We start from the raw sequence: 115,343 nt of genomic DNA, 5'->3' as shown, positions 1-115,343 counted from the left end.
TTCACTTCAAACTGATTTTATTGACACATACCATTCATAAATTAGCTAAATACAACTATAAACCATTGAGATAATATAAGGTGCATTTAGATAAATTCTATTAAAATTCATAATTATTAGACTAAAGCCTAAAATTATAGATTTAAATACATGCAACTTGGATCATAAAACCGATATCTTAACATTTTAAAAAGATATTTGCAGATGCAAAACGTTTTCATTTATCCCTAAAGTGCATATTTTTTTATGATTGGGGCAAATCTAACCACTTCAACCAAAATATCTCGAAAACTAAATTTAACATCAAGTTTTGATTAAAAAAAAAGCACACCTAAGTGTGCTTTTTTTGGAACAGCATTATCCAGCTTGATCTAACAACATGCTACGAATGTGACCAATCGCTTTTGTTGGATTTAGACCTTTAGGGCATACTGATACACAGTTCATGATACCTTTACAACGGAATAAACTGAAAGGATCGTCTAAACGAGCCAAACGGTCTTGAGTAGCAGTATCACGCGAATCAATAATGAAACGATATGCATTCAACAATGCTGAAGGACCCAAGAATTTATCAGGGTTCCACCAGAATGATGGGCAAGACGTTGAACAACATGCACAAAGAATACATTCATACAAACCATCAAGATGCTCACGCTCTTCTGGAGATTGTAAACGCTCTTTAGGTGGTGCAGGTTGATTATTAATCAAGAACGGTTGAATTTTGTCGTACTGATCATAGAACTGATTCATGTCTACAACCAAGTCTTTGATTACTGGAAGACCTGGTAATGGACGAATAGTAATTACTTCTGGCAAATCGTTTAGGTTCCAAAGACACGCTAAACCATTTTTACCATTGATGTTTACACCATCTGAACCACAAATACCTTCACGGCATGAACGACGGAACGTTAAAGTTTCGTCTTGAACTTTCAATGCAAGTAGCGCATCAAGCAACATACGGTGCTTATCAGTCAACTCAAGCTTGAATGTTTGCATGTACGGTGCTTTATCCTTATCAGGATCGTAGCGGTAGATATTAAATGTACGAGTACCTCTACTCATCTTACTTCTCCCAATTAGAATGTACGTGGTTTAGGTGGAATAGCATCAACTGATAAAGGCTTGTAACGTACTGGCTTGTACTCAAGACGGTTATCAGCAGAGAACCATAAAGTATGCTTCATCCACTCATCATCACGACGGCCGTAAGGATATGCTGGATGATCTGGAGATTCTTCAAAATCTACAACAGTATGCGCACCACGACATTCTTTACGTGCAGCAGCAGAGATTAAGGTCGCTTTTGCAACTTCGTATAAGTTTTCCACTTCAAGTGCTTCAATACGCGCAGTATTAAATACTTTTGATTTGTCTTTTAAGTGGATATTACGGATACGAGGCTCAAGTGCCAGAATCTCTTTCACACCTTTTTCAAGAAGTTCAGTTGTACGGAATACACCTGCATGATCTTGAACGATATCGCGAATTGCATCAGCAACTTCTTGCGCATTCTCACCAGAAGTTGACTCATCTAAGCGACGGATACGCTCGACAGTTTGCTGAAGCACAGTTGTTGGAAGCGGCGCATATTCATCACCGTGATGCTTAGTCACATAGTCAATGATATGTTCGCCAGCAGCTTTACCAAATACAACTAAGTCAAGCAATGAGTTTGTACCTAAACGGTTAGCACCATGTACAGACACACATGAACATTCGCCAATCGCATAGAAACCTTTCACTGGTTTAGTGAAATTGCGATCCGCAGCATTGGTAGAATAAGTATCGCTGTCTTTGTCGTAATGTGCTTCTAGCGGAGTAGTTTCACGCGATTCAGGAACAACAACTTGACCATGAATGTTAGTTGGAATACCACCCATTTGGTAATGGATTGTTGGTACAACAGGAATTGGCTCTTTTGTGATGTCAACGTTCGCGAACTTCTTACCAATCTCAAATACAGATGGAAGACGTTTCATGATCGTATCAGCACCCAAATGCGTCATATCAAGAAGGATATAATCACCTTTAGGACCACAACCACGGCCTTCTTTGATCTCTTGGTCCATAGAGCGTGATACGAAGTCACGTGGTGCTAAGTCTTTCAAAGTTGGAGCATAACGCTCCATGAACGGTTCGCCGTCTTTGTTACGAAGGATTGCACCTTCACCACGACAACCTTCAGTTAACAATACGCCTGCGCCTGCAACACCCGTTGGGTGGAATTGCCAGAATTCCATATCTTGTAATGGAATACCTGCACGAGCAGCCATACCAAGACCGTCACCAGTGTTGATATATGCGTTTGTAGATGCGCGGTAAACACGACCAGCACCACCCGTTGCGAACAATGTTGCTTTCGCTTGGAATACTGCAATTTTACCTGTTTCTTGGTCAATTGCTGTAACACCAAGTACATCACCTGCTTCATTACGGATCAAATCAAGCGCGATCCATTCTACGAAGAATTGTGTACCCATTTTCACGTTGCTTTGATAAAGCGTGTGAAGAAGTGCGTGACCTGTACGGTCGGCAGCAGCACAAGCACGAGGAACAGCTTTTTCACCATAGTTCGCAGAGTGACCACCGAATGGACGTTGGTAAATTGTGCCGTCAGCGTTACGATCAAATGGCATACCTAGATGTTCAAGTTCATATACAACTTGTGGCGCTTCACGAGTCATAAACTCAATTGCGTCTTGGTCACCTAACCAGTCAGAACCTTTTACTGTGTCATAGAAATGGTAGTGCCAGTTATCTTCTTGCATGTTACCAAGAGAAGCACCAATACCACCCTGTGCAGCTACAGTGTGAGAACGCGTTGGGAATACTTTAGTCAATACCGCAACTTTCAAACCAGCTTGAGCAAGTTGGTAAGAAGCACGCATACCAGAACCACCACCACCAACGATGACAGCATCGAAAGTTTCGTGTGGAATATTTGTATAATCTTCTTTAGGGTTTATAGCGCCCATGATTGTTTCCTATCAATTCGCCCAAAAAATCTGGATTGCCCAGATCGCATATGCAAATACAGCAATAATGACTGCTGAAGTCAGTACTAGGCGTAAACCTGATGCTGATGGACCCATTTGACGAGTCGTCACATAGTCAGTGAATACTTGCCACATACCAATCCATGCGTGTGCAACAAGAGATAAGACTGCCAATAAAGATAAAATCTTCATCGGTAATGTCATCATAAAGCCGTACCACTGTTCGAAGTTGAAACCACCATTACAAAGGATCCAACCAAACACCACAACAGTATAAACAGCTAAAACTACAGCACTTACACGCTGGATAAACCAATCGCGAGAACCTGAACCCGTTAAACCAGTAGCACTTTTCATTAGAGTACGATCCATACAAATGATGCAACGATACCAATTGCAGATAAAATTAATGCGATTGTTGCTGCTACACGACCACTTTGTAACTCTTCAGCGATACCCATATCAGCAAGCAAATGCTTGATACCTGCGATGAAGTGGTAGATTAAGCCAGCGACAAATACCCATACGATGAAGCGCACGATAAAGCTATCAAAAATAGCTTGAACTTGTGCAAAGCCCTCAGGAGAAGACAATGATTTGTCTAAGATCCATAAAAGAACTGGTACGAGTAAAAATACGATGACACCTGAAAGACGGTGTAAAATAGATGCAATAGCCACAGGGGATTTTAAGTTTACGTCTAAAACTTGACCCATGGACAAATTGACAGGTCTGTTGCTTTTCACAGCGGGCATCCTGTAGTTAAAAACTCCATCCGGAGTTTGTTGGAATTAATTCGAAGGAAAGCTGGCATTTGTTAGACAAATAAATTGTCTAAACCTTTATACGACACGGAATTATAAAACGTGCAATTTCAAATTACAAACCTACGAAGCAGGCGTCAACCATAAAATATTTTTAAATAAGAATCATTTACATCTACTTTCTTACAGTTAAGTCATCTCTCTATTTAAATACAAACACTAAGCCATTAATATTTATATCAATTTATTTTAATTTAGTGTTACTGAACTCAAATGTTCGATTTGTCTTAATTAGACTAAAGCACAACTCACTACAAAAATATATTTTTTTAAGAAATATAATATTTATTTTATTTTTCAAAAACTTAAAGAAAATTAAATCTCAAATAATTTGTACTTTTAAAACTAATTAGAAAAATGAATATTGCTCACATGGTCATTGTTTTTTTATCTAATTGAATTGAGTAATTTCAAATGTAAAAAAGGATAAAAATCATATGCACTTATAAATTAATTACAAAATAAACTTCATTTTCTAATGTTGAGCTCACCACTTAAAATGTAATGAAACATTATAAATTAGACACTTTTTAATCAATTAGTAAATAAAGTGAAAAAAAATATTTCATTGTCATTTTTGGTGTATTTATTCAGTCTATCATCTTAAAAAAACTGACAAATTCTATAAACAATCGCTTTTCACAACCTTTAACATATTGATAAAAGGTATTAATAATCAAGCATTACTTGGTTTAAATCATCAAAATATGCACGTTTTTGTCTTTTTTTTTATGCCACTACCGTTGAAATTGTCTTATTATACGGCGGCGCTAGTGAAAAGCAGATAAATTCCTACTGATTAACTGAGTTTAGAATCAGTCACTTTAGGTCGTCATTTTTATCCATAAGTATAATTGACAATTTTTGACTACTCACTAAGCTTAGAGCAAATTTTGAAACCGTCTAACTCACGGATTACAACAGATTATTTCGGGTTAGATAAAACATTCACCAGGACAGGAGATCTATTGAATGTCTGAAGCAACTGGCAAAAAAGCCGTATTACAGCTTGATGGCAAAGAAATTGAATTACCAATTTACAGCGGCACATTGGGCCCAGATGTAATCGACGTTAAAGATGTATTGGCCGCAGGTCACTTCACTTTTGATCCTGGTTTTATGGCTACAGCGTCTTGCGAGTCTAAAATCACATTTATCGATGGTAATAAAGGTGTTCTATTACACCGTGGTTATCCAATCGACCAACTAGCTACTAAAGCTGATTATTTAGAAACTTGCTACTTATTATTAAATGGTGAGCTTCCTACAGCTGAGCAAAAAGAAGAGTTTGACGCTAAAGTTCGTAACCACACTATGGTTCACGATCAAGTTAGCCGCTTCTATAACGGTTTCCGCCGTGATGCACACCCTATGGCGATTATGGTTGGTGTTGTTGGTGCGTTATCAGCGTTCTATCACAACAACCTTGATATCGAAAATGTTGATCACCGTGAAATTACTGCGATCCGTTTGATTGCTAAAATTCCTACCCTTGCTGCATGGAGCTACAAGTATACTGTTGGTCAACCATTCGTTTACCCACGTAATGACTTAAGCTATGCAGAAAACTTCTTGTACATGATGTTTGCTACTCCAGCAGATCGTGATTACAAAGTTAACCCTATTCTTGCAAAAGCAATGGATCGTATCTTCACGCTTCATGCTGACCATGAACAAAATGCTTCTACGTCTACAGTACGTTTAGCTGGTTCTACTGGTGCTAATCCGTATGCATGTATCGCTGCTGGTATCTCTGCACTTTGGGGCCCTGCTCACGGTGGTGCAAACGAAGCTGTCCTTAAGATGCTTGATGAAATCGGCTCTGTAGAAAACGTTGCTGGCTTCATGGAAAAAGTGAAGACTAAAGAAGTTAAACTTATGGGCTTCGGTCACCGTGTTTATAAAAACTTCGATCCACGTGCTAAAGTAATGAAAGAAACTTGTGATGAAGTTCTTGGTGCTTTAGGTATCAATGATCCACAGTTAGCTTTAGCAATGGAATTGGAGCGTATCGCACTTTCTGATGAATACTTCATCAAGCGTAACCTTTATCCAAACGTTGACTTCTATTCAGGTATCATCCTTAAAGCGATTGGTATCCCAACAGAAATGTTCACTGTAATCTTCGCACTTGCACGTACTGTTGGTTGGATCAGCCACTGGTTAGAAATGCACAGCGGCCCATACAAGATCGGACGTCCTCGTCAGCTTTACACTGGCGAAGTTCAACGCGATATCGTTCGTTAATTCGAACTACGTCGACAGTCAAAAAACCACCCTTTGGGTGGTTTTTTATTATCTGATTAACAACAAAATATTGTTTTCAGCCCTAATGAAATAGAAACCTCGTATATCTAGAATATCTACAAACAAAAAAAAGCCTGATTAAATCAGGCTTTTTTGATCAGTATTGTGAATAATGATCCAAATTTAATGAGCTTAACTGCTGTTTTAATTTTGCAAGAGACCATGGCCATGCTGCAAAGTTACGACCATTTTCATCCAAATAGTAACTCTTACAGCCCCCTGCATTAAATACAGTGGTTTTAAGATGCTTTTGAACCAATTGATTATGTCGCTTAACAACGTCGTCTTTAATCACAAGCTTGTTAATATTTTGCTTTTTGATCTTTAGTAGGCCATCAAGAATATAATCTAATTGAGCTTCAGCAATACCAATAAATGAGTCATAAACCAGAATATTTGGTCCTAGCACCAAAAATGCATTTGGTACATTGGTAATACTTGCACCTAAATAAGCTTCTGGTGAACTATTTTTCCAGCGATCTGCTAAGAGCTTCCCATCCATATCGTAAATGCGTTTACCAATTGGCGGATGCGATACCTCAAAACCCGTACCCCAAATGATGACATCTACTTCATGACGCTCACCATTGGCCGCAACGACCGTATTCCCATCAATCTCAACCAACCCCTCATTGATTAGTTTCACATTATCTTGTTGCAATGCTGGATAGTAATTGTTGGCAAATAAAAGACGTTTACAGCCAATATCAAAATTTGGTGTGACTTTTTTTCTTAATTCATCATCTTGAATTTGCAACTTCAATAATTGTTTGCTTAAGAAATTCACAGGCTTCAGCACTTTCGGATTACGCAAACCAAAGTTAATGCCATTTAAAATTTGGGCAATACTGCTCCGCCAAGTGGATTGAATAACGGGAAATTTCTGGATCAGTGATTTCGCTTGATCATTCAAATTCATATCAGCTTTTGGCAACACCCAAGGTGCTGTACGCTGAAACACAAAGAGTTCTTTCGCTAATGGCTGAACCTGAGGAATAAATTGAATCGCTGAAGCACCTGTACCAATAACAGCAATACGTTTACCTTTCAGATCGTACTCATGATTCCATCTTGCAGAGTGAAACATTTCCCCCTTGAAACTTTCTATGCCCTTAATTTTTGGAAATGATGGCTCAGTAATCGGTCCCGTTGTAAAGATTACCGTTTTTGCTAGATACTTTCCTTGAGAAGTTTCTAACGACCACTGCGCCTTCTCGTTATCCCAACGTGCTGTTTTTAATTCATGATTAAATTGGATTTTTTCAGTCAGTTGATGCTTCTCAACCACTTCCTCAAGATAACTTAAGATTTCTGGCTGTTTGGCAAACAAATGACTCCATTTGTGACTTGGCGAAAAGGAAAAAGAATATAAGGCTGAAGGAACATCACATCCACATCCTGGATAATTATTATCGCGCCATGTACCACCAACTCGGTTCGCTTTTTCCAGCACAATGTATTCGCGATATCCCGCCTGATTCATTTTATATGCCGCAGCGATACCGGAAATACCTGCACCAACAACAATCGTGTCATACACCTTTTGTGATTGTTCGACTTCAAGTTCTTTATCTGCATTATTTTTTTTCTTTACTTTTACTTCTGCTTTTTCAGATTGATCAGCAGTTTGAATTTTTAAATCTGCATTGCTCTCTAATTCGTTATCGAGTGTCATTCTTTTATCTCTCTATTATTTTACAAAACGCTTAAACCATGGATAACCTACACCTAACATTTTGGTATATAAGGTCGGTGAAGCACGCTTCATCAACCAAAATAATTTCGCGTCTGGTTGTGGAATCGTATAAAGAATGCCTTTATCTAAATTGTTTAAGGTTTTTTGTGCAACTTGATCGCTTGTGACAAATGCATGATTCTGCAATAAATCATCCGCTAAACCCGAGTAATTGGAAGGTAATCGCCCATTCTTCATAATATTGGTAGGTACTAAAGTTGGGCAAAGCACATTCACATGGATATTATCTTGATGTAATTCTGCAGATAACGTTTCAGATAATGCAAGTACACTAGATTTCGTCACGTTATAAGCTGTCATTTCAGGTGCAGCTGTAAATCCTGCTGCTGAAGCAACATTAATAATTGCCCCATAACCTTGTTGTTTAAACTTCGGTACAAAAAAGTGGCAACCATGAATCACGCCCCATAAGTTGACATGCATACACCATTGCCAATCTTCTAGTGTTATCTCATCAAACTTACCACCTAACCCCACGCCAGCATTATTAATAACAAGTGTCACAGGATGATTAAAAAGGTTTTCTGCTTGATTCGCCAATCGCTCAACATCTTCCTTTTTTCCCACATCGCAGGATTCAGCAAATGCTTTTTGCCCTGTGGTCTGAGAAATCAGCTGAACAGTTTCTTCAGCTGCAGCTAAATTAATATCAGCACACACCACTTGACCACCACGTTTTGCAATTTCCAATGCAAAACTGCGTCCAATACCACTTCCAGCACCCGTTACCACAGCATAAGCCTGATGGCTCGGTTTAATTTTCTTCTTAAAAAAAAGCATGAACTATCCTTATTCTTATACCTTTAAAGCAGGCATGAATTCCTTCGTAAAGTATGGTGTTAAAATACCATCCACTGGATTTAATAAACGTTCTTTGTAGTACTCTAAAAACGCTGATGTATCATGATCATTCGGATGGAAGTCTGGTTTGAGATATTCGAAAATATGTTTGATCGAACTGCCATAAACCCCATCTTTTAGACCAAAAATCAAACCTACACTTCGGTACATATCTTTGTAGTAACTTAAACTGATTAGATTTGATGGCTTACGATAAAATGGCACAATTAAGGATGCAGCAGAAATCAGCACTAAAATCGTAATAAGCGCTGGGAAAAAGCCTGCTATTCTTAAAGCATAGTTACTCGAAAGAAGTTGGAACACATCATATGCAATATCTTTATGCTCTGATTCCTCAAGCATATGCCACATCCAAATTGCGCGTTGTTTCTCATCTTGAGATTCGAAGAAAATATGCTCATGATTCATCATGTATTCAGCAAGCACTGCGGTAAAATGCTCAATCCCAGCCATAAGCGATAATTTCATTGGCTGAGGCAACCGATTAAAACCATATTCAAAAACGTGATGCGCCAGAAATCTAAACAATTTGACAGGCAAATCTGCCTTCAAAAAAGCGTCATTTAATTCTTCATGAAGTTTAGAATGTAAAGCTTCTTGCCCAATCAGTGCTGTCACTCTTTGCTTGAGTAATGGATCTTGAATAAAGTCACGATGATAACGTGCTGTATCAATAACGAGATCCTCACCATAGGTTAAAAAAATTGAAAGTGAGGCAAAGTAAGCACTTGCTAATTCCGCATTCAAATAAAATTTTGGATCAATCTTTTGATGATCAAAATCAAATTTCATATGACGAATTGGAATAGCTTTTGATTGATTCTCAGGATCAAATTTAGAACCGTTTAGAAATTTTGAAATTTTTTTTAGTGGCTGAGTTAATAACATGGCGAACCTTCTCTTTTATCTCAGTGAATAAATTCAAATAATGTGAATTCTTCGACGTTTCTAAAAAATTAAGATAAAAAGACGAAATAGCCATTTGCATAATAAATCTTTAGAGATGGCATAATTGCTCATTCATCAAGATTGTCTAACAAAATTATTAAGTTTTAATCAGTAAATACCATTTCATTATCATTAAAGGTCAACACCATTTTTAACAAGTAATGATTCAAATTAGTGATATTTTGAGTGTCACATAAACTTTAAGTAGATTAAGAAATAAGTATGATGTTGTGGATGCCACTTATTTTAAAATGGATAAAATTTGACGCTTTTAGATGTAGATCACTCACCCAAGGTGAAATCACGTTAAGCCAAAGTGTCTTTGGTGATCTTATAGATTATAACAGGGTGAAAATCATGAATCATCCGTTTCTACCGTGGCAACCCTCAGCGGTATTTATGGCGCCAAAGGGCTATTTGCATATTCGCAACAAACATTTCAAAACTGACTATTCGAAAGAAAATAAAATCTATCAAGGAATTTTCATTCACGAGATGACTCATATTTTACAACACCAACAAGGACAAAATGTTTTGCTCAAAGGCGCTTTTCTGCAAAGTGCGTATTTTATTTCCTTCAAAAAGTATAATCCTTATGCCTATAAATTTGACCCTAAAAAAAATTTCAATGAATACAACATTGAACAACAAGGCGAAATAGCTAGAGATATATTTTTGAAAAAGATTCCGAATATTATTTTGAATCAATAAAAAACTGTAAAATTAAAAGAATATTTTTTATTCAAGCTATTGATTTGTGAATCAGAAACACCATATCAGCTTTGACATCTGATTTACTGTGTCGCAAATCCATTACGATTTAATTTTTTATGTACAAACAATGGCAAAAGCTAGTATCTACTTTTATTTTAGATAGAATACATATGAATCGTAGTTTTTGCTGTGCAAGAAATAAGATCTTTTATCATGTTTTAATGATGTAAATTTGAGCCATTTGGCAGTTATGTAATATCACATACACACAGCTGAATAATTACTCCAATAAAATCAGCACGTGCTGTATATAAACCTATAGGATAGGACTTGGTTTAAATGAATAGTTTTAAAGTTTCTCTTGCTCAATTCTCTCCATTTGTCGGCAATTTAGAAGCCAATGTTCATCGAATGATTGGACTCGCTAACGAAGCCAAACAGCAAAATGCCAATATCATTGTGTTTCCTGAACTTTCGACCATTGGTTATCCTGCAGAGGATCTCCTACTTCGTCCAAGCCTAAGCAAACGTACAGCATCAGCTTTCGAAAAACTGGCTGAAGTGAAAGACATTGTGATGGTATTTGGTTTTGTTAATCAAGCTGATTCGGGTGCACGCTATAACTCTGCAGCCGTTATGAAAGATGGGCAAGTATTAGGTATTTATAACAAGCAAAATTTACCAAATTATAGTGTTTTTGATGAAAAGAGATATTTCGCTGAGGGTCATCAACACCTTGTATTTGAGTATTTAGGACATAAATTCGGTGTATTAATTTGCGAAGATGTCTGGACACTTGAGAGTGTTCAACAACTTGCCAAACTGAATGTTGAAACTGTTCTTGTGCTAAATGCCTCACCATACGAAGTTGGAAAGCCTCAACACCGTGTTGTTACGCTTAAAGAGTTAGCTAAACAATTGAATCTCAATCTTGTTTATGTCAACCAAGTAGGCGGGCAAGATGATCTCATTTTCGACGGAACAAGTTTCGTTGTGAATGCAAATGGTGAAGTTGTACTTGAAGCACCAAGCTTTAAAGAAGACCTTTTTCATGTTGAATATGAAGCAGAGCTTAAATCTTTTAAAGCCGCTACCAAAGCACCTGCATTAGATACGATTGCAGAAATTTACCAAGCTTTGGTTTTGGCAACACGAGATTATGTACAACGCTCAGGTTTCCCTGGTGTCATTCTTGGTCTCTCTGGTGGTATCGACTCAGCACTCACCCTTGCAATCGCTGTCGATGCTATTGGAGCAGATAAAGTTCAAGCTGTTATGATGCCTTACACATATACCTCTCAAATCAGTGTTGAAGACGCGACTGAGCAGGCAAAACGTATGGGAGTCACTTTTGGTATTGCGGAAATTCACCCAATCGTCAACAGCTTTATGCAGACATTACACCCATTCTTCGGCAATTCTCCTGCTGATGCAACTGAGGAAAATTTACAAGCTCGCGCACGCGGCACCTTATTAATGGGTCTGTCGAATAAATTTGGTAATCTTGTTTTATCTACAGGTAACAAATCTGAATTATCTGTTGGTTACTGCACACTGTACGGTGATATGGTCGGTGGTTTTGCTGTACTTAAAGATGTTTATAAAACGATTGTATTTGAGTTAGCGAAATACCGTAATAGTTTGGAAGATACGCCTGTAATCCCTGAACGTGTGATTACTCGCCCACCTTCTGCTGAATTACGACCTGATCAAAAAGATCAAGACTCATTACCACCTTACGATGTTCTTGATGCAATTTTATATGCATATATTGAAGAAGATCAGAGTCTTGAAGATATTATCTCTAAAGGTTTTGATCGAGATATCGTGACTAAAGTCATTGGATTGGTTGATCGTAACGAATATAAGCGCCGTCAGGGTGCAATTGGTCCACGTATATCCTCTCGTGCATTTAGCCGCGAACGCCGCTATCCAATCGTAAATGGATGGAAAGCAGGTGTCTAACTCGACACAACTCAATCAATTTGCTCAAGCACTTATGCTTGAGCAAATTCGGTTTACCCAACAACATTTATTAAATGCTGAATCAAATGCGGTATTAGACACGTTTGTTTCACAAGCTTATGCTCAGTTTAATCGAATCAAATTAAAAGATATTGTAAATATTGAACAACTTCATGCTGTTGTTTCGAAATATACTTTTGAGTTAAATCTTGGACCTGATTTACTAGAGTTTATTGGCGCTGTTGCACAACGTATTTACCTTCATTTAAAGAATTCAAATGCTTTAATCGGAGATTTAATTTCAGACCATGATTTTGGGCTATGGCTAAATAAAATTCTTGAATTAGATCAAGTACGTTATGGTTTAAAACAACAAATTTTAAGTAATGAGAAGGCATATGCAGTAAGTCTTCAATTAGCAAATCAAATTTTAGAAAAATATACACCTTGGCTGGATAGGCTTCGAAAAAATAAAGTTCAAAATCATACGGTCAAATCAAAGATTTTTAATTTTCTCCAAGATCAGCAACACACATTAGAGTTAAAACTAGAATCCCAACTTGCAAATGCAATATTGGTTCAATTAGGCGAAATTATCACACTGCCTCAAAATGAACTTTATGAAATCATTCAACATATTTGGTCAGATCTCCAATTTCAAAAAATTTCAGCTCAGCTTGAGCAGATTGAAGCCATTGATGTCGAAGATTTTTTTATTTTGGTCTATGAAACCTGGAGAAATTTACGCCAATCCTCTGAGATTCAGTCCATCATTTTAGAAGTGGTTGATGAGTTCTATGAATATTTTGGTGATTACAGTTTACAAGCTTTACTCACGGCTGTTGGACTAACTCAAGAAGATTTAGTGATCGAAGCCCATCGTTTTGCACCTCAACTTATCACCATGTTAAATGATTTTGGCATTCTAGAACAATTAATTCAAAGTTTGATTCAGCCTTTTTATCAAGCACAATCTACACTTGATCTTATCTCAGGACATTTTGAGAAATAAAAAAAAGACCATGCGGTGAGCATGGTCTATAAAAATGGTGGCTATGACGGGACTTGAACCTGTGACCCCCGCATTATGAGTGCGGTGCTCTAACCAACTGAGCTACATAGCCGTAAACTGTGTGCGCATTATCTTAAGTTATCGTTGTATCGTCAAGCATACGAAAGCACTAATGATCACCCTTTATACAAATAAACCTTATTTGAACAAAATTAATCCATAATTATATGATTTTATTGTAATAGTAAGGTTTCAATAACATCAAAATCATGCTCAATCCTCAATATTTTATTCTCATATGCTGTTTAAGCCTTGTGAGCGGATGCCAAACGACTCACCCCATATTTGTGAATTATCACGGTGTACGCATGGATGTCGCTCAATGGATCAATGCTCAAAACTTTATAACCATGCAACAAAAACGAACTCTAATTCAATTAAGCCGTGCTCAACAAAAGCTCGTGCATATTGATGTCATTCCTGAAGATCATAAACTTGCCGTGAGTAAAGAGAATGCGGTTGCTCTTCATTGTGCACAGCTTTATTTGTCTGAGCAAAAAATTGAAAGCTTGCAAAATATTGTGTTTTCAAATGTAAATCAGGCAGCCGTTTTAGCACAATTTGAACAAGAGTTTCCAAAAATTAAGCTAGATTCTCAGCTTATTCAGTGCCAATGAAAACTCAAGATTTCACACATAAAAAAAGACCACACTAGTGAGTGTGGTCTATAAAAATGGTGGCTATGACGGGACTTGAACCTGTGACCCCCGCATTATGAGTGCGGTGCTCTAACCAACTGAGCTACATAGCCGTAAACTGTGGGCGCATTATCTACTTGATTGATGTATCCGTCAAGTAATATCGGCACTGTTTGATCAAAATTTGTTGAAGTGAGCCGATAAGCCGGGTTCTGTCTAGAACGATCATTCCTCTAGGCATACAATCACTCATATGCTCAAGCGACCTACCCGAATCCAGTATGGGCCATACCTTAAGGATTCCTATTTGGTCTTGCTTCAGGTGGGGTTTACCATGCCATGAACTGTTACCAGTCATGCGGTGCGCTCTTACCGCACCCTTTCACCCTTACCATATTCTAGGCTAAACCGAAGTTCAGTTGCAAAATGGCGGTCTACTCTCTGCTGCACTTTCCGTAGGCTTACGCCTCCCAGGCGTTACCTGGCACCTTGCCCGATGAAGCCCGGACTTTCCTCCCCTGCTTTAGTCACGAAGACCTTCACAGCAGCGATCGTCTGGCTCACTTCAAGTGGCGCATCTTAACAAACTTTGAGATCAATTGCTCGTACTTTTTTGAGCAATTAGTTTTTTATACTTTTCCAGCAATTCATCCTCAGATTCCACATGATTAGGATCTTTAGGAATACAGTCTACCGGGCAGAATAATGAACACTGGGGTTGGTCATAATGACCAATACATTCAGTACATAGATTCGGATCAATTTCATAGATCAGTTCACCCATATAAATCGCTTCATTTGGGCATACAGGCTCACAAACGTCACAATTGATGCACTCATCCGTAATAATTAAAGACACTCTACCAACCTTGCTGATGCTTACGTTCAAATGCCTCAACAACTGCTTTTGGCACAAATTTCGTCACATCACCTTTCAAACGTGCAATTTCACGAACTAATGTGGATGAAATAAACGAGTATTGCTCTGACGGCGTTAAAAATACAGCTTCAAAATTTGAATCTAATTGACGATTCATATTTGCAAGTTGAAACTCATATTCAAAGTCAGACACTGCTCTTAAACCTCTGAGTACAGCTGTTGCCTTTTGCTCTTGAAAAAAATTCACCAATAAACCGTCAAAACCAACAAACTCTACATTGTCTAAATGGCTTAACGATGATTTTGCAAGCGCAACTCGCTCATCTAAACTAAACACTGGATTTTTGTGATGACCAATTGCAATCGCAACTACAACTTCATCAAACATTTTTGCAGCACGAGATACAAGATCAATATGACCATTAGTAATAGGATCGAATGTTCCCGGATAGATGACACGAGTTTTAGACATCCATTTATACTCTAAGATTATTATGTAGGCGCATAGTTTAACAAAAACTCAATTCACACGCACACTTGTTGACAGTGAAATGACTTCACCTCAAGCCAAGTTTGAGGCAAAATAGGTCTAATCTTGGAATATTTGTATTATGTCGAAATCGATTGTAGTAAAAAAAAATAATAGTGGCACTATTGCGCTTAACAAACGTGCACGTCACGATTATTTTATTGAAGAAAAATTTGAAGCTGGTTTAGCGTTACAAGGTTGGGAAGTAAAATCTCTTCGTGCTGGACGCATGAGTATCACGGAAAGCTATATTATTTTCAAAAATAATGAAGCTTATTTATTTGGTGCTCAAATTCAACCTCTTCTTTCTGCTTCAACTCATATCGTTCCCGAAGCAACACGTACTCGTAAACTACTTCTTTCACGTCGCGAACTCGAGAAACTCCAAGGAGCGATCAATCAAAAAGGTTACACATGTGTACCTTTGGCGTGCTATTGGAAAGGTCGTTTAGTCAAACTCGAAATTGCACTTGTTAAAGGTAAACAATTACACGATAAACGTGCCACTGAAAAAGACCGCGATTGGCAGCGTGATAAAGCAAGAATTTTTCATAAATAAAAAAACCGCTCATTTGAGCGGTTTTTTTATTAACAAAACCTTAAATTTCCATAACAGTTTGGAGCAAAGGTTTGATTTTTAAGTTGTAAATCTTTTAATGGAAAATTTACATTGGTATTCGGCAAATGAACATTCCCAACACCAAGTTTGTCACCAAACAGACAATCAAGTGCATTACAAGATGGAGGATTTCGACTGATATAATCACTGATTGGTCCAACCACTTGTTTTAACACATCATTCGTAATATCGATACGCTTCTCAGGTGTTACATCCCCAATATTAATCGAATCATTAAACGCCATCCACCAGCCCTGTTGTGCAGCAACGTCAGCATTTGGCCACCAGATTTCACTGTTTTGCACAGAGAGCGAGAATGGATTGTTTACAGGGATTTTATGAATTAAACCTAAGTTTTGATCTACCGTAATGTTGGCTTTTAAACCTGTAATGTTACCACTGACCTCTTTTTGCAAATTCAGTAATCCTACCCCTAGCACTTGGATATTAGCCGTGAGATTACCACCAAAATTCAATTGATTAATATTGGCAACACCTGTCAATTGTGCAGAACTCATTCGAGTACCAGAGACCGTAGTTCCATTAATTTGAATTGGTGCAGTCGTTTCTTGTAATGCTAAATTGTAATTATTCGATTTAAAATCGAGTGTCAAAGTAGGTGCAATAATACAAATCACACAAATTCTTGCATTCACTTTTCCATCGATAGTTTGACCAGTATCGGCATAGGTCATACTTCGAGCATTAGTATAACCCATACCCTGAGTGGGATTAATTTTTAAATAACCACTGAGTGAGTTAATACCATTCGGTTTATCAGAGTTTTCATCACCAAGCGTCAGTAAACCTAATACTTTTTCAGCACTGAGACGCAAACCCACAACTTCTCGAGTTGATGCCGATGTTGGATTTTTTACCGCAAACTCTAAAAATGGATTGGTTAGCTTGGCTGAAGAACCCGCACGACCCTCTCTAGTGTCTGACATACCACTCAAACTCAGATTTTCGATATCAATATCACATCCACCTGCTCCATTAATACCACCACAGCCAAGTTGTAAATGCTTAATATTTGCATTGAGTTCTATATCTGCTTCCATTCCAAGCTTATAAAAGCCAACACCTTTACCTCGCATATTGTTTGCCCCATCATTGGGATCAATATAACTCATACTTAACAAAGCTTGGCCATTTGTCGCTGATAACTCTTCATCACTCATCATTTTTAAATCATTATGAATGTTATTAGCCGTTGCATACAAAGGAATCAACACTAAGCATGATGTTGATAAAATCAATTTGATAGAACCAAGTAAACTCTTCAACATTAGAGTCTCCATATTATTTTTATTCAGGCTTAATCCATAAGCAACATCATTACTATCTATAAATTAATGAAAAAAATAAAGAGGCTTAAAACTTGCTAAATGAATTAAAATATAGAAATTAAAATAAAATTTAATATTTTCTAGAGACTTACATCACATTATTAATTTTTAAAATGTGATGTATATTCCAATTTATCCGATGAAATGCAAACTTAAAACTCAAGTATATCTATTATTTAGCAGAATTTTAAACTTCCATAACAGTTTGGGGCAAAGGATTGATTTTTTAACTGTAAGTTTACCAAATCCATATTCACTCTTGAATTTGTTAATGGAACCTCACCTAATCTAAAATTACCTGCTAAACAACTTGTTGCTAAAAAACCACATTCGATTGGATTAGCCTGTAAATAATTACTAATTAGCGGTACAACTTGTTTAATCACTGCATCTGTCACAACCACTTTTTGACTCGGAGTAACATTACCTATATCAATTGGGTCCTCGATTGAAAGCCACCAACCTGTCTGAGCAGCAACACTCGCTCCAGTCCAATGTATATCTTGTTTTTGCATCGATAGAGAAAATGGATTACTCAAAGGTAAGCGGTGAATATATCCAAGGTTCTCTGAAACTTTAACATCTACATTTAGGTTTGAAACATTACCCGTAATGTCACCAGATAGTGGTATAGGCACAAGCCCCCAGAGTTTAGCATTTGCAGAAATTTTACCTGACAATGCAATGTTATCTATTCGAGCAACACCTGTTAAATAGACATTTGACATTCTGTTACCACTAATAGTTTGGCCATTAATTTTTAAAGAGCCGCTTCCCTCAGCTAAATTTAAAGCATAATCATTAGACGTAAAGTCTGCACTTACGAAACCTGTTGTACTCTTTGCTTTTCCGTAAACTAATTCTCCAAGATTGTTAAAATTTACACCAGAACGAGCTGCTGTTGTCGCAGTTCCAACAGCGTCCCTAATCTTCAGATAGCCACTTAAACTATTGATACCATTTGGTTTTTCAGAGTTCTCACTACCAAGCGTTAATAATCCTAGTACTTTTTCTGCACTTAAACGAACACCAACCATTTCACGTGTTGAAGCTGAATCTGGGTTTTTTATAGCAAACTCTAAAAATGGATTGGTTAGTTGGGCACTTGATTGGACGCGTCCTTCACGAGTTTCTGCAACCCCTGACAAACTTAAGTTATCGATATCAATATCACAACCGTTTGCACCATTTACTCCACCGCATCCAAGTTGCAATCTTTTGATGTTAGCATTTAAATCTAATTGGGCTTCCATTCCCATTTTATAAAATCCAATATTTTGACCAGGATTCTTATTGACGGAATCTGCAGGTGAAATATAGCTTAAGCTCATGAGTGCTTTACCTTCAACATGTGAAAGTTCAGCGTCAGTCAGTTCTTGCATTGGAGCAGCATACGCTAATGTTATTGAAGTCAATCCATAGATGACAGGAATACAAAAATTTCTTGATTTCGCTAATCCTATTAAGATCATCATTGTCTCCACAATTTTTTATTTTTATGTCTTGTCTAATAAAAAGACAATGTAATATTCACTATTATATAAATTTTTACTATAAAATTGTGATTGATCTAACATTTTTTGTATTTAAATAATTCATATTTCAAAAAAATGGTCTAGTAATGAATCACTTATATCAACTTAGCAACTTGTAAATTAATGTATTTTTATTTAAATCTTTCATTTAAATAAACAACAGATCGAAGTGATTAAATAAAATCTCAAACATAAGTAAAGATGATGAGCTTTAAGAAAGTCATCACTTAAATACCCAAACGATCTGATTGAAACTAAATAAATTCTGTTCACTCCATGAAGACAAATGTCGCCATACGTCCAGTTTTGGAATTACGGCGATGAGAATAATATGTTTGATCCTCCGTGTAGCTACATCGCTCACCTCCAAGAACCTGTTCCACCCCTAAACTTTTCAATATATGGCGAGCAATCGCATACAGATCTGCGTAATACTTACCCTCTAGATCTCCCTTTTGAAATGCTGAGCTCAATTCTGGAAGCCTATCGCAGAATGTGTGCATTACTTCTTCACCCACTTCAAAGCATGGCTGACTAATTGCCGCACCTAACCACGCCCAAGAGGGTTGAGTGCTCATGGCCTTGACTGTATTTTCAATAATACCATTTGCCAATCCTCGCCAACCTGCATGCAAATTAGCGACTTCAGTACCATCTTTGTTACCGAGAACCACCGGTAAACAATCTGCCGTCATCATCATTAATGCATGATGTTTTTGTTGTGTCACTAAACCATCGCCATTTAGGGCGCGTAAGCTCATGTCATCATTTACAACATGACAAATTGTACTGTGCGTTTGGTTCATCCAAGTCAATCGATTCACCCCATAGACCGAGAAGTCATTTAACAAGCTCATTCTATGCCGATGAACACGTTCTGGTTGATCATTTACATGCAACGCCAAGTTAAAACCTTCTAAATCAGTCTGTGGTGTTTTCAGTGCGTGAGGGTGACTCAATTCTGTTTGTCCTACCACGACACCTTTGGGCAAACCTTGCACAATTTGCATGTAAACTTTCCTTTAATTTAGTAAGCCTTATTTTCCGTACGAAGTGTCTCAAGTAATGCTGTGAAATCTTCAGGCCATGGTGCTTCAAACATCATTTCTTCACCTGTCCGTGGATGTATTAACCCCAATTTTGATGCATGAAGCGCTTGACGTCTAAACTCTCGTAAATGAGTAGTAAGTTTTTCCGAAGCACCCGCAGGTACTTTGACACGACTGACATAAACTGGATCACCAACCAAAGGGAAACCAATATAAGTGAAATGCACACGAATCTGATGAGTACGTCCAGTTTCTAATTGTGCTTGAACACGTGTGAAATTTTGGAATCTTTCTTTCACATTATAGTGAGTCACGGCATCACGACCACCTGGTAAGATCGCCATTTTTACACGATCTACAGGATGACGTTTAATCGGCTCATCAATTTTACCGCCTGCAATAATATTGCCATAACAAATTAAATCATAAATTCGATAAACTGATTTTTTCGCTAACTGTTTACTTAAGGAAAATTGAGCTTCTAAATTTTTAGCTACAACCAAGAGACCACTAGTATCTTTATCGATACGGTGTACTAGACCAGCTCGAGATAATTCTGCTGATTTAGGAAAATGATATAAAAGTGCATTAACCAAAGTACCATTCGGGTTTCCTGCGCCAGGATGCACAACCATCCCCACTGGCTTGTTAATGACTAAGATGTCATCATCTTCATAAATAATATCTAAAGGGATATTTTCAGGTTGACTGGTGACTTGGGCTTCAAGCTCTACATCAAGCGTGAGTAGCTCATTCCCTTCACTTTTATATTTTGGTTTCACAACTTGACCATTTACCAACAAATGACCATCCTTCAACCATTGTTTCAATTTTTCACGCGAAAATTCGTTCCAAGCGAGTGCTGCAACTTGATCTATTCGCTGACCAAGAGAACTCTCATCCACTTGAAATTGCAACGATAAACGTGTTGCAGTTGGGGCTGAAGTATGGTTATCTGCATCCTCAGAATCTTCAAGTAAATTGATGTCGATTTCTGGGAAATTAGAATTAGAAGTTTGTGCTGAAGTCATTTGCTCATTCGGACAAAAGTGGTTTAATAGTGCAATTGTAGCCTATTGCCCGTATAAACAGAGGAATTTTTATGTCGCTACCACGTTATAAAGTTACAATGCTTGCTTTATCGCTAGGCTTAGCAGCAACATTTGTGGGCTGTAGCAGTAATCCCAAGAAGGATGTTGTGGATACTGGACCTAAATCAACCGAACAATCTTATTTCGATAAAGCACAAAAAGCATTAGATCGTGGTCAATATAGCGATGCAGCACAATCATTAGAAGCAATTGAAACTTATTACCCTACAGGTCAATATACTCAACAAGCTCAACTCGATCTTTTATATGCTCGTTTTCAACAAAAAGACTATGAAGCTGTTATTGCGCTAGCAGACCGTTTTATTCGTTTAAATCCTCAACATCCTAATGTTGATTATGCTTACTATGTTCGTGGTGTGGCGAATATGGAGCAAAACTATGATGGTCTCATCCGCTATACATCACTTCAACAGGCTCATCGTGATGTCAGCTATTTAAAAGTTGCATATCAAAATTTTGTTGATTTCATTCGTCGTTTCCCAAGTAGTCAGTATGCTGTAGATGCTGCTCAGCGCATGAAATTTATTGGTCAAGAACTTGCTGAAAGTGAAATGAATGCGGCTCGCTTTAACTTAAAGCGTAAAGCTTGGCTTGCAGCAGTTGAGCGTGGACAATGGGTTATGGAACATTTCCCTCAAACACCTCAAGTACCAGAAGCGCTTGCAACGATTGCTTACGGATACGATAAACTCGGTGACAAGGCAACATCTCAACAATACGTTGAAGTGCTAAAGCTAAACTACCCTCATCTTGTGAAGTCTAATGGTGAGGTCGATTTACGCGCAGCACGTAAAGATGGAAGTTGGTTAAATCGTGCAACCTTGGGTATTTTAGGCCGTGAAGCACGCAGTCAAACAACAGCAGAAGTATCAGCAGAGCAATCTGACAACATCAATACACAACCCGGTTTATTGAATCGCTTAAGCTTTGGCTTGCTTGGTAATAAAGATCACAATGTGGAAAGTGCGCCAGCAAATGAAAGTATGTACGACCCACAGCGTCAATAATCCATTCTTATGAATCAAAAAAGGTGGGATTACCCACCTTTTTTATTGCATGGCTTTATTTATCGTCTTAAGTGTTTAGGATAGACTTAATTCAATCACTTTATTCCTCATTCTTCTGGCTTTTTAATTATGGCAATTCCACAACATACGATTGATCAAATTTTAGATCGAACTGACATCGTCGATCTTATTGGCCAACGTGTGAAATTAAAAAAGTCAGGTCGTACCTATTCAGGCTGTTGTCCTTTTCATCAAGAGAAAACACCTTCTTTTCACGTCTACCGTGATAAGCAATATTTCCACTGTTTCGGTTGCCAAGCCAATGGAAATGCAATTCGCTTTATGATGGATATTGATAATCGCAATTTCATCGAGGTGATTAAAGACCTGGCAAGCCAAACCGGTATCGAATTACCTAAAGACAATCAAGACAATAAAAAACTCTCATACAAGAGAGAACCTATTAAACCTAACCCAGAAAAGCAACCGCAGGCACCCATTGAAGCAGATGCAGGAGAAATCATTTCTCTGCCTGCTTCAGCTTTTGATGTAGATCCTTTTGAAGCATTTCAAAACTATGAATTCGATGAGTATCAATTTAATACAGATGACTTGAATTCAGTTGAGGTCGCACCTGAAGGTAATTTATACGATCTTCTTGAAAATGTTGCTTTATTTTATGAAAAACAACTTCCAAATAGCCAAATTGCGCAACAGTATTTTCAGCGACGCGGACTAAGTGATACCACGATTAAGTATTGGCGATTAGGTTATGCCCCAGAAGATTGGCAACATCTTGAAAAAGCATTTCCGCAAGATATTGAAGGATTAAAACTACTCGGTTTGATCAGAACCAGTGATTCTGGTCGTGATTTTGATCTACTACGAGAACGTGTCATTTTTCCTATACGTGATGCAAAAGGTCGCGTTGTCGGATTTGGTGGACGAGCATTGAATGACGAGATCAAACCCAAATATATCAACTCGCCAGACTCTGAAGTTTTCCATAAAAACCAACTACTCTATGGCTTATATGAAGGTCGTAAGCTCAAAGCCAATCATTGGTTAATGGTTGAAGGTTACATGGATGTCATCGCATTACAGCAAGCTGGCATTCCTGGCGCAGTTGCCACCTTGGGGACGGCGAGCAATGCTGATCATTTGAATCTATTATTTAAACAAAACAATCAGTTAACTATTGCTTTTGATGGTGATTCGGCTGGTCAAAAAGCAGCTCGACGCACTTTAGAAATTGCACTTCCCCTCTTAAATGATGGTCGTGAACTGAAATTTTTTATTCTACCTGCGGAGCATGATCCTGACTCATTAGTTCGTAAGGAAGGTGTTGAAACTTTCAATCGACTTTGGCAACAATCACCACTCTTATCTGAGTTTGCTTTTTCACTGCTCAGTCAACAATATCAAATCAATACACCTGAAGGTAAAAGTCAGGTCATGGCTGAGCTAAATCAACTCACTAATCTGATGCCTAAACAAGGTTCGTATCGCTATTTGATTCGTCAATATTTCAAAGAAAAATTAGGATTCAATAAAAAGTGGCAACCTCAAGTGAGTCTTGACGCTTCATTATCATTTAATATTCGCACACGAGATGAAGATTTCGCAGTCGCAATGTTAATGTACCATCCATTTCTTTATATTCATTTTGAAGTATTACGTGCAGTGATTCCTGAAGATGAATTGCTTGCAAAAGTATTAAAAATTTTTAATGTCATTTTTGATGACCTGCCAGACGACCAAGAGCTAGCGAGTTATTATATTTTGGGTGCTTGTAGCCCATTTCATCATGAACTCTCTGAGATTTTAAAACGTACCAATATTCAAACACTCACTGAAGCCCCTGAAATGGCTGATAAACTTGCCTCAGAATACTCGCTTTCACTTCAAGAAAAATATCTGAGAATCAAATTTAAAGCAGCAAAATCATTAAACGAGTCTAAAAACTTAAGACAACAACTGAATGAGCTAACCAAAAAAATTGGACTACGCTTACTACATGAATAAATAAAAGCGGTCAGTGACCGCTTTTATTTTTTTAGTTTTCGCTGAGCACTAAAAATATCTTCTAAATGTTCTTTAATCGTTTCATAGACATCAGGATTTTCATCTTTAGCGACTTCTCTGAGTAAGATGGATGTAGGATGTAATAGCTTTTGCGTCAAACGATGCGCCATTTCCTGCATGACAATGGCTGCATCATCGCCAGAGGCTAAACGATCTAATGCATGGTTTAATTCAAATGCTTTAACTTCATCTCCATGAGCCCGATACTCACTAATAGTCGCTCCAGCTTGTGAAACTTTCTGCTGAGTCACCAATTGTGTTGCTAATTGGTTGACCATCACTTCAGCTTCAACAGCGGCTTGGCGTCGCTGCGCTAAGTTTTCGTCAATGACACCTTGAAGATCGTCCACCCCATAAAGGTAAACACCATCCAAACTTTCAACCTTAGACTCAATATCGCGAGGAACAGCCAAATCGACCATCAACATTTGACGGTAACGACGTTTTTTGAGTGCTGACTTAACATCTTGATAGGAAATGACCTGATGTAAACTTCCTGTACAACTTGAAATCACATCAGCGCGATGTAAATTTTGAGCTAAATCAACAAAAGGAATAATTTCTACCGCAACACGATGTGATATTTCTTGCGCCAAAATTTCCGCCCGTTCTTGACCACGGTTACAAATTAAAATTTTAGCAACGCCCATTTCAGCCAAGTGCTTTGCAACCAAGCTATTCATTTCACCTGCTGCAACCACCATGACGGTTAATTGTTCAGGCTTACTAAAAACTTGTAGTGCTAACTGTGCTACCGCATAACCCATGGATACAGCATGACTACCGACCGCTGTTTCTGAACGCACTTTCTTAGCAGCATAAAATGCATATTCGAAAATACGATTTAAATTTTGTGAAACAACTTCAGACTCTTTTGCTAAATTAAGTGCAGACTTAACTTGCCCCATAATCTGAGGCTCTCCAAGCATAAGTGAATCTAATCCTGATGCAACACGCATCAAATGTGTCACAGCATCTGTATTTTCATAACGGTAAATATGATTTTGTAATTGTTTTACATCAATGCCATTTTTTTGAGCGAGCCAATCTAATACCATCTCCGCATTATCAGCGATGGCGTAGACTTCAGTACGATTACAGGTTGACACCACAACCATATCGTTCAGCTGGTCATGGTGACTTTGTTCAGCCAACAATAGTTTTAACTTTTCAGGGTTAAAAGCAACTTGCTCTCGTAATTCAACTGAGGCTGTTTGATGGTTGACACCCAATGCAAAGAAAGACATATCAGATCATCAATTGGCTAAATTTATGCTATTGTGCAATAACGGTGTCATAAAAAGCAGTACTTGGATAAAAAAATTGCGTCAAACAATGAGCCGCACAACCGGCATGACAATTCGACAGTATTCTACCACACTCTTGTTAGTGAGTAGCATGACTTACAGTGCTCATATTAGAGCATCTGGAGAATTTTACCATGCCAATTTAAATCATAAAGTTTTACAACAGGCGATGGTTGCAGAATTTGCTTTAGCTGCACATGACACACCGACTGCTTTACACAACTATACCGTACTTGCAATCCAAACCAGTTCAACAGCTTTAAAACAACGTGCACTTAACGTCGCACTCGAACAAAACGACTTACAAGCCGCTTTAGATATTGCAACCCATTGGGTCGTGCAAGAACCCAAAGATGTACCTGCAAAATTCTATCTTGCGCATATCGCATTAAAGTCACACGAATATGAACTTGCTGCTGATGTGCTCGATGATATTTTAAATTTAGATCCTGAATCAGATTTAGAACAAATTCTTGAAGGAATTTCTCCGGAATCCCCTGAGGATCGAGCATATTTATTAAACACTTTGCGTAATAGTAAAACGCGTAACAATCCTTCAATTCTCGTTTTGATTGCGAGTTTACAAGCACAAAATAATGAAATCGAAAATGCCTTAATTACTTTAAATAAAGCATTAAAAAAACGCCCCAAATCAACAGGGTTTATCTTACTGAAAGCCAACTTACTCATGGCTTTAGGCAACGAAGAAGAGACGCTAAAATGGTTTGAAAAAAGTGCTCGTAAAAATCGTAATAATTTAGAGCTAAGTCTGGCTGAAATCCGCTACTTAATTAAACTGAATAAAAATGAACAGGCGTTAAGCAAATTAAAACGCATCATAAAAAAATGGCCTGATTCGGAAGAAGCTCTTTTTATCGCTGGTCTAACCTCAATTGATCTCAAAGAATATGAGCTTGCTGAACAGTATTTAGTCGAACTACGTGCATCTGGACAGTATCAAAATGATGCTTATTTTTATTTGGCATTAAATGCTGAACGAAAACAACATTTTGAAACAGCTAAAGCTTATTATCGACTTGTAGATGGTAATTTATATATGGTTTCTAGACGAAATCTAATTTCAATCTATGACAAACAAAATCGCTTAAGTGATGCGCTGCGCTTTCTGACTCAGGAACGGGTGAATTACCCCCAATATGCGAGTTTCTTATATCAAGCACAAGCTGAAATACTCAAAAAAATGGGCAATAACAAAGCTGCCTTGGGCTTACTCAAAGAAGCGGCTAAAAACTTAACTGATGACCCTGAAATTTTATATTCTCAAGTCTTATTACTTGATCCATTTACGGATCGCGATCAATTAGATGAATTGCTTAAAAAATTACTCACGATCGAACCCAATAGTCCAACATATCTGAATGCGTATGCATATACTCTGGCGTTGCAAAATCGTCGTTTAGATGAGGCGAGACAATATGCCGAACAAGCTTTAGACAATGCCCCAGAACAAGCATCTATCTTAGATACCTTAGGCTATATCTGCTTTCTTCAAAACGATTTTGACACTTCCACCCGTGTACTTGCGAAAGCATATCAACTCAGCCAAAGTCCAAATATCGGCATTCGATATGCTAAATCGCTTTATATGCTGGGTTCACTGGAAGAATTTAGCCAAGTGTTACATCAACTCCATAAAAATCATCCAAATCATCCTCAATTGGATCAACTCGATAGTTTATTGTTGCCACAAAATATCAAAAAGAGTTAATACTGTATGATCTTAAATTTAAAATCATTATTCCTGATTGCCACAAGTAGTGCGCTTCTTGGGTTAACTGGCTGTCAAGCAATTCAAACTCAACCATCACCGCCAACAACGCAAAACCTTGAACAATCAAATCAATTTAATCTTCAGGGTAAAATTGGCGTTAAGACCCCCAAGCAATCAGGCAGTGCTTTTTTTACTTGGCAACAGCAAGATGAACAGTTTGATATCGAGTTAAGCGGAATTCTTGGAGTCGGTAAAACTCAAATCTCAGGTCAACCTGGTCAAGTGACACTGAACAGTGCCAAAACTGGTGAAATTACAGCCAACTCACCTGAAGAGTTATTGTTTCGTGCAACAGGTTGGGAAGCACCAATTACTTATTTAGTCGATTGGGTACAAGCTAAGCAAGCGACTGAAGAAGCTGAAATTCAAAAAGACGAATCGATGCGAATCAGTGAAATTAAAGAACAAGGTTGGCATATTCAATTATCTTACAACGGTCAATCTACACAACCAAACCGTTTGATTTTAAAGCAACAACTTGAAGATGGAACTGAAAATCGTATTACAATGGTAATTCAAAATCGTTAAGTTTGATTATTTATGATTCGTGTACCCTCCCCTGCAAAACTGAATTTGTTTTTACACATTACGGGGCGCCGTGAAAATGGTTACCATGAGTTGCAAACTATTTTTCAGTTGATAGATCTTTGTGATTGGATGGAATTTACTCCAATCTCTAACCAATCTATCTCCATTTCAGGCCTATCAGAAGTAAGTCTTGAACAAAATTTGATTTATCGTTCAATGATGATGCTGAAACCCTATGCCAAAAGTGAAAAATTAGGCATTCATGTCAACATCGAAAAAAATATACCGATGGGTGCAGGACTCGGTGGTGGCTCTTCAAATGCGGCTACCGCGTTATTAATCATGAATCAACTTTGGCAATGTGGCTTAAATCGTAATCAATTAGCAGAAATTGGTGTACAACTGGGTGCTGATGTTCCCATCTTCATCCATGGTCGTAATGCATGGGCAGAAGGTATTGGTGAACACTTAACATTCATAGACTTAGATCAAAAACAATACATTGTGTTAAAACCTGACTGTTTTATCAGCACTCAATTGCTTTTTTCACAAAAATCGTTGACAAGAGACACGAAGACCTCTAAATTTTGCGCCTATCAGATAAAGCCATCTGATTTCAGAAATAACTTTGAACCTCTGGCAAGAAGTCTATATGCTGAAGTCGATGAAGCAATGCAATATTTAGATCAGTTCGGTGTTGCAAAACTTACAGGTACAGGTGCTTGTGTTTTTACTGAAGTAACGACTGAAATGAACATTGATGACATTCTTGCTCATTCACCTTGTAAAGCTTACTTAGTGAATAGTTTAGAACAATCACCATTGAATCAAATCATCGTTTAAATGATAGGGGCGTCGCCAAGTGGTAAGGCAGCGGGTTTTGATCTCGCCATCCGTTGGTTCGAATCCAGCCGCCCCTGCCATCATTTTCACCTGTAAGATGTATCGTGTTTTAGGGGCGTCGCCAAGTGGTAAGGCAGCGGGTTTTGATCTCGCCATCCGTTGGTTCGAATCCAGCCGCCCCTGCCATTAAACACAACATCGATTTAGGGGCGTCGCCAAGTGGTAAGGCAGCGGGTTTTGATCTCGCCATCCGTTGGTTCGAATCCAGCCGCCCCTGCCAATTTAGTTCAAAAAGACAGAACATTGGTATCATGAGTTGAGTCAAACAATCTTGACAAACCCATATAAAACCATTAAAGTTCTGCCGCATTAGGGGCGTCGCCAAGTGGTAAGGCAGCGGGTTTTGATCTCGCCATCCGTTGGTTCGAATCCAGCCGCCCCTGCCATCTCATTCTATACATTTCAACCGCCAAGGGTGCTTCATGCCCAATCTTGTCGTTTTTAGTGGAACTGCGCATCCACAATTCGCCCAAAAAGTCGTTAGCCACTTGCATATCCCTCTAGGTGCTGCATCTGTAGGTCAATTCTCTGATGGTGAAATCGCTGTCGAAATCACTGAGAATGTCCGTGGTAAAGACGTATTCATCGTTCAGCCTACTTGTGCTCCAACTAATGATAACCTTATGGAAATCTTAGTAATGGCAGATGCATTGCGTCGTGCAAGTGCTGGTCGTATCACTGCTGTGATTCCTTATTTCGGTTATGCTCGCCAAGACCGTCGTCCTCGTTCTTCACGTGTTCCAATTACTGCAAAAGTAGTAGCAGATATGCTAACAACTGTAGGTATTGACCGTGTTGTGATGATCGATCTTCATGCTGACCAAATTCAAGGTTTCTTCGACATCCCTGTAGACAACATTTACGGTACGCCAGCGCTTTTAGCTGACTTACGTCAACAGTCTCATGACAACCTTATGGTTGTTTCGCCAGACGTTGGTGGTGTTGTTCGTGCTCGTGCTGTTGCGAAACAAATGGGCGATATCGATTTAGCTATCATCGACAAACGTCGTCAAAAAGCAAATGAATCACAAGTGATGCATTTGATTGGTGATGTTAAAGATCGCGACTGTGTGATCGTTGATGACATGGTTGATACAGCTGGTACTTTATGTAAAGCCGCTGATGCATTGAAGACTTTTGGTGCGCGTCGTGTCGTAGCATATGCTACTCACCCTGTTTTATCTGGTAAAGCGATCGAGAATTTGAAAAACTCTGTTATCGACGAACTTGTTGTGACAGATACAATTCCGCTTTCAGAAGAGGCTTTAGCTCTTGGTAAGATTCGCCAAGTTTCAGTTGCGAGTATGGTTGCTGAAACAATTCGTCGTATTAACAACGAAGAATCTATTAGCGCAATGTTTGATTCTTATCTATAATAGAGCGCTAAAATTTTAAAGCCCTGCCTTTTGGTAGGGCTTTCTATCACTAGATCGGTCGCAGATCTAGTTCACTTAACTTAAATAGGATGTCTCTCATGGCAAACTTCGTATTAAATGCAGTAGCACGTGAAGAAGCAGTACAAGGGAAAGGTGCGAGCCGCCGCCTTCGTCTTCAATCTAAAGTTCCTGCTATCATCTATGGTGGTGATGCTGCACCTGTAGCAATTACACTTGAGCTTCGTCAGCTTGTTAAATACTTAGAAGACAACGCTTTCTTTGAAGAAGTAATTGAAATTGATGTTGATGGTAAAGTTGAAAGCGTTAAAATCCAAGCTTTACAACGTCACCCAGCTAAAAACACTCCAATGCACGCTGACTTCAAACGCGCATAAGTGTTGATGGTGTAAATTAGTGTCTCATATTTCACTGATTGTTGGTTTGGGCAACCCTGGTAAAGAGTATGCTCAAACCCGCCATAATGCAGGCTTCTGGTATGTAGAACGTCTTGCAGAACAATATGGCATAACACTTAAAAATGACCCTAAGTTTAATGGATTAAGTGGTCGCGGTAATGTAGAAGGACAAGATGTTCGACTTTTATTACCTTCAACCTTTATGAACCGTTCTGGTCAAAGTGTTGTACCCTTCGCAAAATTCTACCAAATCTCCCCAGAAGCAATGCTTATTGCTCACGATGAACTTGATATGGATCCAGGTATCATTCGCCTCAAAACGGGTGGTGGTCATGGTGGTCATAACGGTTTACGTGACATTGTTCCTCATACTGGCCCTAACTTCCATCGTTTACGTATTGGAATTGGACACCCTGGATCAAAAGACCGTGTATCAGGTCATGTTCTAGGTAAAGCACCCTCAAGTGAACAAACGCTCATTGACGATGCAATTCATCACGCACTAAGTCGTACAAAATTATTAGTGAATGGTGAAATTCAGCAGGCAATGAATCAAATAAATGCCTACAAGCCGTAGTTGATAAATTTAATTTTTGTTCAACAATTTTTCTTGCCACGATGAAAATTTGAGGGCAAAATGCGCTTTCAAATGCTTCACCCAAATTAAAAAACTGTTGTTTCTAGATAATAAAACAATCTTAGAACAACTCAGGAGACGCTTCCCATGCTATCTCGTTTATTAAAAGCTAAAATCCACCGTGCAGTTGTAACACAAGCTGAACTTCATTATGAAGGTTCATGTGCAATTGATGGTGTATTACTAGATTTAGCTGGTATTCGTGAATATGAAGAAATTCATATTTGGAATGTAACTAATGGCAAGCGTTTTACAACTTACGCAATCCGTGGTGAAGAAAACTCAGGCATTATTTCTGTAAATGGTGGTGCTGCTCACCAAGCAGATTTAGGTGACATTATTATTATCGCGACTTTCGGTGATTTTACTGTTGCAGAAGCTGATGCACATAAACCACGTTTGGTTTATGCAAATCCAGATAACACTGTGAATCACACAGCAAACTGTATTCCTGTCCAAGTTGCTTAATGATTGACTAAAAACTCGCTTACTTGAGCGAGTTTTTTTATAACAAATTATCATAGAATTACTCTTCATCCACCAACTGCAAGCTCTGGCTAATCCCATCTGCTCTTAACCAAGCTAATTCATAACTGGCATTCGCCAAAGCAAGAACCCGACGTTCAAACTCAGTCCAGATCGGTTTAACATGTGGAGCTGAAATACCTAAACCACTCTGCTCTGCTAAATGCTTGTTTTTTTCGCAAATTTTAAGCGCATGATATAATTTTCGGCCTTTTGAAGCATTCTCCAATACTCGGATTCTTTTTGATTCAATGAATTTTTCCACCTCAGAAAGTTGAGCATGAGGAAGCATTGGAACCAAAATTTGATCCAGTTGTTGATCTAAACGCTTCCAAATACTCAGTCGTTGTTCTTCATTATAAGTATTCCATTGAATCACTTCATGATTAAAACGTCGACAACCACGACATACCGCATCACCAAACACTGTTGAACAACGTCCCGCACATGGTGTTAATGAAGGGATTCGACGCGCTGTATTCAAAATATTTTCCTCATATAAAACCATAAATTTTCTATGGCTTTCTCGCATATTTTCAAAAATCGCGTTAGAATACGCGCCTGATTTTATCCCTATATTAATACATTTGGAGTACTCCATGAACGCTACTGTAGAACAGCTTGCACCTGTAGAACAGCAAGCGACCACTGGTTGGGTTGTTGCGGCACTTTATCAATTTAAAGAAGTTGAAGATTCTCTAGCACTTCAACAAAAATTACTTGAGTTGGTAAAAACCATCAACCTATGCGGTACTCTTATTGTTGCCCATGAAGGGATTAACGGAACAGTTGCAGGTGACCGCCATGCAATTGATGTCATTCATCAATTCCTTTTAAATGAAGGATTTAATGACATGGAATATAAAGAGTCACACAGTGACGAAAAACCATTCCGTAAAATGAAAATCAAACATAAAAAAGAAATCGTGACTTTAGGTGTTCCAGTGAAACCACGCGACTTGGTTGGTCACTATCTAGACCCTAAAGAATGGAACGAACTCATTGCACGTGATGACGTGATCTTAGTCGATACAAGAAATGATTACGAGTACAAAGCAGGCACATTCAAAGGGGCAATTGATCCAAAAACTGAAACGTTCCGCGAATTCCCTGAATATGTAAAAAACAATCTTGAACAACATAAAGATAAAAAGATTGCCATGTTTTGTACAGGCGGGATTCGTTGTGAAAAATCAACTTCACTACTTCTTCAAGAAGGCTTTAAAGAGGTATATCACCTCAAAGGTGGTATTCTTAAATATTTAGAAGAAACCCCTCCTGAAGAAAGTTTATGGGAAGGTGAATGCTTTGTTTTTGATGGTCGTACTGCGGTTACACACGGAGTGGAAGAAGGTCAAAATGTGAAGTGCCATGCTTGTGGTTGGCCATTAACCCCTGAAGAAGTAGCATTACCAAGTTACGAACATGGCGTATCATGTGTTTATTGTATCGATAAAACAACAGAAAAGCAGAAAGAGGGATTCCGTATGCGCCAGTCTCAGATTATTGCTGCAAAACGTAAACGCCTATAAATAAAAAATATTTTATTTAACTTACAAAAGCGTTGTCTACATTACAGTGTAGATGACGCTTTTTACATTGAACAAACAAAATTTCAATTCTGATATATCACCATTACAAAGTTATTTTATAACAACACAAAACACATGAAGTCATTCAGATAAATTTAATACGAAGGAAATAAATTTAGCTCAAGGATGAAAGTCATGAATCGAGTGCCATTCAAATATCTTCCTGTTCAACGAAATTTTGCTCACCATAATCATTTAGATCGTGTATCGGCTGTACCGACACATTTAAAATTTATATATATCGACTCACATAATTCTGATGTTAAATTGCATATACGTAACCAATCCCATTATTTTATCGTAACATTAGGTGCTTGTATCGGCGCAATTATTGCTTTAGCAATCGGTTTTCAGATGAGAGATTCAATGAGTCTTATCTTCATCATCAGCATAGCTCCCCTTCTCGTTAGCTATATCCTACGAGAAGTCTATGTTCATACACTTATACAAATTCAACATCCTGAATTAATGCATTAACTTAATTTCACTGTATTTTTTCCTAAAAACATCTAGCATAGGTTTAACTTTAAAATACAAATCACTTATGAAAGATTGGATCATTTCAGTGATGGAGCAATTGGGCTATTTCGGCATTGCTCTATTGATGTTTCTCGATAATGTGTTTCCACCTATACCCTCAGAGATTATTATGCCTTCAGCTGGCTATACCGCTTCTCAGGGTCAATTACTTTTGATCGGTGTCATTATTTCAGGAAGTATAGGTTCGCTCTTAGCTGCCGCTACGCTGTATTGGTTAGGACGTAAGATCTCTGATCAAAAGCTCTATGCATTCGTTGATAAATATGGAAAGTATTTATTTATTAAAGTAGCTGATGTTGATAAATCATTAGAATGGTTTGAAAGATATGGACATCGAATCGTTTTTTTTGGACGTATGGTTCCAGCAGTACGATCTCTGATTAGCATACCTGCAGGCATGAGCAAAATGCCTTTTGCAAAGTTTATGTTTTATAGTGGTTTAGGCACGATTATATGGACCACCTTTTTAGCATATGTGGGTTATTATTTTGGAAATAATACTGAAATGATGCACAAAATATTTAGCCAAGTCAGCTATCTAATTATTGCTATTGTGATCAGCATAATCATTTGGATTGTGTACCGCAGACAAAAAAGAAAGCACTCAAAATAAAAAAAGCACCTTACGGTGCTTTTTAATTAGTTCGGCGTGTGATACATCAAATACAATTCATTCAAGTTATCTGGAATTTCTTCTGCAAGCTCATCCATTAATTGACCGTTACGGCGGAAAGACTCCATTTGAGGATCTTCTTCGTCAACTCCACTAAACACCATGATTGGCAGAGTGAGATCAACCAATTGCTCTTCAAACTCAGGTGTGAACCATGCATCTTCATTTAAGAACATTGCATCGACAAAGCCTACACTCCAATCCCCAAGGCTTGACTCTACATCTGCTTCTTCAATTTCAAAAGGAAATTCAATACCTTCTTCATTGGCAAGTTTTTGACGTAAATCTTCTAACCAAAGTTTAATTTGAGCTACGATCTCTGCAGGCACTTTCTTTTGATTATTGTCAAATAACTCATCCAACCAACGATCAAATTGAGGACCTACAGCTGTCGCACACAAAAAACCATGAGTTGCAGCAAAATCTAGACCATGCTCATTTTGGTCGCCATCTAAGTAGTCACTTAACAAGTCTAAATCTAATGCACTCATTGTATTTCCAAAGGTTGTATCTTAATTCCGTAGAATAACATTTTAGATCAGGATACCCAATCTAATTTAGTCTTCATCATCGTCGAAATCATCATCGTCAAAATCATATTCAAGATCTTTCAATTCACGATCTAAACGACGCTGTGCAAGTAAGTCATCAATCAAGCGACGCTTTTCTAATGATTCTTTGGCGCTAATTTTGCTCGTAGTTTCATCAAAACTAACATCATCATCACCGTAGTTATCATCTAGTTCAAAATCTGTAGAAGACACTAAAACTACCTCATGTGTGAAAAAATGAATGGGGCTAGGCGCTATTTATCTTTGTTCAGAATACTTGTCAAGTTTTATTTTATTTTTCGCTGATATTTATACAAATTTTAGTTTTTTTTGGACAAAAAAATATGTCATTATTTAATCAAGGATCAAATCCTTATTGCTGGTTTAAAATAAAAAGCATGATGTGCTTGAAATGAACAATTTTGACCCAATATTGACTTAAACAACTTAATTCATTGGTTTTCAAAACCAATTATACTGAGTTAATACGATACTAAAGATAAGTTAATTGTGCTAGAATGCACGGTTTTTCCCCGCCACAGATTCAACGAGAAGAGAGCAAAGATGAGCGATATGCATTCCCCTACTTCACAAGTAGCGGCTCTGATTAGCCGAGGCAAAGAACAAGGTTACTTAACCTACGCTGAGGTTAACGATCATCTCCCAGACTCGATCACTGAAAGCGAACAGATTGAAGATATCATTCAGATGCTTCAAGACGTTGGTATTCCTGTACACGAACGTGCGCCAGAATCTGACGATGCAATGTTTGATGGTAGTAGCGCAGAAACGACTGACGAAGTTGCTGAAGAAGAAGCAGCTGCAGTTTTAGCATCTGTAGAAAATGAGCCTGGTCGTACAACTGACCCTGTTCGTATGTATATGCGAGAAATGGGAACAGTTGAACTGTTGACTCGTGAAGGCGAAATTCAGATTGCAAAACGTATCGAAGAAGGTATTCGTGACGTTTTAAACTCAATTGCTTATTGGCCAAATGCGGTTGAAGTTGTATTACAAGAATATAAAGATTACGAAACTGGCGAGCGTCGTTTAGCCGATATCCTTTCAGGCTATTTAGATCCAGAGTCTGATGAAGAAATTCCAGAAGTTTTAGAAGAAGTTGATGCTGATCTTGAAGAAGAAACAGAGACTAAACCAACTAAAGATGTAAAACTTGATGACGATGATGATGAAGAGTCTGAAAGTGATGATGATTCTGAGGGTGATTCAGGTCCAGACCCTGAAATCGCAAAAGTGCGTTTTGCAGAGTTAGAAGCTGCGTGGAATGCGACTAAAGATGCGATCGCAAAACATGGTCGTAACAGTAAAGAAGGTAAAGCAGCTCTTGAGTCGCTCGCAACCGTCTTTATGATGTTTAAGTTCACACCACGTTTGTTTGACATCATTTCTGAAATGATTCGTGGCACGCATGAACAAATTCGTACAGCAGAACGTGAAGTAATGCGCTACGCAGTTCGTCGTGGTCGTATGGATCGTACTCAATTCCGTACAACGTTCCCTGGTCAAGAATCAAACCCAGCTTGGTTAGATGAGCAAATTGCTAAAGCCACTGCTGACCAAAAACCATACTTAGAGAAAGTACGCCCTGACGTTCTTGCTTTCCAACAAAAAATCGCTGATATCGAAAAAGATCTCGACCTTACTGTACGTGAAATTAAAGATATTTCTAAACGTATGGCGATTGGTGAAGCAAAAGCACGTCGTGCTAAAAAAGAAATGGTTGAGGCGAACTTACGTTTGGTCATCTCCATCGCGAAAAAATATACCAACCGTGGTTTACAGTTCCTCGATCTGATTCAGGAAGGTAACATTGGCTTGATGAAAGCCGTAGATAAGTTTGAATACCGTCGTGGTTATAAGTTCTCGACTTATGCAACTTGGTGGATTCGTCAGGCGATTACACGTTCAATTGCTGACCAAGCACGTACGATTCGTATCCCTGTACATATGATTGAAACCATTAACAAGATCAACCGCGTATCTCGTCAATTGCTTCAAGAAATGGGACGTGAACCTACGCCTGAAGAGTTAGGTGAACGCCTTGAAATGGATGAAGTCAAAGTTCGTAAAGTGCTTAAGATCGCTAAAGAACCAATTTCGATGGAGACACCGATCGGTGATGATGAAGACTCACATCTTGGTGACTTCATTGAAGATGGTAACATCACTTCACCAGTTGATGCTGCAACTTCAGAAGGCTTGAAAGAAGCAACACGTGAGGTACTTGAAAACCTCACTGAACGTGAAGCTAAAGTCTTGAAGATGCGTTTTGGTATTGATATGCCGACGGACCACACGTTGGAAGAAGTTGGTAAACAGTTTGATGTAACACGCGAACGTATTCGACAGATCGAAGCAAAAGCGTTACGTAAATTACGTCATCCATCGCGTTCTGAACATTTACGCTCGTTCCTTGAGAATGACTAATCTATCCATAGGATAATACAGGCTTGAATATGGGGGACACTCCCCCATAATATAAAGCATGTAGCAAATAATTCTAAATACCTGCGCCTAGCAGGTATTTTTACTAATGAGGTGTCCTATGACTGACATGATCGATCGCACTCCATCACGCGAACTACAAGAACATCTTTGGGTGTTTCCGATGGATTATCCAATTAAATTGATTGGTCTTGCAGGTGAGGATTTACGCAAAGCCGTGAATGACATTTTTGTTAAACATTTCCCTGATTTTGATGGGAATGCAATGACAGTGACACCATCGCGTACAGGCAAGTATCATTCAATTACTGCGCAACTTCGTTTTGAAGAGCTTGAGCAAGTACATCAAGTATATGCAGACTTGGCTGCTTGCCCTTTAATTAAAACTGCACTTTAATAAAAAAACACGCTTCATGCGTGTTTTTTTATGTTTGTTAATTATTCATCAAGTATGTGCCTACGTCACACTTAATTCAACAATATTGTCTATAATAAAACTCATTTTTGAATGTGAGCCTTAACCTCCGTGGATGTCAAAACCAAACCTCAATTGATTATTCGTCACTATACCCAAACCACTTCTTATGAAGATCGCTTCCAAGAAATGAAGCTGATGACAGAACAGCGTGACGAACAAACAGCAGATGAATTTTGGATTTTGCAGCACAATTCTGTGCTTACCCAAGGACAAGCTGGCAAACCAGAACATATATTAGTGCCTAGCCATATCCCAGTTGTTCAAACTGATCGTGGTGGACAAGTCACTTGGCATGGTCCAGGACAATTAGTTGCATATTTTATGTTTGATTTAAATCGATTAGGCTGGAATGTCCGTACTTTAGTCAGCTATGCAGAAAATGTCATGATCGATTTATTAAAAAAATACGGTATCGAAGCTTATGCTAAACCAGATGCACCTGGTGTTTATGTTGATGGTAGAAAAATTGGATCTCTGGGCTTTAAAATCCGAAAAGGTCGCAGTTATCATGGACTCTCACTTAATATAGATTGTGACCTGGAAGGCTTCCAAACTATTAATCCATGTGGTTATGCAGGTCTTGAAATGGTCAGAATCTCTGATTTGATAAATCCCTACCCAAGTTTTGATATGTTAGTTCAAGACCTCATTGCCTATCTAAAAAAAAGTGACCTGTTCAGTCAAATTATCGTGAATGATCATTAAAACTCCTTTACTTTGTCATTAGATAATTTTAGAGTATTTACTCTAATTATAAAACTATGTGATAAGGGACAAGTGAGTGATTTCTATTAACTCTGTAAAGCCCGCGCTAGAACAAGCTTATGTCAAACTCATGCTTGACGTGATTGGCAGAGGCTTAGCGATGGCAAGTCAAGTCGATGAAGAAATAAAACAGGAAATTGTTAAATTTCCTGTCGGCTTCACGATTTCAATGGACGTTTTCAACAGTGATGCAGCATTTATTGCACAAGTGAATCCACAACATCAACTTGTCTTAATCGACCATGCATCAAAAAAACCAGATTTAACGATTACCTTTAAACATATGCATCATGCTTTTTTGGTATTTTCTTTCCAAGAAAGTACTGCACAAGCATTTGCAAATGACCGTATGATTGCTGATGGCGATTTAGGTCATGCAATACGTTTAGTGCGTTGTCTGAATAAAATGGAAGCCCTTATTCTTCCAAAATTAGTCGCTGAACTTGCAGTCAAAGAATATCCGGTCAATCTGTCATTAAAAGAAAAATTGACAGGTGCAGCAAATATTTATCTCAAAGTAGCTCAGTCATATATTAAAGGGAGTGCTTAAGCATGGCTAAACCATATTATGAATTTTTCTGTCCAGTTAAAGTGATTGCTGGTAATGCTGCGCTTGAACACATTCCATTTGAGCTAGATTCAATGGGTTCAAAAAAACCACTCATCATCACAGACAAAGGCGTACGTGCCAATGGTCTACTTGAACCAGTGGAAGCTGCTTTTGCAGCGACAGAAGTAAAAATTGGCTCAATTTTTGATGAAGTTCCACCGGACTCAAGTTTAGAAACAGTAAAAGCCGTGACTGAGATGTATCGTAACAATCAATGCGATGCCATCATTGCAATTGGGGGTGGTTCAGTCATCGACACAGCAAAAGCTGCCAATATTCTCGTCTCCGAAGGAGGCGATGATCTGCTGAAATATTCAGGAGCTCACAACCTACCTCGCCCATTAAAGCCTTTTTTTGTTATCCCAACAACATCAGGTACAGGCTCTGAAGTCACGATGGTTGCTGTGGTTTCAGATACAGCGAATAATCAAAAAATGGCATTTGCTTCAAAATATTTAATGCCTAGTGCTGCAATTTTAGATCCACGTATGACTTTAACATTACCTCCACACCTGACAGCAATGACAGGAATGGATGCAATGACACATGCAGTTGAGGCCTATACGTGTTTAGCAGCGAATCCTATCAGTGATGCTTACGCAACTGCTGCAATTAAAAAAATTAGTGAAAACTTGTTTAGAGTTTTGGAAAATCCAAAAGATGCTGATGCCCGTTTAGAACTTGCTCAAGCATCAACCATGGCTGGAATTGCATTCTCAAATGCAATGGTCGGTATTGTTCACTCCCTTGGACACGCTCTAGGTGCAGTTGCTCACTTACCACATGGTTTGTGCATGAACTTATTCCTCCCTTATGTGCTCGATTACAATAAGGATGTGAATGGCGATAAGATTGCTGACCTGTTACTACCGCTTGCAGGTACTGATATCTATGCACAGACACCAGCAAATCAACGTGCAGATAAAGCTATTGCGATTATCAACACAATGCGTGATCGCATTTATGATTTAACTAAACTGCCACGTACATTACGTGAGACAGGCAAAGTTACGCAATCTCAATTAGATGAAGTTGCCGAAAAAGCGTTAAATGACGGATCTATCATTTTCAACCCTAAAGAAGCGACATTAAAAGATTTGAAATCTATCTTAGAAAAAGCTTGGTAATTTTCTCAAAATAAGTAAAGATACGCTTAAAACTAGCCTGATGTTTTTTTAGACATCAGGCTTTTCATTTGTTAGTTGTTTTAACTCATGAGTTCAATACCTTTGGCATAAATCCTGCTAAAAAAACTCGCACAAACTACTGACAAACTGCATCAATTTGGTTTAGATTGGCGCACTTTTGAAAAAACATTAGGGGGGATCGTTCGTCTCAAACGATCCTTAATTGATTTGACTGATCCTTGATCAACGATTAAGAGGATAAAGCCGTTGACTAATATAACTGGGACTCAATCGGCAGCTAAACTGCAAAAAACGCTAGGACTCTGGCACATCATTATTATCGGTTTAGCTTATATTCAGCCAATGACGTTGTTTGATACTTTCGGTTTGGTATCAGAAGAAAGTAATTTCCACGTTCCTACATCATATATTTTTGCACTTGTTGCAATCCTACTGACTTCATTGAGTTATGGTCATATGATCCGTAGATATCCATCTTCAGGTTCAGCGTATACCTATGCTCAAAAATCTATCCACCCTAACGTTGGTTTTATGGTTGGCTGGTCATCATGGTTAGATTACCTGCTCTCCCCCATGGTCAACATCATCCTTGCGGTGATTTATCTTGAGGCTTTATTCCCTGATGTCAATCATTGGGTCTGGGTCATTGTGTTAACAGCATTTATGACAGGTATTAACCTTCGTGGTGCGCGATTTGTTGCAAATTTCAACAGCTTAATTGTATTCGTACAATTAATTGTGATCGCTGTATTTACATGGATGGTCTATACCAAGCTCCAAATGGGATATAACGCGGATGGTCCAATCTCTGCTGAACAACGCTACCAACTTTGGAGTTTAGAACCATTTTGGAATGAGTTAACTTCAGTGGGTGCCTTGATCACAGGTGCAACATTACTCTGCTTCTCATTTACAGGATTTGACTCACTCAGTTCTCTCGCTGAAGAAACTAAAGATACTGAGAAAACGCTACCAAAAGCAATTTTCTTAACTGCTTTAATTGCAGGGATTATCTTTATCGTCAGCACTTACTTCATGCAGATCTATTTCCCTAATAATCCGGGATCATACTTCCAGAATATTGCAGAAACTCAACCTGAAATTTTGTTGTTGGTTGGTGGATCTTTGTTCCAGTCTTATGTGCTTGCATTTGCCATCATTACTGTTATGGCATCAGGTATTTCTGCACATGCAGGTGTATCACGCCTTATGTATGTTATGGGACGCGATGGTGTCATCAATAAGAAAATTTTTGGTCACATCAGCCCTAAAAACTTCACTCCATCATATAACATCATGATTGTAGGTGCAGTCGCATTAACCGCTGGTTTTATGGATTTAGACTTTGTCATTTCATTAATTAGCTTCGGTGCGTTAACAGCATTTAGCTTTGTGAACTTATCTGTTATCTCACGCTATGCGTTACGCGATGGTCGTACTAAAACAGCGAAAGAAATTATTAATTTCGTTATCGTACCATTACTCGGCTTTATTGCAGTATTTGCATTGTGGTTAGAGGTCGATCAAGCATCGCTTAAATATGGTTTGATTTGGGCGATTGGTGGTATTTTGTATTTAGGTTATAAAACCAAAGGCTTTAAATACCCTGCTCCACAACATGATGAGTTTAATGATCGTTAAAAATTGATTTTTTAGAAAGGCGCTTAGGCGCCTTTTTTTATCATGGAAATTGACCAAAATGATCAAACATCAATCAAAATTTCTTATTTAAAAATAAACTCTACATCATAATATGCAGCTTTATTTCAAAATAATGAGACAAATAACACATTTAAACGCAAATACATGAAATTAAATAAAAAATGATTGGCAAAAAATTACATATTTGTCAGGATACTCATTGACCAAAAATTACACGATGTGTATAAAGAGCAAAATATTTGAGTAAAAGCTCTAATAATATTCATTACACAGGGAATGTAATAATGCGTTTGAATACACTTACTGGGGCGATTTTGGTCGCAATGTTTCCAACCGCGGGCGCTTATGCTGCAGCTATGGATCGTTCAGGCCAATCGATGAATGGCTTTTTGCAGCCAGGAAACTATGTAGATTTTAGTTACTCAATTTTGGATGCTGATCTTTCAGGAACAATGAGAACTGAACCTTCGGGCCCTGCATCTGCAGGATTAAGAGACCCGAATGGTTGGAATATGCCTACAGCAGATGATATTAACGCAGGTGGGGAAATTGCGGGCTCAAATTTAAGTGATATTGCAGACACGTTCGGATTTGCAAATATTAATTTAAAATTTCAAGTGACTGACAATATTTCATTAGGTTTAATTTATGACCAACCTTTCGGAGCAAAAGCCTCTTATTCAAATTCTGATAAAAAACATTCCAGAGTCAACAGCTCAGGACGATTGCCATTAGGTGACCTTGAATCTGCGACAAAATATGGTGCATTTCACAGTGAGTATGGCAGTACAGAGGCTGAAGTTTCGACAAATAGTTTATCTCTAGTCGTAGGCTTCCAACCTAATGAACACCTTAATTTTTATGCAGGCCCAGTTTATCAAACAGTAAAAGGTGATCTTAGTTTACAAGGAACTGCTTACAGTCTGTTGGGAGGTTATTTATGTAATTCACAGACTAGTGGTGTAGCACTGTGTAGTACTTTTAAGGAAAAAGGTACAGGTTCAAGAGATCTTCTTGGTCGTGATACAAGAAAAGATTATCAAGGCTATAAAGCAAGTATGCCTGAAGAAGGTGCTTTTGGTTGGCTAGCGGGTGCTGCATTTCAAATTCCTGAAATTGCATTAAGAGCTTCATTAACCTACAGATCAAAAATTTCTTATTCAGTTCAAGCTGAAGAAAGTATGCCTGAAGTGATTACAGATACATTACCTATTGTACATCCTGGGTGGCATATTGTAGATAAAATTGGGGCACTTGGTACCGACTACCAATATACAGAAGGTAAAACCTCAGCATCAACTCCACAATCAGTTAACCTAGATTTCCAATCAGGTATCATGGCTGATACATTAGCTTATATCAATTTACGTTGGGTAGATTGGTCTGAGTTCAAAATCCGTCCATACAAATTTGGAGTTTTAACTTCTTCTATTACGGAGGGACAAGGTAAAGGACCTCGTGGTTTCGACTTAATCGCTTATGAAAAAGATCAAATATCTGCAACATTCGGTATCGCAAGAAAATTAAATGAAAAACTCGCATTGACCATTATCGGAGGATGGGACTCTGGTGCAGGTGAATATGTTTCTACCTTAGGTCCATCTGAAGGTTTTTGGAGTGCAGGATTAGGTGGTCAGTACAGCTTTAATAAAAATACATTCATTCAAGCGGGTGCACGATATTTTTGGTTAGGTGATGCAAAAGCTCAATCTGCTAGTTGGTTCGGAACCGATCGCTATGATGCAGATTTTAAAGACAATACAGCTATTGGCTATAGCTTTAAAATTGGTTACCGTTTCTAGAGTTTAAAAAGCACGGATTTTTCATCCGTGCTTTTTTTAAATTAATCGACAACTAAAACCTAATTTAGTATCAATTTGATTATCTTTGAATCCTAAATACTCAATAAACCTATTTCGATCATCCACAATTTTCTGTTCATCTATAGACATACGATGGCGATTTTTTTGCGCTAAAGAATATGTTTCATCTACAGAAGCTTGATATATATGACATAATTCAAGCTGTTTCTTACTTTTTAACACCAAATTTTTTCCTGTCCGCTCGAAATCATTTCGTTTTAACGCTGCACTCCAATTTTCCAAATTTTTGAACATTTTTGCTTTCATCTGAGCTAATGCTTGATCGATTTCCTGTTGAGTCAATGGATTAATATTATTTAAATCCGCTTGTTCTTTATTTTCATTTTGTGCCATCACTTTAGAGGTCGTCATTCCTGTACAGATGATTACTATAATTCCATAGCTGTATTTTTTAATGTTTTTAATCATACATCCCCGTATCTAATTTATTTCGATAAATTTATGTTCGTATTAAACAACTGATATTTTAAAAAAGCCATTTTAATAATGTAATAGATTGAAATATTAAGGGATTAAGGCATTTTTTTTGCATTATCAATTCACTGATTTAATTATATATTTTTGGTATTGAATTTATGAAAAAAATGTTTCCATTAGGCTGTGCTGGACTAGGCATACAAGCCTCATCATTTGAACATCCAGTATCTCTTGAAGAACCATCAATAATGGAAAAATTCGATCTACTTGCAGAATCGAGCGTGTGGGATTTTATCGATCACATTCCGACTCATCGTGAAATGATTGATGATTACATTAAAGGGAGTCAAAAATACAATATTCCAGTTTATTCAGGTTACGGATGCTATATTTGGGGAGAACATGAAAAAATATTCAAAGAAAATATCGAGCTTACATGTGCCGTAGGCGCCAAGTACCACAACATTATGCTTGCAGCAAAAGACAGTAAATTCAACTATCTTAATGATCAACAAGTTGCTGATGCCTATTTATATTTTTATGAGTATGCTCAAAGTAAGGGTATAACCATTACCTTTGAAAATCACGTAGATAATTGGTCTGAAGATTATCGCCGGGTAGAGAAAGTTGCAGCTTTAGTCAATCATCAAGGTATTCCATTTAAAATGGCGATGGACTATAGCCACTGTATTTTCAAAATCGAAAATCCAATCGAATCTTATATCTCTTTTCAACATGACCAAGAAGCGATTAGAAAGCTTGATCCTTTCAACTGCGATAGTTTTGCAGATGATTGGTTAAATCAAAATTTGGTACATTGGGGGCAAATACGTCCTGCGGTTCCAAACGGGCCATTAAATACATGGTCCCAAGAATACAGCCCATGGGAAGGTCACGGACTTAATCGCCCTGGAAGAGGCATTCAATACCCATTTAGGCAGCCACCAAAAAATGCGTGTCCCCATGATGAATGGCATGCATATAAATTAAGCTGCACCCAAGAGGTCATTCGCAAGATGATTGACCATTATTTGGATCATGAGGATACAAATATTGAAATCATGACCGTGGATAATATTAATTTATGGTCCTATGGTTTGGGTTGGAAATATAATATGTTTGCAGATAGCTGCGACATAGCGCGCTATATTAGACAAATATATGCGGAAAGAGCATCAATTCATTATGCTAAAAAAGGGCTAAGTTCTGAGGACTTTATCAATCAATATCGCTCATAAATCATTAGAATAATTTAAAAAAAAGCATTATATAGATAATGCTTTTTTTGTATCGCGAGATTTAAGCTACTGCATTCTCTTCCGCTTTTTTATATGAACGATTATACATTTCTTCTAAATGCTCCCCTACTGTACATGGTGCATATAAAGGTAATTCACCTTCTTTCAATGTTCCTGGAACTGGCTCAATCACAGCGTGATAGTCTGGTTCATAAAAAAATGGAATTGAGTAACGATAAGCACCATTTGAAAAACTATTTTTTACTCGATGTGGATTGGAGTGATATAGACCATTGGTCCATTTTGGAATCATATCACCTAGATTAACTACAAATGTTCCTTTAATTGGTGGTGCTGCAACCCACTCTCCGTCAGGCATGCACACTTCTAATCCGCCTATTTGATCTTGTGCCAAAATGGTGACTGACCCCCAATCTGTATGCGCGCCAACGCCATATGTTTCATCATCATCTCTAGGTGTAGGTGGATAACGCAACATACGTAATGTTCCCATAGGATCTTTACTAGAAGCATCAAAATAGTTCGATGGCAGATTTAACGTTAATGCCAAAAGTTGCATCAGAAAATTTGCCAGTTTATACATTTCATCGATGTACTCCTGACAAATCAATTCACATTGAGGTAATTCTTCAGGCCACTGATTTGGACCATAGTTTTGATATTTAGCGATTGCAAAAGGATGATCTTGAGGATAATTACGACCACAATAAAACCCTTCTTTATAATCTGGCTTGCCGTAAGGGTCTAATTGCTGACCATTTAGTTTATCAAATCCACGGAATCCAAAAAAATTACGTACATCATATTTTTGCTTAACGTCTTCTGGAAGCGCCAATAATTCTTTTGCTAATGCAAACTGTCGCGTCATCATTTCTAAAGGAACTGTATGATTCTTCACATAGAAAAAACCTGAATGCATCGCAGCTTTTCTCAGTTCAGCAACTGCACGTTTAGTCGCCTCACTTTCTGGTTTGTTTATATCTACGCCTGCTAAATCAATTACTGGTATTCCCATTTTTATCCCCTTGTATCAGGTATACATCTTTTACGTTTTCATTATCTTGCTGAAACTTTCGACAATTTAGGATTGACTAAAATTTGTCTTAAAAGCTAAGTCTCAAACTTAAGTTTTTTCTGGTACAACGTCTGCTACTATTTGATTCTGCTTTTGCTTAGCTCGATTAAAAATCAGATTTAGAATAATTCCCGCAAATGTCGCCGTTGTAATGCCGCCGAGATCAAGTCCACCAACCATAATCGAATAGTTCCCTGCACCCATAATCACAGTCACTGATGCCACAATAATGTTGCCGTTTTGAGTAAAATCGACTTTATTTTCGATCCAGATTTTCGCACCAGCGATTACAATTAAGCCGAAAACAATCATTGAAGTCCCTGTCAAAATTGCGACAGGTAATGTGCTAATGAGTGCTCCAAATTTTGGTGATAATCCCAGAATAATGGCGACAATACCCGCAATTACAAAAACCACTGTAGAGTAAATACGCGTTGCCGCCATGACCCCAATATTCTCTGCATATGTAGTTAATCCTGTTCCTCCAACTGCACCAGACATAGAGGTACATACCCCATCTGCCAAAAATGCTCTACCCATATAGGGTGTAATATTTTTGCCTGTCATTTCACTTACAACTTTGAAATGCGCAAGATTTTCAGCAATAAGAATAAATGCGATAGGTAGAATCAGCAGAATTGCATTCATTTGAAATTCAGGTTGATATAAAGTTGGTAAACCAAACCATGCCGCATTTGAAACCGAGCTAAAATCGATTGGTTTGCCCATTCCCATCATGTTAGCTAAAACAAAATATACAAGATACGAAACTATCAAACCCACCAATAGCAATAATCGTCTCAACATTCCTCTTGTAAATACTGCGACACCACCAATACACATTGCGGTCAATAAAGCCATCCATGTATCAAACTCATTACCTGATACAGCTTTAATCGCCCCAGGTGCTAAATTTAATCCAACAATCATAATGATTGCACCAGCAACAACTGGTGGTAAAAGATTCTCCATCCATTGAGAACCCGTTTTCATTACAAGTAAACCCATCAAGGCATAGAAAATACCACATACCACTATTGCACCTAAGGCAATCCCAATATTTGGATTTAACCCTGAACCGGTATAGCCTGTTACAGCAATCACAGCACCAATAAAAGCAAAACTACCCCCAAGATAGCTTGGCACTCTCCCACCTGTGATAAGGAAAAATAATATCGTGCCTATACCAGATAACAGGATCGTTAGACTAGGATCAAACCCCATGAGCAGCGGTGCCAACACTGTTGCACCAAACATGGCAAATGTATGTTGAAGTCCAAGTACAATACTTTGTCCTGTAGGCAAGTACTCGTTCATGGCAACGGGAGTTTTTTCAATATCTCCTTGAAAAGGAGTAAATTTGGAAAACCAATTCTCTTTCATCACATACCACCCCATTGGTAATGTGAGCCAATGTCGAACATCTTTAGACATTGGCTGTACAATGATAAATTCATTTCGTTTAAGTACAAATCACAGTTCGTCTATCAAATTTATCGGAACCATATATTCACTTTAACTAAGCAACAAATATACCAATTGGTCGAATTTCTAATATTTCGTTTGGTTGGCAGCTAGTTTAAGATCAACAAAAATAAAACCTAATACTCTGTTTTATATAAATATTAATTTCATTAACAAATGAAAAAATTTGACCGTTTTGTATATTTTTTAGACTTTTACTCAAAAAAATTGGATTCCCGAAATATAAAATAAAATCGTATTTAAAATCATTATTTTAATTTTATTCTTAATGAATATTTCATCATATTAGCCAAGTTTTACTAAACTTTTATGCATTAAAAAAGGTCACCTTTCGATGACCTTACTGACTTAAGTTAAATCTTTAAATCCTTGTTGTCGCCATGCTTCATAAACAATCACTGCCGTAGCATTAGATAAATTTAAGCTTCTAGAATTTGGCGCCATGGGCAAACGAATCCAATGTTGCTTTGGGAACATCATACGAACATGTTCAGGTAGTCCGCGCGTTTCAGGCCCCATGAGTAAAGCAACTGGCCTATTCAGATTCGAGGTATGTGGTGTTTCGGTACCTTTGGTCGTTAAAGGATAAATCGAATCTTGATCCACACCTTGACTCGCTAGATTTTCCAGACATGCTTCAATATTATCCCATATCTGCATGCGAGCCCATTCATGGTAATCTAATCCAGCACGCTTTAACTTCTTATCATCCAGCTCAAAACCTAGCGGTTTGACCAAATGTAATTGTGCTCCTGTATTTGCACATAAACGGATAATGTTTCCTGTATTTGCAGGAATTTCTGGTTCGTATAAAACAACATGAATCACAATAATTTCTCAACTTTATAGCAGACTTTTACAGTTCGTCTTGCCATTTCAACTGTTCTCTTAATTTCACCACCTCACCAATAATGGTCAAAGTTGGCGCCTGAATTTGATTTTCTAACACTTTCGAAGCGATATCTGCCAAAGTCCCCACAACAACTTTTTGTTCTGGTGTCGTACCTTTAGAAATTAAAGCAACAGGCATGTCTGCTCGTTGACCATGTTGAATAAGCTTTTCACAGATTTTTTCTAATCCAACAAGCCCCATGTACAGTACCAATGTTTGGTGTTCATACACGAGTTCATTCCATGGAAGTTCAGGAGAACCTTCCTTCAAATGTCCAGTCAAGAAGCGAACACTTTGTGCGTAATCACGATGAGTTAAAGGGATACCCGCATATGATGAACACCCTGATGCTGCGGTAATTCCGGGAACGACCTGAAATGAAATTCCTGCCTCATAGAGTTCTTGAATTTCCTCACCACCTCGCCCAAAAATAAAAGGATCTCCTCCTTTTAAACGGCAGACACGTTTGCCTTCATTCGCATATTTCACGAGTAAAGCATTAATACCTTCTTGTGGAACAGCATGATTTGACCTTGCTTTACCCACATAGATTTTTTCAGCATCCCGGCGGCATAACTCCATAATAGCACCAGAAACTAAACGGTCATAAATCACAACATCTGCTTGTTGCATCAACCTTAAAGCTTTGAGTGTGAGAAGCTCGGGATCACCTGGACCTGCCCCAACTAAATAAACTTCACCTTTGGGTTTGTTCCATTCTATTAAAGACTGATGAATAATTTTTTCTGCTTCAGCCAGATTATTATTAAATACACGCTCTTTGAAAGGTCCAGCATACAGCTCTTCCCAAAAGATACGGCGTTCATCAGGATTTTCAATTTTTTGTTTTACACGTTTTCGCCATTCACCAGAGATTTTAGCTAATGTTCCGATTCCATGCGGGATTACAGTCTCAAGTTGAGTTCTAATCTGTCTGGACAATACTGGGGATGTCCCATTACTCGCAATTGAAATAACAAGTGGAGAGCGATCAACAATTGCAGGGACCATAAATCTGCAATGTGGTGGATCATCAACACTATTCACCAATACATTTAAGTTTTCACATTCTTCAAAAACTTGTTGATTCACTAAAGGCTGATCTGTGGCAGCAATCACTAAACGGTAATCGTTTAATTTTAAATCGTGATCTTCAAAATGAGCTTGAATGTATTGACCAGAGCTTTTCTCGACAATCTCTATAAGTTGCGCCTCAATCTCAGGTGAAATAACCGAAATTTTTGCTCCTGATTTTTGCAGTAACAGTGCTTTGCGATATGCAATATGCCCTCCACCGACAATCAAACAAGATTGCTGCTGCAATTTTAATGAAATTGGAAAAATATCCACTGAATCGATCCTCATATGCCCACTATATTTTAGCACCTTCTCCACGACTCAAGCTGCTTAAAAGTAAGCAAGTGGTAGCTTTTTTAACAGATGCATATCGATGAAGGGACCTAAAACGGATAAAACTTGAACTCTATTTGGATAGTCAAAAATCCTGATGATGCCGATGATAAGTTCAACAGTAAAGGAGATTATCGAGATGGCTGGTTCATATATTGATGTACATTCATCAGCAGGTTCGTTTAAAGCATATCTTTCAGTACCTGAAGCAGGTAAAGGTCCTGGTCTTGTGTTATGTCAGGAAATTTTCGGTGTTAATGAAGTTATGCGTCAAAAGGCAGACTTTTTGGCTGAAGAAGGTTATACCGTTATTGTTCCTGATTTATTTTGGCGTATTCAACCTAATGTAGAACTCGGTTATACCGAAGAAGACTTTCAAAAAGCATATGACTTATATACTCAATTTAATCAAGATCTGGGTATTGAAGATATCAAATCTACAATTGAAACACTCAAATCCCTTGAAACAGTTGATCAAGATGCAGGTACTGGATTGGTCGGATACTGCCTAGGCGGTAAATTGGCATATCTCGCAGCTTGCCGCATTCCAGATTTAAATTGTTCTGTTTCTTACTATGGTGTAGGAATCGAGCAAAACCTAGAAGAAGCAGTCAACATTCAATCCAAACTGGTACTTCATTTTGCTGAACAAGATCAGTTCTGTGATTCTAACACTCGTGATCAAATCCTACTTGCTCTGCAAAACAACTCAAAAGTCGAAACATATATTTATCCAGATGTCGATCATGCCTTTGCTCGCCCACAGAGTATGCATTATCACAAGCCTAGTGCACTCATGGCACATGAAAGAACCATTACAGCTTTACGCAAAGCAATAGGACCAAATTACGACCTTGCTGCGCTATGGGAAGAGCATGTTCGATTTGAATTTGACACTCGAAATGTTCCAGACACGATGGCAACAATGGTGGCAGAGCCTTATGTCAATCACATTCCAACATTGACAGGTGGCGTCGGCTACAAACAATTAGCTCGCTTCTATCAATACCATTTTGTTCATAACAATCCAAAAGATATGAAACTGACGCCTATTTCACGAACTGTAGGCGCAACTCAAGTCGTTGATGAATTCATTATGAGTTTTACTCATGATGAGGAAATTGATTGGTTAATTCCTGGAATTAAACCGACGGGAAAATATGTAGAGATTCCAATGCTTGGCATTATCAAGTTCCGTGGACCGAAACTATGTCATGAGCATATCTATTGGGATCAGGCAAGTTTACTGGTGCAAATTGGCGTATTAGATCCAACTGGACTACCTGTTGCAGGTGTTGAAACTGCCAAGAAACTTTTAGATGAAACTTTACCCTCAAATGAACTGATGCCAACTTGGCCATCCAGTGAAAATAAACCGATTGGCGAATAAAGGAACTCATTCTGACAATCAGAATTAAGATGAAGGATTATGATCATGTTAAATGAAATGACACCTGTAATACAGTTGGAGCAACGCTCGTTACGCCAACTCTTAGGTCAGTATGCAACTGGGATTACAGTAGTAACTGCATTAGATTCAAATCATAAAAAAATTGGAATGACAGCGAACTCATTTACTTCTGTATCGCTTGATCCACCTTTAATTTTATGGAACATCGCAAAATCTGCGACACATTTCGAAGATTTCAAACAGGCAGAATATTTTGCCATCAATATCTTGAGTGAAGATCAGTATCAAGAGTCTAAGCATTTCTCAAAATCTTCTGATGACAAATTCGAAGGCTTAGATGACGTTGATGAGTATATGGGCATCCCCATTCTAAATAAATCCTTAACCACTTTTGTTTGTCGTCAGTATGAGCTTCATGAAGCTGGGGATCACTACATTATTGTGGGGCAAATTGAAGCCTGCCGTAATCAGCTTGGAAATCCATTGGTGTTCCATAACGGGCAATATAAACAAGCAAATCTTCATCAAGCATTTGCTGGTGTATAGCGAATTCACGAAATTTAAGGATTTTTTAAAATGAATCAACATCACTTTTTCAATGATAATCGCTTTCTACTCGGCTCATTTGCTTCTAACTGCTCAGGTGGAATGACCATTTCAACTCTTGAAGATCGATGGAGTGCGAGCTGGGAAAAGAATCTCGAACTTGGAAAAATGCTAGATGAAGCTGGTATCGACTTCATGTTACCGATTGCTCGCTTTACAGGCTATGGCGGTGAAACAGACTTTCAGGGAACAATTTTAGAGACCATGACTTGGGCGGCCGCATTATTGGCTTTAACCAAAGACATTACAGTTTTTGCGACAATTCAGACCGTCCCCAATCATCCAGTTGTAGTTGCCAAGCAGATTGCAACGCTCTCTGAGATTAGTCAAGGTCGTATTGGACTCAACATCGTTGCAGGCTGGAATAAACCTGAATATGAAGCACTGGGTCTACATTTACCTGATGATCACGAAACTCGTTATGGTTATGCACAAGACTGGTATGACCTGATTAAAAAAGTATGGACCTGTGAAGAAAAATTTGATTTTGAAAGTAAGTTTTTCAAAACCAAAGGAACTTATGGAAAACCAAAACCACTTGTACATCCGCCTATCTTCAATGCTGCTGGTTCAAAAAATGGACGTGAATTTGCCGTTAATAATGCGGACTTTCTTTTTACACCAGCTTCAGACTTGGGCAGAAGCAAAATTGAAATTGATGAGCTTAAACAAGCAGGTCGCGACGTAAACCGAGAAGTCAATGTGATGACCTTCTCCCATGTCATTTGCAGACCTACACAAGAGGAAGCCAAAGCAGAATGGGATCGTCAATTAAACAATGCTGATACTGTTGCCGTTGACAATCTGATGAACTTAATGTTTGCACATGCTCAAAGTTTCCCAAAAGAGGTTCAACAATCCATTCGTGATGCAATGAGTGTAGGCCATGGTGGCTTTCCATTAGTCGGTACACCTGAACAAGTCGCGCAAGGTATTTTAGATTTACATGAAGCTGGTTTTAGAGGAACGACTCTTTCATTCCTCGATTATAGCCGCGAATTTCCGTATTTCCGTGATCATGTTTTACCAATTTTGGAAAAGCATAATATTCGTTAATCCACCACTTAAGCCGACAGTTTCACTGTCGGCTTATTTATTTTAAGAGGGAATTTAGCTGTGAATTATATTTTAAAGGGGTTATTCACTGGATCAATCTGCTTTGCATTAGGCACTGCAGTTCAAGCGGCAAATTGGAGTGATACTTCACTGGCTGTCAGTTATGGTCAAGATTTCTCAGAACCATTTAAAGACGGTGATTTTGACAAATATATTTTTAGTCTCGTACACCTAAGCGGCTATAAATATGGCACCAATTTTTTTCAACTCAATATGCATCAATCCTCAGCTGAACCAAATGCAAACAAAGCTTCTGGTCAAGGAGCTCAAGAGGCATATGCAATTTATCGTCATACCTTAGATATCCCAAGTATCACGCAACACAAACTGAATGATTCTAGTTGGTTCAAGACATATGGTTTTACAGTAGGTTTTGACTGGAATACAAAGAATGATGATTATGGTTCAAATCGACAAATGTATGTTGCTGGTCCAAGTGTCACATTAAATACACCAGGCTATCTTAATCTCAGTTTACTAGGTTATTACGAGAGCAATGATGCTAATGTACTGAGTAAAAAATATACCTATGATCCTTACTTAGCACTTCAAGTGCTTTGGGATTTTCCTATTATGCAATCGAATTGGAATTATCAAGGCATAGGTGTTTGGATGAGTACCAAAGGGAAAGATCCTTTTGGTGAGCCTACCGCCAGTGAAATCTTTGTAGACATGTCTTTAATGTATTCTTTACTTAAAGATAAATCTGCCAATCAACCAAAATTGAAAGCTGGGATTGCTTATCAATACTGGAAAAATAAATATGGTAATGATGCATCTGGTGTTGCTGGTTCAGGAGCGACCGCGAGTAGCCCTATGTTACGTGTCGCTTACCACTTTTAAATAACATATCAAATTAATCTAATTTAGTACCAAAAGAGTATTTTTATATTCTACTATTTTAGATTAATTTATTTATTTGAGATAAAACAAAAAAAGCAAAATCATGGATTGATTTTTGCATAAGTAATGATAAGCAAGCTAAGGATAGAGGTATTTATGTATAGCCAGCAACACAGGTCTATTTCTACGATTCAATCACATACGCAGAATATTCATGATGCCAACCATTGTCTTGATTTAATCATTGGCCCACATGATTTAGTCGATTTTAATCAATATGAACCATTGGATTTTAGTTTTAATGGATCGCAAATCGGTCGTATGATTATTGGGGATTTAACATATGGTAAAGATGTAATTTTCAAAACGCATACGCATGAAAATATGAACCACTTTTGTATAACGCGCCCTAAAAATGGGCGACCACTATTTAAAAAAGATGGTCAAACTTTTTACGCCTGTTATGATCAAGCATCCATTGTTTCACCTGAAGATAAATTTGAACTAATTATTGACAAAGACTGTGTGCAAACATTCATTTCTTTTTCAAAGACTTTTGTTGAAAAAATACTTTCAGATTTAATCTCTCAGCCAGTTACCGAACCTTTGGTATTTCAAAATGTGATGGATCAAAACAACCCGAAAATTAAAGCATGGTGGGATTTAATTGACAGTATTAAAAATTTCACAAACAATTTTACCAATACTTCATTTTTTCAAGAAATGCGCTCAGATTTTGAATATATTATCGTGAAGTCATTATTATTATCTCAACCCAATAACTATAGTGATTTAATTTATAAAAATACTTTAGATTATCCTGACTTCTTTACTCGCTTATTAGAATTCATACAAAAAAATATACATCAAAAAATTGAAATTTCAGATTTAGAATATGCATCTGGATTAAGCAAAAAAAAGCTGAATACAATTTTCAAAAAATATTTAAAATGCAGTCCAAATGCTTATATACGCCATTACCGACTTAAATGTATTTATAATGAAATTTCACAGTCTACGCATAAAATTAATATTACTGAAATTGCTTATAAATGGGGTGTTACACATTTAGGTCGTTTTTCACTTGAGTATAAAGATGCATTTGGGGAAAAACCGAGTGAGACCTTAAAAAAAATTATTGAAAGGCAAACAGGCAGTGCTCAACTCATTCATTAAAACACTAAAAAAAAAGCTAACTCAATTGAGTTAGCTTTTTTGTGTTTTATCGATTAATCGATAAAATTTTGTCCACCCATATAAGGACGTAAGACTTCAGGAATCTCAATCGAACCATCTTCACGTTGATAGTTTTCCATCACCGCGAGCAAAGTACGACCAACTGCTAAACCTGAACCATTCAAAGTATGAACAAACTCTGTTTTCTTTTGATCAGCACGGTAACGAGCTTTCATACGACGAGCCTGGAAATCCCCCATGTTTGAACACGATGAAATTTCACGATAGGTATTTTGGCTTGGTACCCAAACTTCTAAGTCATAAGTCTTCGTTGCACCAAAGCCCATATCACCACCGCATAGGATGATTTTACGATATGGCAATCCAAGCGCCTGTAAAATACCCTCAGCATGCCCTGTCAACTCTTCCAATGCTTGCATAGAGTCTTCAGGTTTAACAATTTGAACCATTTCTACTTTGTCAAATTGGTGCTGACGAATCAAACCACGTGTATCACGGCCATAAGAACCAGCTTCACTACGGAAACAAGGTGTATGAGCAGCATATTTCAATGGTAGACGCTCAGGATCAATAATCTCATCACGCACAAAGTTGGTCACAGGCACTTCAGCAGTTGGGATCAAGTAATATTCTTTGTCACCTTGAAGCTTGAACAAATCTTCTTCAAATTTAGGCAACTGACCAGTTCCACGTAATGAATCAGCATTTACTAAATATGGTACATAAGCTTCTGTATAGCCATTTTTCAATGTATGTGTATCTAACATGAACTGAGTTAGTGCACGTTGTAAACGTGCAAGCGGACCCTTGAGCACACTGAAACGAGTACCTGTTAACTTAGTCGCTGTTTCGAACTCGAGTCCACCCATCCACTCACCAAGATCAGTGTGATCTTTAATTTCAAAGTTGAATTCACGAGGCGTACCCCATTTTAAAATTTCAACGTTGTCATTCTCATCTTTGCCCTCTGGCACCGACTCATGAGGTAGGTTTGGAATAGAAAGTGATTTTGCTTCAATTTCAGCTTGTAGTTCTGTTAACGCAAGCTCAGCGGCTTTAATTTCATCTCCGATCGCGCTCATACGAGCCATGATTTCAGAGGCATCACCACCTGCTTTTTTGATTTGACCAACTTGTTTAGCACCCGAATTACGTTCTGCTTGTAAAGCTTCAGTCTTAGACTGAATTTCTTTACGACGAGCCTCTAAAGATGCCCATTCTTCTACGTTGAGTTGCACGCCACGTTTAGCTAAGGCTAAATTTACAGCCTCTATATTATTTCTAAGTAATTTCGGGTCGATCATGGTTAATCTTTTCAGGGAAAAAAACTGCCTATAGTGTAAGCGCTTCGTTGAAAAAAATACAGTCGAAGCGCTGACAGCTGAAGCTTATTGAATCAAATTAAAATAGAGTCAATTACTCAGCAGCGAGTTTGGGTAGGTTTGGAAGATATTCTGACTGTATCAAACCATTCACACTCACATAAGGTAAAGTGAGTTCAGACATTCCTTCAGCATAGGACGCGAGTTCATACAGCGGATAAACAAAGACGATACCATCAACTCCGTAATAGAAATTGTCACTTAATTCGAGTTTATCTTGTTCAATATTGTGATCTGTAAGCCACATACTATTAGCACTATAAAGTGTTTCTAATAGCTTTTTATTTTGACCTTTCACAATTAAATCTTGTAGTGCTATTCTTTTTTTAGTTTTTAAATCGAAATGAACATATTCTTTGTGGTACATCCCATGTGCTGCACCAGCAGGATATACATAGCTCAGATATTCAAAACTCGCTATATTCTGATGTTGACTTAAATAACGTACCACAGTCTGACTCTGACTCAACTTCAGCGGATCCACAGTTCTTGTCTCTGTGTTCTTAGTAGCCGATTGGAATGGTATAGGGTCTGCTTTTTCAATTCGATTTTTAAAATACGTATTAATCCACGGATGATTAGTTTCAACCGTTTGGAATGAATATTCTGTACACCCTGCCTCATCGCATACTTGCTTCTGTTTAGGCTTTAATTCGACGTTCTTCGATTCGATATACCAAGATTCTGATTGTTTTGCTTGCGCAGCAGTCTCATTGCTTTTTTTAGTTTCTGCATCAGATTTAGGCTGACAAGCGCCTAACATGATCATTGATGCACAAATAACACTCACTTTTCTAAACTGATTCATGTGATTTAGCATATAGCCTCCAATAAAATGAGTGTTTAACACAGAGACTATAAATTCTAGTAGACATCAATTCAGTTGAAATTTGTAGTTAAAAAAAGCAGCGATAAACGCTGCTTTTATATTATTGGTCAATAATGTCTGTGCCTTTAGGCGGTGTAAAGTTAAATGTTGAATCCGGAATACCTGCATTCACTTTCACATTACTAAATTTAACGTGTGTAGTTTGTCCTAATGAATCTTCTAAAATCATTAAGCTTGGCGCTTTATTTGCACCGAAACTAATGGTCAGACTCTGAAAGGCACCATCTTTCTGCTTAGGATATAACGTGTAATAAGTTTTAGCTTTATTTGGCTGTGTTACACGATATGACTGCATAATTTGGTTGGTATTACCAGACAATAATAATGCTGGTGTATTGGCAACTTGCTCATCCATATTTTGACGAATTGCCTGCTGTAGATCTGGGTCATAGATCCAAATCATCTTTCCAGAAGTCACAATTGTTTGTTTTGCTGGTGCTGTAGTTTCCCAATAGAACTTACCTGGACGAGCAACTTTCATCACCCCAGTAAAAGTCTGATTCATATGTTGAGCACTCAAACCTTGTTTTTGTGGTGCTTTACTAGATTTAGTTGCTTTCGTTGTTTGTTCAAAATTTGCCGTTAAACTTTTTATTCCGTTTAATTGACGAACCAAGTTTGCGGTCGCTTGTTGCTCCGAAGCAGCCACTGGCGCTGCGAAAACTTGAGTGCTTGCGACTGGTGCCATCATTGCAGCACTCATTGTAATTGCACCAATCGTTTTACGAAGCATTGTCATGATCCCACCTTTTGTTATTGATCATCATTTGATATGGAGTCATCTTAAACCAAATTTGATCGCTAATAATTGAGAAAATAAGAACTTTTGTATTGTTATTTAGCTAAATTGTTGAAAATACTTCATCATGATGAAGATTCACTTCAGTTCAAAAACTTTCTTTCAGATATAAAAAAACCCACTCAAGAGTGGGTTTTTTGGTTATGCCTGATAAAACTTATACAGTTTCAACAGATACATAACGACGGCCAAATTGACCTTTAACTTCGAATTTGATCACGCCATCAGCGGTAGCAAATAAAGTATGGTCACGACCCATACCAACGTTAGCACCAGCGTGGAACTCTGTACCACGTTGACGAACGATAATGTTACCAGCAGTCACAGCTTGACCACCGAACATTTTAACACCTAACATTTTAGGATTTGAGTCACGACCGTTACGTGTCGAACCACCGGCTTTTTTAGTTGCCATGTCTATTTACTCCTCGTAATTAGCCTGAAATAGCTGTAATTTTCAACTCAGTGAACCATTGACGGTGACCTTGTTGTTTACGATAGTGTTTACGACGACGCATTTTGATGATGCGGATTTTGTCGTGACGACCATGGCTAACTACTTCAGCAGTTACTTTAGCACCAGCAACAACTGGAGCACCAATTTGAATGCTATCACCGTTCACTAACATTAATACGTCATCAAACGTAATAGTAGAACCAGTTTCAGCTTTCAATAATTCAACTTTAAGGGTTTCACCCTCAACAACACGGTGTTGTTTACCACCGCTTTGGATTACTGCGTACATAATGTACTCCAACAGGCCCGTGTCGTCGTGCCGATAAAGGAATATATCGATCTTAAAACGAACGCCACTGGGGGTTATTCAAGGGCAAGGATTTTAAGTGATAATGAAATAAACAACAAGGTCTTTTGTCTAAAAGTTAACTTTCAACCCGAAATATCTATTTCTTACATGAAAATAACAATTTGCTGATTGATTAAACTATATTTATTCACAAAATGAACTACTTCGAATATCAAATAACATATCAAGTTTTATTGGTATTATGAAGATTAAATCACAAACATGAATAGAAACTGAACAACATTAAGAAAATCATGCATATTCATGTGGCAAAGCGACCAAAACTTTCACTTAAATTGTTACACTAGCTGAGTAACATCTACTGTTTGTATAAGGACTTCATTGTTATGGCCATCGATTTTAAGCAAGACATTCTCGCACCTGTTGCTACAGACTTTGCTGCGATGGACCAACTTATTAATGAAGGAATCAGCTCTAAAGTTGCTTTGGTGATGTCAGTCAGCAAACATGTGGTTGAGGCAGGTGGTAAACGCATGCGTCCTATTATGTGTTTATTGGCTGCTCGCGCTTGCGGTGAAACCAACCTAGAGCATGCCCAAAAGTTAGCTGCAATTATTGAAATGCTGCATACCGCTACACTGGTACATGATGATGTCGTAGATGAGTCTGGGTTACGCCGTGGTCGTCCTACAGCGAATGCAACATGGAATAACCAAACCGCTGTCCTCGTTGGAGACTTCCTCATTTCTAGAGCGTTCGATTTGCTCGTAGATTTGAACAATATGGTGTTATTAAAAGACTTCTCAACAGGAACATGTGAAATTGCTGAAGGAGAAGTACTTCAACTGCAATCTCAACATCAGCCTGAAACCACTGAAGCGACGTATTTAGACATTATTCACGGCAAAACATCTCGTTTGTTTGAATTGGCGACTGAAGGCGCTGCGATTCTTGCCAATCAACATCAATATCGTGAAGCACTCAGAAAATACGCAGGTCATTTCGGGAATGCATTTCAAATCATAGATGACATACTCGATTACACCTCTGACGCAGAAACACTTGGTAAAAATATTGGCGATGACTTAATGGAAGGTAAGCCAACACTGCCACTGATTGCTGCTCTACAAAAAACTTCTGGTGCAGAGCACGATATTATCCGTCGTAGCATCACTACAGGTGGGACTGAACATTTGGATCAAGTGATTCAGATTGTTCAAAACTCTGGTGCACTAGATTACTGTCGCGAACGTGCTGTTGAAGAAACTACAGCAGCTCGTGAGGCATTGTTACAACTGCCTGAAAGTATTTATCGTCAAGCGCTTGATAATTTGGCGCAATTAGCATTAGATCGAATCCAATAAACTTCAACTAAAAAAATTTGCGTATGCATATAAACTTTAATGATCTTTTTAAACAAATGCAGGAGCAACTTGACCATCATCAAGCGGCTCCAAACGAAAACATTCTCATTGAACTCGTTAATCGCATCCGTCCATCAGACAGTTATAACCTAGAAGAAATTAATCAAAAATTTCAGGCGTTGATACAAGCGTTATTAATTACGCCGACTGCAGCCACCACTTTTCAAGCCTATATCGTTCATCTGATCAATCGCTATAAACAAACCACTATTTATGCGGACAGTGGGATTCTTTCTCTAGATGGTTTTTGGAATCAGTTGGGTCAACGAATGGGAGCGCATGTTCTTCCCCTTTTGACCGATGAAACTGATTTAAAAGATTTAGTCTTCCGTGTCTTTCATTTACGTAGCGATAAATATTGGCTAGAAAATATTGAAGATCAGCAATGGATTCAGTTTTTTCAGATTGTCAATCAAAGTAATGGCAGCTTAGATGCAAAATTTGGCATCAAACGCGACATGATTAAAGCTATTACAGTTTTATCTTACCGTATCAGCGGTATTGGACTTTATCCTGAGTTTATTAATGCACAACCAGAACTGACTGAATATGAGTCACCTTTTTTGGTGCAGAATCGTGAAATCATTGAATTTATTGAGCTATACAAAAAACATTATAGTGAAGCTGATGATCTCACTGCTATGGTCGTACCCGACGCCAACCAAGCTTTGGTGATGATTGAGCAGTGTCGCGATGTTGTTTTAAAGATTCGTCGTGCTACGAAAAGAATTGGGGTAAGTTTAAGTCTCACTTATTTATTGTCTTTGCTTGAGCAATGTTTAGATCGTATTGAACTATTATTGAACTTATTGACTGAAACTGGAAAAGTTCAATACTTAGCACTAGCTGAGTTATGTCAAGATTTAGTTGCGGCTCACTATGAGGAGCGAAGTGTTCGAGAGCTTTTAAAAACAAACAGTGAATTAATCGCATTACAAGTCACTGAAAATGCCAGTAAAACAGGCGAACATTATGTAAGTACCAATAAAGCTGGTTTCTTCAGTATGTACAAATCAGCCGCAGGTGCAGGCGTCATTATCGCTATCATGGCGACCTTGAAGATTCTCACTGCGCGCATCGCCATGGCACCTATCATGCAAGCCTTCGCGTATAGCATGAACTATGCATTAGGTTTCATGTTGATCCATGTACTGCATTTTACCGTTGCAACCAAACAACCTGCTATGACTGCAGCTGCCCTAGCCGCGACAGTTCAACAAAAGAAAGGGTCTCGAACTGCACAAATTGCAGAACTTGCTGCACTGATTATCAATATTATCCGTACGCAGTTTGTCGCTATTCTCGGCAATATTTCCATTGCAATTCCTGTTGCAGCATTGATCACCATGATGTGGCCGTTGATTTTGGGTGAACAATTACTCAATCACAGTAAAGCAACATATTTACTTCATAGTTTGAATCCTTTTACATCCCTAGCAGTCCCACATGCAGCTATTGCAGGTGTATGTCTATTTTTATCTGGTTTGATCGCAGGTTACTTCGACAACATGGCAGTGTATCGTAAAGTCGGACCTCGCTTAAAAGCACATCATCGTCTAAAAAACTGGCTAGGTGCTGACAGACTGGAAAAGTTTGCAAACTATATTGAACGTAATTTAGGAGCACTAGCCGGGAATTTCCTGTTCGGAATCATGCTAGGCAGCATGGGGACAATTGGCTTTATTCTTGGTCTGCCTTTAGATATTCGTCATATTGCCTTTGCTTCAGCAAACTTTATGCAGGGCCTATTGAGTATCAATGGCACGCCTGAAATAGGGCTCATTATTGTTTCATTCCTTGGTGTATTATTAATTGGTTTGACCAACTTATTTGTCAGCTTTAGTCTCACTATTATTGTGGCATTACGCGCACGACGTGTTCGTTTTGAACAATGGAAACCTCTGGCAAAATTAGTATTTACTCACTTTGTTACACGACCAATGGACTTTTTCTGGCCCCCAAAACAACCTTTAGAGGTCGAAGATCCAATTTCACCAAAGAAATCTTCTCATTAGATATTTGTGTTATTTTTTGTGCTAAAAATAAGATGCACATTGTAATGAAATTACTATAAATTATGCTTTTACACTGACTTGAAAAAAAGTGTACTGGCGAGTACACTTTGACGCATTCATGCAATAAATGTATGCGACTATAATATAACTCAGGTTATTTTATATGCCTTACTTACTGATTTTAATAGGTTGTTTAGGAATAACGATAAGTAGTATAGGAATCTATATTCCAACGATACAACAGCTCGATCTCACTGCTGTTTCATGGATGAGTCAACACCGCAATCCCCTCATAGATGGAATTGCGGTTTTATTGTCTCATGTTGGCGGTTTACCGATCATGCTGATGTGCGTGGCGATCTGGACCTTACAGCAATGGCGATTAAAACAATATGCTAACTGTCTATTTATCTCACTTGGTCTCGTTGGTGGTGCCTGTCTTGGCTGGTTACTCAAATATACTTTCGACCGACCTCGTCCAAATGCAATTTATCAAATCGTTGAAACTTATGGAGCCGCATTTCCAAGCGCACATAGTCTCTATGCAGCAGTGATTGCTGGTTTGATGATCATGATCTTTCGAAACCATCATCAAAGTAGAATCATTTTTGTCGCTGCCTGTATATGGTTTGTTGGCATGGGTTTTTCACGGGTTTATCTCGGTGCTCATTACCCGACAGATGTTGTTGCAGGTTGGAGTATTGCGTTGATATGGCTGACTATACTGTGGTTAGTCCTATCACAACGCATAGCAAAGCAAACAATTATTTTTAGAGAAAAATCTAACGAGGTGGAATAATGATGTCGGCAAAGCTTTGGGCCCCTGCCCTCACTGCTTGTGCTCTTGCAACAAGTATTGCACTTGTGGGTTGTAGCAAAGATCCAAAAGATGCAGAGCAAGCCGCTGCACAACAGCAAATGCCGCCAACTGAAGTTGGTGTCATCGTTGCTCAACCACAAAGTGTTGAACAAACTGTCGAGCTTTCGGGTCGAACTTCAGCCTATCAAATTTCTGAAGTACGTCCGCAAGCAAGCGGTGTGATTTTAAAGCGTCTGTTTGCTGAAGGTAGTTTTGTGCGTGAAGGACAACCTCTGTACGAAATTGATGCAAATACCAACCGTGCGAACTTAGACAGTGCAAAAGCAGCCTTAGTTCGTCAAAAAGCCAATCTCAATGCGCTTCAAGTTAAAGCTGACCGTTATCGCCAACTTGTCGGTATCAATGCTGTGTCTAAGCAAGAATTTGATGATCTACAAGCACAAGTTAAATTGGCACAAGCAGATGTTGCAGCTTCAGAAGCAGCGGTGCAAAATGCGCAGATTAACTTAGGTTATTCTACTGTTCGCTCACCAATTTCAGGGCAATCAGGTCGCTCTAGTGTGACTGCAGGTGCATTGGTAACGGCTAATCAACCTGAAGCATTGGTAACAATCCAACAGCTTGATCCAATCTATGTCGATATCAACCAATCAAGTGCTGAGCTTCTTCGTTTACGTCAACAGTTGAGTCAAGGCAGCATCGACCGCAGCAACAATACTAAAGTTCGTTTAAAACTTGAAGATGGCAGCATCTACCCTATTGAAGGTAATCTTGCATTCTCTGATGCAAGTGTAAATCCAGAAACAGGGACAGTTACCCTACGTGCTGTGTTCTCAAATCCGAACCAATTATTATTGCCAGGAATGTTCACTAATGCTCAAATTGTGCAAGGTGTAATTCCTAATGCGATTTTAGTGCCTCAAGCGGCTGTGACCCGTACACCAACAGGTCAAGCGACTGCGATGATCGTGAATGCGAAAGGTGCAGTTGAAGTACGTCCAATTGAGACTGCAGGTGTGCAAGGTAAAGATTGGATTGTGACCAAAGGTCTAAATACGGGTGATAAGGTCATTGTAGATGGTGTGGCGAAAGTTAAACCCGAACAACAAGTTGTAGCTAAACCTTACCAACCTCAAGCTGCAGCACCTCAAGCCGGCAAAGATGGTCAACAAGCAAAGCCAGCAGCTCAATCTGAACAAAAAGCTACTTCAAATGCATAAGGAGTAGACTGAATGGCTCACTTTTTTATCCATCGCCCAATCTTCGCTTGGGTGATTGCATTGGTCATCATGTTGGCGGGTATTTTATCCCTCACCAAGATGCCAATTGCGCAATACCCAACGATTGCACCCCCAACGGTATCGATTTCTGCAACATATCCGGGTGCATCTGCTGAAACTGTTGAAAACACAGTAACGCAAATTATTGAACAACAAATGAATGGCTTGGATGGGTTGCGTTACATCTCATCTAACAGTGCAGGTAATGGACAAGCTTCCATTACACTAAACTTTGAACAAGGTATCGATCCTGATATTGCTCAGGTACAAGTTCAAAATAAACTTCAATCAGCGACTGCACTTTTGCCTGAAGACGTACAACGTCAAGGTTTAAAAGTTACCAAGTCTGGCGCAAGCTTCTTACAAGTTATTGCTTTCTATTCTGAGTCAGATGCATTAGATGCAAATGACATTAAAGACTATGTAAATTCAAATATCTCTGAACCACTTAGCCGTGTGACTGGTGTTGGTGAAGTGCAAGTATTTGGTGGTTCATATGCTATGCGAATTTGGATGGACCCATCCAAAATGGCCAACTTGCAAGTTACACCAAGTGATATTGCAAATGCATTAAGAACTCAGAATGCGCAAGTGGCGGTAGGTCAGTTAGGTGGTGCACCTTCTGTACAAGGTCAAGTTTTAAATGCGACTGTAACTGCTCAAAGTCTTTTACAAACACCTGAACAATTTTCAAATATTTTCCTTAAGAACTCACCAAATGGTGCACAAGTTCGTTTAGGTGATGTCGCTAAAATTGAATTAGGTGCAGATAATTATGCATTTGACTCTAAATTTAATGGTCAACCTGCAGGTGGTGTAGCGATTCGTTTGGCAACAGGTGCAAATGCATTAGATACAGCCCAAGCGATTGAAGATCGTTTAAAAGAATTACGTCCAAACTACCCAACAGGTATGGTGGACAAACTTGCTTTTGATACAACACCATTTATTGAGCTCTCAATTAAAAGTGTTGTGAAAACCTTAATTGAAGCGATTATCCTCGTATTCTTGGTCATGTTCTTGTTCTTACAAAACTGGCGTGCAACCATTATTCCAACAATGGCTGTTCCAGTGGTTGTATTGGGTACATTTGCCGTGATCAACATGTTCGGATTCTCGATCAACACATTAACCATGTTCGCAATGGTTCTCGCCATTGGTCTTTTGGTGGATGATGCGATTGTCGTCGTAGAAAACGTTGAACGTGTGATGGCAGAAGAGCATCTTGAGCCTGTGGAAGCGACTGAAAAGTCGATGGGACAGATCTCTGGTGCATTGATTGGTATTACCTCTGTCTTAACTGCAGTATTCGTACCTATGGCATTCATGGGGGGTACGACAGGTGTAATTTATCGTCAGTTCTCTATCACGCTCGTTACGGCAATGATTCTTTCATTGATTGTTGCATTAACCTTTACCCCTGCATTGTGTGCGACCATGTTGAAAAAACATGATGTCAACAAACCTCAAAGCAATAACATTTTTGCCCGTTTCTTCCGTTGGTTTAACAATGGTTTTGACAAAATTTCGGTGAAATATCAAAACGGCGTAAACCGTTTAACACATGCCAAGCTATTTGCAGGATTGGTCTATGGTGTTGTGATTGCTGTGATGGGCTGGTTATTTGTCAACCTTCCTTCTTCATTCTTACCAGATGAAGACCAAGGTGTGGTGATGACTCTCGTTCAGCTTCCACCGAATGCAACGCTTGAACGAACAGGTAAAACAATTGATCAAATGACAGGCTTCTTCCTCAACAACGAGAAAGAACATGTTGAATCTGTATTTAGTGTTGCTGGTTTCTCGTTCACGGGTATTGGTCAAAATGCGGGTCTTGCCTTCATTAAGTTGAAAGACTGGAAAGACCGTACCTCTCCTGAATCTCAGGTCGGTGCCATTATCCAACGTGGTATGGCACTGAATATGATTGTGAAAGATGCCAGCTATATCATGCCTCTTCAACTTCCAGCAATGCCGGAGTTGGGCGTGAGTGCAGGCTTTAACCTACAGTTAAAAGCAGCTGCAGGTCAAAGTCACGAGCAATTATTAGCAGCACGTAATGCTGTACTCGGCTTAGCTTCTCAAGATCAGCGTTTAACAGGTGTTCGTCCTAACGGACAAGAAGATACGCCTCAATATCGTGTCATCGTCGATCATGCTCAAGCAGGTGCTATGGGAGTCAGCATTGCTGAAATCAATAGTACGATGGGTATGGCATGGGGTGGTTCATACATTAATGACTTCATCGATCGTGGTCGTGTGAAAAAAGTGTATGTCCAAGGTGAAGCGAGCTCTCGTATGATGCCTGAAGACTTAGACAAGTGGTATGTCCGCAATAACCAAGGTACGATGGTTCCATTCTCAGCGTTCGCAACAGGCGAATGGACTTATGGTTCACCACGTTTAGAGCGTTATAACGGCGTTTCTTCCATGAACATCACAGGTACTCCAGCTCCAGGTGTGAGTTCGGGTGATGCAATGGCCGCGGTTGAAGAAATCATTGCAAAGCTTCCTTCAATGGGCTTACAAGGCTTCGATTACGAATGGACAGGTTTATCTCTCGAAGAACGTGAGTCTGGCGCACAAGCACCATTCCTTTATGCTCTTTCGTTATTGATTGTCTTCCTCTGCTTGGCAGCCTTATATGAAAGTTGGTCTATCCCATTCTCTGTACTCATGGTTGTGCCATTGGGTATTGTTGGTGCACTTGCCTTAACATTCTTGGGAATGATTATTTTGAAAGATCCAAACCTTTCAAATAACATCTACTTCCAAGTGGCGATTATTGCCGTGATTGGTTTGTCCGCGAAGAATGCGATCTTGATTGTAGAATTTGCGAAAGAGCTTCAAGATCAAGGTGAAGAACTCTTCGAAGCAACCTTACATGCCGCGAAAATGCGTTTACGTCCAATCATTATGACCACATTGGCTTTCGGTTTTGGTGTTCTTCCACTAGCTCTCGCTTCTGGCGCAGGTGCAGGAAGTCAACATTCCGTGGGTTATGGTGTACTTGGTGGTGTAATCAGCTCAACACTTTTAGGGATCTTCTTTATTCCAGTGTTCTATGTATGGATCCGAAGTATCTTTAAAACAAAACCAAAACAAAATAAACAGGAGCAAATTTCGTGATGCAAAACGTATGGTCTATTACAGGTCGTAGCATTGCGGTATCTGCAATTGCGCTTGCTTTGACAGCATGTCAAAGCATGCGTGGTCCAGAACCGGTCACTCAAGCCAATATTCCAGGAAGTTATCTTGGCAATGCTTCTGGTCCATCTATTGCGGAGCAAGGTTATAAAGATTTTTTTGTAGATCAACGCTTAATCCAAGTTTTGGATTTAGCCTTGGCAAATAACCGTGATCTTCGTAAAGCGACGCTAAATATCGAATTAGCACGTCAACAATTTCAAATCAGCCAAAACAATCAATTGCCTACGATTGGTGCAAGTGGTGGTGTTTTACGACAAGACACGGTCAATTCGCCAAGCCCAGTAACAACCTATAATGTAGGTTTAGGTTTAACGGCTTATGAAATTGATTTTTGGGGTCGTGTTAGAAGCTTGAAAGACAATGCCCTAGACACTTATCTTTCAACTGCAAGCGCACGTGATGCCACTCAAATTGCCTTGATTAGCCAAACAGCTCAAGCTTGGTTGGCTTACTCATATGCGCAAGCGAATCTTAAGCTCGCTGAACAGACGCTAAAAGCTCAACTTGAATCTTACAATCTCAACAAAAAACGTTTTGATGTGGGAATCGACAGTGAAGTTCCGCTTCGTCAGGCTCAAGTTTCTGTTGAGACGGCACGTGGTGATGTTGCTGAATACAAGACTCAAATTGCACAAGCGGTTAATGCGTTAAACCTCCTTGTAGGTCAACCACTACCTGACAATTTATTGCCTAAAGAGAGAATCACACGTGTGACATCAACCACTGCTTTTGCGGCTGGTTTGCCAAGTGATCTACTCAACAACCGTCCAGATGTTAAAGCGGCTGAATATCAGCTAAGTGCGGCTGGTGCGAATATTGGTGCTGCAAAAGCGCGTTTATTCCCAACCATTAGCCTCACAGGTTCAGCAGGTTATGCATCAACAGACTTAAGTGATTTATTCAAGTCTGGCGCTTTTGTTTGGTCTGTTGGTCCTAGTCTAGATATACCAATCTTTGACTGGGGTACACGTCGTGCCAATATTAAAGTCTCTGAAACACAGCAACAGATCGCATTGTCTGATTATGAAAAATCAATTCAATCTGCGTTCCGTGAAGTGAATGATGCTTTGGCAGTGCGTCAAAATATCGGTGAACGTTTAACTGCACAACGCCGTTTAGTTGATGCGACCAATACAACCTACAAACTCTCAAATGCCCGCTTCCGCGCTGGTATTGACAGTTTCTTAACCGTATTAGATGCGCAACGTACATCGTATAGTGCTGAGCAAGGTTTATTGCTGCTTGAACAAGCGAACCTTAACAACCAAATCGAGCTCTATAAATCACTCGGTGGTGGCTTAAAAACTAATACTACGGATCAAGTGATTTATCAGCCTTCAAGCTCAGATTTAAAATACGACAAGAAGTAATTTTTTGTTTAAACAAAGCTCACCTCGGTGGGCTTTTTTATTGTCCCAAATACTGATATTTTGTTATTAATTATCCTTTTTATAACGACTTCAATCACATGCTGTTAAGTAATTTAGAATCTGTACCTGGTCATCAAATTCAACAACAATTTGACGTGGTATATGGCAGTACCGTCAGAAGTAAACACGTTGGACGTGATTTACTCGCAGGACTTAAGAATATCGTCGGTGGAGAACTTACCGCATACACGGAATTACTTGAAGAGTCTCGTCAAGAAGCAATGAACCGTATGATTGATAAAGCACGTGGCTTAGGGGCGAATGCGATTGTCGGAATTCGTTTCTCAACTTCCAATATTACCCAAGGTGCTTCCGAATTATTTGTTTATGGCACAGCTGTGTATGTCACACCGAATGCACCTAAAATTCCTGATCCATTCACCTCTTAAGGATTCGTTATGGATGGTATCATTTTTCAAGTGGTCATCTTTCTCATCCTATTTTGTATTGGATTTGGATTTGGTCGCTATAATGAACAAAAGCATCTTAAGCAACTTGATGAACAAGAAGCGCGCTTAGCTTATATCAAGTTAGATAGTCAGCGTTTTAAAACTTCTGAAAACCATGGACAAATGATCAGCAGTAATGTTGTGATTTCGCATGATTATTTTAAGTTTGTACTTGCGCAAATCCAAAATTTCTTTGGTGGACGGTTACGCAGTTATGAAAGTATTGTTGAACGTGCAAGACGTGAAGCTATTGTTAGACTTAAACTTGAAGCTGAAAAAATGGGCGCAACTGAAATCTTAGGGTTAAGACTCAGCACCACAGATTTAGGACTTCAAGGTGGAATGGTTGAAGTATTCGCTTACGGAACTGCTATACAAAAGAGAGACTAAAAGTCTCTCTTTTTATTTACAGGTATGTAGTAGTCACTCAAGCCCTATACTTTATTTGAGGAGTCTTCAAACCCCTTATCGCTCGCATGATCATTGAGATAGAAAACCAGACATAGTTGATAAAATTTTTCTCATCGATACGCGGGTCACGATCATTAAAAATTACTTTACTTTCATTTTTCGGATCATTCGATACAGTATTGCTGGTGATAACCGTGAAATAAAGACGCCTAATTTTTCTTTTGCCCCACCCACGACAATATACTCATCCCCTTTCAATAATGCCTGTACGGTTTGTTTAGCAAATTCCTCTGCTTCTAAACCATTTTCAATGGCCTCATCTTGATAACCTTGGGGCTTTCCCTCACCGTTTAAAGCGTTAAAGGATACATTGGTTTTCACAAATCCTGGGAAAATTACCGAGACACCCACACCATCTTGCGCAACTTCAGCACGTAAGCTATTCGCCCACATATGAATCGCACCTTTGGCTGCCGAATAAGTCGCACGATATTGTGTGCCCAATAACCCAGCTACACTTGAGATAAAGGCAATTCGTCCTGACTTTTGTTGCTGAAAAGTCGGCAAAACCGTTTTGGTTAAAAAAACTTGAGAGAAATAGTCAACTTCCATGATCGCACGTTCAGTTTGCATGGTCGTGTCTTTAATTAATGCACGTTGTGATAGACCTGCATTATTGATTAACCAATCAATACGTCCTTTTTGTTGGAGAGCTTGTTCATAAGCATGACGAACTTGTGATTCATCTGTGATATCCGCTTTAATGGAAATATGTCGTTCTGGGTGTGCCAAAGACTGCCTTACCGTTTCCAGCTCTTCAAAACGACGAGCCGTCAAAATAACCTGTGCCCCTAAACTGGCACATTCAGCAGCCAACGCTTTACCAAGACCTGATGATGCACCTGTAATCCACACCACTTTCTGATCAAGCTGTTCCAACTTTGCCATTCCCTTTATCCTTATGGTTTAAGCATTTAATTTTGCTTTTTGCTGTCCTTCATTATCAAGAAAAACCAGAAAATGGTCAAAGTACTTCACGATACTTTGTGCATCATGAATTTTGCTTAAATTTTCAAATCGCTTATACCCTAATCCTGTGGTCAGACTGATCACACCATTTAAGGTTTTATCCACCACCATATTAAATTTCAGCATTTTTTTAGGTTCACGAATTAAGCTCGTAACGCCTTGATCAACCACTTTAGTGAAGGCTTTTAAGCCAGGAGCAACATATTGATTTTGACCTTCACGCATACGTTCTGCACAGCCCAGTAACTCATTCACAATAACTTTTTCAACTGGGTATGAAATATAGTATTTTCCATCTTGTTCATACATCAAACTTTGTACATGATTCACCATAGGCATTAAGCGATCATTACCAAAAAATGATACCGACCAAGGCATGTATTTCAAGATTGCATCTTGCACTTGTTTCAATACTTTTGCTGAGTCTTGATCCTTTGCATTAGAATCTTTGACCAGTGTGCCAAAGGCTTGATCAATAATCTCACAAGCAATTTTGGACAGATTATCTCCAAGAATTTTAGCTTGCGCTTCACGATCTCCTGCATTGAGTTTTTGGTGAATGGTTTGATATTGCTGATAAGTTTCAGGTTGTAAGCGCAAAGAAATAGTATAGGTCATGCTATTGTTATCCTTTATTTTCAGGCCGATTCCGCGAGTTGACGCTGGCTTTAGTGTTATTCAAAATCAATTACTGTTCGATTGTGTGTGATTTGAAACGAGAATGCATTTGCTTAACGTGCCTCTCCATGCATTTTTTTTGCTACAATAGATGCAATTTTTTATCTACTTTTGATCTGTTCGAACTATGACTGATTCAGCGCAAAATATTGCTACAACCTACGATCCGACCGAGATCGAGAAAAAATGGTACCAAACTTGGGAAGAACGCGGTTACTTTAAGCCGTCTGAAAAAGGCGAGTCTTTCTGTATCATGATTCCGCCACCAAACGTCACTGGTAGCTTGCACATGGGTCATGGTTTTAACAATGCCATCATGGACGCTTTGACACGTCATAAACGTATGTCTGGCTTCAACACCCTATGGCAACCAGGTACGGATCATGCAGGTATCGCAACGCAGATGGTTGTAGAGCGTCAGTTGGGTGGCGAAGGCATTAGCCGTCATGATCTTGGTCGTGAAAAGTTCATCGAAAAAGTATGGGAATGGAAAGAACAGTCTGGCGGTAACATTACCCGTCAAATTCGTCGTTTAGGTTCTTCTGTCGACTGGTCACGTGAACGCTTCACCATGGATGAAGGTTTATCAAACGCAGTGAAAGAAGTGTTTGTAAAACTTCACGAAGAAGGCTTGATTTACCGTGGTAAACGCCTAGTCAACTGGGATCCAAAACTCCAAACTGCGCTTTCTGACCTTGAAGTTGAGTCTGATAAAGAAGAAGCAGGCTCACTCTGGCACTTCAAATACTTCTTTGAAGATAAGTCACTTCGTACCCACGATGGTAAAGATCATATCGTGGTTGCAACGACTCGTCCTGAAACATTATTAGGTGATACAGCCGTTGCTGTTGCACTTGATGATGAACGTTATGCACACTTAGTTGGTCAAAACATTATCCTACCAATCACAGGTCGTGCGGTTCCTATCGTAAAAGACGAATATGTTGATAAAGAATTCGGTACAGGCTGTGTAAAAATCACCCCTGCACACGACTTCAATGACTATGAAGTGGGTAAACGTTGCGAGTTGCCAATCATCAACATCTTCAACAAAAATGCTGAAGTGTTGGCAGAGTTTGAATACATCGCAAAAGCGGGCGAGCTAATTTCTAAAACCATTCCTGCACCAGCAGACTATATTGGTTTAGAGCGTTTTGAAGCACGTAAAAAACTCGTTGCTCAAGCAGAAGCTGAAGGCTGGTTAGACCAAATTCAACCGTACACATTGAAGCCACCTCGCGGTGACCGTTCAGGTGTGATCGTTGAGCCATTATTAACAGACCAATGGTATGTGAAGATTGCACCGCTTGCGAAACCTGCAATTGAAGCAGTTCAAGATGGCCGTATCAAGTTCGTACCTGAGCAATACAGCAACATGTACATGGCTTGGATGAACAACATTCAAGACTGGTGTATCTCTCGTCAATTGTGGTGGGGTCACCGTATCCCTGCTTGGTACGATGCGGAAGGTAATGTGTACGTGGGTCGTAACGAAGAAGAAGTTCGTGCGAAAAACGGTATTGCGCCTGAAGTTGAATTGAACCAAGACGAAGATGTATTGGATACATGGTTCTCATCTGGTCTTTGGACATTCTCAACTTTAGGTTGGACTGGCGACGAAGCGAAAGATAAAGAAAACTATTTCTTAAATACCTTCCACCCGACTGATGTATTGGTCACAGGTTTCGACATCATCTTCTTCTGGGTTGCTCGTATGATTATGCTTACGATGCACTTCATGAAAAATGAAGATGGTACGCCACAAGTGCCGTTCAAAACTGTGTATGTACACGGTTTGGTACGTGATGGCGAAGGTCAGAAGATGTCTAAATCTAAGGGTAACGTACTTGACCCATTAGATTTGATTGATGGTGTTGATCTTGAAACTCTAGTACAAAAACGTACTACAGGTTTGATGAACCCGAAACAAGCGGCGAAGATCGAAAAATCAACCCGTAAAGAATTCCCTGAAGGCATTCAATCTTACGGTACAGATGCGGTTCGTTTCACATTCTGTGCGCTTGCTAATACGGGTCGTGACATCAAGTTCGACATGAAACGTGTTGAAGGTTACCGTAACTTTGCCAACAAAATCTGGAACGCAACCCGTTTCGTGATGATGAACTGCGAAGAGCAAGTGATTGGTCAAGAGGTGCGTCAAGACCTTTGGGAATTGCCTGAACAGTGGATTGTGAGCCGTCTACAAAAAGCGGAACAAGCGGTACAAACGGCATTTGATACGTATCGTTTAGACTTGGCTGCACAAGCGATTTACGAGTTCATTTGGAATGAATACTGTGACTGGTATGTAGAACTGACTAAGCCTGTTCTTAATGATGAAAATGTATCGGTTGAGCGTAAAGCTGAAGTGCGTCGTGTTCTTCTTTCTGTGATGGAAGCATCTTTACGTTTGGCACATCCATTAATGCCTTACTTAACAGAAGAAATTTGGCAAACGCTTGCGCCGAAGTTAAACATTTCTGGCGAAACGATTATGCTGGCGCAGTACCCTGTTGCTGACCAAGCGTTAATTAATGAACAAGCTGAAGCTGATATGCAATGGCTTCAAGGTTTGATTGGTGCGGTACGTAATATCCGTGGTGAGATGGGCTTAGGTAATGCTCGCTTGTTGCCTGTTCTGCTTCAAAACACGACGGATAGCGAGAAAGCGCAAATCGCACGTATTGAACCGTTGTTTAAAGCATTGGCTAAAGTTGAAAGCATTACCTTCCTAAGCGATGCTGAACAACCGCCATTGTCATCTTCTTCTGTTGTAGGTCATGTGTCTGTATTCGTTCCAATGAAGGGCTTAATTGACCCTAAAGCGGAATTGGGTCGTTTGCAAAAAGACTTAGACAAAGTTCAGAAACAGCATGACCAAATTGCCAACAAACTTTCTAACGAAGGTTTTGTGGCGAAAGCACCTGCTGCTGTGGTTGAAGGCGAGAAAGTAAAACTTGCTGAGTTTGCTGACCAATTAGCGAAGATTAAAACGAATATGGAGCAGATTGCGGCGCTTTAATTAGATGAATATTTAACTTAACTTTAGTATAAAGGGCTGATTATTCAGCCCTTTATTTTTAATATCGATTGCATTACATATTAAAGCCTATAAAATAACCTCTCTAAAAATTTAATCTAACAAAGAGGCGTATGAATTCAGAATTTATAAAAACAGTTCAAAAATTTTTAGGGATTATTAGTTTTATTTCGGCAATAGTTCTAATTTGTCTTTATTTATTTTTCTCATATCTTCTGAGTTCTGATCCTTTTTCATGGTCTAAGACTTTTTACTCATTAGGAAAAGATGTATCAAATGCATTAATCCCAACTTTAATAATTTTGTCTGTATCTTTATTGCTATTAAAATCATTAACAGATTTTTTTGAAAATCAACGTGATGAAAAATTAATTGATGATATCGCTCGAAGAACATTAGATGAAGTCAAACCATACTTTAATAATGATTGGAAAACTCAAGATTTCTTCAAAAATAAAAATTGGAAACTCTTATTTCAACATCATAAAAAGGTTACGGTCGTCACGCATTATTTTGATTCTTGGATATCTAGTCACTCAAAGACATTAGAGGCTTTTTTAAAAAAAGGAGGTGAATTAGAATTTATCCTTCCCGATGAAAACAATAATGAACATCTTAAAATTATAGCTAGCCGTTTCAATAAGTCTTCTATGGATATAAAAACTAAAATTAACAACTGTAAAACAAAATTGGATGGCATCCATAAAAAAAGTGAACAAGAAAGGAACGATAAAAATCATTTATAGCACCAAATTTCACTGGAACTTCTTTATGCTTTTCGATCAAAAACTACTCATTATTTCCCCCTATGAAGGAAATGTGGATGTTTCAAGTGACTCTCCTGCTTTAGAATTTTCTTTATCTAAGAATGATCAAGTTAAAACATGGATTTTAAAGGAAATTGAGAGTTTACGATCATAGAAACCCTCACTCCAGCTCTCTCCCATAGGGAGAGGAAGCATCATTTGATTTAATATCTACAGGATTTTCACATTAGGGCTCCCTCTCCTTTTAGGAGAGAGTTAGGGAGAGGTAGACTATTAAACTTGATACCCCAACAACATGTCCAACCCACGCTCTTTCCCCATATACATGAGTCTCTGCTTTTCCGCTTTCAGCTGTTTCTTCGCAGCAGACACATCCGCATTAATCTACCAATATATGTTCCGGAGATGGAGAGCTCCAGAACAGAAAGGCTCATTATTTTGACGTATCTGCTGGCTTCATCTCTCCTCGCTTCAATTAAGGAAATGTATAATCGTTATCAAGAACCCACCATTAGAAATTCTTTATTATTCGAGTCCACATAGATTTATTTAAATTTCCATGTGTAATCAACATTCAAACGTGTTTCATCACCAGGACGAAATGCTTGACCTACTAATGGTAGATCACTGCGATAACGTGTATGACGTAAACGCAGATTCAAACCTTTCAATGCTCCTTCATTAAAATGATAACTCAATTCAGTATCTAAAGCTCTTTGCTTGTAATCCTCATCAACTAGTTTTGAAAGATCAATATCAATACCCTTGGAGTAACGAGTCATAAATTTAAGACCACTCAATGGTGTATCTTTGAAGTCATAATCGAAACGTGCGCTATAAACACGTTCATCTTTATTACTGAAATCAGCACTCATCGAGTCTAAGAATACTGCTGGCTCACTTCCAGCTAATGTAGGCATAGCAGTATCACCAAAAGACTGCATATATCCAAGACTTAGAATACCGTTACCTCGCTGGAATCCAAATAAACCGCCTAGATGTTGATTGTCGATTTTACCTGCAAGGGATTGACCAGAATCTTCACTCACAAACAAACGTAGGTCACTCACCAAATGAGCAAAGCCTATATCGTGCTTCATTTTAGTGCCAACAAAGCTTTGCTGATAGACATCGTGAAGATTGGCATGGAAGACCTGAGTATTGATGTTCTCACGCAGCTTATATTCACCACCTAACATATATAAACCCGAAGATGCGGCGGCTTGATCGAAACGACCGTTTGGATTACCTACACGAATTTTTTCAAAGTCAGTTGAGTCACGCTGATTGACGCGATCTACATATAAGCCATGCAGTTTTAAGTTTTCGATTTCATTTATTTGTAGATGTGTACCACGGTAGTTTTGTTGAAATAAACGTGCAGGAGATGAAAACAGCACAGGGAACATCGGGGTTAAGGTACCAGTATGAACCGTTGAATTGCCTACTTTGGCTTTCGCTGTCCAACGAATTTCACCGTATTGATCAATTTTACCAGATGAACTTACAGGTAATAATCCAGAGCCTGCATAGTCATCAGCTCGACTACCCGCCAAATTAAAACCAGCAAGCGCTGTAATATCTAGACCTACACCCACTAGACCTGGCGTGTATCCTGAATTTGCTTTTAAAATAAAACCTTGTGCCCAATCACGTGCAGCATTTACAGGGTCATTTTCTTTATAATCACGATCAAAATAAAAATTTCGTGCAGTTAAGTTTACAGATGAGTCGTCAATAAAAGAATTTGCATGTGCGGTATAGCAAAAACCAGATGCAATCGCCCCTAAAAATAGAACAGATAATTTCATGCTATTTTCCTTAGATTTATAAATTAGTTGAATATTCAAATAATGTTTGTGATTTTGAAGTGTCATCTGCCTCATTGACTTGGGTGATGAACCCCAAGCCATTGATAACTAAACCTTCTTTTTTAAGAATTGATTGCTGCTTTAGAAATGCACAGCGCTTCATTCATTTGAATTTGATTCAAAAATTAAGCTGTCACCAATCTCGCTCTTTTATATTGACGATAACTGATGAGTAACATGATGAATCCAGTACCAAATAGCATTGCTGCAACAAGGTATAGATTTAATGGTGAAATGCCTAAGTCTAAGAAATAGCCTGCAAGTAAAGGTGCCATGATTGCGCCAATACGTCCCATACTGATTGCAAGTCCTACGCCTGTGGCACGAATTTCAGTTGAATATGTAACCGTTGAAAGTGCATATAGACCCGCAATACAACCATTGGCCATCATGCCGATTAACACACCAATCCAAAGTGCATAACTATATACATGAGCAAATGAAATGAAGATCAAGATACTGACTGCAGTCGCAGATAAGAAGATTGCAAGAATTTTATGAATTTGGAACTTAGAACTAATGGTACCCATTAAGATCGCACCAAGAATTCCTCCAATATTTAGGAAGGTTCCCAAATTCACACCTTGTTCAACACTCATGCCAGCCATAGCTAAAATTTTTGGCGTCCAACTCAAAATGAAATAGAAGCCAGCCATGACTGTAAAGAATGCCACCCAAATGCAGATTGTTTGACTTGCCAACTCAGGTGAGAATAACTTTTTGAACGAAGTCTTCTGTTGCGTTGTTGAAATGACAGGCAATTGAGTTAAAGCTGGTAAGCCAATTTTTTTGCTTAACTGATTAATTTTTTCTAAGGCTTTTTTAGGCTGTTTTACAACTAAGTACTCTAAAGACTCTGGCAAAACGAATAAGCAGATCACCAACACTGAAGTGGTAAGTAAACCGCCAAATAAGAATACGCTGCGCCAGCCATGTGAAGCTGTAAGATGGTACGCAACAATGCCACCTAATACTGCACCAAGCGCATAACCCATAGATAACAAACTTACAGATAAGCTTTTCCATCGTTGTGATGAAAATTCATTTGCAACCACACTAGCATTGGTCAAAATACCACCAATACCTAAACCTGTTAGTAATCGGCATGCTGCCAACTGATACGGATTTTGCGTCAGTGCACTGAGTAGCATACCCATGCTACAAATTGCTAAACAGATCAAGATCAGATTACGTCTACCAATTTTATCTGCCTTGGGCGCAATTAAGAATGAACCTAAAGCCATTCCAATAAAACCAATACTCAGCAATAAACCTAGAATTGATCCTGATAATTGCCAATCTGCTGAAACAGCTGCGGCAGTAAAAGCCATGACCATAACGTCATAGCCGTCTACAATATTGAGTAAGATACATAAACCAACAATGAACCATTGATATGCGTTCATTTTTTTCTGTGCTAATTGTGTTTTTAAATCCATCTTCCATTCCTTGAACTATTTTTTTACATCTATGTAAACCTCAGCCTAGCTGAGAAATTCTAGTCATCATTCCATTCTGACAACTAAGTAAACCATTAAGATTTAAAGACAAAATCTTTACGCTTACTTATTTCAGTTCTTTTTCCATACTTTTTCAGCAATAAATACGAAGCCATCAAACAAAGCTCTTGCCGTTCGGATAAACCCACTCCCTTTAATTTTTCCTGTGTGATCTAATCGCAGTAGCACATCAAAATGACCCGATGGGTGTAAGATCGCCATGCGTTTTTCTTTGGTTTCCTGAGGTAATTTCGCGATTCCTTCGGTAACACTTCCGCTCATGGCACAAGCGCTCGCGACGCTGATTGCAGCAAATACACCAATACTGTTATGACATTGATGCGGAATGAAAAATCGCGTATTGATGCATCCTTCAGTCTGTGCAGGAGAAATCAAGCACATCTTGGGAATGGTTTTATGGCTCACATTGCCCAGATTCATCAATTTTCCTGCTTTTAAACGAATTCTTTCCAGTTGTTGCTTAAGATCTTCGTTTCGATCTAATTCTTGTTTACTCTCATAGCCCGTACAGCCCAGATCTGTTGCATTGATCAAAACAACCGGCATTCCATTGTCTATACATGTCACCTGTATGCCATCGATACAATCAATGCGTTTATCTGTAGGTAATAGTTTTCCACAGGTCGAACCTGCGATGTCTTCAAACTCTAAAATGATTTCTGCGGCTGGCTGAGGTACACCATCGATATAAGTCGAGCCAGCATAATCAAGTTCAGCGTTTGGTGTATTTACAGTAACCTTTGCAAATTGTTGAGTATTTTCCATAAATACTGAGACAACAGTTTGACCATCTTGTGGAACAATCAAACCTCGTTCAATTGCAAAGGGCACCACGCCGGCCAGAATATTGCCACAATTTTGACCATAATCTACTTTTGCTTGATCCACACTCACTTGAGCGAACAAATAATCGAGATCTGTATGACTGCGCTCAGATTTTTTGACAATGGCAACCTTACTCGTGAGTGAATTGCCACCGCCAATACCATCAATTTGACGCGTGTCAGGCGAGCCCATTACGGCAAGTAAAACTTGATCACGTAACGCTGGCTCGTCAGGTAAATCTTGCGAAAGGAAATACGCCCCTTTAGAGGTTCCCCCTCGCATCAACATACATCGAATTGGAGTCTGCATTTTTAAACATCCAGATCTTCTAGGCGATCGACATAGCACAAACCTTTTTCTGCTAAACGCGGTCGCATCCCGTAGATATCTAAGCCAAGTTCGCCCTGAGCCATTCTCAGGCGTTTCGCCTCTTCAAGCTCCATTCGCGTTAAACTTTTCTCACAAATGTCTTCAGCCTGTTCTCTTGGAACAACAACGACACCGTCATCATCGGCAACAATGACATCCCCCGGACAAACCAATTGTTCAGCACAAATGATAGGTACATTGACTGAGCCTAAGGTTTCTTTGATCGTGCCTTGCGAGAAAATTGAACGTGACCACACGTAAAATCCCATCTCACGCAAAACCTGACTATCACGAATTCCGATATCTCCGACCAATCCAATGACGCCACGCGCTTTCATAGATGTCGCCAAAAGATCTCCAAAAAAACCGTCTTGGCAAGGTGAACTCGGTGCAACCACAATGATGTCTCCCGGCTTGCATTGCTCAACCGCAACGTGAAACATCCAGTTATCTCCAGGTGCAACCCAAAGCGTTACCGCAGAACCCGTAATACACACCCCTTGCTGTATAGGTCTGATACGGGGTGCCATTAAACCAATGCGCCCCATCGCCTCATGTACCGTTGCGACGCCACAATGTGCCATTTGATCAATCACCGCTTGGGGCGCACGATCAATATGACGAACAACGACACCTTTTAATCCGAGTGATTTCATTCAAGGCTCTCCGTCACACGCGGGAAGATGCTTTGATAAGCCTCGCCATAGATAATATTTTTAGCAGCTGTAATACCAATATTGCGCTTAGCTTGAACCCCACGTTGTAATGCAACACGTGTGTAGTATTCCCAAAGATGTTCTTGACCTTGCATACATTGAATAGCTTTGTACTTGGTGTCCCATACGCTTGTGATGTCTAATAAAACATCTGGCTTCCAATTACATTGCTCAGGTTGATGCGGTTCAAAGCAATAAAATGGTGGTGCAGCGATCACTTTTTCTCCAGGATTATGACCTTCTGCCTGCGCTATAATGCGTGCTTCTTGCGCAAGATGTGCAGCACGTGGATGATCATAATTATATGGATCGTTTAAAGAGTGACTTAAAACAAAGCTCGGCTGGAGACGACGGTAAATTTCAGCAAGCTTAAATAAAATGTCATGATCAGCTTTTAATGGATAGTCCCCTAAATCGAGGAACTCAATACTCGCTCCAAGTACTTCTGCGGCATCTCTTGCTTCTTGTTCACGTACTTTTTTTACTTTATCTTCAGTCATGTTCGGTTGACGCCACAATTTCGCCGACTCACCACGCTCTCCATATGAAAGGCACACAATATGCATTTGAACGCCCTGTTCTTTATGTAATGCAATTGCTCCGCCTGCACGCCATACAAAATCTGCCGAATGTGCGCTAATTACTAAACCTGTTTTCTGCGTAGTCATGATTAATCCTTTGAACATTTCCATATGTTTACATCGTGGCATGGGAAGGTAGGCAGTGAACAATTCAATTGACTTTTCAGCACATGAGTTTTATTTATAGGGTAAGATCACACAATAGTTAGAATTAGATTTTGAAAGACATAAATTCAATAAATATCATGCAAATGCGATTCTTCATTGAGGTCGCTAAACATCAAAATATTTCTAAAGCTGCGGAGAATCTATTTCGGACTCAATCTGCAATAACACGAGGGATACAAGAACTTGAAAAACAATTAGAAGTGCAACTATTTGAGCGTCACCCTCAAGGCGTCTTACTCAGTGCGACTGGGCATTACATTTTGGCGCGTGTGCAAAATGGTATATGTTACTTACAACAGATTCCTGCCCTGCTGAAAGAGAGTTTGAAAGACACGAAAGTTCATGGCTCATCAGAACCCTTTTTCCTTTACAACCAACAAAGACTAAAAATATTTTTGACTCTATGCCTGACTAAAAGCATGCGAAGTACAGCACAGCTCTTACAAATCACGCAACCCGCAGTCAGTGCAGCCATTAAAATTTTAGAACAATCTTTAAAAGTTGAATTATTTGAACGAAGTACAACAGGCATAAAGGAAACTCCGTTATGCCAATTAATCAAAACGCAGGTTCAATTATGTCTCAATGAGTTTAGACCTTTACGAGATGAGATTTCTTCATTTAAAGGTCAATTGCAGGGGGTTGTACATGTTGGCGCATTGCCTTTGATTCGTGCAGATATTTTACCCCAAGTCATGGGGCACATGACTATCGCACATCCAGGTATTCATTTCGTCACCAATGAAAGTGCTTATGAAATCTTAAGTGCCCAATTACGCGTTGGCGATATCGATTTTATTATTGGTGCCATACGCCCTGATCAAAGTATTCCTGATTTCAAACAACATATTCTTTTTTCGGAAGATATGATTATTGTGCTGGGTAAGCAGCATCCGCTATTACAGAACTCACTGAACCATATTCAACTGAACGCATTACTGGAATTTCCATGGATATTGCCACGTGCACATACGCCCTCACGTGAAATGATTCAAAGAAGCTTTGAACAACTAGGTTTTGAGGCACCATTACCAACCGTCGAAACAGGCGATCATGCTCTGATCAGAGGACTCCTTCAAACATCTCATCTCATCGCAATTGTGTCGCGCTCGCAGATGCAACATGAATTACAACATGGATCTATTGTGGAGTTACCAATTAAACTCCCTGATACCGATAGGAAAATCGGCATTAGCTATCGGAAACATGCGATTTTAAGTACAGCAACGCAAATTTTCTTGGATCAAATCTTAACATTTACCCCAAAATATAAGCATGCTTAATTGCGTAATAATTATACTTTCTTTGCAGCAATTTTGACGGCAAATCTTTAAAATCAGAAGTTAATTTTTTGGGGGAGTATATAAGTAAAAATCATACCTTGTTTAACTAATATGATTAGCCATCTCATATATAAAACCCAATAATTTGTTTAATGGAAAGACATATAGGGATATTAAAGTGGCAAAAATTATTGGTGGAATTGGCAGTTCTCATGTACCCACAATTGGTCTTGCTTACGACAAAGGCAAACAAAATGACCCTGCGTGGCAACCTTTATTTGATGGCTATAAACCGATCGCACAATGGCTAATCGATAAAAAAATTGATGCATTGGTATTTTTTTACAATGATCACTGCTCTACCTTCTTTTTTGACTTCTACCCAACATTTGCCTTAGGGGTTGGCGAGTCTTTCCCTATTGCAGATGAAGGGGCTGGACCACGAAACCTGCCTGACATTCGTGGCGATGTAAAACTTCAGGCTCATATTGCCGATTGCTTAGTCAATGATGAGTTTGATTTAACAATATTTCAAAATAAAGCCCTTGATCATGGCTGTGCCGCACCATTACCACTGTTATGGTCACCAACACCAGACTGGCCAGGCGTTGTCATTCCAATTGCAATCAATGTCTTGCAATATCCACTACCTACAGGATTACGCTGTTATAAGTTAGGCCAAGCGATCAGAAAAGCAATTGAGAGTTATCCTGAAGATATCAATGTTGCTGTTGTTGGTACAGGCGGACTTTCTCATCAAATTCATGGTGAACGTACGGGCTTCAACAATACAGAGTGGGATCATGAATTTCTAGAATTACTCGAACATGATCCTGTAGCGCTCACCAAGTTAACGCATAAAGATTATATCGAGCGTGGCGGTGCTGAAAGTGTGGAACAAATCATGTGGTTGGCCATGCGTGGTGCACTTGGAGATCATATTGAGAAAAAACATCTCAACTATTATCTAGCAACAACTACAGCCATGACTGCGGTACTTTACGAAGTTATTTAGATAAGGAATGTTAAATGAATCAACAGCTCAATGGAATTGAAACTGTGCCTGGCACCTATGTATTTGATCTCATCGTGAGTAATCGAAACCTTAAAATTAATACGTTTTTTTGGTATATGACCAAGCTAAATTGGCGTGAACGTTATCATTTAAATCCCAAAGCACTCATGGATGAAGCTGGTCTAACTCATGATGAACAGCAGATGATCCTGAATGAGGATTGGTTGGGCTTAGTACAACATGGCGTAAACTTTTTCGTGTTAGAGAAATTTGCTCGAGTGGCGAAGAAAAGTAATATGGAAGTCTATGCCATTATGCGTGGTGAATCTTTAGAAGAGTTTCTAAAAACGCGTCAGGTTCCTACATTAAAATAAGGGCAAGCCAATGAAAACTAAAATTGTTTTTTTGTCGGGCTTACTCTGTGATCATACAGTTTGGCAAAAACAAATCGAATATTTCTCGCCTCAATATTGTGTTGAAACATTTGAATTTAGCCATCTTTCAAGCATTCAAGATATGGCGAAAAAAGTTATATCTAATTTGCATGACCGCTCAATTATTGTTGGTCATTCAATGGGGGCTCGCGTTGCCTTAGAAGTTTTTCGCTTGGCTCCGCAACTGGTTTCCAAAATAGCTTTAATTGATTTTGGAATACATGCTGTGAAAACAGGTGAAACCGAAAAACGCTTTGAACTTATAGATGCTGTTCGCAGACACGGCATGCAGTATTTAATCCCTCATTGGTTGGAACCAATGGTCTATTTACCTAATATCGCTCAGATTGATATTTTTTCGCCTATGCAGAAAATGGTTTTAGGGCAAACGATTGAGAGCTTTGAAGCACAAATTAATGCTCTTTTGACACGCCCTGAAGTAGTTGATGTATTTAAGTGTATTCGTATCCCGCTTTACTTAGGCGTTGGCCGCCAAGATCAATGGAGTACTTTAGCTCAACATGAGGCCATGCTTGAGATTAATCCAAATGCTGACCTGCATATTTATGAAAATAGTGGGCACATGTCACCACTTGAGGCGGCCGACCAGATCAATACAAGTTTAGATAAATGGATTCTATCAAATGACCAATAATAAACCGACCCTTAGTATTCAAAGTGAAATAGAGCACCTAATTAAGTATTTTGCTTATCTAAATGACCAAAAACGATATAAAGAGCTCATTAAATTATTTACTCCTCATGCAAAATACTCACGGCCTAGCCAACCTAATGAAATTATTATAGGCCATGCAGATATTTTAGATTCTTTCAATAGCCGTCCAAAAAAAATAACTCAACACATTGTAGGCAATGTTTTTTTAAATCAACAAACGGATGATCTCATCTTCGCTGAAAGTCAAATTTTGCTATTTAGTGGTAATGATTCCGAATCATTAGAAATATTTGTTGTCGGTGGATTCAAAGATAAAATTATTTACCAAAACGATCAATGGCTGTTTCATGAACGTAACGGGTTCATAAACTTTGTGAAAAAAATATAAAAGTTATAGAAAATGGTATCAATCTACAACGATTAGCTAATCATTTATTGTAGAAATATATGAATAGTATTTCAGTAATAATCTATTTCAGGTATGACGTCAATTTTTACTTACTCATACCTTTTCTTGACAATAAAAACAGTCTAGGCCTACTCAAGATGTAATTCATACTCAATTCTTCTGATTGTCGATTCCGTAGCCAATTCTCGGCTTAAAGTTACTTTAAAGTAGATTGTTTTACTTAGCATAGGTCTTAAGCATAAAGCTTTAAGTTTTTTCCAGCTCAACATCATATTTTTTTATATGGTCCGCTCAGTGCTGATATTCAAGTTTCAAATTAGTAAATCGCTTGGCACGTAAAATTTGCCACATCAGATGTTCTGCATCTGTGGCGGTGTGGCGCATGGATTTGGCAAATTCTAATAATTGGGGATCTAATTTCATTTTTATTTCCTTCTACCATAGGGAGAGAGCACTTTTCATTGTGATTTTAATTATTGTTGCTTGATTTAAGCTATATCTTAAACTGAATGAAAGGATCTTTATAACCTTGATCAACTTTAAATCCTGCTTGCTTGATCTCCTCTTCTTCTTCCTTACGAGCCAACAAACATTCTTCTCTGTATTTTTCTAGTTTTATTTGTTTTTCATTGATTGATAATTCATCTAGATATAAATCATCAGCACCATAAAAACTCAAAGCACTGTATATTGAAGCTAAGTACCTTATCTCAAATGTGGCTGAGTAATCACGGTTATAAAAAATAGAAATTTCAAAATCTTCCACATAAAAGTAACTATCGAGTGATAAAAAGTCTTCGGATTCTAATACAGATTTAAATTCATCAAATTGAATGAGATCAGGGGCGAGAGAAGTATGATCACCAGAAGCTAGAATTTTGTTGTAATCCTCTTTTTTATAACGAATATCATCTAGAGCAAAATAGTTTTGACAACCTAAATCAAGTAAGTTTTGCATAAAGCGTTTGTAATCTTGGAAAGCATCTTCTAATGAACTATTCGCTTTCGACCACCTTTGCTCGAACTCAATTCCTTCAATGATCTCATTGGTTTGTTTAAGGGAAAGATCATAGACTTTTTCAAATTGGAAACTCTTACCATTCAGTTCTAAATTCAGCTCAATATTCTTTTCATAAGGATCATCACCAAAATTACAAGCATAATAACAATATCGATTATTTTTGGGTTCTTGTACGGTTTCAACACCCTTTACACGATTTTGGTTTTTAAAACGAATGAAACTATCTTGTGCCAATGAGATGACTACTGTTGAAGCATCAGTTAAATCCACTTTAACAAAACCTGACCGACTCTTAGGCTCTTGAATCTCCTGTTGAGCTTCGACAACGGCGCTCTGCGTTAAATTTGAACCAAATAATTTATAAGCTGTGAATAATATTGCAACCACAATAAAAGCTAAGATGATGAAAAAACTCATTTATTCTTTTTCTCTTTTTTGTATGTATAAAAAATGACTGAACATTTAATTTAGATATAAGTCTTGTCATCTTTAAAATAACGTACCTTACTGTACTTATTCAAACTAAAAATAAAAAAACTAAAATATCCCACATTCCAACAACATCCCGATACCACTCTCTTCCGTCATATACATCAACCTTTGCTTTTAAGATTTTAACTATTGCTTTACCCCCCATCTCCTTGCAAAGCATTGCTTCTCATCCCATAGGGAGAGGAGAAAATTATTAGAGAACTCTATGCTCTATCAATATTTCCTCCACTCCCTTTTTATCAATTCTCCACAACTACACGGCCATTCAACGGCTGAATAGGACGATTATTCGGATGACCAAGCAACTTAGCAAAGTCCTCAATCTGCTTGACTGAGGCTGTTTGGATCTCTTTTAAAATTAGCCAGCGAACACCCTCAGAACATGGTGGTGTAGTAAGCGACCCACTAAAACGATAATAATTCAAATTCTTTGGCAATAAATGATTAACAGACTGGGGCTGTTTTAACACAACAGTTTGCCCTTTTAGCTTCGGTAATGAATTCCATATTCTTGCCAACTGCGGATTCTCGGCACCTTGTGCATACATCATACCCACAACAGCCAGCTCTCCTTTGGCATTGGCATGTACAAAATGAATTTCTAACGGATATTGCTTCCCATGAATTTTATTTTCACTCGGGGTATGCAAATGAAATTGTTTGAGTTGAAAACGATCACCATCCAGCATCAACTCTCCGCCCTCTTTAAAGTCGACTTGAACCGTATGACCATTGTTATGAATACGTTGAATCAAAGTTTGATAGCTAAACTGCAATGGTTTCAAATCCGCTTTTACAGAACGCTCAATGTTAATTGGTGACTGATTCTGACCAGAACAGGCTGCAAAATTGGGACTCAGTGTGTTCCATTGTTCAGGGTGGTGATAATCCCAATCTGCACCTGCCCATACACTTGAAGAAAGAATAGAAAGTGAAAATACTTGAAAAAAACTTCTCATCATTAAACCTTAATACGCGAACCGTTCATTAATTTATGTGATTTTTACCATTATTATTTTGATCTATTTGATATTCTCATAGATCAAATGAACTCCACATCTTGATCATGACTGAATCAAAAATGGAACACAGTTATAGAAACTATGAGCAGTTTGAACAATGACGATATTGATCAAAATGATTTTATGAAGGGTTAATACTTATTTTTTAAGATAATTTTTATTGTAAATTTACTGTATTTTTTATTATAATTTTACTTAACGGTATAAAAAAAGCTTCTTCAAGACTAGCAGATATAAATATCGCGTGAGTACTTGAAGAAACTGTCATAAAAAATGATTAAAGAGACGAACGATTTTATTTAATAAAATTATTCACGATTAGATCTTTAACCTCATCTCCTCGACCAGCTAAAACCGCCTTCATCGCATACAATGAAGTCGCCTTCACTTGCTCAAATTTTGGTTCTGGTGGCATCACCAACTCTACAGGGTTGGTATGAATATCGATTAGTGCAGGACCATCATGAGCTAAAAATTTCTGAATAGCTGCTTCCAAACCATGACCATCTTTTTGAGTCATGCCATAAATCCCGATCGCTTCAGCGACTTTGCCAAAATCAGGGTTCGCTAATTTGGTAAAATTATCCAGTAAGCCATCAACTTTTTGTTCAAGCTCTACAAAATTGAGCGAATGGTTATTAAAGACAACAATTTTGATCGGCAACTTTTCCTGTACGATGGTCATGAGATCACCCAACAGCATACTCAGACCACCATCACCACATAGCGCAATCACCTGACGTTCAGGAAAGGCTTTTTTAATCCCGAGTGCTTGAGGCATCGAGTTTGCCATCGTACCGTGCAGTAAACTACATAGCAATTTACGCTTACCATTGGTATCGATGTGACGAAGCATCCATAGTTTCGATGAGCCTGCATCTCCAGTGAAAAATGCATCATCATCTGCATATTTGTTGAGAAGCGCCACCACATATTGCGGGTGGATCAAACCATCTTTACCTATACGCTCTTCTTTCAAACGAGCTGCATCTGCAACTTTCTTTAAATCTAAGCACTCTTGAATAAAGTGTTGGTTCTGCTTGTTTTCAACTAAAGGGATTAATGCACGCAGCGTTGGTGCAATATGTCCAACAGCACCAAAATCTATAGGATAGCGACGACCTAAATGAGTAGCATCGACATCGATTTGAATAATCTTCGCGTGTTTAGGATAAAACTGTGGCCACGCAAAGTCCGTTCCAAGCAGTAACAATACCTCACTATGATTAATCGCATGTAAGGCTGCTTTATTACCATACATACCATTCATCCCCATATTATGAGGATTATCATATTCAATAAAATGTTTCGCACGTGAGGTATGCACAACGGGTGCATTTAATTTTTTCGAAAGTTCAACTACTTCATCGTGAGCATGCTGAGCTCCAATACCCGCATAAATCGTGACTTTTTGATGAGCATTGATGAAGTTTTTAATCTGATGAAGTTCAGCAGGATTAGGCGTAGTTTCAGGCTGCGGATGATGTACCCTGAAATCCAATGATTCCTGAATATATTGACTGCTGATATTGGTTGGCATAATGACCACCGCTACGCCACGTTTATTCAGTGCTGCCTGACAGGCCAATGTCATCACATGTCTGACTTGACTGGCTGCTTTGATCTCCTCGCAATATACAGAACAACTTTTATAAATTTCTTTAAAGTCGACATATTGGGGAAAATCTAAATAGCCTGCTTGTTCGGTTGAAAGTTGGCTTGCGATCAAAACCACAGGCGCACCATTACGGTGTGATTCGTACAGACCATTAATAAAATGCAAGCTTCCAGGACCACATGAGCCAGCACATACTGTTAAATTGCCACTCATCAATGAATCTGCACCTGCTGCAAATGCACCTACTTCTTCATGACGAACATTGATCCATTGAATAGAACTACGCGATAAAGAATCGGTAAAGTGATTAAGCGTATCTCCAACAATGCCGTAACAGTGCTTTACGCCGACTTGTTCCAACACTTCAATCATAATGTCTGAGACTTTTTTACTTTTCATGTTATTCCTAGTTTTAGTTTTTAGAACATTATCGTTATATTATGGTCAACACATCAAATAAATGCGACAAAATACACATTTTATATAAATTATAATATTAATTTTTTAATAATAGGACAATCAATCATTCAGAAATACGGAATGAGTAGATGTCAGTAACAGCTATTTATAGCTCGTATGTTTTGGATTCAAAGAAGTGAATGTTCAATCAAAAATGCTAACCCGGAAGCTTTTGACATTTCCATTAAACGCTGCTTTTCCAATTTGAGTTGTTGTTTTAACGATGAAACATCTTGGTCAATCTGTTGATAGAGCTTTTGAATATTTAAAGCACCTTGAGTTTTTTGTACTTCAATTTTTGCCTTGTTTGACCACACTAAGCTATTAATCAATATCTGGATTTGCTTTTCTAAAGTTAAACTCTGTGCTTGCAATACTTGTTGATAGTACTTCAATTGATCTTGCTGAATAGCTTTCTGTATACCGACTTGAAGTTGCTCGACTTCAAGTTGTAACTTCAATAGCGTGAATAAATCCTCTTGTTCATAAGCTTCATTAACACGTTGTAATAATGCCGTCTTTGCAGCCTTCTTGGATTCATCCGGTTCACGGTCTGGATGAATGATAGAAGCTGTTTTGAGATATACTGTTTTCAGGGATTGATTCACTAACTTTTCTGCTTCGGCTTGTTTATCTTGCTGCCGTTTAAGTTTGGCTTGCTGCCTTGCTTGTTGATACTGCGCTTTGTCCCACAATGAATCGTCATCAATCGTTGAATCATTTTGTTCACCATGAGCATCTGGTGCTTGACTAGATTCGAAGTTGTTCTTTTTATCTTGCTTATTTCGTGGTTGAGCAAACACCTGTTCGAAATAAATATGTAATTTTTCAACTGTCTCAAGTTGAGTTTCATTGAGCATATTTGATTTGCTCAACATTTGGGTCAAGTTAAAACACTTCTCTTCCACAACCTTTTGAGACGACTTATTTAAATCAATTTGACTTAGGCTATTCCATAGACTTTGTAATTGCTGAAACAGCACTTGATAAACATCACGATAGACAGGAATAAGTTTCTTCTGCGTGTAGGTACGAATTTCTTCTTGGGCGTGTTGCCATGCGGATAATTGTAATTTTTGCTGCTCAATCTGATTAATCAAAACCCGTAGCTTATGATCTTGAACAAGTTGTGCAGAAGAACTGGATTGAATTTCGAATGAAGTCACGTCAGGTGTTTAGTCCAATGAGAGAATACTGAGTTTAACAAAATGTGGATGCTTTATTTAAGCATCGATCACAGTTTGATTTCGACCATTGGCTTTTGCTTGATAAAGATGTCGATCTGCTCGTTTAAGAATGGCATAAGCATCAGCATCGTTGAGATCAGTCACACTGACACCAATACTGACGGTCAAAGTTTTCTCTGCCAAAATAACAGCTTGTTCCACCAATGTACGAATTTTCTCTGCCAAAACTTGCGCACCCATCAGATGTGTTGCAGGCAATAAAATTACAAATTCTTCACCACCATAACGTGCCACAAAATCGGTTTCACGCGTTGCTTGATCAAGGATTTTTGCTACTTGTTGTAACACTTGATCCCCTTGATCATGACCATATTGATCGTTGACTTGCTTAAAATAATCGACATCCAATATAAGTGCTGCATAGCCAATTTGATTTCTGTTATGTTGACCAAATAAGTATTCAAGTTGTTCGTTTAAAGCACGGCGATTGTGTAAACCTGTTAATGCGTCATGTCGTGACAATCGAATCAACTCAAGATTAGCCAATTCAAGTGCTCGAGTGCGCTCTTGAACCTTACGCTCTAGAGATTGGTTTGCCTCAAGCAATTGTTGTTTCTGTTCCAATAAGGTTTGCGTCATGCTTTGTAGAGAATGTGATAATCCTTGGATTTCACGGATGCTGCTTTGACTATGAAATGCCGTATGCACGTCTCCCTGTTCGACCGCATAAGCCGATTTAGCTAAAGCCTCAAAGGGTCTGCTCAATTTATTGGCAAGTTGATAAATCACATAAAAGATAAACAGCGAGACGAATAAACCAATCAGGAAGATTTTGAACTGCAAATCACGCATATCTGCCAAAGCAATCGCCAAAGGTTGACGAATTACCACATGCCAACCAATATCACTTTTAGTCTCGGACTCCACCGCAATATTTGCGGTTAAGAAATCCTGCCCTTCATTCCAATCATCAATATAATAAAGTGCATCGTTGACTTTAAGTTGAGGTGGCTTGACTCGTCCAATACTTTTAAATGGATACAGCAGTTCACCCTGTTTGTTTAAGATAAAGACTTCTATGCCACGCTGAGATGCTGTTTGAGATAATGCTTTATTGAGAATATGACGTGCCCACTCCCAATCTGCATGTGCAGCTAACACTCCTTTTAATTTTTGAGTATTTGGATCATAGATTGGTGTTGCGAAATCAATAAAACGCATCGGCTCATGAGGATTTAAAGCTTGAATTTTTTTTGCCAATAACACAGCTTCATGCACATCACCTAAGTATGTACCCTGTAAACCTGCCTTAAACCATGGCCGTGAAGAAACGTTTTCACCTTCAAGAATACCATCCGCAGCAATTTGAACATCACCGTTTAAATCTGTTACCCCCATCCAAGCATAATAGACATACGCATTTTTGACTTGTTCCAAGCGTGTACGAACACGTGGATCATTTAGACTTGCTTCTGAAAAGAATGGAGATTGGCTGAGCAGCACCATTTCGCGCTCGCGTTCGGTAAGAGAAGCTGCCAAGGCATTACTGATATTTTTTGCTGCGACATGTAGGGTCTGTCCACTGGCTTTAGCCAAGTGCTGAGATGCGATATTTCCAATATACAGCGATACGCATATCCCAAGGATAATGGTTAATCCAGCAAATATGAACAGAACGCGATTACGGAATGAATCCAAAATACACCTTAACTCTTGGTTAAACACCGAAACATGCAACCATAAGAATATAACAGAATATTACAAATACATAACAAACATTTCGGATCATTGTAATGAATAAAAAATGCCAACCTTATCTCATATATTCAAAATCCTGATTAACATTAACAACTGTAATTCCACTCCCTATCTTTTAAACAACATGATTTAATATTCAAGTCACGCACCACATCTACATAAAGTCATAATAATTCGACAATAATTCTGTATTTCTTTTTTTTGGCGCTTGATAGCTTAAGTAGAATCACCTAGAAAATTGAGGAACAAATGGATTTTGCTTCTATCTTTTTTTACGACACCACATGGGTATTTGTTTTCGAAATTTTAATCCGATGTGTGGTGATGTATTTACTCATCATTCTTTTTCTTCGTTTGACTGGCAAGCGAGGGGTTAGACAACTCTCCATCTTTGAAGTTGCCATTATTCTTTGTCTTGGATCAATTGCTGGAGATCCAATGTTTACGGAGGATTTACCCTTAATTCAAGCCGTAGTCGTCATGAGTGTGATCATCTTGCTTTACCGCACCACAACGTGGTTAATGATGAAATATCAGCCTTTCGAAGACTTAGTCGAAGGTAAATCCTGTTACATCGTAAAAGATGGCATGCTCGTCCTTGAAGCATTCAAGCGAGGTAATATGTCGCATGATGAGTTCTTTTCGGAAATGCGTCGTCAATCCGTTGAGCATTTAGGTCAAATTCGAGTCGGTCTATTAGAGTCCGATGGGAATTTCAGTATTTTGTTTTATCCCGATGAGCAAGTTAAATATGGCTTACCAATTTTTCCAGATCAAGCTCAATCAATATACAAGGTAAAACCTAGCGTAATATATGCGTGTACACATTGTGGATTCTGTACTGAACTTCAACAACCACTTCAAGATTGTCCGCGCTGTTCTTGCCAAGATTGGACGCAAGCAATGAACAGTCTAAGAATTGGTTAGCAGATGAATAATCTAAAGTCTGTTGGGACGAAGCAGATTATTCATCCTCAGCGCTGACTCAATCGAACATAGGTGGTTGAGATTAATCCAAGACTTTCACCACAATTTTACCAATGTGATCACCTGCATCCATTGCCAAATGAGCCGCTTGAATCTCATCAAAATTAAAAGTTTTATAAATCATCGGTAGACATTCACCTTTTGCCCATAACGGCGCAACATGTGTCTTTAAATCTTGAGCGATTTTGGCTTTTTCTGCTGTGGTACGTGCACGCATGGTTGAGCCAGTAATGGTTAAACGCTTCATCATGATTTGACCTAATTTTACGCCGTCAGCTTTAGCTCCTCCAAGAAATGCGATATAAACCAAACGCCCATCACGACGTAATACATTCAAGTTTTGGGCTAAATAAGGCGCTCCAACCATATCTAAGACAATATCTACGCCATTTTCTTCCGTCGCTTGCTGAATGACCTGTTCAAAGTCCTCCGTTTTATAATTAATTGCATGCGTCAAATCTTGAATTGCTTTTACTTTCTCATCTGAGCCAACAGTCGCAAAAGTTTTTAAGCCAAATGCTTTACACAACATTAATGCTGTTGTTCCAATCCCACTGGTTCCGCCATGGATTAAAGCCGTTTCCCCCGCTTTAGCTTTGCCCATTTGAAAAATATTCGCCCAAACGGTAAAAAATGTTTCTGGAATTGCAGCAGCTTGAATATGACTCACCCCTGCAGGAATATTAATCAGCTGAGATTCAGGCACCACACAGTATTCCGCATAACCACCACCATTGGTGAGTCCACACACTTGATCCCCCACCTGATAGGCGTTTACCTCAGCCCCTACTGCAACGACTTCCCCTGATACCTCTAACCCAGGTACAGGTGTGACCCCTTTAGGCATTGGATATAAACCTTGGCGCTGTAAAATATCAGGACGGTTAATGCCGAAAGCATGCACTTTCACCAAGACTTCATTGTCTTTAGGTTGCGGAATATCAACCGTTTCATAAGCCAACTTCTCAACGCCGCCTGGTTCAGTAATGATCACGTGTTGCATGCTTTGTGCCATAATCAAATCCTTTATTTACAATACTTTTCATTCATTTCAATCAATTTCATCATAGTTGATCGCATTGATAAAGTCCTGTATTACTTATGTATAAGGATGAAAACGAATCATTATTTTTTGGGGAAAATAATATGCGTTACTTGCTGCAATTTATTTTGCCATGCAGTTTTGCTGCCTTGGTCATCATCTGTTGGACTTTTTTGTTAAGTTTTCCATGGGATTCAGCAGTGATTGCGATGACCTATTTCCAAATTGGGCTGGTATTGTTATTACTTTATATTGAGTATGATGCGAGCAAAGTGGATGGAGCGGCAGGTTGGACTTTATTAGTTTTTTGTTTTTTTGAAATGATATTGTTCGTCGCTTTGGGGATCATTCGTGTCATTGTTGGTGGATGGCAAGTTTTAAATCTTTTATTTTGAGCTTTGCCTCAGACACGAATATTAAAATAACTCAATAATACAAACAATGCTTCGTATTCTTCTGATTTACAACGGAATTGTAACCTTAATGCCTTAGATTTTAAGGTCGTCATGGATCGCACACTCGAGAATTTTTAAAATGAAAAAGCAGACTCTAGTTGTCACACTATCGCTCATGCTCGGTTTAGCAGGATGCTCTGGGGAAGATCAACCTAAATCAACCACACCAAGTGCCCCTGAGCCACCCATACCAATTCAGCCTGAAGATCCAGAACAATCTCTACCACCGGATCTCGAACCTGAAACACCGATCAATGTTCCACAACCAAAAACGTATTTAAATCTGGATTTTACTGAAATTTATTCAATACCTTCTGATTGGAATATCCTGCCTTCAAATCCAGGTAGCATTCAATTTAAAGAAGGTGCCTTACTGATTGATGGTCGCAAAGATTTAATCAAACCCACCACCATCATGTTAAGTTCGGATTTTCAAAAGCTTCGCAACTATAAAATTGAGTTAGAATTCGAATACCTTGAGCGTAATAACGGTACTCGTTGGGGAAGTATTATTTATAGAGCTTCAGAAGTGTTTGCTCAACCTGAATATACACCATATTACCAATTTGCTATTCGTGCAGATGCATCTGCTTATAATGGTCTAGAACTCGCACTTAGACGCTCAAATAACACATGGAATGTCATCAATACATCCAAATTTGAATCAAACATTGCTTTAAATACACCTTATAAGGCTACAGTTGTTGTTCATAATCAACGAGTTCGTCATTACTTGAATGATCAATTGGTTTTTGATGGTGAATTACCCATCAACCTAAACCAAGGTGCCATTGGACTTTCAGCATCAGGATTGCTGATGAAGGTCAACACAATACGGGTGATTGAACAACTTGATGCCCTCCCTACTCAAGATCGGATTACAGATGTCATTGATCACAAATATCCAGTTGCAATGGCGCCCGCTTTAGCACAACCAGCCGACTCATTAACAAATGATAACGCTCATACCGCCACTTATATTGCTTACCAACTTGATGAACAATTATTTTTAAAAGATTTCGACAATAAGACCACGATGCACCTTAGAAGTCTTCTTTCTGATCAAACCAAAAGAACACTTCCTCTTCTGCATATCGACTCTGAAAACACACTGGCTGAATTAAGATCTTTGTCTTCAGATTATGATTTTAGTGATGTCACGCTAGTCTCTGATGATCCATATCTATTAAGAAAAGCGCGTGTGGAGATTCCAGAAATCCGTACAGCATTGGATTGGTCTGAAAAGTACAATTTGATTTCAGATCAAAATAGTGTTGTGAAAATTGCACAGGCAACCAATACATCACTTTCTAAAATTGTGATTTTACCAGCGCATTTGGTTCAGTCTAATGTAGTTGCACACTTGCAACGTTTATTGATCACACCTTGGGCAGGTTTTACCTACAATACTTCTGGACAGACCAGTCCTAAGCTTGATGCCTATCAAGCCGCTGAGATATTAACAACAGGAGTAAATGGCATTTATACGCATCAGCCTGAATTATTTCATTCCATCATGCGCTCAATGGCGCCCAACACCCTACTTCGTAAACCGCTCATTACAGGTCATCGTGGAATTCCATCTCAAGTTGATGAAAATACCCTTGAAGGTATTCTTAAAGCGATAGAAGTTGGCGCTGATGCCGTGGAATATGATGTATATCTGACAAAAGATGACCATGTCGTTTTAATGCATGATAAATCGGTTTTGCGCACAACGGGTATCGCAAAAAATATTGAGAACATGACGCTCGAAGAAGTTCGTAAACTAAAAACGACCGGGCAGCGACTTGCCATACCGACGATGGATGAAGTATTGGCTGCAGTAGTTAAAAAGTACCCACATGTCACCAATTTTATCGAGATTAAGAGTGCAAAACCCGAAATAATTTTAAAAATTAAAGATTTACTTGATAAATATGATGCATATGGTCAAGCCATTGTCATAAGTTTTGATGGGCAACAAATTCTTGAAATGAAGAACACTCTAAAAGGTGTATCAACGGGTTTATTGGTATATCCACCAAAGGAACAAACTACTTTTCTAAACATTCGAAGAATTTTGGAAACAACACGACAATTTTCTTCATCATTCAATCCGAATTATAGTGGTTTGAATCAGGACGTCATGTATCTGGCAAGTTTACGTGGGGTGACCTTCTGGCCTTGGACGTTCCGTTTAATAAAAAATGATTTCTATCGTATGTACATTCAAGGTACACATGGGTTGACCACAGATTATGCGCAAGATGCATCTAATTTTGTGATCAAAATTAAAACTCCACGACAAATAACAGCAACTGTTGGTCAACCTTTACAAATCGCTGGGCAAAAATTAACGCAACTGGGTCAATCTAGTTACCAAAGCTTCAATACGATGCTCGTACTACCAGGCTCTGCAAAATATAGTCTAAATGGTCAATCTGTGAGTTTCAGTGAACGTGGTACAGCCTATGTCATGCCAAGCTACCAATACACCATAGCACCCAATTTCACCTATACCATCTATGCAAAACCCGTGACTGTGACCATTCAATAAGCACATCACATTGATATTTGGAGACCAATTCAGTTCGCTGAGTTGGTTTTTTTCGAAAATCGCATTTTCCCTCATCTTTTCATAAGATTTCAACTGGACTTTTAATGATGTTCACCGCTTAAACACGACAGTATTTAAAACTGATGAATTTCATAAATATTTAATATGTAATATTTTTTTTACTTTATGACAAATCCATAGAATTGTCATTTTATGTACTTAGATTGTGTCTCGCTTAGGGACATACTTTTCGAGTACTTTTTAATGATGAAATTTACAACACTGACGTCAGCAATATTATTAACATTAAGCTTAACGGCTTGCTCCGATGATGATCAAAAAAATGCTGTATCAAATCCAGATCAAACAGAAAATCCTAATCCATCTCCAGAACCTGAAACACCAGAAATTGAAGTTCCTGTACCCAAAATACTTTTTGATGAAAATTTCAATGCTTTAACTGCTATTCCAAACGATTGGACTCAACTTCGTAGCAATCCAGGGAATATTGAAGTTAAAGATGGAGCACTATTCATCAATGGTACGGCGCACGATACACAAATGACGACCATCATGTTGCCAAACGAACTACAGCAACATCGTAATTATCGTATTGATATGGATTTTGCGTTCTTAGAAAATAACAATGGCGGGCGTTGGGGTAGCATCATCTATCGTGCCGCTGATCAATATGCTGATCCAGCTTTTACTCCATACTATCAATTCGCATTTCGGGTTGATGCAACCGCTGCAAGTGGTCTTGAACTTTCTATGCGTCAACCTAACAACACATGGAATGTTTTACAGAAATCTGCATATAAAGAGAATTTTGAGTTAAATAAAACCTACAAAGCAACAGTCATTGTACATGGCCAACGCGTACGCCATTATATTAATGATGAACTCGTACTCGATAGCACGCTACCTTACAATTTAAATCAGGGTGGCATTGGCATTTCTACAGCTGGCGCTTTGATGCGTGTAGATTCAATTAAAGTGACTGAGCAACTTGAAGCCCTACCAGAGTCTAATCGAGTTACAGATCTAATCGATCAGCAATTGCCAGTCTCCATGGCACCAGCACTCGCTCAGCCTGCTGGCGCAACTACACTGAACTCAGCTCCATTAGCAACTCATGTTGCCTATCAACTGGATGAGCAACTCAATCTTCTTAACCAAGATCAAAAGAAAATTACTCATTTAAAAGATTATTTAAATGATTCAACACGACGTCATATTCCGCTATTAACGATCAATTCAGAAAAAACAATCCGAAATTTGAAAACGTTGACAGAAAACTATGATCTCGCTGATATCACCTTGGTGTCGGATCAGCCTGAACTCTTACGTAAAGCTCGTGTTGAAATCCCTGTATTGCGTACAGCACTCGACTATTCAAAACAATCTGGTTTAACCAATAGTAAATCAGATATTGTAAAAATTGCGCATAATACCAATTCTTCTTTATCAAAAATTGTCATTTTACCGCCGCACTTAGTGCAATCAGAAGTCGTATCTCATCTACAACGCTTATTGATTACACCTTGGGCAAGCACACTTCATCCAGATCAAAAAGATGGCATTGATGCATTCAAAGCAGCTGATATTTTAAGCACTGGGATTAATGGGATCTATACAAAACAGCCAGATGTTTTCCAAAACATTATGAAGCAGATGGCACCGAATACCCTGTTAAGAAAACCCCTGATCACAGGCCACCGTGGCATTCCAGCTTTAGAGGATGAAAATACTTTAGAAGGAACAATTAAAGCTATTGAGGTGGGTGCTGACGCAGTTGAATATGATGTTTATCTATCGAAAGATGGTCATGTTTTCCTGATGCATGATGGAACATTAACTCGTACCACAGGTGATAATAGAAATACTGAAGATCTTACCTTAGCTGAAATTCGTCAGTTACGAACGATTCCCAATGGTCGCCCAGTTCCAACCATGGATGAGGTTTTGGCTGCAGTCAAAAAATATCCCCATGTGACCAATTTCATCGAAATTAAAAGTGCTAAGCCTGAAATTGTAGCGAAGATTAAAGAACTTTTAGATAAGCACAATGCCTATGATCAATCGATTGTCATCAGTTTTAATGGTGATCAAATCTTACAGATGAAAAATACCTTACCGGGTGTTTCTACAGGCTTCTTAACGAGTACGCCGAACGCACAAAGCAATATTGTAAACACACGTCGAATATTAGACGCGACTCAAAAATATTCATCTACATTTAACCCGTCTTTTGCAGGATTAAGCAAAGAGTTAATGTCGATGGCGAGTTTACGTGGCATAACTTTCTGGCCTTGGACTTTCCGCACCAATAAAGATGATTTTAATCGTATGTATGTACAAGGAACACATGGCTTAACCACCGATTATGCTCATGAATCTTCTGATTTAGTCGTCAAGATCAATACTCCAGGTCAAATTACTGCGAAAGTGGGACAGACTGTTGTTTTTAGTGGAGAAAAAGTTACTCAAATAGGTAAGGCTTCAGCACAAAACTTTAATTCAATGATTGTTCTGCCTGGTTCTGCCAAATATAGTAAAAATGGTCAGTCGATTACGTTTAGTGAAAAAGGCAAAGCCTATGTCATGCCGAGCTATCAATACACGATTGCTCCGAATTATAGCTACACCCTGTACGGTAAACCCGTGACAGTCACGATTCAGTAAGAAACTTTAAATTTACATGCCCAATTGTTAAGTTTAAAGCTTCAATTGGGCATTTCTTATTTTTTTAAATTTTGAATCACTTCGGGTAAAAAAGAACGGTGAAATCCATCATAGGCTTGATTATTCTCAGCCGGACTTAATGGAAATATACGTGTGCCTTGAGAAGCTGCGCCATCAATCCGTATCGTGACACCCGATATAAATTTAGACGCTTCAGACAATAAATAGACGATCGCTGACGACACCTCAGCTTCTGTTCCCATGCGTTGCAAAGGAACTTTCTCCGCCATACTTGGAATCACTTTTTCAGCCATTTCACCAGTATATGTATCCATACCTGATGACAAAATCCATCCAGGTGCTACGGCATTCACACGAACTCCAGATTTGCCCCATTCGACAGCAGCTGTCTTGGTCAGATTATCAACCCCTGCACGGGCTGCCCCTGAATGTCCCATATTCGGCATACCTCCCCACATATCAGCAGTCATGTTGACAATACTTCCACCATGCTTATTCATCCACTGATTGTAAGCTTCGCGCATAAGATAGAATGTAGCGTGTAGATTGTTTCGAATGACAGCATCAAATCCATTGGCTGAGATTTTTTCTAAATGTGCTGGAAATTGTCCGCCTGCATTATTCACCAAGCCATCAATTCGTCCGAATTTTTTAGTTACTTCGCTAATCATGGCTTTCACTTGTGCTTCATCACGATTATCACAAGCGATGCCATAGGCTCTACCACCATCTTCCATGATTTCAGCAACAACTTTATCGAGTTTTTCTTGGGTACGCCCTGTAATAATCACTTGTGCATCCAATGATGCAAGCTCATGAGCTGTACAACGTCCAATACCAGAACCACCTCCTGTCACAATGATGACCTGATTCTGAAATAAGTTTTCCTTGAATACTGAGTTATATGTCATGCCAATCCTTAGGTTGTAATTTTTATCGACTTGCAAAATTATCCCGATTTTTTAACAGTTGCAAGATCATAGAATTTTATAATTGTTGTTTTAAATGCTAATCAAACCTTTCATTCAAGGGCTATGGTATCGTTTTTACAAAACGCATTAAGATTTTTCTTACCACAGGTAAAAATATTAAGATCAATGGAAATGCGATTAACCAAGACATTGCCCACGTCTTTATCCAGACCGCCCAGATCCCATCAAAAAATCCACGATTCATTACAATATTAATTAAAGAAATTGAACCACTCATCAAACATGACAAAATTAACGGCATCAGCCAATTGAGATGTTTGGGGTGAAATTTTGGGAGTGCTTTATTCATTGTAGCGCCTAATCATTTCATCTCATTTAATTTAGCACCAATGCAATCACTATTCCTATATTTTTCAAGTTTCAAGCACACAAAACTAATCCAATATCGTTAAAATTTTGAACCTTGAGGCATGATTTAATAATTTTTCTTAGTAAATGTATATTAAATAGAATGGATTAGTTTCCATCTTAATCAAGACTCATGAGCAATAAAAAAATATTTAACTTTAAACGATGATTTTATTTTTTAGCTTTTCTACTCTACGAAAATGTTTTAAGTTTTTAGTCCAATTTTACCGTTAATCTCAATTCTTTAGATTCGAAGCATTTTTTTTGCAGTTTTTGCATAGCTTCTCTAGGCATAGGCGCTGTCATCATTTGTTGGTATTCTAAACAAGCTTTACTAGGGTGTTTTTGTTGTATCGGAGCATTAACACATGCCGTTAAGAGCATCAAAAGCAAATACGCTACTATTTTCATCATATCTCGAATTTATCGTTAATGTTCATTCTATCTTAGCTCATTAGGGCTAGTGTGGTCGTTATTGAATTTTAAATAAAAAAACCCGCCATCAGGCGGGCTTTTTTAAATCAGTCAATCTTAAAGACGAACCAATTCCACAATCTTCTCAGCCAATTCTTCAGCAGCTTCTACTTCAAAACTTGCATCCGTACCTGTTGCAGTATCAGTAATGACCACCACTCCAGTTTCACGTAATAATGCAACTTGCTCAGCAGTTAAACCAGCTTTAGCTATCGCGACAACACCTTGTTGGATCAATAAGCTTTCTAATACTTGTGCATTCACAATTGCAGCATTTGATACAGTTACCGCAGCAGGTTTTTGACCCAAACGCGCCGCACGTGCTTCTGATGTTACAGGCTCATTATGTGCAGTCCACTCAACTGCCTCTTCAACCATACCTGCACCAACTGTAACGTTGCTTAAGCGGTCAATAAAGATAAATGAACCTGTGTAACGGCTATCTTGATAACGGTCAAATACGACTGGTGCATCAAATTCAATCGTTACATTCGCAATCGCATTCAGCTCTAAGTTTTCAACTTGAACTTTTTCAAGCGTATTTACGTTTGTACGGAAGTTAATTGCTGTTACCTTAGCAGGAACAGTTTGCGTACCAATCTTCACGTTATATAACTTACCAATCGCAAGCGGTTGGTCAGCCATCCATACAACAGTCGCTTGAACAGAACGAGAAATTGCCGGTACTTCTTGGTCTGCACGTACAAGTACGTTACCACGAGAAATATCAATCTCGTCGTTTAACGTTAATGTCACTGCTTGACCGGCAACTGCACGTTCTAAGTTACCATCAAAAGTAACGATTTCTTTAACTGTAGATGATTTACCTGATGGCAACGCAGTAATCGTATCTCCAACGTTGATATCACCTAGGGCGATCGTACCGCAGAAACCACGGAAATCGAGGTTAGGACGGTTCACATACTGTACAGGGAAGCGGAAGTCAGCTTTAGCTGAAGTACGATTAATCTCTACAGATTCAAGCGTACCCATCAAAGTTTCGCCTGTGTACCAAGGTGTATTTGGTGATTTGTTTACAACGTTATCACCATTTAACGCAGAAATCGGCGTAAAGATGATGTTAGATGGTTTACGATCGCCAAGTTGTGCAACAAAGCCTGCGTATTCTGTTTGAATTTCATTGAAACGAGTTTCAGAGAATTCAACCAAGTCCATTTTGTTGATCGCAACAATAATGTTCTTAATACCAAGTAAGCTTGCAATATACGTATGACGACGTGTTTGCGTCTGAACACCGTAACGCGCATCAATTAAAATGATCGCAAGATCACACGTAGACGCACCTGTAGCCATGTTACGTGTGTATTGTTCATGCCCCGGAGTGTCGGCAATAATGAACTTACGTTTTTCTGTAGAGAAATAACGGTAAGCTACATCAATCGTAATACCTTGTTCACGCTCTGCTTGTAAACCATCTACAAGTAACGCTAAGTCAGGTGCATCACCTGTTGTACCGACTTTTTTAGAATCACGTGTCACTGCTTGCAATTGATCTTCATAAATCAATTTTGAATCGTAAAGTAAACGACCAATTAAAGTTGATTTACCATCATCTACGTTACCGCAAGTCAAAAAGCGTAATAAGTCTTTATTTTCGTGTTGTTTTAAATAACCCAAGATATCTTGGCTAATCAAATCTGATTGATGAGACATGGCTCATAGCTCCACAAATATGTTGAAATCGGTGTATTTGAATCCCCCTCGTTCCCCCTTTGAAAAAGGAGGATGACTCCTCTCTTTTACAAAGAGAGGAGCAACGCTGCTGCGCAAGAGAGATTCTAGAAGTAACCTTCTTGCTTTTTCTTTTCCATCGAGCCGGCTTCATCATGGTCAATCATTCGACCTTGGCGCTCAGAACTCGTTGCAAGCAACATTTCTTGGATAATTTCTGGCAAGGTGTTAGCAGTTGACTCCACCGCACCTGTCAATGGGTAACACCCCAAAGTACGGAAACGAACCGATTTCATTTGTGGAACTTCACCTTCTTTTAAAGGCATACGCTCATCATCCACCATAATTAATGTACCACTACGCTCAACAACAGGTCGTTCTGCCGCTAAATACAATGGAACAAGTGGAATACTTTCTAAGTAAATATATTGCCAAATATCAAGCTCAGTCCAGTTCGACAATGGGAACACACGGATACTTTCGCCTTTATTCACTTTACCATTGTAAAGATTCCAAAGTTCTGGACGTTGGTTTTTAGGATCCCAACGATGTTTATCATCACGGAATGAATACACACGTTCTTTGGCACGTGATTTTTCTTCATCACGGCGAGCACCACCAAATGCAGCATCGAACTTGTATTTATCTAATGCCTGTTTTAAACCCTGAGTTTTCATGATATCAGTATATTTCGAACTACCATGATCAAATGGGTTAATCCCAGCATCCTTACCTTCTTTATTTTGGTGGACGATAAGATCGAAACCGTGTTGCTTAGCCATATTGTCGCGGAAAGCAATCATGTCCTTAAATTTCCAACCTGTATCTACATGTAACAGTGGAAAAGGGAGTTTTGCAGGATAGAATGCTTTAAGCGCTAAATGCAGCATAACTGCCGAGTCCTTACCAATCGAATAAAGCATGACTGGATTTTCGAATTCTGCAGCAACTTCGCGAATGATATGAATACTCTCAGCTTCAAGCTGTTTAAGATGAGTAAGTCTTTCCTCATTTAATGACATGGACAACACCAGCTAGAATATGTGTACTTATGACACTTTTGAAAATTTATATTCATTATAGTGATTTAGACAACGGAGCTTTATCTCGTTTTTTTATATTAATATACTCAAATAGAATATAAGCAAAGAGACAATCTAATTATGATAACAATTACAGGCCTTTCTAATATAAAATACCAAGAATGGTTAGCCCTTTGGTCAGCTTACCTTGAATTCTACAAGACCGAATTGAATCCTCAACAAGCGGCTCTGACTTTCAAACGATTATCTGATGCGTCGCAAACCGATATGTTTGGCTATGCCATTATAAAAAATCAAAATGTCGTCGGAATTGTACATCTCATTTCTCACGCAAGCACTTGGACTACACTCCCTTATTGTTATCTCCAAGATTTGTTTATTGATGCAAATTACAGGAATCAGGGCTTAGCCAGGAAATTAATAGAATTTAGCTATGATGAATGTAAAAATAATTATGATAGAGTGTACTGGCTAACCCATAAAAGCAATGATAACGCTAGACTTTTGTATAATCGTGTTGCAACCGAGACAGGATTCATTCAATATAAAAAATCTCTAAATTAGTTATTTTTATCTCCCATGCTTAGCCTTGAATCTCTTAAACAACATTTAGAGCGAGCTCAAATTGCTGGTCATATTTATCAGCATCATCAAATTCTAGTGTTACAAGAACCGTTTACTGAAAATGGTTCTGCTTTAAATATTTTTGTTCAGCACGAGTTAACTGCTGATCAAATTGGCTTACAGTTTGCTGTTGAACATACTGATCAAAAACTAAAGTTCTTGATTGGCGTTACACATAGCAATCAAGATCATAGAAGTGAAATTAGTATTGGTCATTTAAAAGGCAATCAAAAAGCTTTTAATTTGTGCTACGCCTTTTACAATTATCCAAAACACTTTTTTGTAGTTGAAACAGATTTATATGCGAACGCTGAGCAATTTAAAGACTGCTTAGAAAAGCAATTATTCAGTCAGCCTGAGCTTAGTTTTTTAGACACAGCCACTAAAGTAAATCCAATGGGACAGAATTACCCATGGATGAAGGATTATATCGCGCAACTTAGCTTAGAAATGAAAGTTCGGATACAAACAAGTCTCATATAAAAAAAGCCACCTTTTTAGGTGGCTTTTTCAAATGCTAATCTCAGAATATTAACGTCCCAGTTTTTTGACATCTAAAGGTATTTCAATACCAACAGAAGCACCTGCATCATTACCATGACGATCTGAATCTGCAATCCAACCATTAATCTTTAATGGCAAATTCGGCTTCACAAAATGCGTCCAAGTTAAATCTAATGCTTGGATATCATCTTCCTCAGAAAATGCAGCATTGGTATCTCGATTTGATTGATTTACTTTTGCAAATAATACGCGACCTGAAAGTCTATTCATGGCATCAAAACGAATATTTCCACCCAAAGAAATCATCTCACCATCTCCTCCAATCGCATGTGCAAGAGGATAGCCATGTTGATAATATCCATCTGTATAAACACTGTGATTATAAGATATTCCTTGGGCCTTCCCATTTGTAGTGGTGTCTACCCACTCAGCATAAACCTGATAAGGCATTTTTTTTAAAGATGAAGAATAATCCACCCCAGCCTGATACATTTTCTTAGCAGGTAAGCCACCTGCTTCATCTTCCCCCACGTATTGAGCATAGACGCCGATTGGCTGGTTCAATAAATAGCTTAGATTCAAACGCGCATCAAATCCAGCAATCTGGTTAGATGGATTAACAGTATCCCCGTAAACATTATCTTTACCAATCCAAGCATCCCAGAGAGTTCCTAAATCCTCAGGGCGACCTTCACCACCCCATTGAATAATGCGTGATGCACCGAACTCTAAATAAGGTAGTGGTTGTGCGGTCAAACGTAAACCAATAATTTTAGCATCAGGAACTGCTTTATAATCATCTACCTGGCCGCCAAAAGCTTGGTATTGCCAAGGCCCGATCCATGAGAGCCATTTATGATCAAAAGCAGACTGTTCAGCACGCTGTAGAGTGAAACCATATACTGGTCGACTTGCATCTCCACGTATCAAACTACCATCGTGTCCAGGTCCCCAGTAGGTTGGAATATGACCAGCAATGAGCCATTGATTCCAAAGTTTACCCGCAAGATATGAGCCTTCTAGGTTAACGTCTTGCCCATTGTCTATCTGAGGGTCTTTTTCACCTCTAACTTTGAGCTTCGCATCCCAATTTTGCCCCCCAAGATTTAACTCTGCACCAAGCGCATATTGTGCTTTTTGATGATCGGCAAAAGATTGTGGGATTTTCTTTTGATCACTCTCCGCGAAAGCATCAACTTTTAATGTTTCATTTTGCTGCTTAATCGCTCTTTCGACTTCCTGAATAACCTTTTGTTGTTCAATGGAGTTAATTTTAGCATTGGAGAGGGCACGTTGGACTTCATCACCACTTAGCGGCCATGTCGAGGTGCTTATTTGAATCACACCTTGTTGATTCAGCCAATTTAAATCATCTCTCAGGTTTTCATCGTTGAGGAGAATACCATTGGCAAACACCAGTGGACTAGAAAATAGTAAGCTCGATGATAGGATTTTTATAAGTCTATTCGGGTTCATCACAAATCAATTTAGGATTATATCTTATTGATTATTTGAATTTTTAATTTATAAATCCATTAACTTTACATTAAGCATTTAATTAGATACATTTAATAACATTGTATAAATATTTTGATAAACATACAGCTGGTTAAACAGATTAGCCTTAATGATAATTTTCTATATTTTTTATCACCTTAATTAAATATTTTGTGATTAAAACCTCAAAATGCACTCACACTAAAAAACATTTAAATTTAATTTTATGTTAAGAAAAATTAAAAAAGCCCTTCAAAGAAGGGCTTTTTTAATTTCGCTATTACGCATTTTTGTGACGCATATGTGGGAATAAGATCACATCGCGAATACTTGGCGCATTGGCAAATAGCATTACCAGACGATCAATACCAATCCCTTCACCTGCTGTAGGAGGTAATCCATATTCAAGCGCCTCAACGAAGTCGGCATCATAGTGCATTGCTTCATCATCACCCGCATCTTTTTCAGCTACCTGTGCTTGGAAACGCTCAGCCTGGTCAATTGGGTCATTTAACTCTGAGAAGCCATTTGCAAGCTCACGACCACCAATGAAGAATTCAAAACGGTCAGTAATGTGCGGGTTGTCATCGTTACGACGTGCCAATGGAGAGGTTTCCGCAGGATATTCAGTAATGAAGGTCGGTTGACGAAGTTTCGTTTCAACAGTTTCCTCAAATACAATCGTTTGAAGCTTACCTAGACCAAAACCTGGCTTCACTTGCTCTTTAAGTTCATTCTTAACAAACTCAGCTAAGAACTCGCGATCATTTACATTTTCAGGTGTAAATTGTGGGTTATGTTCAAGAATTGCATCAAACATTGAGATTTTCTTGAATGGACCTTTGAAGCTATACACTTCTTCGCCATAAGGTACATCTGTCGAACCTAAGATATCAATTGCTAGTTTTTCTAACATTTGCTCTGTCAGTTCCATCAAGTCTTTGTAGTCTGCATAAGCTTGGTAGAATTCGATCATGGTGAATTCTGGGTTGTGACGTGTAGACACACCTTCATTACGAAAGTTACGGTTAATCTCAAACACACGTTCAAAACCACCTACAACCAAACGCTTTAAGTAAAGTTCTGGTGCAATACGTAAGAATAATGGCATGTCTAAGGCATTGTGATGCGTTTCAAATGGACGCGCAGAAGCACCACCTGGAATCACATGCATCATTGGCGTTTCAACTTCCATATAACGTTTTTCAGTCAAGAAGTTACGAATACCAGCAACTACTTTTGCTCGAATTTCAAAAGTCTTACGCGTTTCTTCGTTCACGATCAAATCAAGATAACGTTTACGATATTTTACTTCTGTATCTGTTAAACCGTGGAACTTGTCTGGAAGAGGACGGAGTGATTTAGTGAGGAGTTCAAAATGTTCAATATGCACATAAAGATCACCTTTGCCTGAACGTCCAATGTAACCTTCAACGGCAATAATATCACCTAGGTCTAAACCTTTAATGGTGTCAAGTGTTTCAGCAGAAAGTTCTTTACGTGCAACATAAAGCTGAATACGGCCGGTCATGTCTTGGATCACCATGAACGAACCGCGGTTCAACATCAACCGACCCGCAACTTTGACATAAACTTTTTCACTGCCTTCAATTTCTTCTTTTGATTTATCAGCAAACTGATCCTGAAGGTCTTGTGCATAATGTTCACGCTTAAACGTGTTTGGCCAAGGGCTCGTACCCTGCTCTTGAGCCTTATCTTGAATCTGTTTTAACTTGGCATGACGCTGTGCGATTAAATCGTTTTCGGAAATGGCTTGTTCAGAAGTCGATTGAGCGTTTTGTTGCGTCATCTCTGCCTCGTAATTTTATTTAAAAAAGAAGTTGCATAGCATAGCAGAATTCAAAGTACTTGAGCATTAGAAAAAATAATCAGCCATTTGAAAAACGCTTAATTTCATCCACTAAAGTCTAGGTCTGAACATTTCTTAGACCAAAAGCTAAGTTGTACTTTGAATACAGCACTCTACAATCATCCTATAAATTGTGGAAAAGTATACTTTCAACAATCATAAAAAATAGAATGGATTTAATGATGACTTATGAACACTCAAGAGCCTAAAGTATTGTTTATGCATGGATTAGATTCTTCAAGAGAATCTACCAAGTTTCAGGCAATTCTTTCTAAAAATAAATATTGCATTAATGTTGATTATCGAAATTTAAAATACGCTGCTGTTGAACGTTTTTATATCGATATGATCGAGAAAATTAAACCAGACATTTTAGTAGGACATAGTCTAGGTGGTTACTGGGCATTAAAGATGTCAAATCGATTTCAACTTCCTGCTGTGATTGCAAATCCGAGCCTAATGCCATCTTTCGATCCAGATTATCCAGCGATTACAATTGAGGAGCTTCAATCCAAAACCTCATCTCAAATCGCTTATATCGAACTTGGTGATGAACTGATTGATATGCATAGTACCTCTGACTTATTAGAGCCATACATGTACGTTGAAAGTATTATTGGTGGCCGTCATCAACTGGAAAACCCTGATCGCCTGAATTACCTGATCGGATTAGTCAGCCACTCAAATCATCAATCACATTAAAAAAGCCTTGTGAATCACAAGGCTTTTCGACTTAAATTTGAGGTTTTGATTTATCGTCCAAAACTGACCAAATATTCATTCCTAAATCCGCGTGTAAGTCTGGTAAATCAAGGAAAATACTCGCCCCTAAAACAGTGTGCTGACATTTATCCATCAATTGCTTAACTGCTTTTAATGTACCACCTGTGGCCAATACATCATCAACAATAATCACTTTTTGAGCCTGTACATCCGCAGACATTTCTAAACGGTCCATGCCATACTCAAGGCTATAACCCACACCAATCACTGGTGGTGGTAATTTTCCAGCTTTACGAACCAACAACAAACCCTTGCCAGTACGTTGCGCCAACAAACTCGCCAAAACAAACCCACGTGCTTCAACAGCAACGAAACTCTCTACTTCTGCCAATTGTTCCGCAGGAATACTTTCGATTAAGGCATCAGTTAAAGGTGCAATGCTCTGCATGAACAAAGGAGTTAAATCAAAGAAACAAATTCCTGGTTTGGGAAAATCTTGGACCGTACGAATGTGTGACCACAATGATGTAGTCAAAGAATTAGACATAGGAGATAAAAATTAGACAAAAGAATGCGTAAATTTTAACGAATTATTGACAAAAAATATAGCAAACATGAGCTAAAAAAAAATACCAACCAATATAACTTATTGATTTTTAATAAACCATTTTTTAATTAAATGACAAGTATAAAACACAAACAGTATAAATTTTATATGAATAGCTGGTAAATCAATACGCGACAAAAGTCTGACAATTTTTTTAAATCATAATACATATAATTTTGTCAAATATTTCAAAGATTTAATGCTCAGCCCTATCATGCATTAGCATAATTAGCATGCGTTTTGTCCTAATCTGCCATTCAGCTTCTCTTTTAGTCAGCTAAACTCCGTTATTTACTTTACTTTCCACCTCGAACTGCGTAAAAATTTGCTTGAATATGAACGATAAAAATTCATATCAATTGAGTCTAGGTGTGAGAAAGATTTTGGCTGACACCAATAAATGGAATTGTCAGTATTTTTGGAGAATCAAATGAAAAAATATCAATGCATCGTTTGTGGATGGATTTATGACGAAGCAGAAGGCTGGCCACAAGATGGCATTGCTGCAGGCACTAAATGGGAAGATATTCCAGATGATTGGACTTGCCCAGATTGCGGCGTATCAAAAGCAGATTTTGAAATGATTGAAATCTAATACAGATTTCCTTTAAAGACCATTTTGATATGGTCTTTTTTCTTATTTACTAAAAAAATTATCAGTATTGGAGAGTACTATGCAACCGATCATCATTGTTGGCTCTGGCATGGCAGGTTACACATTAGCGCGAGAGTTTCGCAAACTGAATGCTGAACAAGCACTTGTTATGATTTGCTCAGATGATGCGGTGAACTATGCAAAACCAACTTTATCTAATGCACTTGTAGGTAAAAAAGCGCCAGAGCAAATTGCCTTAGGTGATGCTGAGAAAATGTCTGCGCAATTGAATATGCAAATTATTCATCATGCGACTGTAACTTCAATTTCTGCAGATCAACATCAATTGACCTACACAAAAGATGGACAAGCTGAAAACCTTATATACAGCAAATTAATATTAGCTGTAGGTGCTAACCCTATTCGTTTAGCCATTTCAGGTGATGGCGCTGATGATATTCATGTAGTTAACTCACTGATTGATTATCGTGAATTTCGCTCTAAGCTCGACCTTAAACAAGACAAGCGTGTTGTCATTTTAGGTGCAGGCCTCATTGGGTGTGAGTTTGCCAACGATTTACAGAACACTGGTCATCAAGCGACTGTGATTGATCTTGCCCCACAACCTTTGGGTCGCCTTCTACCAGAACACGTTGCACATGCTTTCCAGCAAAATCTTGAAGAAACAGGTATTCAGTTTGCATTAAGTACCACCGTAGATCGGGTAAGTAAAAACTCAGACGAAAGCTATACCGTAACGCTTGCAAATGGACAGAGCTTTACAGCTGACGTTGTTCTTTCTGCTGTTGGCCTGCAACCCAATACATCAGTTGCACAAGAAGCAGGAATCCATACCAGCCGTGGGATTGTGACTAACACTTTAATGGAAACCAATAAAACCGATATTTATGCATTAGGTGATTGTGCAGAAGTAAATGGTTTACTGCTTCCGTATGTCATGCCAATTATGCAACAAGCACGTGCTTTAGCTAAAACATTGTCTGGTGAAAATACACAAGTTCATTATCCAGCGATGCCAGTTGCAGTGAAAACTCCTGCTGCACCACTGACTGTATTACCTGTACCTCAAGGTGTAGAGGCAACTTGGGAAACTGAAGAACTCGATGACGGAATGATTGCTAAAGCACTTGACCAAGAATCAACGCTTCGTGGATTTGTGCTACTTGGACCAACAGCAGCGAAGCAACGTTTAACATTGACCAAACTGGTCCCAGATTTAATTCCAGCTGCCGTTTAATTATTCAAAGATTTAGGGTATTTTCAAATGAAAGTACCCTTTTAGTTTGGACACAATAAAAATGAATAACGCACTAGAATATCAAGTTTCACCTTATGCTCCATTCATGCAAGAAAGTAAAGTGAGTCTAGGCAATGGGATCGACCTTCATATTGAAGTTGGAGGCAAGGCTGAACATCCTACGATTATTCTCATCATGGGACTGGGTGCGCAGATGCTTTTTTGGCCAGATTTTTTTTGCAAATCTTTAATAGACCAAGGTTTCAGAGTCATTCGTTTCGATAACCGAGATATTGGCCTCTCAACAAAAATTAAGCACAAGGGACCTCGCCTCAATACATTTAAACTTATGGGTCGATTTGCTTTTGGTCTAGGAAATCAAGGCTCTCCTTACAATTTATATGATATGGCTGAAGATGTAGCGTTACTCATTGAACGATTAGGTCTTGAAAAAGCGCATATTATTGGTGCATCAATGGGGGGAATGATCGCTCAGATATTGGCAGCAAAATATCCAGAAAAAGTGGATAAACTAGGATTATTATTTACCAGTAATAATCAGCCATTTCTTCCGCCACCATTTCCAAAACAATTATTTAGTCTTATTGGTCGCCCTGCATCGAATGATGAAGATGGTATTGTAAATCATAGTATTAAAGTCATTCAGACGATTGGTTCACCTGGTTACGTCAATCAATTAGAAGTTATTCAAAACGCGCGTAAATTATATAAGCGTAGTTATCATCCAGCGGGTGTACTTCAACAGTTTTTAGCAATATTATGTACAGGCTCATTAGTTTCTATCGATAAGCAAATTCAAAAGCCAACACTGGTTGTACATGGCTCAAAGGATCGTCTACTCCCTTTTAGCCACGGCAAGGCAGTATCAAAAGCAATATCAGGCGCAAAGTTTGAATTAATCGAAGGAATGGGGCATGATATTCCTGCGCATTTCATCCCACAACTGAGTGGTTTGTTTGCAAAACATTTTAAATGATAAACACTAGGACACTATGGCTGCATTACCATCCCTAAGACAGCTGTCATATCTCGTGACTCTGTCTGAGACGTTGCATTTTACAGAAGCAGCACGTCGCTCATTCGTTACTCAGTCTACGCTTTCTGGCGGGATTATGGAGCTCGAGCGTTTATTGGGTGGCGTTCTCGTTGAACGTGATCGCCAAAATGTACGTTTAACCCCTCTCGGTGAGCAAGTGGTTGCACGAGCACGTGTCCTTCTTGCTGATGCTCAAGATCTCATGCGACTGAGCCGTGAGATGAGCGAACCACTTACTGGTGATCTTCATTTAGGAATTATTCCAACGATTGCACCATTTATTTTGTCGCAATTGTTAGAAGAAGTTCATAAAGAGCTGCCTAAAATTCAACTACATCTTCATGAAGCACAGAGTGAACATTTGGTTGAAAAGCTAGAACATGGCAATTTAGACATGATCATGTTAGCGCTCCCATTCGACACACGTGGCTTAAAAGTCGCTGAAGTTGCGAAAGAGAGTTTGTACTTAGTTGCAAACAAAGCTGACCACAAAACGGCGCAAGCTAAATCTCTAGAAGACCTTGATTTGACACACCTCATGTTGCTTGAAGAAGGTCATTGCTTAAGAGACCATACTTTAAGTGTATGCCCTATCGGTGAACGCAAGAATGATCATCGCCTTAAAGCGAGCTCATTACCAACCTTGGTTGAAATGGTGAGTTCTAATCTGGGCTTTACATTACTACCTCAGATTGCGGTAA

General features: G+C 38.6%; 104 protein-coding genes, 6 tRNA genes, 1 other RNA gene and 1 pseudogene (1 of these 112 only partly in view). 61 read left to right on the top strand and 51 right to left on the bottom strand.

Translation table 11 applies throughout. The annotated features are described in order from the left end of the window. Window positions 1-357: 357 nt before the first annotated feature. The 4 genes from AC1M9H_RS05860 to sdhC are packed head-to-tail and all read right to left on the bottom strand — an operon-like array spanning window position 358 to window position 3,757. Window positions 358-1,068, bottom strand: coding sequence for a succinate dehydrogenase iron-sulfur subunit (locus tag AC1M9H_RS05860; protein WP_035268507.1), 711 nt, complete (start codon window positions 1,066-1,068; stop codon window positions 358-360). Window positions 1,069-1,082: 14 nt separating this feature from the next. After that, the gene (sdhA, locus tag AC1M9H_RS05855) at window positions 1,083-2,981 is read right to left on the bottom strand and encodes a succinate dehydrogenase flavoprotein subunit (protein WP_035268510.1); all 1,899 of its coding nucleotides are present in this window, start codon (window positions 2,979-2,981) and stop codon (window positions 1,083-1,085) included. Window positions 2,982-2,993: 12 nt separating this feature from the next. Beyond that, window positions 2,994-3,359, bottom strand: coding sequence for a succinate dehydrogenase, hydrophobic membrane anchor protein (sdhD, locus tag AC1M9H_RS05850; protein WP_035268511.1), 366 nt, complete (start codon window positions 3,357-3,359; stop codon window positions 2,994-2,996). Further along, window positions 3,359-3,757 carry a succinate dehydrogenase, cytochrome b556 subunit gene (gene sdhC, locus AC1M9H_RS05845; RefSeq protein WP_179997761.1) on the bottom strand — a complete coding sequence of 133 codons (399 nt, stop codon included), beginning with the start codon at window positions 3,755-3,757 and terminating at the stop codon, window positions 3,359-3,361. The genes sdhD and sdhC overlap by 1 nt, the downstream gene beginning before the upstream one ends. Window positions 3,758-4,798: 1,041 nt before the next feature. Here sdhC and gltA point away from each other — a divergent pair. After that, on the top strand, window positions 4,799-6,073 hold the full coding sequence (gltA, locus tag AC1M9H_RS05840; protein ID WP_035269948.1) for a citrate synthase: 1,275 nt from the start codon (window positions 4,799-4,801) through the stop codon (window positions 6,071-6,073). A 157-nt stretch (window positions 6,074-6,230) separates the two neighbouring features. Here gltA and AC1M9H_RS05835 read toward each other — a convergent pair whose 3' ends face one another. The 3 genes from AC1M9H_RS05835 to AC1M9H_RS05825 are packed head-to-tail and all read right to left on the bottom strand — an operon-like array spanning window position 6,231 to window position 9,638. Beyond that, window positions 6,231-7,808, bottom strand: coding sequence for a flavin-containing monooxygenase (locus tag AC1M9H_RS05835; protein WP_481612958.1), 1,578 nt, complete (start codon window positions 7,806-7,808; stop codon window positions 6,231-6,233). A 15-nt stretch (window positions 7,809-7,823) separates the two neighbouring features. Continuing rightward, a complete protein-coding gene (locus AC1M9H_RS05830; protein ID WP_481612957.1) occupies window positions 7,824-8,669 on the bottom strand; it encodes an SDR family NAD(P)-dependent oxidoreductase in 846 nt (281 codons plus the stop codon). A gap of 15 nt (window positions 8,670-8,684) precedes the next feature. Next, the gene (locus AC1M9H_RS05825) at window positions 8,685-9,638 is read right to left on the bottom strand and encodes a metal-dependent hydrolase (RefSeq protein WP_092766832.1); all 954 of its coding nucleotides are present in this window, start codon (window positions 9,636-9,638) and stop codon (window positions 8,685-8,687) included. A gap of 282 nt (window positions 9,639-9,920) precedes the next feature. Here AC1M9H_RS05825 and AC1M9H_RS05820 point away from each other — a divergent pair, with 282 nt between their 5' ends. From AC1M9H_RS05820 to AC1M9H_RS05810, 3 genes are all read left to right on the top strand, one after another. Further along, window positions 9,921-10,409: a hypothetical protein gene (locus tag AC1M9H_RS05820; protein ID WP_481609798.1), complete on the top strand. Its 489-nt coding sequence runs from the start codon at window positions 9,921-9,923 to the stop codon at window positions 10,407-10,409. A gap of 342 nt (window positions 10,410-10,751) precedes the next feature. Next, window positions 10,752-12,377 carry an NAD+ synthase gene (locus AC1M9H_RS05815; RefSeq protein ID WP_481588917.1) on the top strand — a complete coding sequence of 542 codons (1,626 nt, stop codon included), beginning with the start codon at window positions 10,752-10,754 and terminating at the stop codon, window positions 12,375-12,377. After that, a complete protein-coding gene (locus tag AC1M9H_RS05810) occupies window positions 12,370-13,389 on the top strand; it encodes a hypothetical protein (protein ID WP_481612956.1) in 1,020 nt (339 codons plus the stop codon). The genes AC1M9H_RS05815 and AC1M9H_RS05810 overlap by 8 nt, the downstream gene beginning before the upstream one ends. Window positions 13,390-13,424: 35 nt before the next feature. On the opposite strand, the gene AC1M9H_RS05805 is transcribed toward AC1M9H_RS05810, so the two are convergent. Beyond that, a tRNA-Met gene (locus AC1M9H_RS05805) sits at window positions 13,425-13,501 on the bottom strand. Window positions 13,502-13,703: 202 nt separating this feature from the next. Between AC1M9H_RS05805 and AC1M9H_RS05800 the strand changes: the two genes are divergently transcribed. Next, window positions 13,704-14,066 (top strand): hypothetical protein, encoded by a 363-nt coding sequence (locus tag AC1M9H_RS05800; RefSeq protein ID WP_481612955.1) that lies wholly within the window; start codon window positions 13,704-13,706, stop codon window positions 14,064-14,066. A gap of 57 nt (window positions 14,067-14,123) precedes the next feature. On the opposite strand, the gene AC1M9H_RS05795 is transcribed toward AC1M9H_RS05800, so the two are convergent. The 4 genes from AC1M9H_RS05795 to coaD all read right to left on the bottom strand — a co-directional run bounded on the left by AC1M9H_RS05795 (window position 14,124) and on the right by coaD (window position 15,439). Beyond that, window positions 14,124-14,200: transfer RNA gene (locus tag AC1M9H_RS05795), tRNA-Met, on the bottom strand. Window positions 14,201-14,272: 72 nt separating this feature from the next. Continuing rightward, window positions 14,273-14,654: RNase P RNA component class A (rnpB, locus tag AC1M9H_RS05790), an RNA gene on the bottom strand. A gap of 28 nt (window positions 14,655-14,682) precedes the next feature. Next, on the bottom strand, window positions 14,683-14,946 hold the full coding sequence (locus AC1M9H_RS05785) for a YfhL family 4Fe-4S dicluster ferredoxin (protein WP_180027945.1): 264 nt from the start codon (window positions 14,944-14,946) through the stop codon (window positions 14,683-14,685). A 1-nt stretch (window position 14,947) separates the two neighbouring features. After that, the gene (gene coaD / locus AC1M9H_RS05780) at window positions 14,948-15,439 is read right to left on the bottom strand and encodes a pantetheine-phosphate adenylyltransferase (protein WP_035269911.1); all 492 of its coding nucleotides are present in this window, start codon (window positions 15,437-15,439) and stop codon (window positions 14,948-14,950) included. 139 nt (window positions 15,440-15,578) lie between these two features. Between coaD and smpB the strand changes: the two genes are divergently transcribed. Then, window positions 15,579-16,055 (top strand): SsrA-binding protein SmpB, encoded by a 477-nt coding sequence (smpB, locus tag AC1M9H_RS05775; RefSeq protein WP_035269908.1) that lies wholly within the window; start codon window positions 15,579-15,581, stop codon window positions 16,053-16,055. Between the two features lie 29 nt (window positions 16,056-16,084). On the opposite strand, the gene AC1M9H_RS05770 is transcribed toward smpB, so the two are convergent. The 4 genes from AC1M9H_RS05770 to rluD form a co-directional block, all read right to left on the bottom strand. Further along, on the bottom strand, window positions 16,085-17,404 hold the full coding sequence (locus AC1M9H_RS05770; RefSeq protein ID WP_481612954.1) for a hypothetical protein: 1,320 nt from the start codon (window positions 17,402-17,404) through the stop codon (window positions 16,085-16,087). A 236-nt stretch (window positions 17,405-17,640) separates the two neighbouring features. Next, window positions 17,641-18,939 (bottom strand): hypothetical protein, encoded by a 1,299-nt coding sequence (locus tag AC1M9H_RS05765; protein ID WP_481612953.1) that lies wholly within the window; start codon window positions 18,937-18,939, stop codon window positions 17,641-17,643. Between the two features lie 329 nt (window positions 18,940-19,268). Next, a complete protein-coding gene (gene pgeF / locus AC1M9H_RS05760; protein ID WP_481612952.1) occupies window positions 19,269-20,009 on the bottom strand; it encodes a peptidoglycan editing factor PgeF in 741 nt (246 codons plus the stop codon). A gap of 17 nt (window positions 20,010-20,026) precedes the next feature. After that, window positions 20,027-21,079: a 23S rRNA pseudouridine(1911/1915/1917) synthase RluD gene (rluD, locus tag AC1M9H_RS05755; protein WP_481612951.1), complete on the bottom strand. Its 1,053-nt coding sequence runs from the start codon at window positions 21,077-21,079 to the stop codon at window positions 20,027-20,029. Window positions 21,080-21,150: 71 nt separating this feature from the next. Between rluD and AC1M9H_RS05750 the strand changes: the two genes are divergently transcribed. Beyond that, window positions 21,151-22,167 (top strand): outer membrane protein assembly factor BamD, encoded by a 1,017-nt coding sequence (locus tag AC1M9H_RS05750; protein ID WP_481612950.1) that lies wholly within the window; start codon window positions 21,151-21,153, stop codon window positions 22,165-22,167. 129 nt (window positions 22,168-22,296) lie between these two features. After that, a complete protein-coding gene (locus AC1M9H_RS05745) occupies window positions 22,297-24,192 on the top strand; it encodes a DNA primase (protein WP_481612949.1) in 1,896 nt (631 codons plus the stop codon). 23 nt (window positions 24,193-24,215) lie between these two features. On the opposite strand, the gene hemA is transcribed toward AC1M9H_RS05745, so the two are convergent. After that, window positions 24,216-25,499, bottom strand: coding sequence for a glutamyl-tRNA reductase (gene hemA, locus AC1M9H_RS05740; protein WP_481612948.1), 1,284 nt, complete (start codon window positions 25,497-25,499; stop codon window positions 24,216-24,218). A 76-nt stretch (window positions 25,500-25,575) separates the two neighbouring features. Between hemA and AC1M9H_RS05735 the strand changes: the two genes are divergently transcribed. The 11 genes from AC1M9H_RS05735 (at window position 25,576) to panD (ending at window position 31,679) form a co-directional block, all read left to right on the top strand. Beyond that, complete coding sequence (locus tag AC1M9H_RS05735; protein WP_481607575.1) at window positions 25,576-27,288, top strand: tetratricopeptide repeat protein; 1,713 nt, start codon at window positions 25,576-25,578, stop codon at window positions 27,286-27,288. Window positions 27,289-27,294: 6 nt separating this feature from the next. Then, complete coding sequence (gene lolB / locus AC1M9H_RS05730; protein ID WP_481607574.1) at window positions 27,295-27,879, top strand: lipoprotein insertase outer membrane protein LolB; 585 nt, start codon at window positions 27,295-27,297, stop codon at window positions 27,877-27,879. A 12-nt stretch (window positions 27,880-27,891) separates the two neighbouring features. Further along, a complete protein-coding gene (ispE, locus tag AC1M9H_RS05725) occupies window positions 27,892-28,722 on the top strand; it encodes a 4-(cytidine 5'-diphospho)-2-C-methyl-D-erythritol kinase (RefSeq protein WP_481612947.1) in 831 nt (276 codons plus the stop codon). A gap of 5 nt (window positions 28,723-28,727) precedes the next feature. Next, a tRNA-Gln gene (locus tag AC1M9H_RS05720) sits at window positions 28,728-28,802 on the top strand. Between the two features lie 31 nt (window positions 28,803-28,833). Continuing rightward, window positions 28,834-28,908 (top strand) — tRNA-Gln (locus tag AC1M9H_RS05715). Between the two features lie 19 nt (window positions 28,909-28,927). Then, a tRNA-Gln gene (locus AC1M9H_RS05710) sits at window positions 28,928-29,002 on the top strand. A 91-nt stretch (window positions 29,003-29,093) separates the two neighbouring features. Further along, window positions 29,094-29,168 (top strand) — tRNA-Gln (locus AC1M9H_RS05705). A gap of 36 nt (window positions 29,169-29,204) precedes the next feature. Then, window positions 29,205-30,158: a ribose-phosphate pyrophosphokinase gene (locus tag AC1M9H_RS05700; RefSeq protein ID WP_035269283.1), complete on the top strand. Its 954-nt coding sequence runs from the start codon at window positions 29,205-29,207 to the stop codon at window positions 30,156-30,158. Between the two features lie 98 nt (window positions 30,159-30,256). Further along, window positions 30,257-30,553 carry a 50S ribosomal protein L25 gene (rplY, locus tag AC1M9H_RS05695; protein ID WP_035269282.1) on the top strand — a complete coding sequence of 99 codons (297 nt, stop codon included), beginning with the start codon at window positions 30,257-30,259 and terminating at the stop codon, window positions 30,551-30,553. Window positions 30,554-30,572: 19 nt separating this feature from the next. Then, window positions 30,573-31,151: an aminoacyl-tRNA hydrolase gene (gene pth, locus AC1M9H_RS05690; protein ID WP_035269278.1), complete on the top strand. Its 579-nt coding sequence runs from the start codon at window positions 30,573-30,575 to the stop codon at window positions 31,149-31,151. A 147-nt stretch (window positions 31,152-31,298) separates the two neighbouring features. Further along, a complete protein-coding gene (gene panD / locus AC1M9H_RS05685) occupies window positions 31,299-31,679 on the top strand; it encodes an aspartate 1-decarboxylase (protein WP_035269276.1) in 381 nt (126 codons plus the stop codon). 58 nt (window positions 31,680-31,737) lie between these two features. Here the strand turns inward: panD and AC1M9H_RS05680 are convergent, their stop codons facing one another. After that, on the bottom strand, window positions 31,738-32,244 hold the full coding sequence (locus AC1M9H_RS05680; RefSeq protein WP_171076814.1) for a DUF1289 domain-containing protein: 507 nt from the start codon (window positions 32,242-32,244) through the stop codon (window positions 31,738-31,740). A gap of 91 nt (window positions 32,245-32,335) precedes the next feature. Between AC1M9H_RS05680 and trhO the strand changes: the two genes are divergently transcribed. The 3 genes from trhO to AC1M9H_RS05665 all read left to right on the top strand — a co-directional run bounded on the left by trhO (window position 32,336) and on the right by AC1M9H_RS05665 (window position 34,481). Next, window positions 32,336-33,268, top strand: a complete 933-nt coding sequence (trhO, locus tag AC1M9H_RS05675) for an oxygen-dependent tRNA uridine(34) hydroxylase TrhO (RefSeq protein WP_035270894.1) — start codon at window positions 32,336-32,338, stop codon at window positions 33,266-33,268. A gap of 195 nt (window positions 33,269-33,463) precedes the next feature. Continuing rightward, window positions 33,464-33,805: a hypothetical protein gene (locus tag AC1M9H_RS05670; RefSeq protein ID WP_481612946.1), complete on the top strand. Its 342-nt coding sequence runs from the start codon at window positions 33,464-33,466 to the stop codon at window positions 33,803-33,805. Window positions 33,806-33,872: 67 nt separating this feature from the next. Next, a complete protein-coding gene (locus tag AC1M9H_RS05665; protein ID WP_035270685.1) occupies window positions 33,873-34,481 on the top strand; it encodes a DedA family protein in 609 nt (202 codons plus the stop codon). 26 nt (window positions 34,482-34,507) lie between these two features. On the opposite strand, the gene AC1M9H_RS05660 is transcribed toward AC1M9H_RS05665, so the two are convergent. Both AC1M9H_RS05660 and AC1M9H_RS05655 read right to left on the bottom strand, forming a co-directional pair. Continuing rightward, window positions 34,508-35,032, bottom strand: a complete 525-nt coding sequence (locus AC1M9H_RS05660) for a YecA/YgfB family protein (protein ID WP_179997742.1) — start codon at window positions 35,030-35,032, stop codon at window positions 34,508-34,510. A gap of 66 nt (window positions 35,033-35,098) precedes the next feature. Next, window positions 35,099-35,305 carry a PA3496 family putative envelope integrity protein gene (locus tag AC1M9H_RS05655; RefSeq protein ID WP_092766845.1) on the bottom strand — a complete coding sequence of 69 codons (207 nt, stop codon included), beginning with the start codon at window positions 35,303-35,305 and terminating at the stop codon, window positions 35,099-35,101. A gap of 297 nt (window positions 35,306-35,602) precedes the next feature. Between AC1M9H_RS05655 and rpoD the strand changes: the two genes are divergently transcribed. The 7 genes from rpoD (at window position 35,603) to AC1M9H_RS05620 (ending at window position 44,023) form a co-directional block, all read left to right on the top strand. Then, window positions 35,603-37,540 carry an RNA polymerase sigma factor RpoD gene (gene rpoD, locus AC1M9H_RS05650; RefSeq protein ID WP_481612945.1) on the top strand — a complete coding sequence of 646 codons (1,938 nt, stop codon included), beginning with the start codon at window positions 35,603-35,605 and terminating at the stop codon, window positions 37,538-37,540. A gap of 127 nt (window positions 37,541-37,667) precedes the next feature. Further along, on the top strand, window positions 37,668-37,955 hold the full coding sequence (locus AC1M9H_RS05645; protein ID WP_035270687.1) for a YbeD family protein: 288 nt from the start codon (window positions 37,668-37,670) through the stop codon (window positions 37,953-37,955). A 129-nt stretch (window positions 37,956-38,084) separates the two neighbouring features. Then, complete coding sequence (gene lipB, locus AC1M9H_RS05640) at window positions 38,085-38,741, top strand: lipoyl(octanoyl) transferase LipB (RefSeq protein ID WP_035267889.1); 657 nt, start codon at window positions 38,085-38,087, stop codon at window positions 38,739-38,741. Window positions 38,742-38,817: 76 nt separating this feature from the next. Next, entirely contained in the window at window positions 38,818-39,351 is a 534-nt protein-coding gene (locus AC1M9H_RS05635; RefSeq protein ID WP_481612944.1) for a hypothetical protein, read from the top strand. Window positions 39,352-39,353: 2 nt separating this feature from the next. Further along, entirely contained in the window at window positions 39,354-40,538 is a 1,185-nt protein-coding gene (locus tag AC1M9H_RS05630; RefSeq protein WP_035267887.1) for an iron-containing alcohol dehydrogenase, read from the top strand. A gap of 267 nt (window positions 40,539-40,805) precedes the next feature. Continuing rightward, window positions 40,806-42,200: an APC family permease gene (locus tag AC1M9H_RS05625; RefSeq protein WP_035267885.1), complete on the top strand. Its 1,395-nt coding sequence runs from the start codon at window positions 40,806-40,808 to the stop codon at window positions 42,198-42,200. A gap of 305 nt (window positions 42,201-42,505) precedes the next feature. Next, window positions 42,506-44,023 carry an outer membrane protein transport protein gene (locus AC1M9H_RS05620; protein ID WP_092766849.1) on the top strand — a complete coding sequence of 506 codons (1,518 nt, stop codon included), beginning with the start codon at window positions 42,506-42,508 and terminating at the stop codon, window positions 44,021-44,023. Between the two features lie 36 nt (window positions 44,024-44,059). Here AC1M9H_RS05620 and AC1M9H_RS05615 read toward each other — a convergent pair whose 3' ends face one another. Continuing rightward, a complete protein-coding gene (locus AC1M9H_RS05615) occupies window positions 44,060-44,512 on the bottom strand; it encodes a hypothetical protein (RefSeq protein WP_481612943.1) in 453 nt (150 codons plus the stop codon). Between the two features lie 167 nt (window positions 44,513-44,679). Here AC1M9H_RS05615 and AC1M9H_RS05610 point away from each other — a divergent pair, with 167 nt between their 5' ends. Further along, window positions 44,680-45,759 (top strand): hypothetical protein, encoded by a 1,080-nt coding sequence (locus tag AC1M9H_RS05610; RefSeq protein WP_481612942.1) that lies wholly within the window; start codon window positions 44,680-44,682, stop codon window positions 45,757-45,759. 61 nt (window positions 45,760-45,820) lie between these two features. Here AC1M9H_RS05610 and AC1M9H_RS05605 read toward each other — a convergent pair whose 3' ends face one another. The 4 genes from AC1M9H_RS05605 to cysG form a co-directional block, all read right to left on the bottom strand. Then, on the bottom strand, window positions 45,821-46,795 hold the full coding sequence (locus AC1M9H_RS05605) for an isopenicillin N synthase family dioxygenase (protein WP_481591773.1): 975 nt from the start codon (window positions 46,793-46,795) through the stop codon (window positions 45,821-45,823). Between the two features lie 108 nt (window positions 46,796-46,903). Next, window positions 46,904-48,238: a solute carrier family 23 protein gene (locus AC1M9H_RS05600; RefSeq protein ID WP_481612995.1), complete on the bottom strand. Its 1,335-nt coding sequence runs from the start codon at window positions 48,236-48,238 to the stop codon at window positions 46,904-46,906. 450 nt (window positions 48,239-48,688) lie between these two features. Continuing rightward, on the bottom strand, window positions 48,689-49,168 hold the full coding sequence (locus tag AC1M9H_RS05595; protein WP_035267879.1) for a tRNA (cytidine(34)-2'-O)-methyltransferase: 480 nt from the start codon (window positions 49,166-49,168) through the stop codon (window positions 48,689-48,691). A 28-nt stretch (window positions 49,169-49,196) separates the two neighbouring features. After that, a complete protein-coding gene (cysG, locus tag AC1M9H_RS05590) occupies window positions 49,197-50,582 on the bottom strand; it encodes a siroheme synthase CysG (protein ID WP_481612941.1) in 1,386 nt (461 codons plus the stop codon). 199 nt (window positions 50,583-50,781) lie between these two features. On the opposite strand from cysG, the gene AC1M9H_RS05585 reads away from it, so the two are divergent. The 5 genes from AC1M9H_RS05585 to AC1M9H_RS05565 all read left to right on the top strand — a co-directional run bounded on the left by AC1M9H_RS05585 (window position 50,782) and on the right by AC1M9H_RS05565 (window position 55,794). Next, on the top strand, window positions 50,782-52,032 hold the full coding sequence (locus tag AC1M9H_RS05585) for a dienelactone hydrolase family protein (RefSeq protein ID WP_481612940.1): 1,251 nt from the start codon (window positions 50,782-50,784) through the stop codon (window positions 52,030-52,032). A gap of 45 nt (window positions 52,033-52,077) precedes the next feature. Next, on the top strand, window positions 52,078-52,599 hold the full coding sequence (locus AC1M9H_RS05580; protein WP_179997732.1) for a flavin reductase family protein: 522 nt from the start codon (window positions 52,078-52,080) through the stop codon (window positions 52,597-52,599). 30 nt (window positions 52,600-52,629) lie between these two features. Then, window positions 52,630-53,715 carry an LLM class flavin-dependent oxidoreductase gene (locus AC1M9H_RS05575; RefSeq protein ID WP_481612939.1) on the top strand — a complete coding sequence of 362 codons (1,086 nt, stop codon included), beginning with the start codon at window positions 52,630-52,632 and terminating at the stop codon, window positions 53,713-53,715. 60 nt (window positions 53,716-53,775) lie between these two features. Next, window positions 53,776-54,618 carry a hypothetical protein gene (locus AC1M9H_RS05570; RefSeq protein ID WP_481591770.1) on the top strand — a complete coding sequence of 281 codons (843 nt, stop codon included), beginning with the start codon at window positions 53,776-53,778 and terminating at the stop codon, window positions 54,616-54,618. A gap of 156 nt (window positions 54,619-54,774) precedes the next feature. Beyond that, window positions 54,775-55,794: an AraC family transcriptional regulator gene (locus AC1M9H_RS05565; RefSeq protein WP_481590631.1), complete on the top strand. Its 1,020-nt coding sequence runs from the start codon at window positions 54,775-54,777 to the stop codon at window positions 55,792-55,794. A gap of 53 nt (window positions 55,795-55,847) precedes the next feature. Here the strand turns inward: AC1M9H_RS05565 and serS are convergent, their stop codons facing one another. From serS to rplU, 5 genes are all read right to left on the bottom strand, one after another. Beyond that, entirely contained in the window at window positions 55,848-57,119 is a 1,272-nt protein-coding gene (serS, locus tag AC1M9H_RS05560) for a serine--tRNA ligase (protein ID WP_035267865.1), read from the bottom strand. A gap of 112 nt (window positions 57,120-57,231) precedes the next feature. Next, complete coding sequence (locus AC1M9H_RS05555; protein WP_481612938.1) at window positions 57,232-58,017, bottom strand: RsiV family protein; 786 nt, start codon at window positions 58,015-58,017, stop codon at window positions 57,232-57,234. Between the two features lie 109 nt (window positions 58,018-58,126). Next, a complete protein-coding gene (gene lolA / locus AC1M9H_RS05550) occupies window positions 58,127-58,825 on the bottom strand; it encodes an outer membrane lipoprotein periplasmic chaperone LolA (RefSeq protein ID WP_035267863.1) in 699 nt (232 codons plus the stop codon). 217 nt (window positions 58,826-59,042) lie between these two features. Further along, window positions 59,043-59,300 (bottom strand): 50S ribosomal protein L27, encoded by a 258-nt coding sequence (gene rpmA, locus AC1M9H_RS05545; protein WP_035267862.1) that lies wholly within the window; start codon window positions 59,298-59,300, stop codon window positions 59,043-59,045. Between the two features lie 19 nt (window positions 59,301-59,319). Further along, window positions 59,320-59,631 carry a 50S ribosomal protein L21 gene (rplU, locus tag AC1M9H_RS05540; protein WP_035267860.1) on the bottom strand — a complete coding sequence of 104 codons (312 nt, stop codon included), beginning with the start codon at window positions 59,629-59,631 and terminating at the stop codon, window positions 59,320-59,322. 407 nt (window positions 59,632-60,038) lie between these two features. Here rplU and sdsA point away from each other — a divergent pair, with 407 nt between their 5' ends. The 8 genes from sdsA to AC1M9H_RS05500 all read left to right on the top strand — a co-directional run bounded on the left by sdsA (window position 60,039) and on the right by AC1M9H_RS05500 (window position 70,670). Next, on the top strand, window positions 60,039-61,016 hold the full coding sequence (gene sdsA, locus AC1M9H_RS05535) for an All-trans-nonaprenyl-diphosphate synthase (RefSeq protein ID WP_035267858.1): 978 nt from the start codon (window positions 60,039-60,041) through the stop codon (window positions 61,014-61,016). Window positions 61,017-61,039: 23 nt separating this feature from the next. Next, complete coding sequence (locus AC1M9H_RS05530; protein WP_481612937.1) at window positions 61,040-63,091, top strand: site-specific recombinase; 2,052 nt, start codon at window positions 61,040-61,042, stop codon at window positions 63,089-63,091. 163 nt (window positions 63,092-63,254) lie between these two features. Beyond that, the gene (locus tag AC1M9H_RS05525) at window positions 63,255-63,890 is read left to right on the top strand and encodes a phosphatase PAP2 family protein (protein ID WP_481612936.1); all 636 of its coding nucleotides are present in this window, start codon (window positions 63,255-63,257) and stop codon (window positions 63,888-63,890) included. Continuing rightward, entirely contained in the window at window positions 63,890-65,131 is a 1,242-nt protein-coding gene (locus AC1M9H_RS05520; RefSeq protein ID WP_481612935.1) for an efflux RND transporter periplasmic adaptor subunit, read from the top strand. The genes AC1M9H_RS05525 and AC1M9H_RS05520 overlap by 1 nt, the downstream gene beginning before the upstream one ends. 12 nt (window positions 65,132-65,143) lie before the next feature. Continuing rightward, window positions 65,144-68,320 carry an efflux RND transporter permease subunit gene (locus AC1M9H_RS05515; protein ID WP_481591766.1) on the top strand — a complete coding sequence of 1,059 codons (3,177 nt, stop codon included), beginning with the start codon at window positions 65,144-65,146 and terminating at the stop codon, window positions 68,318-68,320. After that, a complete protein-coding gene (adeK, locus tag AC1M9H_RS05510) occupies window positions 68,320-69,771 on the top strand; it encodes a multidrug efflux RND transporter AdeIJK outer membrane channel subunit AdeK (RefSeq protein ID WP_035267849.1) in 1,452 nt (483 codons plus the stop codon). Before AC1M9H_RS05515 ends, adeK begins: the two co-directional genes overlap by 1 nt. Before the next feature lie 98 nt (window positions 69,772-69,869). Next, window positions 69,870-70,220, top strand: coding sequence for a YbjQ family protein (locus tag AC1M9H_RS05505; RefSeq protein ID WP_092766864.1), 351 nt, complete (start codon window positions 69,870-69,872; stop codon window positions 70,218-70,220). A 9-nt stretch (window positions 70,221-70,229) separates the two neighbouring features. Beyond that, window positions 70,230-70,670 carry a YbjQ family protein gene (locus AC1M9H_RS05500; RefSeq protein WP_092766865.1) on the top strand — a complete coding sequence of 147 codons (441 nt, stop codon included), beginning with the start codon at window positions 70,230-70,232 and terminating at the stop codon, window positions 70,668-70,670. Between the two features lie 162 nt (window positions 70,671-70,832). On the opposite strand, the gene AC1M9H_RS05495 is transcribed toward AC1M9H_RS05500, so the two are convergent. Both AC1M9H_RS05495 and AC1M9H_RS05490 read right to left on the bottom strand, forming a co-directional pair. Continuing rightward, window positions 70,833-71,639, bottom strand: coding sequence for an SDR family NAD(P)-dependent oxidoreductase (locus tag AC1M9H_RS05495; RefSeq protein ID WP_481612934.1), 807 nt, complete (start codon window positions 71,637-71,639; stop codon window positions 70,833-70,835). An 18-nt stretch (window positions 71,640-71,657) separates the two neighbouring features. Continuing rightward, window positions 71,658-72,338, bottom strand: coding sequence for a hypothetical protein (locus tag AC1M9H_RS05490; RefSeq protein WP_481590626.1), 681 nt, complete (start codon window positions 72,336-72,338; stop codon window positions 71,658-71,660). A gap of 187 nt (window positions 72,339-72,525) precedes the next feature. On the opposite strand from AC1M9H_RS05490, the gene AC1M9H_RS05485 reads away from it, so the two are divergent. Beyond that, window positions 72,526-75,420 (top strand): valine--tRNA ligase, encoded by a 2,895-nt coding sequence (locus AC1M9H_RS05485; protein ID WP_481612933.1) that lies wholly within the window; start codon window positions 72,526-72,528, stop codon window positions 75,418-75,420. A gap of 131 nt (window positions 75,421-75,551) precedes the next feature. Further along, window positions 75,552-76,184 (top strand): hypothetical protein, encoded by a 633-nt coding sequence (locus AC1M9H_RS05480; protein WP_481612932.1) that lies wholly within the window; start codon window positions 75,552-75,554, stop codon window positions 76,182-76,184. A 566-nt stretch (window positions 76,185-76,750) separates the two neighbouring features. Here AC1M9H_RS05480 and AC1M9H_RS05475 read toward each other — a convergent pair. The 5 genes from AC1M9H_RS05475 to AC1M9H_RS05455 all read right to left on the bottom strand — a co-directional run bounded on the left by AC1M9H_RS05475 (window position 76,751) and on the right by AC1M9H_RS05455 (window position 82,174). Beyond that, a complete protein-coding gene (locus AC1M9H_RS05475) occupies window positions 76,751-78,016 on the bottom strand; it encodes an OprD family outer membrane porin (protein ID WP_481612931.1) in 1,266 nt (421 codons plus the stop codon). A gap of 185 nt (window positions 78,017-78,201) precedes the next feature. After that, window positions 78,202-79,515: an MFS transporter gene (locus AC1M9H_RS05470; RefSeq protein WP_163171827.1), complete on the bottom strand. Its 1,314-nt coding sequence runs from the start codon at window positions 79,513-79,515 to the stop codon at window positions 78,202-78,204. 132 nt (window positions 79,516-79,647) lie between these two features. Continuing rightward, the gene (locus tag AC1M9H_RS05465) at window positions 79,648-80,730 is read right to left on the bottom strand and encodes a 4-oxalomesaconate tautomerase (protein ID WP_481612930.1); all 1,083 of its coding nucleotides are present in this window, start codon (window positions 80,728-80,730) and stop codon (window positions 79,648-79,650) included. A gap of 2 nt (window positions 80,731-80,732) precedes the next feature. Continuing rightward, window positions 80,733-81,446 (bottom strand): 4-carboxy-4-hydroxy-2-oxoadipate aldolase/oxaloacetate decarboxylase, encoded by a 714-nt coding sequence (locus tag AC1M9H_RS05460; RefSeq protein WP_163171831.1) that lies wholly within the window; start codon window positions 81,444-81,446, stop codon window positions 80,733-80,735. Continuing rightward, window positions 81,443-82,174, bottom strand: a complete 732-nt coding sequence (locus AC1M9H_RS05455; RefSeq protein WP_163171833.1) for a PIG-L deacetylase family protein — start codon at window positions 82,172-82,174, stop codon at window positions 81,443-81,445. The genes AC1M9H_RS05460 and AC1M9H_RS05455 overlap by 4 nt, the downstream gene beginning before the upstream one ends. Before the next feature lie 158 nt (window positions 82,175-82,332). Here AC1M9H_RS05455 and AC1M9H_RS05450 point away from each other — a divergent pair, with 158 nt between their 5' ends. The 5 genes from AC1M9H_RS05450 (at window position 82,333) to AC1M9H_RS05430 (ending at window position 86,051) form a co-directional block, all read left to right on the top strand. Continuing rightward, window positions 82,333-83,538 carry a LysR family transcriptional regulator gene (locus tag AC1M9H_RS05450; RefSeq protein ID WP_163172745.1) on the top strand — a complete coding sequence of 402 codons (1,206 nt, stop codon included), beginning with the start codon at window positions 82,333-82,335 and terminating at the stop codon, window positions 83,536-83,538. 178 nt (window positions 83,539-83,716) lie between these two features. After that, complete coding sequence (locus tag AC1M9H_RS05445) at window positions 83,717-84,553, top strand: gallate dioxygenase (protein ID WP_163171835.1); 837 nt, start codon at window positions 83,717-83,719, stop codon at window positions 84,551-84,553. 14 nt (window positions 84,554-84,567) lie between these two features. Continuing rightward, window positions 84,568-84,927, top strand: coding sequence for a protocatechuate 3,4-dioxygenase (locus AC1M9H_RS05440; RefSeq protein ID WP_163171837.1), 360 nt, complete (start codon window positions 84,568-84,570; stop codon window positions 84,925-84,927). Between the two features lie 10 nt (window positions 84,928-84,937). Next, window positions 84,938-85,642 (top strand): alpha/beta fold hydrolase, encoded by a 705-nt coding sequence (locus AC1M9H_RS05435; RefSeq protein WP_481612929.1) that lies wholly within the window; start codon window positions 84,938-84,940, stop codon window positions 85,640-85,642. Then, window positions 85,632-86,051, top strand: coding sequence for a nuclear transport factor 2 family protein (locus AC1M9H_RS05430; RefSeq protein ID WP_481612928.1), 420 nt, complete (start codon window positions 85,632-85,634; stop codon window positions 86,049-86,051). The genes AC1M9H_RS05435 and AC1M9H_RS05430 overlap by 11 nt, the downstream gene beginning before the upstream one ends. A 315-nt stretch (window positions 86,052-86,366) precedes the next feature. Here AC1M9H_RS05430 and AC1M9H_RS05425 read toward each other — a convergent pair. The 6 genes and pseudogenes from AC1M9H_RS05425 to AC1M9H_RS05400 form a co-directional block, all read right to left on the bottom strand. Next, window positions 86,367-86,495, bottom strand: a pseudogene (locus tag AC1M9H_RS05425) (DUF559 domain-containing protein); the annotation flags it as partial. A 70-nt stretch (window positions 86,496-86,565) separates the two neighbouring features. After that, window positions 86,566-87,510, bottom strand: coding sequence for a hypothetical protein (locus AC1M9H_RS05420; RefSeq protein ID WP_481612927.1), 945 nt, complete (start codon window positions 87,508-87,510; stop codon window positions 86,566-86,568). Between the two features lie 314 nt (window positions 87,511-87,824). Continuing rightward, complete coding sequence (locus AC1M9H_RS05415) at window positions 87,825-88,544, bottom strand: carbonic anhydrase (RefSeq protein ID WP_481611757.1); 720 nt, start codon at window positions 88,542-88,544, stop codon at window positions 87,825-87,827. Window positions 88,545-88,902: 358 nt separating this feature from the next. Then, window positions 88,903-90,624, bottom strand: a complete 1,722-nt coding sequence (locus AC1M9H_RS05410; protein ID WP_481595827.1) for a thiamine pyrophosphate-dependent enzyme — start codon at window positions 90,622-90,624, stop codon at window positions 88,903-88,905. 188 nt (window positions 90,625-90,812) lie between these two features. Next, window positions 90,813-91,850, bottom strand: a complete 1,038-nt coding sequence (locus AC1M9H_RS05405) for a molecular chaperone DnaJ (RefSeq protein WP_481609819.1) — start codon at window positions 91,848-91,850, stop codon at window positions 90,813-90,815. Between the two features lie 57 nt (window positions 91,851-91,907). Further along, window positions 91,908-93,569, bottom strand: a complete 1,662-nt coding sequence (locus AC1M9H_RS05400; RefSeq protein ID WP_481612926.1) for a sensor domain-containing diguanylate cyclase — start codon at window positions 93,567-93,569, stop codon at window positions 91,908-91,910. Window positions 93,570-93,878: 309 nt separating this feature from the next. On the opposite strand from AC1M9H_RS05400, the gene AC1M9H_RS05395 reads away from it, so the two are divergent. Then, window positions 93,879-94,556: a YetF domain-containing protein gene (locus AC1M9H_RS05395; protein WP_035266694.1), complete on the top strand. Its 678-nt coding sequence runs from the start codon at window positions 93,879-93,881 to the stop codon at window positions 94,554-94,556. Between the two features lie 82 nt (window positions 94,557-94,638). Here AC1M9H_RS05395 and AC1M9H_RS05390 read toward each other — a convergent pair whose 3' ends face one another. Then, window positions 94,639-95,631, bottom strand: a complete 993-nt coding sequence (locus AC1M9H_RS05390) for an NAD(P)H-quinone oxidoreductase (protein WP_481593898.1) — start codon at window positions 95,629-95,631, stop codon at window positions 94,639-94,641. A 131-nt stretch (window positions 95,632-95,762) separates the two neighbouring features. Here AC1M9H_RS05390 and AC1M9H_RS05385 point away from each other — a divergent pair, with 131 nt between their 5' ends. From AC1M9H_RS05385 to AC1M9H_RS05375, 3 genes are all read left to right on the top strand, one after another. After that, window positions 95,763-96,053, top strand: coding sequence for a hypothetical protein (locus AC1M9H_RS05385; protein WP_481612925.1), 291 nt, complete (start codon window positions 95,763-95,765; stop codon window positions 96,051-96,053). 139 nt (window positions 96,054-96,192) lie between these two features. Further along, window positions 96,193-98,652, top strand: coding sequence for a glycerophosphodiester phosphodiesterase family protein (locus tag AC1M9H_RS05380; protein ID WP_481612924.1), 2,460 nt, complete (start codon window positions 96,193-96,195; stop codon window positions 98,650-98,652). A gap of 264 nt (window positions 98,653-98,916) precedes the next feature. Beyond that, entirely contained in the window at window positions 98,917-101,337 is a 2,421-nt protein-coding gene (locus AC1M9H_RS05375; RefSeq protein ID WP_481612923.1) for a glycerophosphodiester phosphodiesterase family protein, read from the top strand. A 56-nt stretch (window positions 101,338-101,393) separates the two neighbouring features. Here the strand turns inward: AC1M9H_RS05375 and AC1M9H_RS05370 are convergent, their stop codons facing one another. The 4 genes from AC1M9H_RS05370 to cysD all read right to left on the bottom strand — a co-directional run bounded on the left by AC1M9H_RS05370 (window position 101,394) and on the right by cysD (window position 105,886). Next, window positions 101,394-102,269: an SDR family oxidoreductase gene (locus AC1M9H_RS05370; RefSeq protein ID WP_092766872.1), complete on the bottom strand. Its 876-nt coding sequence runs from the start codon at window positions 102,267-102,269 to the stop codon at window positions 101,394-101,396. Between the two features lie 121 nt (window positions 102,270-102,390). Continuing rightward, entirely contained in the window at window positions 102,391-102,639 is a 249-nt protein-coding gene (locus AC1M9H_RS05365; protein ID WP_035266689.1) for a DUF2798 domain-containing protein, read from the bottom strand. A 590-nt stretch (window positions 102,640-103,229) separates the two neighbouring features. Next, a complete protein-coding gene (cysN, locus tag AC1M9H_RS05360; protein ID WP_481591941.1) occupies window positions 103,230-104,846 on the bottom strand; it encodes a sulfate adenylyltransferase subunit CysN in 1,617 nt (538 codons plus the stop codon). Window positions 104,847-104,971: 125 nt separating this feature from the next. Continuing rightward, the gene (gene cysD, locus AC1M9H_RS05355; protein WP_035266686.1) at window positions 104,972-105,886 is read right to left on the bottom strand and encodes a sulfate adenylyltransferase subunit CysD; all 915 of its coding nucleotides are present in this window, start codon (window positions 105,884-105,886) and stop codon (window positions 104,972-104,974) included. A 141-nt stretch (window positions 105,887-106,027) separates the two neighbouring features. Here cysD and AC1M9H_RS05350 point away from each other — a divergent pair, with 141 nt between their 5' ends. Next, complete coding sequence (locus AC1M9H_RS05350) at window positions 106,028-106,471, top strand: GNAT family N-acetyltransferase (protein WP_481591940.1); 444 nt, start codon at window positions 106,028-106,030, stop codon at window positions 106,469-106,471. A 15-nt stretch (window positions 106,472-106,486) separates the two neighbouring features. Further along, entirely contained in the window at window positions 106,487-107,014 is a 528-nt protein-coding gene (locus tag AC1M9H_RS05345; protein WP_481591939.1) for a hypothetical protein, read from the top strand. Between the two features lie 48 nt (window positions 107,015-107,062). On the opposite strand, the gene AC1M9H_RS05340 is transcribed toward AC1M9H_RS05345, so the two are convergent. Together AC1M9H_RS05340 and lysS are read right to left on the bottom strand one after the other, a co-directional pair. Next, window positions 107,063-108,511 carry a capsule assembly Wzi family protein gene (locus AC1M9H_RS05340; protein ID WP_481612922.1) on the bottom strand — a complete coding sequence of 483 codons (1,449 nt, stop codon included), beginning with the start codon at window positions 108,509-108,511 and terminating at the stop codon, window positions 107,063-107,065. A 301-nt stretch (window positions 108,512-108,812) separates the two neighbouring features. Next, entirely contained in the window at window positions 108,813-110,342 is a 1,530-nt protein-coding gene (gene lysS / locus AC1M9H_RS05335) for a lysine--tRNA ligase (RefSeq protein ID WP_481612921.1), read from the bottom strand. Between the two features lie 249 nt (window positions 110,343-110,591). Between lysS and AC1M9H_RS05330 the strand changes: the two genes are divergently transcribed. After that, a complete protein-coding gene (locus AC1M9H_RS05330) occupies window positions 110,592-111,104 on the top strand; it encodes a YqiA/YcfP family alpha/beta fold hydrolase (RefSeq protein ID WP_179997703.1) in 513 nt (170 codons plus the stop codon). A gap of 31 nt (window positions 111,105-111,135) precedes the next feature. Here AC1M9H_RS05330 and AC1M9H_RS05325 read toward each other — a convergent pair whose 3' ends face one another. Beyond that, window positions 111,136-111,672: an adenine phosphoribosyltransferase gene (locus AC1M9H_RS05325; RefSeq protein WP_481612920.1), complete on the bottom strand. Its 537-nt coding sequence runs from the start codon at window positions 111,670-111,672 to the stop codon at window positions 111,136-111,138. 490 nt (window positions 111,673-112,162) lie between these two features. On the opposite strand from AC1M9H_RS05325, the gene rubA reads away from it, so the two are divergent. The 4 genes from rubA to oxyR form a co-directional block, all read left to right on the top strand. Next, window positions 112,163-112,327, top strand: coding sequence for a rubredoxin RubA (rubA, locus tag AC1M9H_RS05320; RefSeq protein WP_000760495.1), 165 nt, complete (start codon window positions 112,163-112,165; stop codon window positions 112,325-112,327). 79 nt (window positions 112,328-112,406) lie between these two features. Beyond that, window positions 112,407-113,585, top strand: coding sequence for an NAD(P)/FAD-dependent oxidoreductase (locus AC1M9H_RS05315; protein ID WP_035266666.1), 1,179 nt, complete (start codon window positions 112,407-112,409; stop codon window positions 113,583-113,585). 61 nt (window positions 113,586-113,646) lie between these two features. After that, a complete protein-coding gene (locus AC1M9H_RS05310; protein WP_092766881.1) occupies window positions 113,647-114,582 on the top strand; it encodes an alpha/beta fold hydrolase in 936 nt (311 codons plus the stop codon). Window positions 114,583-114,598: 16 nt separating this feature from the next. Next, window positions 114,599-115,343, top strand: partial view of a LysR family transcriptional regulator OxyR gene (gene oxyR, locus AC1M9H_RS05305; protein ID WP_035266662.1) — the 5' portion only. Its footprint extends 161 nt past the window's final position; only the first 745 of its 906 coding nucleotides appear in the window; it begins with the start codon at window positions 114,599-114,601; the stop codon falls past the right edge of the window.

The organism is Acinetobacter sp. ANC_7512 (assembly GCF_056779935.1).
Note: the sequence above shows the minus strand (reverse complement) of the source record. Positions and strands in the feature narration are given on the sequence as shown.

Excerpts from the sequence above, each read along its gene's own strand:
- AC1M9H_RS05860 (WP_035268507.1), bottom strand. The coding sequence starts at position 1,068 with ATGAGTAGAGGTACTCGTACATTTAATATCTACCGCTACGATCCTGAT.
- sdhA (WP_035268510.1), bottom strand. The coding sequence starts at position 2,981 with ATGGGCGCTATAAACCCTAAAGAAGATTATACAAATATTCCACACGAA.
- sdhD (WP_035268511.1), bottom strand. The coding sequence starts at position 3,359 with ATGAAAAGTGCTACTGGTTTAACGGGTTCAGGTTCTCGCGATTGGTTT.
- sdhC (WP_179997761.1), bottom strand. The coding sequence starts at position 3,757 with ATGCCCGCTGTGAAAAGCAACAGACCTGTCAATTTGTCCATGGGTCAA.
- gltA (WP_035269948.1), top strand. The coding sequence starts at position 4,799 with ATGTCTGAAGCAACTGGCAAAAAAGCCGTATTACAGCTTGATGGCAAA.
- AC1M9H_RS05835 (WP_481612958.1), bottom strand. The coding sequence starts at position 7,808 with ATGACACTCGATAACGAATTAGAGAGCAATGCAGATTTAAAAATTCAA.
- AC1M9H_RS05830 (WP_481612957.1), bottom strand. The coding sequence starts at position 8,669 with ATGCTTTTTTTTAAGAAGAAAATTAAACCGAGCCATCAGGCTTATGCT.
- AC1M9H_RS05825 (WP_092766832.1), bottom strand. The coding sequence starts at position 9,638 with ATGTTATTAACTCAGCCACTAAAAAAAATTTCAAAATTTCTAAACGGT.
- AC1M9H_RS05820 (WP_481609798.1), top strand. The coding sequence starts at position 9,921 with ATGATGTTGTGGATGCCACTTATTTTAAAATGGATAAAATTTGACGCT.
- AC1M9H_RS05815 (WP_481588917.1), top strand. The coding sequence starts at position 10,752 with ATGAATAGTTTTAAAGTTTCTCTTGCTCAATTCTCTCCATTTGTCGGC.
- coaD (WP_035269911.1), bottom strand. The coding sequence starts at position 15,439 with ATGTCTAAAACTCGTGTCATCTATCCGGGAACATTCGATCCTATTACT.
- smpB (WP_035269908.1), top strand. The coding sequence starts at position 15,579 with ATGTCGAAATCGATTGTAGTAAAAAAAAATAATAGTGGCACTATTGCG.
- AC1M9H_RS05770 (WP_481612954.1), bottom strand. The coding sequence starts at position 17,404 with ATGTTGAAGAGTTTACTTGGTTCTATCAAATTGATTTTATCAACATCA.
- AC1M9H_RS05765 (WP_481612953.1), bottom strand. The coding sequence starts at position 18,939 with ATGATGATCTTAATAGGATTAGCGAAATCAAGAAATTTTTGTATTCCT.
- pgeF (WP_481612952.1), bottom strand. The coding sequence starts at position 20,009 with ATGCAAATTGTGCAAGGTTTGCCCAAAGGTGTCGTGGTAGGACAAACA.
- rluD (WP_481612951.1), bottom strand. The coding sequence starts at position 21,079 with ATGACTTCAGCACAAACTTCTAATTCTAATTTCCCAGAAATCGACATC.
- AC1M9H_RS05750 (WP_481612950.1), top strand. The coding sequence starts at position 21,151 with ATGTCGCTACCACGTTATAAAGTTACAATGCTTGCTTTATCGCTAGGC.
- AC1M9H_RS05745 (WP_481612949.1), top strand. The coding sequence starts at position 22,297 with ATGGCAATTCCACAACATACGATTGATCAAATTTTAGATCGAACTGAC.
- hemA (WP_481612948.1), bottom strand. The coding sequence starts at position 25,499 with ATGTCTTTCTTTGCATTGGGTGTCAACCATCAAACAGCCTCAGTTGAA.
- lolB (WP_481607574.1), top strand. The coding sequence starts at position 27,295 with ATGATCTTAAATTTAAAATCATTATTCCTGATTGCCACAAGTAGTGCG.
- ispE (WP_481612947.1), top strand. The coding sequence starts at position 27,892 with ATGATTCGTGTACCCTCCCCTGCAAAACTGAATTTGTTTTTACACATT.
- AC1M9H_RS05700 (WP_035269283.1), top strand. The coding sequence starts at position 29,205 with ATGCCCAATCTTGTCGTTTTTAGTGGAACTGCGCATCCACAATTCGCC.
- rplY (WP_035269282.1), top strand. The coding sequence starts at position 30,257 with ATGGCAAACTTCGTATTAAATGCAGTAGCACGTGAAGAAGCAGTACAA.
- panD (WP_035269276.1), top strand. The coding sequence starts at position 31,299 with ATGCTATCTCGTTTATTAAAAGCTAAAATCCACCGTGCAGTTGTAACA.
- AC1M9H_RS05680 (WP_171076814.1), bottom strand. The coding sequence starts at position 32,244 with ATGGTTTTATATGAGGAAAATATTTTGAATACAGCGCGTCGAATCCCT.
- trhO (WP_035270894.1), top strand. The coding sequence starts at position 32,336 with ATGAACGCTACTGTAGAACAGCTTGCACCTGTAGAACAGCAAGCGACC.
- AC1M9H_RS05670 (WP_481612946.1), top strand. The coding sequence starts at position 33,464 with ATGAATCGAGTGCCATTCAAATATCTTCCTGTTCAACGAAATTTTGCT.
- AC1M9H_RS05665 (WP_035270685.1), top strand. The coding sequence starts at position 33,873 with ATGAAAGATTGGATCATTTCAGTGATGGAGCAATTGGGCTATTTCGGC.
- AC1M9H_RS05660 (WP_179997742.1), bottom strand. The coding sequence starts at position 35,032 with ATGAGTGCATTAGATTTAGACTTGTTAAGTGACTACTTAGATGGCGAC.
- AC1M9H_RS05645 (WP_035270687.1), top strand. The coding sequence starts at position 37,668 with ATGATCGATCGCACTCCATCACGCGAACTACAAGAACATCTTTGGGTG.
- AC1M9H_RS05630 (WP_035267887.1), top strand. The coding sequence starts at position 39,354 with ATGGCTAAACCATATTATGAATTTTTCTGTCCAGTTAAAGTGATTGCT.
- AC1M9H_RS05620 (WP_092766849.1), top strand. The coding sequence starts at position 42,506 with ATGCGTTTGAATACACTTACTGGGGCGATTTTGGTCGCAATGTTTCCA.
- AC1M9H_RS05615 (WP_481612943.1), bottom strand. The coding sequence starts at position 44,512 with ATGATTAAAAACATTAAAAAATACAGCTATGGAATTATAGTAATCATC.
- AC1M9H_RS05610 (WP_481612942.1), top strand. The coding sequence starts at position 44,680 with ATGAAAAAAATGTTTCCATTAGGCTGTGCTGGACTAGGCATACAAGCC.
- AC1M9H_RS05605 (WP_481591773.1), bottom strand. The coding sequence starts at position 46,795 with ATGGGAATACCAGTAATTGATTTAGCAGGCGTAGATATAAACAAACCA.
- AC1M9H_RS05600 (WP_481612995.1), bottom strand. The coding sequence starts at position 48,238 with ATGAAAGAGAATTGGTTTTCCAAATTTACTCCTTTTCAAGGAGATATT.
- AC1M9H_RS05585 (WP_481612940.1), top strand. The coding sequence starts at position 50,782 with ATGGCTGGTTCATATATTGATGTACATTCATCAGCAGGTTCGTTTAAA.
- AC1M9H_RS05580 (WP_179997732.1), top strand. The coding sequence starts at position 52,078 with ATGTTAAATGAAATGACACCTGTAATACAGTTGGAGCAACGCTCGTTA.
- AC1M9H_RS05575 (WP_481612939.1), top strand. The coding sequence starts at position 52,630 with ATGAATCAACATCACTTTTTCAATGATAATCGCTTTCTACTCGGCTCA.
- AC1M9H_RS05565 (WP_481590631.1), top strand. The coding sequence starts at position 54,775 with ATGTATAGCCAGCAACACAGGTCTATTTCTACGATTCAATCACATACG.
- serS (WP_035267865.1), bottom strand. The coding sequence starts at position 57,119 with ATGATCGACCCGAAATTACTTAGAAATAATATAGAGGCTGTAAATTTA.
- AC1M9H_RS05555 (WP_481612938.1), bottom strand. The coding sequence starts at position 58,017 with ATGCTAAATCACATGAATCAGTTTAGAAAAGTGAGTGTTATTTGTGCA.
- lolA (WP_035267863.1), bottom strand. The coding sequence starts at position 58,825 with ATGACAATGCTTCGTAAAACGATTGGTGCAATTACAATGAGTGCTGCA.
- rpmA (WP_035267862.1), bottom strand. The coding sequence starts at position 59,300 with ATGGCAACTAAAAAAGCCGGTGGTTCGACACGTAACGGTCGTGACTCA.
- rplU (WP_035267860.1), bottom strand. The coding sequence starts at position 59,631 with ATGTACGCAGTAATCCAAAGCGGTGGTAAACAACACCGTGTTGTTGAG.
- sdsA (WP_035267858.1), top strand. The coding sequence starts at position 60,039 with ATGGCCATCGATTTTAAGCAAGACATTCTCGCACCTGTTGCTACAGAC.
- AC1M9H_RS05530 (WP_481612937.1), top strand. The coding sequence starts at position 61,040 with ATGCATATAAACTTTAATGATCTTTTTAAACAAATGCAGGAGCAACTT.
- AC1M9H_RS05525 (WP_481612936.1), top strand. The coding sequence starts at position 63,255 with ATGCCTTACTTACTGATTTTAATAGGTTGTTTAGGAATAACGATAAGT.
- AC1M9H_RS05520 (WP_481612935.1), top strand. The coding sequence starts at position 63,890 with ATGATGTCGGCAAAGCTTTGGGCCCCTGCCCTCACTGCTTGTGCTCTT.
- AC1M9H_RS05515 (WP_481591766.1), top strand. The coding sequence starts at position 65,144 with ATGGCTCACTTTTTTATCCATCGCCCAATCTTCGCTTGGGTGATTGCA.
- adeK (WP_035267849.1), top strand. The coding sequence starts at position 68,320 with ATGCAAAACGTATGGTCTATTACAGGTCGTAGCATTGCGGTATCTGCA.
- AC1M9H_RS05505 (WP_092766864.1), top strand. The coding sequence starts at position 69,870 with ATGCTGTTAAGTAATTTAGAATCTGTACCTGGTCATCAAATTCAACAA.
- AC1M9H_RS05500 (WP_092766865.1), top strand. The coding sequence starts at position 70,230 with ATGGATGGTATCATTTTTCAAGTGGTCATCTTTCTCATCCTATTTTGT.
- AC1M9H_RS05495 (WP_481612934.1), bottom strand. The coding sequence starts at position 71,639 with ATGGCAAAGTTGGAACAGCTTGATCAGAAAGTGGTGTGGATTACAGGT.
- AC1M9H_RS05490 (WP_481590626.1), bottom strand. The coding sequence starts at position 72,338 with ATGACCTATACTATTTCTTTGCGCTTACAACCTGAAACTTATCAGCAA.
- AC1M9H_RS05485 (WP_481612933.1), top strand. The coding sequence starts at position 72,526 with ATGACTGATTCAGCGCAAAATATTGCTACAACCTACGATCCGACCGAG.
- AC1M9H_RS05480 (WP_481612932.1), top strand. The coding sequence starts at position 75,552 with ATGAATTCAGAATTTATAAAAACAGTTCAAAAATTTTTAGGGATTATT.
- AC1M9H_RS05475 (WP_481612931.1), bottom strand. The coding sequence starts at position 78,016 with ATGAAATTATCTGTTCTATTTTTAGGGGCGATTGCATCTGGTTTTTGC.
- AC1M9H_RS05470 (WP_163171827.1), bottom strand. The coding sequence starts at position 79,515 with ATGGATTTAAAAACACAATTAGCACAGAAAAAAATGAACGCATATCAA.
- AC1M9H_RS05465 (WP_481612930.1), bottom strand. The coding sequence starts at position 80,730 with ATGCAGACTCCAATTCGATGTATGTTGATGCGAGGGGGAACCTCTAAA.
- AC1M9H_RS05460 (WP_163171831.1), bottom strand. The coding sequence starts at position 81,446 with ATGAAATCACTCGGATTAAAAGGTGTCGTTGTTCGTCATATTGATCGT.
- AC1M9H_RS05455 (WP_163171833.1), bottom strand. The coding sequence starts at position 82,174 with ATGACTACGCAGAAAACAGGTTTAGTAATTAGCGCACATTCGGCAGAT.
- AC1M9H_RS05450 (WP_163172745.1), top strand. The coding sequence starts at position 82,333 with ATGCAAATGCGATTCTTCATTGAGGTCGCTAAACATCAAAATATTTCT.
- AC1M9H_RS05440 (WP_163171837.1), top strand. The coding sequence starts at position 84,568 with ATGAATCAACAGCTCAATGGAATTGAAACTGTGCCTGGCACCTATGTA.
- AC1M9H_RS05435 (WP_481612929.1), top strand. The coding sequence starts at position 84,938 with ATGAAAACTAAAATTGTTTTTTTGTCGGGCTTACTCTGTGATCATACA.
- AC1M9H_RS05430 (WP_481612928.1), top strand. The coding sequence starts at position 85,632 with ATGACCAATAATAAACCGACCCTTAGTATTCAAAGTGAAATAGAGCAC.
- AC1M9H_RS05420 (WP_481612927.1), bottom strand. The coding sequence starts at position 87,510 with ATGAGTTTTTTCATCATCTTAGCTTTTATTGTGGTTGCAATATTATTC.
- AC1M9H_RS05415 (WP_481611757.1), bottom strand. The coding sequence starts at position 88,544 with ATGAGAAGTTTTTTTCAAGTATTTTCACTTTCTATTCTTTCTTCAAGT.
- AC1M9H_RS05410 (WP_481595827.1), bottom strand. The coding sequence starts at position 90,624 with ATGAAAAGTAAAAAAGTCTCAGACATTATGATTGAAGTGTTGGAACAA.
- AC1M9H_RS05395 (WP_035266694.1), top strand. The coding sequence starts at position 93,879 with ATGGATTTTGCTTCTATCTTTTTTTACGACACCACATGGGTATTTGTT.
- AC1M9H_RS05390 (WP_481593898.1), bottom strand. The coding sequence starts at position 95,631 with ATGGCACAAAGCATGCAACACGTGATCATTACTGAACCAGGCGGCGTT.
- AC1M9H_RS05385 (WP_481612925.1), top strand. The coding sequence starts at position 95,763 with ATGCGTTACTTGCTGCAATTTATTTTGCCATGCAGTTTTGCTGCCTTG.
- AC1M9H_RS05380 (WP_481612924.1), top strand. The coding sequence starts at position 96,193 with ATGAAAAAGCAGACTCTAGTTGTCACACTATCGCTCATGCTCGGTTTA.
- AC1M9H_RS05375 (WP_481612923.1), top strand. The coding sequence starts at position 98,917 with ATGATGAAATTTACAACACTGACGTCAGCAATATTATTAACATTAAGC.
- AC1M9H_RS05370 (WP_092766872.1), bottom strand. The coding sequence starts at position 102,269 with ATGACATATAACTCAGTATTCAAGGAAAACTTATTTCAGAATCAGGTC.
- AC1M9H_RS05365 (WP_035266689.1), bottom strand. The coding sequence starts at position 102,639 with ATGAATAAAGCACTCCCAAAATTTCACCCCAAACATCTCAATTGGCTG.
- cysN (WP_481591941.1), bottom strand. The coding sequence starts at position 104,846 with ATGTCTCATCAATCAGATTTGATTAGCCAAGATATCTTGGGTTATTTA.
- cysD (WP_035266686.1), bottom strand. The coding sequence starts at position 105,886 with ATGTCATTAAATGAGGAAAGACTTACTCATCTTAAACAGCTTGAAGCT.
- AC1M9H_RS05350 (WP_481591940.1), top strand. The coding sequence starts at position 106,028 with ATGATAACAATTACAGGCCTTTCTAATATAAAATACCAAGAATGGTTA.
- AC1M9H_RS05345 (WP_481591939.1), top strand. The coding sequence starts at position 106,487 with ATGCTTAGCCTTGAATCTCTTAAACAACATTTAGAGCGAGCTCAAATT.
- AC1M9H_RS05340 (WP_481612922.1), bottom strand. The coding sequence starts at position 108,511 with ATGAACCCGAATAGACTTATAAAAATCCTATCATCGAGCTTACTATTT.
- lysS (WP_481612921.1), bottom strand. The coding sequence starts at position 110,342 with ATGACGCAACAAAACGCTCAATCGACTTCTGAACAAGCCATTTCCGAA.
- AC1M9H_RS05330 (WP_179997703.1), top strand. The coding sequence starts at position 110,592 with ATGAACACTCAAGAGCCTAAAGTATTGTTTATGCATGGATTAGATTCT.
- AC1M9H_RS05325 (WP_481612920.1), bottom strand. The coding sequence starts at position 111,672 with ATGTCTAATTCTTTGACTACATCATTGTGGTCACACATTCGTACGGTC.
- rubA (WP_000760495.1), top strand. The coding sequence starts at position 112,163 with ATGAAAAAATATCAATGCATCGTTTGTGGATGGATTTATGACGAAGCA.
- AC1M9H_RS05315 (WP_035266666.1), top strand. The coding sequence starts at position 112,407 with ATGCAACCGATCATCATTGTTGGCTCTGGCATGGCAGGTTACACATTA.
- AC1M9H_RS05310 (WP_092766881.1), top strand. The coding sequence starts at position 113,647 with ATGAATAACGCACTAGAATATCAAGTTTCACCTTATGCTCCATTCATG.